This is a genomic window from Bradyrhizobium sp. SZCCHNRI1009 (assembly GCF_032487575.1).
Taxonomy (GTDB): domain Bacteria; phylum Pseudomonadota; class Alphaproteobacteria; order Rhizobiales; family Xanthobacteraceae; genus Bradyrhizobium.
The window spans coordinates 1-98,880 of the sequence record NZ_JAUEUL010000024.1 but is presented as its reverse complement, the minus strand read 5'-3'; the positions used below and the strand labels follow the sequence as shown (position 1 = coordinate 98,880).

General features: G+C 66.3%; 90 protein-coding genes, 1 tRNA gene and 1 pseudogene. 45 read left to right on the top strand and 47 right to left on the bottom strand.

What is annotated here, in order from left to right; genetic code table 11:
* Window positions 1–201 (top strand): annotated as a pseudogene (locus QX010_RS28295) (hypothetical protein); the annotation flags it as partial.
* Between the two features lie 645 nt (window positions 202–846).
* Here QX010_RS28295 and bamA read toward each other — a convergent pair.
* Window positions 847–3,351, bottom strand: a complete 2,505-nt coding sequence (bamA, locus tag QX010_RS28290; RefSeq protein WP_316183048.1) for an outer membrane protein assembly factor BamA — start codon at window positions 3,349–3,351, stop codon at window positions 847–849.
* 889 nt (window positions 3,352–4,240) lie between these two features.
* On the opposite strand from bamA, the gene QX010_RS28285 reads away from it, so the two are divergent.
* The 3 genes from QX010_RS28285 (at window position 4,241) to QX010_RS28275 (ending at window position 8,901) form a co-directional block, all read left to right on the top strand.
* Complete coding sequence (locus tag QX010_RS28285; RefSeq protein WP_316183047.1) at window positions 4,241–5,455, top strand: aminotransferase class I/II-fold pyridoxal phosphate-dependent enzyme; 1,215 nt, start codon at window positions 4,241–4,243, stop codon at window positions 5,453–5,455.
* Window positions 5,456–5,466: 11 nt separating this feature from the next.
* Entirely contained in the window at window positions 5,467–7,944 is a 2,478-nt protein-coding gene (locus QX010_RS28280; protein ID WP_315800859.1) for a DNA translocase FtsK, read from the top strand.
* A 168-nt stretch (window positions 7,945–8,112) separates the two neighbouring features.
* Window positions 8,113–8,901: an outer membrane lipoprotein carrier protein LolA gene (locus QX010_RS28275; RefSeq protein ID WP_409997877.1), complete on the top strand. Its 789-nt coding sequence runs from the start codon at window positions 8,113–8,115 to the stop codon at window positions 8,899–8,901.
* A gap of 19 nt (window positions 8,902–8,920) precedes the next feature.
* Here the strand turns inward: QX010_RS28275 and QX010_RS28270 are convergent, their stop codons facing one another.
* Window positions 8,921–9,991 carry a DUF2336 domain-containing protein gene (locus QX010_RS28270; protein WP_316183046.1) on the bottom strand — a complete coding sequence of 357 codons (1,071 nt, stop codon included), beginning with the start codon at window positions 9,989–9,991 and terminating at the stop codon, window positions 8,921–8,923.
* A gap of 229 nt (window positions 9,992–10,220) precedes the next feature.
* Between QX010_RS28270 and QX010_RS28265 the strand changes: the two genes are divergently transcribed.
* The 3 genes from QX010_RS28265 to QX010_RS28255 all read left to right on the top strand — a co-directional run bounded on the left by QX010_RS28265 (window position 10,221) and on the right by QX010_RS28255 (window position 14,706).
* Entirely contained in the window at window positions 10,221–11,759 is a 1,539-nt protein-coding gene (locus tag QX010_RS28265; protein WP_316183045.1) for a YifB family Mg chelatase-like AAA ATPase, read from the top strand.
* A gap of 99 nt (window positions 11,760–11,858) precedes the next feature.
* The gene (locus tag QX010_RS28260) at window positions 11,859–12,335 is read left to right on the top strand and encodes a hypothetical protein (protein WP_316183044.1); all 477 of its coding nucleotides are present in this window, start codon (window positions 11,859–11,861) and stop codon (window positions 12,333–12,335) included.
* Between the two features lie 136 nt (window positions 12,336–12,471).
* Window positions 12,472–14,706 carry a PAS domain-containing hybrid sensor histidine kinase/response regulator gene (locus QX010_RS28255; RefSeq protein WP_316183043.1) on the top strand — a complete coding sequence of 745 codons (2,235 nt, stop codon included), beginning with the start codon at window positions 12,472–12,474 and terminating at the stop codon, window positions 14,704–14,706.
* A 258-nt stretch (window positions 14,707–14,964) separates the two neighbouring features.
* On the opposite strand, the gene coaA is transcribed toward QX010_RS28255, so the two are convergent.
* The 7 genes from coaA to hisB all read right to left on the bottom strand — a co-directional run bounded on the left by coaA (window position 14,965) and on the right by hisB (window position 19,729).
* Window positions 14,965–15,921, bottom strand: a complete 957-nt coding sequence (gene coaA / locus QX010_RS28250; RefSeq protein ID WP_315800864.1) for a type I pantothenate kinase — start codon at window positions 15,919–15,921, stop codon at window positions 14,965–14,967.
* A gap of 32 nt (window positions 15,922–15,953) precedes the next feature.
* Window positions 15,954–16,277, bottom strand: coding sequence for a phosphoribosyl-ATP diphosphatase (locus QX010_RS28245; protein WP_316183042.1), 324 nt, complete (start codon window positions 16,275–16,277; stop codon window positions 15,954–15,956).
* Between the two features lie 77 nt (window positions 16,278–16,354).
* Window positions 16,355–17,131, bottom strand: coding sequence for an imidazole glycerol phosphate synthase subunit HisF (hisF, locus tag QX010_RS28240; RefSeq protein ID WP_316183041.1), 777 nt, complete (start codon window positions 17,129–17,131; stop codon window positions 16,355–16,357).
* 11 nt (window positions 17,132–17,142) lie between these two features.
* Window positions 17,143–17,877 carry a 1-(5-phosphoribosyl)-5-[(5-phosphoribosylamino)methylideneamino]imidazole-4-carboxamide isomerase gene (hisA, locus tag QX010_RS28235; protein WP_315800867.1) on the bottom strand — a complete coding sequence of 245 codons (735 nt, stop codon included), beginning with the start codon at window positions 17,875–17,877 and terminating at the stop codon, window positions 17,143–17,145.
* A 59-nt stretch (window positions 17,878–17,936) separates the two neighbouring features.
* The gene (gene hisH, locus QX010_RS28230) at window positions 17,937–18,587 is read right to left on the bottom strand and encodes an imidazole glycerol phosphate synthase subunit HisH (RefSeq protein ID WP_316183040.1); all 651 of its coding nucleotides are present in this window, start codon (window positions 18,585–18,587) and stop codon (window positions 17,937–17,939) included.
* Window positions 18,584–19,108, bottom strand: coding sequence for a DUF2628 domain-containing protein (locus tag QX010_RS28225; RefSeq protein ID WP_316183039.1), 525 nt, complete (start codon window positions 19,106–19,108; stop codon window positions 18,584–18,586). Before QX010_RS28225 ends, hisH begins: the two co-directional genes overlap by 4 nt.
* Window positions 19,109–19,135: 27 nt before the next feature.
* Entirely contained in the window at window positions 19,136–19,729 is a 594-nt protein-coding gene (hisB, locus tag QX010_RS28220) for an imidazoleglycerol-phosphate dehydratase HisB (RefSeq protein WP_316183038.1), read from the bottom strand.
* Between the two features lie 195 nt (window positions 19,730–19,924).
* Between hisB and hslV the strand changes: the two genes are divergently transcribed.
* The 4 genes from hslV (at window position 19,925) to QX010_RS28200 (ending at window position 23,799) form a co-directional block, all read left to right on the top strand.
* A complete protein-coding gene (hslV, locus tag QX010_RS28215; protein WP_315750519.1) occupies window positions 19,925–20,485 on the top strand; it encodes an ATP-dependent protease subunit HslV in 561 nt (186 codons plus the stop codon).
* Between the two features lie 3 nt (window positions 20,486–20,488).
* Entirely contained in the window at window positions 20,489–21,088 is a 600-nt protein-coding gene (locus QX010_RS28210; RefSeq protein WP_316183037.1) for a DUF2585 domain-containing protein, read from the top strand.
* Between the two features lie 50 nt (window positions 21,089–21,138).
* The gene (gene hslU, locus QX010_RS28205) at window positions 21,139–22,443 is read left to right on the top strand and encodes an ATP-dependent protease ATPase subunit HslU (RefSeq protein ID WP_316183036.1); all 1,305 of its coding nucleotides are present in this window, start codon (window positions 21,139–21,141) and stop codon (window positions 22,441–22,443) included.
* A gap of 234 nt (window positions 22,444–22,677) precedes the next feature.
* Window positions 22,678–23,799, top strand: coding sequence for a hypothetical protein (locus QX010_RS28200; RefSeq protein WP_316183035.1), 1,122 nt, complete (start codon window positions 22,678–22,680; stop codon window positions 23,797–23,799).
* 3 nt (window positions 23,800–23,802) lie between these two features.
* Here QX010_RS28200 and QX010_RS28195 read toward each other — a convergent pair whose 3' ends face one another.
* The 3 genes from QX010_RS28195 to QX010_RS28185 all read right to left on the bottom strand — a co-directional run bounded on the left by QX010_RS28195 (window position 23,803) and on the right by QX010_RS28185 (window position 26,885).
* A complete protein-coding gene (locus tag QX010_RS28195) occupies window positions 23,803–24,378 on the bottom strand; it encodes a Smr/MutS family protein (protein WP_316183034.1) in 576 nt (191 codons plus the stop codon).
* Window positions 24,379–24,390: 12 nt separating this feature from the next.
* Window positions 24,391–26,016, bottom strand: a complete 1,626-nt coding sequence (locus QX010_RS28190; RefSeq protein ID WP_316183033.1) for a murein transglycosylase A — start codon at window positions 26,014–26,016, stop codon at window positions 24,391–24,393.
* Window positions 26,017–26,183: 167 nt separating this feature from the next.
* Window positions 26,184–26,885 (bottom strand): Tim44/TimA family putative adaptor protein, encoded by a 702-nt coding sequence (locus tag QX010_RS28185; protein WP_315716796.1) that lies wholly within the window; start codon window positions 26,883–26,885, stop codon window positions 26,184–26,186.
* A gap of 384 nt (window positions 26,886–27,269) precedes the next feature.
* Here QX010_RS28185 and secB point away from each other — a divergent pair, with 384 nt between their 5' ends.
* The gene (gene secB, locus QX010_RS28180; protein WP_315800877.1) at window positions 27,270–27,758 is read left to right on the top strand and encodes a protein-export chaperone SecB; all 489 of its coding nucleotides are present in this window, start codon (window positions 27,270–27,272) and stop codon (window positions 27,756–27,758) included.
* A 60-nt stretch (window positions 27,759–27,818) separates the two neighbouring features.
* On the opposite strand, the gene dnaQ is transcribed toward secB, so the two are convergent.
* The 4 genes from dnaQ to QX010_RS28160 are packed head-to-tail and all read right to left on the bottom strand — an operon-like array spanning window position 27,819 to window position 30,670.
* Window positions 27,819–28,517 carry a DNA polymerase III subunit epsilon gene (gene dnaQ / locus QX010_RS28175; protein ID WP_315800878.1) on the bottom strand — a complete coding sequence of 233 codons (699 nt, stop codon included), beginning with the start codon at window positions 28,515–28,517 and terminating at the stop codon, window positions 27,819–27,821.
* Between the two features lie 56 nt (window positions 28,518–28,573).
* Complete coding sequence (coaE, locus tag QX010_RS28170) at window positions 28,574–29,173, bottom strand: dephospho-CoA kinase (RefSeq protein ID WP_316183032.1); 600 nt, start codon at window positions 29,171–29,173, stop codon at window positions 28,574–28,576.
* Window positions 29,174–29,210: 37 nt separating this feature from the next.
* Window positions 29,211–29,819, bottom strand: a complete 609-nt coding sequence (locus QX010_RS28165) for a Maf family protein (protein ID WP_315800880.1) — start codon at window positions 29,817–29,819, stop codon at window positions 29,211–29,213.
* A gap of 11 nt (window positions 29,820–29,830) precedes the next feature.
* The gene (locus QX010_RS28160; protein WP_315740416.1) at window positions 29,831–30,670 is read right to left on the bottom strand and encodes a pyruvate, water dikinase regulatory protein; all 840 of its coding nucleotides are present in this window, start codon (window positions 30,668–30,670) and stop codon (window positions 29,831–29,833) included.
* 415 nt (window positions 30,671–31,085) lie between these two features.
* On the opposite strand from QX010_RS28160, the gene hemJ reads away from it, so the two are divergent.
* From hemJ to QX010_RS28125, 7 genes are all read left to right on the top strand, one after another.
* Window positions 31,086–31,508 (top strand): protoporphyrinogen oxidase HemJ, encoded by a 423-nt coding sequence (hemJ, locus tag QX010_RS28155; protein ID WP_316183031.1) that lies wholly within the window; start codon window positions 31,086–31,088, stop codon window positions 31,506–31,508.
* 242 nt (window positions 31,509–31,750) lie between these two features.
* Window positions 31,751–33,016 (top strand): transcription termination factor Rho, encoded by a 1,266-nt coding sequence (gene rho / locus QX010_RS28150; protein ID WP_315740414.1) that lies wholly within the window; start codon window positions 31,751–31,753, stop codon window positions 33,014–33,016.
* A 162-nt stretch (window positions 33,017–33,178) separates the two neighbouring features.
* A complete protein-coding gene (gene mnmE, locus QX010_RS28145) occupies window positions 33,179–34,516 on the top strand; it encodes a tRNA uridine-5-carboxymethylaminomethyl(34) synthesis GTPase MnmE (protein WP_316183051.1) in 1,338 nt (445 codons plus the stop codon).
* 227 nt (window positions 34,517–34,743) lie between these two features.
* A complete protein-coding gene (gene mnmG / locus QX010_RS28140) occupies window positions 34,744–36,621 on the top strand; it encodes a tRNA uridine-5-carboxymethylaminomethyl(34) synthesis enzyme MnmG (protein ID WP_316183030.1) in 1,878 nt (625 codons plus the stop codon).
* A gap of 12 nt (window positions 36,622–36,633) precedes the next feature.
* Window positions 36,634–37,293: a 16S rRNA (guanine(527)-N(7))-methyltransferase RsmG gene (gene rsmG / locus QX010_RS28135; protein WP_316183029.1), complete on the top strand. Its 660-nt coding sequence runs from the start codon at window positions 36,634–36,636 to the stop codon at window positions 37,291–37,293.
* A gap of 34 nt (window positions 37,294–37,327) precedes the next feature.
* Entirely contained in the window at window positions 37,328–38,179 is an 852-nt protein-coding gene (locus tag QX010_RS28130; protein WP_315800885.1) for a ParA family protein, read from the top strand.
* A 151-nt stretch (window positions 38,180–38,330) separates the two neighbouring features.
* A complete protein-coding gene (locus QX010_RS28125) occupies window positions 38,331–39,227 on the top strand; it encodes a ParB/RepB/Spo0J family partition protein (RefSeq protein ID WP_315800886.1) in 897 nt (298 codons plus the stop codon).
* Between the two features lie 365 nt (window positions 39,228–39,592).
* Here the strand turns inward: QX010_RS28125 and holA are convergent, their stop codons facing one another.
* From holA to leuS, 3 genes are read right to left on the bottom strand one after another with little or no spacing between them, the layout of a single operon-like run.
* A complete protein-coding gene (gene holA, locus QX010_RS28120; protein ID WP_316183028.1) occupies window positions 39,593–40,621 on the bottom strand; it encodes a DNA polymerase III subunit delta in 1,029 nt (342 codons plus the stop codon).
* Window positions 40,622–40,639: 18 nt separating this feature from the next.
* On the bottom strand, window positions 40,640–41,191 hold the full coding sequence (gene lptE / locus QX010_RS28115) for an LPS assembly lipoprotein LptE (protein WP_315800888.1): 552 nt from the start codon (window positions 41,189–41,191) through the stop codon (window positions 40,640–40,642).
* On the bottom strand, window positions 41,178–43,802 hold the full coding sequence (gene leuS / locus QX010_RS28110) for a leucine--tRNA ligase (RefSeq protein ID WP_316183027.1): 2,625 nt from the start codon (window positions 43,800–43,802) through the stop codon (window positions 41,178–41,180). The genes lptE and leuS overlap by 14 nt, the downstream gene beginning before the upstream one ends.
* A 323-nt stretch (window positions 43,803–44,125) precedes the next feature.
* On the opposite strand from leuS, the gene QX010_RS28105 reads away from it, so the two are divergent.
* On the top strand, window positions 44,126–45,112 hold the full coding sequence (locus QX010_RS28105) for a GGDEF domain-containing protein (RefSeq protein WP_315800933.1): 987 nt from the start codon (window positions 44,126–44,128) through the stop codon (window positions 45,110–45,112).
* Between the two features lie 20 nt (window positions 45,113–45,132).
* On the opposite strand, the gene QX010_RS28100 is transcribed toward QX010_RS28105, so the two are convergent.
* Window positions 45,133–46,830, bottom strand: a complete 1,698-nt coding sequence (locus QX010_RS28100; protein WP_316183026.1) for a diguanylate cyclase domain-containing protein — start codon at window positions 46,828–46,830, stop codon at window positions 45,133–45,135.
* 108 nt (window positions 46,831–46,938) lie between these two features.
* On the opposite strand from QX010_RS28100, the gene QX010_RS28095 reads away from it, so the two are divergent.
* The gene (locus tag QX010_RS28095; RefSeq protein ID WP_315800891.1) at window positions 46,939–47,625 is read left to right on the top strand and encodes a YggS family pyridoxal phosphate-dependent enzyme; all 687 of its coding nucleotides are present in this window, start codon (window positions 46,939–46,941) and stop codon (window positions 47,623–47,625) included.
* Between the two features lie 24 nt (window positions 47,626–47,649).
* Here QX010_RS28095 and QX010_RS28090 read toward each other — a convergent pair whose 3' ends face one another.
* Window positions 47,650–48,435 (bottom strand): 2-keto-4-pentenoate hydratase, encoded by a 786-nt coding sequence (locus QX010_RS28090; RefSeq protein ID WP_316183025.1) that lies wholly within the window; start codon window positions 48,433–48,435, stop codon window positions 47,650–47,652.
* 19 nt (window positions 48,436–48,454) lie between these two features.
* Complete coding sequence (locus QX010_RS28085) at window positions 48,455–48,976, bottom strand: L,D-transpeptidase (protein WP_316183024.1); 522 nt, start codon at window positions 48,974–48,976, stop codon at window positions 48,455–48,457.
* 274 nt (window positions 48,977–49,250) lie between these two features.
* Here QX010_RS28085 and QX010_RS28080 point away from each other — a divergent pair, with 274 nt between their 5' ends.
* Together QX010_RS28080 and QX010_RS28075 are read left to right on the top strand one after the other, a co-directional pair.
* On the top strand, window positions 49,251–49,937 hold the full coding sequence (locus QX010_RS28080; RefSeq protein ID WP_315716813.1) for a response regulator transcription factor: 687 nt from the start codon (window positions 49,251–49,253) through the stop codon (window positions 49,935–49,937).
* Between the two features lie 66 nt (window positions 49,938–50,003).
* Window positions 50,004–50,447, top strand: a complete 444-nt coding sequence (locus QX010_RS28075) for a cyclic nucleotide-binding domain-containing protein (protein WP_315716814.1) — start codon at window positions 50,004–50,006, stop codon at window positions 50,445–50,447.
* Between the two features lie 226 nt (window positions 50,448–50,673).
* On the opposite strand, the gene QX010_RS28070 is transcribed toward QX010_RS28075, so the two are convergent.
* The 4 genes from QX010_RS28070 to rsmI all read right to left on the bottom strand — a co-directional run bounded on the left by QX010_RS28070 (window position 50,674) and on the right by rsmI (window position 53,936).
* Window positions 50,674–51,489 carry an exodeoxyribonuclease III gene (locus QX010_RS28070; RefSeq protein WP_315805600.1) on the bottom strand — a complete coding sequence of 272 codons (816 nt, stop codon included), beginning with the start codon at window positions 51,487–51,489 and terminating at the stop codon, window positions 50,674–50,676.
* Between the two features lie 115 nt (window positions 51,490–51,604).
* Window positions 51,605–52,546 (bottom strand): glutathione synthase, encoded by a 942-nt coding sequence (gene gshB / locus QX010_RS28065; RefSeq protein ID WP_315805601.1) that lies wholly within the window; start codon window positions 52,544–52,546, stop codon window positions 51,605–51,607.
* A 33-nt stretch (window positions 52,547–52,579) separates the two neighbouring features.
* On the bottom strand, window positions 52,580–52,990 hold the full coding sequence (locus QX010_RS28060; protein WP_315805602.1) for a YraN family protein: 411 nt from the start codon (window positions 52,988–52,990) through the stop codon (window positions 52,580–52,582).
* Entirely contained in the window at window positions 52,977–53,936 is a 960-nt protein-coding gene (gene rsmI, locus QX010_RS28055) for a 16S rRNA (cytidine(1402)-2'-O)-methyltransferase (protein WP_316183023.1), read from the bottom strand. Before rsmI ends, QX010_RS28060 begins: the two co-directional genes overlap by 14 nt.
* Window positions 53,937–54,239: 303 nt before the next feature.
* Between rsmI and QX010_RS28050 the strand changes: the two genes are divergently transcribed.
* A complete protein-coding gene (locus QX010_RS28050; protein ID WP_316183022.1) occupies window positions 54,240–55,448 on the top strand; it encodes a penicillin-binding protein activator in 1,209 nt (402 codons plus the stop codon).
* Window positions 55,449–55,669: 221 nt separating this feature from the next.
* Here the strand turns inward: QX010_RS28050 and hemW are convergent, their stop codons facing one another.
* From hemW to rph, 3 genes are read right to left on the bottom strand one after another with little or no spacing between them, the layout of a single operon-like run.
* Window positions 55,670–56,827, bottom strand: coding sequence for a radical SAM family heme chaperone HemW (gene hemW / locus QX010_RS28045; protein WP_315805605.1), 1,158 nt, complete (start codon window positions 56,825–56,827; stop codon window positions 55,670–55,672).
* Window positions 56,814–57,458 carry an RdgB/HAM1 family non-canonical purine NTP pyrophosphatase gene (gene rdgB / locus QX010_RS28040; protein WP_316183021.1) on the bottom strand — a complete coding sequence of 215 codons (645 nt, stop codon included), beginning with the start codon at window positions 57,456–57,458 and terminating at the stop codon, window positions 56,814–56,816. Before rdgB ends, hemW begins: the two co-directional genes overlap by 14 nt.
* Window positions 57,455–58,168 (bottom strand): ribonuclease PH, encoded by a 714-nt coding sequence (gene rph, locus QX010_RS28035; protein WP_315716822.1) that lies wholly within the window; start codon window positions 58,166–58,168, stop codon window positions 57,455–57,457. Before rph ends, rdgB begins: the two co-directional genes overlap by 4 nt.
* 174 nt (window positions 58,169–58,342) lie before the next feature.
* Between rph and hrcA the strand changes: the two genes are divergently transcribed.
* Window positions 58,343–59,431 (top strand): heat-inducible transcriptional repressor HrcA, encoded by a 1,089-nt coding sequence (gene hrcA / locus QX010_RS28030; protein ID WP_315805607.1) that lies wholly within the window; start codon window positions 58,343–58,345, stop codon window positions 59,429–59,431.
* 130 nt (window positions 59,432–59,561) lie between these two features.
* Window positions 59,562–60,182: a nucleotide exchange factor GrpE gene (gene grpE, locus QX010_RS28025; RefSeq protein WP_315805608.1), complete on the top strand. Its 621-nt coding sequence runs from the start codon at window positions 59,562–59,564 to the stop codon at window positions 60,180–60,182.
* A gap of 155 nt (window positions 60,183–60,337) precedes the next feature.
* Here the strand turns inward: grpE and QX010_RS28020 are convergent, their stop codons facing one another.
* Both QX010_RS28020 and QX010_RS28015 read right to left on the bottom strand, forming a co-directional pair.
* Window positions 60,338–61,273, bottom strand: coding sequence for a hypothetical protein (locus QX010_RS28020; protein ID WP_315805609.1), 936 nt, complete (start codon window positions 61,271–61,273; stop codon window positions 60,338–60,340).
* A gap of 198 nt (window positions 61,274–61,471) precedes the next feature.
* Window positions 61,472–62,980, bottom strand: coding sequence for a hypothetical protein (locus QX010_RS28015; protein ID WP_316183020.1), 1,509 nt, complete (start codon window positions 62,978–62,980; stop codon window positions 61,472–61,474).
* 354 nt (window positions 62,981–63,334) lie between these two features.
* On the opposite strand from QX010_RS28015, the gene dnaK reads away from it, so the two are divergent.
* From dnaK to QX010_RS27970, 9 genes are all read left to right on the top strand, one after another.
* On the top strand, window positions 63,335–65,230 hold the full coding sequence (gene dnaK, locus QX010_RS28010) for a molecular chaperone DnaK (protein ID WP_315805611.1): 1,896 nt from the start codon (window positions 63,335–63,337) through the stop codon (window positions 65,228–65,230).
* Between the two features lie 145 nt (window positions 65,231–65,375).
* Complete coding sequence (gene dnaJ / locus QX010_RS28005) at window positions 65,376–66,506, top strand: molecular chaperone DnaJ (RefSeq protein WP_316183019.1); 1,131 nt, start codon at window positions 65,376–65,378, stop codon at window positions 66,504–66,506.
* A 242-nt stretch (window positions 66,507–66,748) separates the two neighbouring features.
* Complete coding sequence (locus tag QX010_RS28000; RefSeq protein WP_315805613.1) at window positions 66,749–67,351, top strand: class I SAM-dependent methyltransferase; 603 nt, start codon at window positions 66,749–66,751, stop codon at window positions 67,349–67,351.
* Window positions 67,352–67,396: 45 nt separating this feature from the next.
* The gene (locus QX010_RS27995) at window positions 67,397–67,975 is read left to right on the top strand and encodes an NAD(P)H-dependent oxidoreductase (RefSeq protein ID WP_316183018.1); all 579 of its coding nucleotides are present in this window, start codon (window positions 67,397–67,399) and stop codon (window positions 67,973–67,975) included.
* A 6-nt stretch (window positions 67,976–67,981) separates the two neighbouring features.
* On the top strand, window positions 67,982–68,713 hold the full coding sequence (gene pyrF / locus QX010_RS27990) for an orotidine-5'-phosphate decarboxylase (protein WP_316183017.1): 732 nt from the start codon (window positions 67,982–67,984) through the stop codon (window positions 68,711–68,713).
* A 33-nt stretch (window positions 68,714–68,746) separates the two neighbouring features.
* Window positions 68,747–69,049, top strand: coding sequence for a DUF1330 domain-containing protein (locus QX010_RS27985; RefSeq protein WP_172113622.1), 303 nt, complete (start codon window positions 68,747–68,749; stop codon window positions 69,047–69,049).
* A 95-nt stretch (window positions 69,050–69,144) separates the two neighbouring features.
* Window positions 69,145–69,963 (top strand): 4-hydroxy-tetrahydrodipicolinate reductase, encoded by an 819-nt coding sequence (gene dapB, locus QX010_RS27980; protein WP_316183016.1) that lies wholly within the window; start codon window positions 69,145–69,147, stop codon window positions 69,961–69,963.
* Between the two features lie 24 nt (window positions 69,964–69,987).
* Window positions 69,988–70,611 (top strand): 2,3-bisphosphoglycerate-dependent phosphoglycerate mutase, encoded by a 624-nt coding sequence (locus QX010_RS27975; RefSeq protein ID WP_315805617.1) that lies wholly within the window; start codon window positions 69,988–69,990, stop codon window positions 70,609–70,611.
* 970 nt (window positions 70,612–71,581) lie between these two features.
* Window positions 71,582–72,346, top strand: a complete 765-nt coding sequence (locus tag QX010_RS27970) for a hypothetical protein (RefSeq protein WP_316183015.1) — start codon at window positions 71,582–71,584, stop codon at window positions 72,344–72,346.
* 237 nt (window positions 72,347–72,583) lie between these two features.
* On the opposite strand, the gene QX010_RS27965 is transcribed toward QX010_RS27970, so the two are convergent.
* Window positions 72,584–73,483 (bottom strand): bifunctional helix-turn-helix domain-containing protein/methylated-DNA--[protein]-cysteine S-methyltransferase, encoded by a 900-nt coding sequence (locus QX010_RS27965; protein WP_316183050.1) that lies wholly within the window; start codon window positions 73,481–73,483, stop codon window positions 72,584–72,586.
* A gap of 316 nt (window positions 73,484–73,799) precedes the next feature.
* The gene (locus QX010_RS27960; RefSeq protein WP_316183014.1) at window positions 73,800–74,333 is read right to left on the bottom strand and encodes a DUF2244 domain-containing protein; all 534 of its coding nucleotides are present in this window, start codon (window positions 74,331–74,333) and stop codon (window positions 73,800–73,802) included.
* A 22-nt stretch (window positions 74,334–74,355) separates the two neighbouring features.
* On the opposite strand from QX010_RS27960, the gene nth reads away from it, so the two are divergent.
* The 4 genes from nth (at window position 74,356) to QX010_RS27940 (ending at window position 78,543) form a co-directional block, all read left to right on the top strand.
* Window positions 74,356–75,165 carry an endonuclease III gene (nth, locus tag QX010_RS27955; protein ID WP_316183013.1) on the top strand — a complete coding sequence of 270 codons (810 nt, stop codon included), beginning with the start codon at window positions 74,356–74,358 and terminating at the stop codon, window positions 75,163–75,165.
* Between the two features lie 206 nt (window positions 75,166–75,371).
* Window positions 75,372–76,424 carry a type III polyketide synthase gene (locus QX010_RS27950; RefSeq protein ID WP_316183012.1) on the top strand — a complete coding sequence of 351 codons (1,053 nt, stop codon included), beginning with the start codon at window positions 75,372–75,374 and terminating at the stop codon, window positions 76,422–76,424.
* Window positions 76,421–76,927, top strand: coding sequence for an isoprenylcysteine carboxyl methyltransferase family protein (locus tag QX010_RS27945; protein ID WP_316183011.1), 507 nt, complete (start codon window positions 76,421–76,423; stop codon window positions 76,925–76,927). The genes QX010_RS27950 and QX010_RS27945 overlap by 4 nt, the downstream gene beginning before the upstream one ends.
* Window positions 76,924–78,543 (top strand): DHA2 family efflux MFS transporter permease subunit, encoded by a 1,620-nt coding sequence (locus tag QX010_RS27940; protein WP_316183010.1) that lies wholly within the window; start codon window positions 76,924–76,926, stop codon window positions 78,541–78,543. Before QX010_RS27945 ends, QX010_RS27940 begins: the two co-directional genes overlap by 4 nt.
* On the opposite strand, the gene QX010_RS27935 is transcribed toward QX010_RS27940, so the two are convergent.
* Both QX010_RS27935 and QX010_RS27930 read right to left on the bottom strand, forming a co-directional pair.
* On the bottom strand, window positions 78,481–79,233 hold the full coding sequence (locus QX010_RS27935) for a sulfate transporter family protein (protein WP_316183009.1): 753 nt from the start codon (window positions 79,231–79,233) through the stop codon (window positions 78,481–78,483). The genes QX010_RS27940 and QX010_RS27935 overlap by 63 nt on opposite strands.
* A 75-nt stretch (window positions 79,234–79,308) precedes the next feature.
* On the bottom strand, window positions 79,309–81,780 hold the full coding sequence (locus tag QX010_RS27930; RefSeq protein ID WP_410051986.1) for a heavy metal translocating P-type ATPase: 2,472 nt from the start codon (window positions 81,778–81,780) through the stop codon (window positions 79,309–79,311).
* 276 nt (window positions 81,781–82,056) lie between these two features.
* Between QX010_RS27930 and QX010_RS27925 the strand changes: the two genes are divergently transcribed.
* Entirely contained in the window at window positions 82,057–82,332 is a 276-nt protein-coding gene (locus QX010_RS27925) for a metal-sensitive transcriptional regulator (protein ID WP_315805626.1), read from the top strand.
* Window positions 82,333–82,344: 12 nt separating this feature from the next.
* On the opposite strand, the gene QX010_RS27920 is transcribed toward QX010_RS27925, so the two are convergent.
* Window positions 82,345–83,322, bottom strand: a complete 978-nt coding sequence (locus tag QX010_RS27920) for a YiiX/YebB-like N1pC/P60 family cysteine hydrolase (RefSeq protein WP_316183007.1) — start codon at window positions 83,320–83,322, stop codon at window positions 82,345–82,347.
* Window positions 83,323–83,517: 195 nt separating this feature from the next.
* On the opposite strand from QX010_RS27920, the gene QX010_RS27915 reads away from it, so the two are divergent.
* Window positions 83,518–84,930, top strand: a complete 1,413-nt coding sequence (locus QX010_RS27915) for a flavin monoamine oxidase family protein (RefSeq protein WP_316183006.1) — start codon at window positions 83,518–83,520, stop codon at window positions 84,928–84,930.
* Window positions 84,931–85,069: 139 nt separating this feature from the next.
* Here QX010_RS27915 and QX010_RS27910 read toward each other — a convergent pair whose 3' ends face one another.
* From QX010_RS27910 to rpmI, 7 genes are all read right to left on the bottom strand, one after another.
* Window positions 85,070–86,014, bottom strand: a complete 945-nt coding sequence (locus QX010_RS27910; protein ID WP_316183005.1) for an MBL fold metallo-hydrolase — start codon at window positions 86,012–86,014, stop codon at window positions 85,070–85,072.
* 32 nt (window positions 86,015–86,046) lie between these two features.
* Window positions 86,047–86,823, bottom strand: coding sequence for a sulfite exporter TauE/SafE family protein (locus tag QX010_RS27905; RefSeq protein WP_316183004.1), 777 nt, complete (start codon window positions 86,821–86,823; stop codon window positions 86,047–86,049).
* Window positions 86,820–89,228: a phenylalanine--tRNA ligase subunit beta gene (pheT, locus tag QX010_RS27900; RefSeq protein WP_316183003.1), complete on the bottom strand. Its 2,409-nt coding sequence runs from the start codon at window positions 89,226–89,228 to the stop codon at window positions 86,820–86,822. Before pheT ends, QX010_RS27905 begins: the two co-directional genes overlap by 4 nt.
* Window positions 89,225–89,722 carry an endonuclease domain-containing protein gene (locus QX010_RS27895; protein WP_316183002.1) on the bottom strand — a complete coding sequence of 166 codons (498 nt, stop codon included), beginning with the start codon at window positions 89,720–89,722 and terminating at the stop codon, window positions 89,225–89,227. The genes pheT and QX010_RS27895 overlap by 4 nt, the downstream gene beginning before the upstream one ends.
* 155 nt (window positions 89,723–89,877) lie before the next feature.
* Window positions 89,878–90,960, bottom strand: coding sequence for a phenylalanine--tRNA ligase subunit alpha (gene pheS / locus QX010_RS27890; RefSeq protein WP_315805633.1), 1,083 nt, complete (start codon window positions 90,958–90,960; stop codon window positions 89,878–89,880).
* 156 nt (window positions 90,961–91,116) lie between these two features.
* Entirely contained in the window at window positions 91,117–91,476 is a 360-nt protein-coding gene (rplT, locus tag QX010_RS27885; protein ID WP_172113603.1) for a 50S ribosomal protein L20, read from the bottom strand.
* Window positions 91,477–91,553: 77 nt separating this feature from the next.
* Window positions 91,554–91,754: a 50S ribosomal protein L35 gene (gene rpmI / locus QX010_RS27880; protein WP_008539890.1), complete on the bottom strand. Its 201-nt coding sequence runs from the start codon at window positions 91,752–91,754 to the stop codon at window positions 91,554–91,556.
* A gap of 261 nt (window positions 91,755–92,015) precedes the next feature.
* Here rpmI and QX010_RS27875 point away from each other — a divergent pair, with 261 nt between their 5' ends.
* Window positions 92,016–92,396: a hypothetical protein gene (locus QX010_RS27875; RefSeq protein WP_316183001.1), complete on the top strand. Its 381-nt coding sequence runs from the start codon at window positions 92,016–92,018 to the stop codon at window positions 92,394–92,396.
* 94 nt (window positions 92,397–92,490) lie between these two features.
* On the opposite strand, the gene infC is transcribed toward QX010_RS27875, so the two are convergent.
* A complete protein-coding gene (gene infC, locus QX010_RS27870; RefSeq protein WP_315805664.1) occupies window positions 92,491–93,030 on the bottom strand; it encodes a translation initiation factor IF-3 in 540 nt (179 codons plus the stop codon).
* 327 nt (window positions 93,031–93,357) lie between these two features.
* Between infC and QX010_RS27865 the strand changes: the two genes are divergently transcribed.
* Entirely contained in the window at window positions 93,358–94,143 is a 786-nt protein-coding gene (locus QX010_RS27865) for an alpha/beta hydrolase (RefSeq protein WP_316183000.1), read from the top strand.
* A gap of 11 nt (window positions 94,144–94,154) precedes the next feature.
* On the opposite strand, the gene queG is transcribed toward QX010_RS27865, so the two are convergent.
* Window positions 94,155–95,339: a tRNA epoxyqueuosine(34) reductase QueG gene (gene queG, locus QX010_RS27860; protein ID WP_316183049.1), complete on the bottom strand. Its 1,185-nt coding sequence runs from the start codon at window positions 95,337–95,339 to the stop codon at window positions 94,155–94,157.
* Complete coding sequence (locus QX010_RS27855; RefSeq protein ID WP_316182999.1) at window positions 95,288–95,980, bottom strand: glutathione S-transferase family protein; 693 nt, start codon at window positions 95,978–95,980, stop codon at window positions 95,288–95,290. The genes queG and QX010_RS27855 overlap by 52 nt, the downstream gene beginning before the upstream one ends.
* 357 nt (window positions 95,981–96,337) lie before the next feature.
* Between QX010_RS27855 and QX010_RS27850 the strand changes: the two genes are divergently transcribed.
* Window positions 96,338–97,144 carry an undecaprenyl-diphosphate phosphatase gene (locus QX010_RS27850; protein ID WP_316182998.1) on the top strand — a complete coding sequence of 269 codons (807 nt, stop codon included), beginning with the start codon at window positions 96,338–96,340 and terminating at the stop codon, window positions 97,142–97,144.
* Window positions 97,145–97,269: 125 nt separating this feature from the next.
* Here the strand turns inward: QX010_RS27850 and QX010_RS27845 are convergent, their stop codons facing one another.
* Window positions 97,270–98,238 carry a complex I NDUFA9 subunit family protein gene (locus QX010_RS27845; protein ID WP_316182997.1) on the bottom strand — a complete coding sequence of 323 codons (969 nt, stop codon included), beginning with the start codon at window positions 98,236–98,238 and terminating at the stop codon, window positions 97,270–97,272.
* Between the two features lie 224 nt (window positions 98,239–98,462).
* Here QX010_RS27845 and QX010_RS27840 point away from each other — a divergent pair.
* Window positions 98,463–98,549 (top strand) — tRNA-Leu (locus QX010_RS27840).
* The last annotated feature ends 331 nt before the right edge of the window (window positions 98,550–98,880 follow it).

Genomic DNA, 98,880 nt, shown 5'->3' with positions numbered 1-98,880 from the left:
GTGGCCCGCCTGCGAAAGAAAATGCAGGCGGCAGGTACCACAGGTCTGGCCGAACACACCCGGCCCTCCCTGCGCAACGGTTTTAACGGCTGCTTCGCGTTCTCCCTGGTGCGCCGGGCTGTCTGGCCACCATCCCCACGCGAAGCGAAGCTTCGTCGTGAGTTGATATCAGCGTCGGGATATCAGGACCGCGCGACTTGACCGTGCGTGCATCGATCGTTCGTCCGCGCAGACCGATCCACGCTGCGTCGACACACGCCCATCGCATCCCACTGCCAACGTCTCGTGACGGTCGCGACACGCCCCTCATGCGGCAGCAGGGACGCGCGGAAATGTGCAGGTGATTTGCCCGACGGCACAAGGCCGAATATCGCGACAAACTAACACGACGGGCAGTTTGCGCATGGGAGGAATGCGGGCGACGTCACGCGATCTCGCATGAGACCGACAGCCACATCGTCCGCTTCTACGGCCGAGACCTCGGCCTCATCGACCGCGACCGCCGTTTCCTGCGCTTTGCTCCGCCGCGTGCGCGGCTCCGCGTCGCGCAGGAAACGGCGGAGACAAAACAGCAGTGATCGAATACTGTCAGGAGTCAGCCCGGTCCAAAATGTCAGGGATCAACCCGGTCGGTCAGGGCGATGAATCCAGTGGCGCGCGTCGTACGATCAGCAAAACGGCTGGCCCGTCGCTATCAAGACATGGGCATCGACTCTCATCGGCAGCGGATTCGTGGACCCCCCACCCCCGACCCCTCCCCGCAAGGGGGAGGGGTGCGCACCGCGGTTGGAATTGGCGGGCGAGGTTCAAACGCTCAAGGATCGATCAGGCAATCTGCACCCGCCCTCAGAACGACGTGCCGCCGCCGAACCGGAATTCCTGGGTGACGTCGTATTTGCCCTTGGACAGCGGCACCGCGTAGTCGAAGCGGAGCGGGCCGAACGGGGAGGCCCAGATCAGGCCGACGCCGACGGAGGAGCGCACGACCTTGCTGTCGTCATACAGCATGCCGCATTTGCAGGCGGCCGAGTTGACCTCGCCGGTGGCGGCCCAGGAGGTCGGGCCCTGATAGCCCCACAGCGAGCCGGCGTCGGCATAGACGGCGCCCTTGAGGCCGACTTCCTTGGGCAGGAACCAGAACGGCATCTGCAGCTCGGCGGAGGCGCCCCAATATTTGGTGCCGCCGAGCGAATCGCCGGTGGCGCCGAGGCTGCGATAGGTGATGTCGCGCGGCCCGATGCCGTTGGACGCGAAGCCGCGCACCAGCGTCGGGCCCATCTGGTAGTGGTCGAGCATGCGCAGGTCCTTGTCGCCGATCTTGTTCAGCATGCCGCCCTGCAGATGGATGACGCTGACGATATCGGCGACCAGCGGGGTGTAATATTTCGCGTCCACCGCCGACTTCAGATAGCTGACATTGCCGCCGACGCCGGCGAAATCCTGCCGCCAGTCGATCAGCAGGCCGTCGGTCGGGTTCTTGGTGTTGTCGAGCGTGTTGTAGGTAAGAGTGTAGCCGAGCGCCGAGGTCAGCGCGGCGCCGTCATTCAGCTCCTTGCGCACCGCCAGGCTGGATTCGCCGTCGCCGTAGCAGCCATAGCCATAGACGCCGGAGCTGGTCGCGTTGGTCGGATCGACGCCGCCGAGCACGCTCTGGATATAGGCCGGGGTCGGATTGAAGGCGAGCAGGCCGTTGGCGTTGTTGTTGTTGCAGTTCGCCAGATAGGACGGCAGCGTGATCTCCTGCCGGTACAGCGAGTAGCGCAGCTGCAGCGACAGGTCCTCGCGCAGCTGGAAGCCGAGCCGCGGGCTGAAGCCGATCGTGCGCGTGCCGTAGCTCGTATAGCTGTTGGCGAGCTGCTGACGATAGGAGACGTCCAGCCCGAGCGCCACGCGGTAGTCCAGCAGATAGGGCTCGACAAAGGACAGCGACACGCCGCGGGTATATTGTCCGTAGGTGACCGCCGCCTTGGCGTACAGGCCGCGGCCGAGGAAATTGCGCTCGGAGATCGAGACCTCGGCCAGGGCGCCGTCGGTGGTGGAATAGCCGCCCGAGATCGAGAAATCGCCGGTCGACTTTTCCTCCAGATTGACCACGAGGATGACGCGGTCGCTCGACGAGCCCGGCTCTGCGGTGATCTTCACGTCCTTGAAGAAATCCAGGTTCTTCAGCCGGCGCTCGGCGCGATCGACCAGCGCGCGGTTGTAGGCGTCGCCCTCGGACAGATCGAACTCGCGCCGGATCACGTAGTCGCGGGTGCGGGTGTTGCCGCGGATGGTGATGCGCTCGATATAGGTGCGCGGGCCCTCGTCGACCTGGAACACGATCGCCACCGTATGGGCTTCCAGATTGCGGTCGCCGCGCGGACGCACGACGGCAAAGGCGAAGCCGCGGCGCGACGCCTCGATCTGCATCTCCTCGACCGACTTCTCGAGCTGCTCGACGTTGTAGAGCGCGCCGACATTGACGCGCGAATAGCCGCGCAGCGTGTTGGCGTCGAGCGCCGCGACGCTCGACTGGAACTGCACCGAGCTGACGCGGTATTGCTGGCCTTCCTCGATCTGGAACGTGACCAGGAAGCCCTTCTGCCCAGGGTCGTATTCGCTGAGCGCCGCGACGACCTGAACGTCGGCATAGCCGTTCTTCAGATAGAACCGGCGAATCAGGTCTCGATCGGCCTCGACGCGATCGGGGTCGTAGACGTCGTTGTTGCCGAGAAAGCTGAGCCAGTTCGATTCGTGGGTCTTGATCACGTCGCGCAGGCGCGCGGCGGAATAGGCGTTGTTGCCGACGAAGCTGATCGACTTCACGCCGGTCTTGACGCCCTCTTCGATGGTGAAGACGAGATCGACGCGGTTGTTGGGCTGCTCGATGATCTCGGGCGTGACGCGGACGTCGTAGCGGCCGGAGCGGCGATAGATCTCGGCGATGCGCTGCGCGTCGGACTGCACCATCGGACGGGACAGCGTGCCGCGCGGCTTCGACTGCACTTCCGCCGTGAGCTGCTCGTCCTTGACCTTCTTGTTGCCCTCGAAGGCGACGCGGCCGATCACGGGATTCTCGACAACGCGCACGATCAGCCGGCCGCCCTGCCGGTCGATCTTCACGTCGGCGAACAGGCCGGTCTCGACCAGCGCCTTGAGACCGTCGTCGACCTGGCCGGCATCCAGCGTGCCGGACGGGCCGGGCTTGAAGTAGGAGCGGATGGTGTCGGATTCAACGCGCCGGTTGCCCTCGACGGTAATCAAAGTAGCAACCGCGGCCGGCGCTGCCATGGCGATGCGGGGCGGCGCGGTCATTGGCAGGGCCAGCATGATCAGGGCAAACACGCCCGGCAGTCTCAGACGCATCATCGACGCTCTTTCGAAAGTCAGAGTCCTCGGCGCGCACGCATTCGCCGGCACGCCACGGGAATCGCTGATGCCCGCCAATCATGGTCGCGATGCGCCGATCTCGTTTCGCGAAATGTCTGATGATTCTGGATGTGGCTGATTATGTCCGGCCAGACAAGATTCTCGGCCCGGCGGGTCGACAAAGCGTGCGACACGCTAATAAGTGCGTCCGCCGCGCTGCGACCGGAAAGCCACGGCGGAGGCGGACATGTCCGTTAAGCAATTGGTCCATCCACGCCGCACTCGGTGGCTTCCGAAATCAAATTCTACAAATCTTCGGAAGTTGGCAATACAAGGGAAAAACCAGGGTGCTAATTGACCATCACCCGAACTAAGCCCCCAAGTAGTTCGGCCAAGGCCCGGTGCGCGCAGATTCCCATTGATATTCCGGCGCACCGGGCCGCCCGTTTTTGTCATCTGCGGCGGTGCTTATGAATGCGCCCTCTCCCCTTGTGGGAGAGGGCATGTATGAGCGTGCGGCAGGCGCGGTTGAGTGAGGGGTATCTCTCCACAAGCTCAGCCCGTGGAGAGACCCCTCCTCACCCAACCGCGCTCGCGGATGGGCCAGCGATGCCCTCTCCCCACAAGGGGCGAGGGCGCTGTATCGGGCAGCGCGCTGGCGGCGGCTTGGGCCTAGCCAAATGAGACGGTTCCCCTCCGCCCCCCGAATCACCACAATGTCCGCCGCTGTTGCGAAATTGCCTCTGGATCGGGGCGGGAAAACCGATCAAAACGGGCGGCAGCGCCGATGGTTAATCGCGTCTTAACCTCGCCCCACCTATGGTGACCGCTAAAGGCACCGGTTCATGGGCGATCGGCGGCTTCCACTGGTTTGGCGCGCGTTTTACGTATGGCAATGACCGCTTCATCCCCCGCGCCCGCTGGCGCCAGCCATTCGGAGAGCGAACGCTCGCCGTTTGCGCGGCTGAACGAGCTGCTCGCCCCCTACAAGCCGGGCAAGCCGATGATCACGCTCGCCGTCGGTGAGCCGCAGCATCCGGTGCCGGGCTTCGTCGGGCCGGTGCTGGCCCAGCACATCGCCGAGTTCGGCCGCTACCCCGCGGCCAAGGGCATCGAGCCGTTCCGCAAGGCGGCCGCCGGCTGGCTGTCGCGCCGATTCGCGCTGCCGCGCGCTGTTGATCCCGAGCACGAGATCCTGGTCCTCAACGGCAGCCGCGAGGGCCTGTTCTTCGCCGCCCATGCCGCGCTCCGCCACGTCGGCCCGCGCCGCGGCAAGCCCGCGATCCTGATGCCGAACCCGTTCTATCCGGTCTACGGCGTCGGCGCGCGCACCGCCGGCTGCGACTCCATCTATCTGCCGACGACGCGCGAGAACGGCTTTCTGCCGGACCTCGAGGCGATCGACGAGGCGACGCTGTCGCGCACGATCGCGTTCTACCTTGCGACGCCGGCCAACCCGCAGGGCTCGGTGGCATCAGCGGACTATATGCGCAAGCTGGTCCGGCTCGCCAACGCCTACGGCTTCCTGATCTTCAGCGACGAATGCTATTCGGAGATCTACACGAAGGCGGCGCCCGGCAGCATGCTGGAGCATGCCGGGCCCGACTACACCAATGTGGTCGCGTTCCAGTCACTGTCGAAGCGCTCCAACGTGCCGGGCATGCGGATCGGCTTCGCCGCCGGCGACCGCCGATTCCTCGCGGGCTTTCACGAGCTGCGCAACGTCGCGGCGCCGCAGGTGCCGGTGCCGCTGCAGCACGTGGCGGTCGCCGCCTATGCCGACGAGGCCCATGTCGAGGAGAACCGGCGGCTGTACCGCGCCAAGTTCGACCTCGCCGACCAGATCATCGGCAACCGCTATGGCTACAGGCGGCCCGATGGCGGCTTCTGCGTCTGGCTCGACGTCACTGAGCGCGGCGGCGACGAGGAGGTGACGTTGCGGCTGTATCGCGACGCCGGCGTGCGCGTGGTGCCCGGCAGCTACCTGGCGCGGCCGCAGGCCGACGGCTTCAATCCGGGCCTCGGCTACATCAGGCTGGCGCTGGTGGCCGATGCCGAATCCACCGGTGAGGCGTTGCACCGGCTGGTCGAGGTCCTGGGATAATCGCGGGGCTGATGCAGATGCCGGCGATCGAACGAGTCATTCCCCTGGTCAACCACCTGCCGACGTCGCTGCGCGACGCGCTGGTGCGGCGGCTGCGCGAGCTTGCGGGCCTCTGCCTGATCGCGCTGTGCGGCGTGGCCGCGGCGGCGCTGATGACGTGGTCGGTGCAGGACCCCAGCCTGAGCCACGCCACCTCGCGCGCGATCCGCAACATCGTCGGCTATCCCGGCGCGATCAGCGCCGATCTGCTGATGCAGATCCTCGGTCTCGGCTCGATCATGGCGATCCTGCCGCTTTCGATCCGCGGCTGGCGGATGATGACGCACCGGCCGTTCGACCGCGAGGCGCTGCGCTTCGGCGCCTGGATTCTCGGCGCCGTCATCGCCGCCGGCTTTGCCAGCTGCTGGCCGCGCTCGCATGCCTGGCCGCTGCCGACCGGTCTCGGCGGTGTCGTCGGCGATGCCCTGGTGCGCGCACCGGCCGTGGTGTTCGGACCGCCCGGCGTGATCTATCGGCTGGTGCTCGGCGCCCTTCTTCTGGTGGCGATGATCGGCTGCCTGCTGGTGGCCGGCGGCATGGGCGCGAAGGAAGCCGACCCGAGCCTGCTCGCCGACGAGGACGACGACACGCCGCTGGCCGACCCGGAGGATGACGACGACCGCAAGGCGATCCGGCTCGGCTGGGTGTTCCATGCCATCATGAGCGCCAAGGCGCAGGTCGTCTGGTTCCTCAGCACGGCCTACCGCGCGCTGGTGTCGTCAGGTCCGCAGCCGCGCGCCGCCGCCGCAGGCCGGCAGGAGCCGAGCCTCGGCCGCGGCCAGGGCAAGCCGACGCTCGCGCCCGAGATGGACGAGGACGGCGGCGACGAGGAAGAAGCCGAGGAGGGCGAGGACGAAGAAGAGGAGGAGGAGCCCGCTCCGAAGTCGCGCAAGAAGCCGGCGCCGAAGACTCCTGCGAAAAAGTCCAACGACAAATACGATCTGCCCTCGGTCTCGATGCTGGCGGCGCCGAAATCCTCCGACCGCCAGCCGCTGTCGAAGAGCGAGCTGGAGGCCAATTCGCGCGCTCTCGAGGGCGTGCTGCAGGATTTCGGCGTGCGCGGCGAGATCGTCAAGGCGCATCCCGGCCCGGTCGTCACGCTGTACGAGCTGGAGCCGGCGCCGGGCATCAAGTCCTCGCGCGTGATCGGCCTGGCCGACGACATCGCCCGCTCGATGAGCGCGCTGTCGGCGCGCGTCGCCGTCGTGCCCGGCCGCAACGCCATCGGCATCGAGCTGCCCAACGTGCATCGCGAGAAGGTGTACCTGCGCGAGCTGCTGGTGGCCAAGGAGGCGACCGAGAGCGTCGCAAAGCTGCCGCTGTGCCTCGGCAAGAACATCGGCGGCGAATCCATCATCATCGATCTCGCCCGCACCCCGCACATGCTGATCGCCGGCACCACCGGCTCGGGCAAGTCGGTCGCGATCAACACCATGATCCTGAGCCTGGTGTATCGGCTGCGCCCCGATCAGTGCCGCCTCATCATGGTCGACCCGAAGATGCTCGAGCTTTCCGTCTATGACGGCATCCCGCATCTCCTCACGCCCGTCGTGACCGACCCGAAGAAGGCCGTGGTCGCGCTGAAATGGGCCGTGCGCGAGATGGAGGAGCGCTACAAGAAGATGGCCAAGCTCGGCGTGCGCAACATCGACGGCTACAACGCCCGTCTCGGCGAAGCGCGCGCCAAGGGCGAGGAGCTGACCCGCACCGTCCATACCGGCTTCGACAAGGAGAGCGGCAAGGCGATCTACGAGGAGGAGAAGCTCGACCTCGATCCCCTGCCCTACATCGTCATCATCGTCGACGAGATGGCCGACCTGATGATGGTCGCCGGCAAGGACATCGAGGGCACGGTGCAGCGCCTCGCCCAGATGGCGCGCGCCGCCGGCCTGCACGTCATCCTGGCGACGCAGCGTCCGTCGGTCGACGTCATCACCGGCACCATCAAGGCCAACTTCCCGACCCGCATCTCCTTCCAGGTGACGTCGAAGATCGACAGCCGCACCATCCTGGGCGAGATGGGCGCCGAGCAGCTGCTCGGCCAGGGCGACATGCTCTACATGGCCGGCGGCGGCCGCATCAGCCGCGTGCACGGCCCGTTCTGCTCCGACGAGGAGGTCGAGAAGGTGGTCAAGCATCTCAAGGCCCAGGGCTCGCCGGAATATCTCGAGGCGGTCACCGCCGAGGAGCCGAGCGAGGAGGATGGCGCCGTGTTCGACGCCACCGGCATGGGCGGCGGTGGCGGCGGCGACGACCTGTTCTCGCAGGCGGTCGCCGTGGTCAAGCGCGACCGCAAGGCCTCCACCAGCTACATTCAACGGCGGCTGCAGATCGGCTATAACAAGGCCGCTTCGCTGATGGAGCGGATGGAACAGGAAGGCATCGTCGGCCAGGCCAACCACGCCGGCAAGCGCGAGATCCTGGTGCCCGAGGAGGAAGGCGGGTTCTGACGGCCCGATGGCCGCAGAAACGCCGCTTCGGTGCCCGATCTTCACGCGATTACGATCACGCTGCCCGGCCGAACCGGGATAGAACGCGTAAAACCTCAGGACGTCGTTTTGAAAAGCTCCTTGTTGAACAGCACGTTTTCGTATCACGCAGCTTGGCGCGGGCGCCGGATCGGCGCCTGGCTGGTCGCCTGCGCCGTGACGACATGCTCCATCGCCGGAGCGTCCGGTCACGCCGCCGCGCAAGGCACGCCGGCTCCGAAATCAGGCCCGAAGAGCGGCTCCCAGCTCAGCGCCTCCGACCAGCAGCGGGCCGGCCAGAGCCCCTCGACCACGCAGACGGCCCCGCCCAATCCGGTCATTCCCGATCCCCGGCGCAACGTGCCGGCCAGCATCTTCACCTCGTTCGACGCCAACCAGAAGGCGCAGGCGGCCAAGGTCAGCGCCTATCTGTCGTCGCTGCAGACGCTGGTTGGGAATTTCGTTCAGGTCGGCCCGGACGGCAGCAAGACCAAGGGTGATTTCTACATCCAGAAGCCCGGCAAGGTCCGCTTCGAATATGACCCGCCGACCCCGATCGACATCATCGCCGACGGCTCCTCGCTGGTGGTGCGCGACCGCAAGCTCGCCACCCAGGACGTCTATCCGCTGTCGCAGACGCCGCTGCGCTATCTCTTGTCCGACCGCATCGACCTGTTGAAGGACACCAACGTGATCGCGGTCGCCGCCGACGACCTCTACGTCACGATCACGATCGAGGAGAAGCAGGCCCTGATCGGCACCAGCCGGCTGATGCTGATGCTCGGCGCCAAGGACGGTCAGCTCAAGCAGTGGACCGTGACCGATCCGCAGGGCTACGACACCACGATTGCCGTCTACAATCTCGATACGACCAAGAAGCTCGACCCGGCGATGTTCAAGATCGACTTCACGGCCTACCCGTCGACCCCGCCGGGCTGACGCCGCTTCCCGCGCTCGCTCAGCGCGATTCGAGCCCGCGCACCTTCCACTGCGCTTCGGACAGCGCAAGCTTCTCGAAGCGCTTGCGCGCCTCTTCGAGGTCATCGGCTGGAAGCGCGTCGCAGCCGGGCCGGTCGCGCAGGATCATCGACGTCGTCGCCCAGCTCAGCCGTGCCGCCTTGCAGGCCAGCAGCAGATCCGTGAGGCGATCCTCCTCCAGCAGCGTCTCGATCGTCTCGATGGTGACGACGCAGAGCAGCGCCAGCGCCGCGATCACGGCAGGGAAATCGCCGGTGGCACAGAAGCGGTTGACGGCGGAGTCGCCGAGCTTGCCGGTGCGGCTGAGGGCGGCGACCTCAGCCTTGACCTGCTGATAGTCCCAGATCGCGCGCATCGCCGCGCCGGGCGAGCGGGTCGGCGTCGCCTGAAGGGTCGCGCGGGTCGCCGGCGGTGCGGCCTTGATGAAGCGGGCGCGGGCGCCCTCGCTGGCCGCGGCGACGAAGGCGCGCGACAGCTTGGCCGGCAGGTCGGTGCGCAGCGCGAGCTTCTCGGCGAGATCCTCATCGCGCTCGGCGATCTTGAACAGGCTGCGATAGCCATCCTCGGACAGCTTTGACGTGAGGTTCTGCGCCAGCGCCATGCGCACCGCCGGAAAGCCGCGCGCGATCAGCTGCGTCGTGAGATTGTCGCCGATGCCCCTGCGGCTGGCGATCGCGACGAGATGCGCCGGGCTGCCGGTGCGGATGAACTCGGCGAGGTCGCGCTCGGTCAGCACCGCCGCCTTGGCCAGCATCGGCCCGGCGACGCGCAATTCGGGGTGAACGGCGAGCATCCGCGCCGTCGCGTAAGGCGCGCGTTCGACGCCGGCGAGCGCCATGCTCAGCTCGGCCAGCAGCTCGGTCGCGACCTGCGGCATCAGCCGGGCGAACATCTGATCGTAGAGATCGAGCTGCTCGTTCGACGCCGGCCGCGGACCGGCCAGGAACAGGCTGGTGGTCCGGCGCAGCATGTCGGTGGCGAGCTCGGACACCGTCCGCGCATCACCGGCGGGCGTCTTGGCAGTTGGAGCTGCCGCGGGCGCTGGAGGCATCACACGTCCCTCGTTGGGCGCCTCTCGGCCGTGACGGAGGCGCGGGTCGATCATCAATTGCGGAAGAATGCGAAGGCCGGACTAAAGGCGCGTTAAGCCAAGCAGACCGACCTGGGTCGCGATGCGACCGTCGTTAACGGATTGCGCGCGTCCGGCGCACCGGCTTGTTCCTGTATTGTTCTTGCGAACTGGACCCGCTTCCGCTAGCCTTCTCGCGGGAGGGGGCATCATGGTCCAGCGCGTTTCCACCGTTGCCTTCGAGGGAATCGAGGCCCGCGCGGTCGACGTGCAGGTCCAGGTCGCGCCCGGACTGCCGGCGTTCGCGATCGTCGGACTGCCGGACAAGGCGGTGTCGGAGGCGCGCGAGCGGGTGCGCTCGGCGCTGATCGCCTCCGGCCTGGCGCTGCCGGCGCGGCGGATCACCGTCAACCTGGCGCCGGCCGACGTGCCCAAGGAAGGCAGCCATTACGACCTGCCGATCGCGCTCGGCCTGATGGCCGCGATCGGCGCCATCCCGCCCGATGCGCTCAGCGGCTTCACCGTGCTTGGCGAGCTCGGCCTCGACGGCTCGATCGCGCCCGTGGCGGGCGTGCTGCCGGCCGCGATCGGCGCCAATGGCCGCGAGGAAGGCCTGATCTGCCCGGCCGCCTGCGGCGCCGAGGCGGCGTGGGCGAGCCCCGATTTGCAGATCATCGCGGCGAGCTCGCTGATCCAGATCGCCAACCATTTCAAGGGCACGCAGGTGCTGTCGCGGCCGCAGCCGAAGATCCAGGAGGCGCCCGCGAGCCTGCTCGACCTGCGCGACATCAAGGGCCAGGAGAGCGGCAAGCGCGCGCTCGAGATCGCCGCCGCCGGCGGGCATCATCTCTTGATGATCGGCTCGCCCGGCGCCGGCAAGTCGATGCTGGCGGCGCGGCTGCCGTCGATCCTGCCGCCGCTGTCGCCGGCCGAGCTCCTGGAAGTGTCGATGATCGCCTCAGTCGCCGGCGAGATCGAGGGCGGCGCGCTGACCAACCGGCGGCCGTTCCGCAGCCCGCATCATTCCGCCAGCATGGCGGCGCTGACCGGCGGCGGCCTGCGCGCCCGCCCCGGCGAGATCTCGCTGGCGCATCAGGGCGTGCTGTTTCTCGACGAGCTGCCGGAGTTCGATCCGCGCGTGCTGGATTCGCTGCGCCAACCCTTGGAGAATGGCGAGGTCTCGATCTCGCGCGCCAACCACCGCGTCACCTACCCTGCCCGCTTCATGCTGGTCGCGGCGATGAATCCCTGCCGCTGCGGCAATGCCTTCGAGCCGGGGTACGCGTGCAAGCGCGGCCGCATCGACCGCTGCACGGCGGACTACCAGACCCGAATCTCCGGCCCGCTGATGGACCGCATCGACCTGCGTATCGAGGTGCCGGCGGTCACCGCCGCCGACCTGATCCTGCCGCCATCCAAGGAAGGCTCGGCCGAGGTCGCCGCCCGCGTCGCCGCCGCGCGCGAGCTGCAGCGCGCCCGCTATGCCAAGGCCGGCCTGCCGCATATCCGCACCAACGCCGAGGCGCCCGCCGCCGTGCTCGACGATGTCGCCAAGCTCGACGCCCCCGGCCAGAAGCTGCTGCGCGAGGCCGCCGAGACGATGCGGCTGTCGGCGCGCGGCTATCACCGCGTGCTGCGCGTGGCGCGGACGCTCGCCGATCTCGATCACGCCGAGGCGATCGGCCGGCTGCATCTGGCCGAAGCGCTGTCGTATCGCGCGCTGGCGGAGGACAATCGTCACGCGGCGTGACTGCCCGCCCCTTCAACACTCTGGTAACGACTTCTCTTTACGCTCCGACAACCATAAGGCCCGCGTTTCGTCCTCAGGCCTGCCGCGTCGGTGCGTATCATGTTGCGTTTCAAGGTCATCGTTTCGGCCGTGCCGCTGATCGCGGCCGTGGTCATTGCCAAGGTCGAATTGGCACCCTCCCCGCAGCCCTGCATTGCCGTCGGCGCCGACAGCGCCTCGCTTGGATCGGCGCCGTTCCACGCCGATCTGCATGTCGACTTCACCGACGATCCCGCGCTCGCCACGGTGCGCGTGGCCCTGGCGGACAGTCCGGAGGCGGCCGATGTCGTCGTGGTCGACGATGCGCCCGTGGAAGAGGATCGGGGTTGCGGCATCACGGCCGCCACCCAGGTCGTCGCGATCGCGGCTGATCGCCTTGCGGGTTCGCAGCGGATCTATCTCGCCAGCGATGATGCCGATGGCCGCGCCGACTATCGCATCTACGTCCGCTCCAGCCACACGACGGCCAGGGACGCCGCCGCATTGATCGTCGCGGCCCGTAATCATTCCTCATCGCCGGCCAACCCGGTTCTGTGACTCGGGCTAACGCCCGGTTCACCATCTCTGCACCGCCGGCTAGCGCGGGCATGACCTTTCAAAGTCTCAGCAATACCGACGTCGCATGGTGCGGGGTCGGCGAGGACATTGGGATCGGAAGCTGGGGGTGAACGAGATGGGACCGATTTTTCACGTCAGGCTGCGCCTGCGCCGGTTCATACGCCGTCACCGCACCATCTTCGCGATTCTGCGCTCGCTGATGATCTTCTCCGCCGGCTTCGGCGGGGCCTACGGCTTCATCAAGGCCAGCATCTCCCCGAACTCCGGCTACAATCCGCACGCCTTCGCGATCGGCGCCAGCTTCCTGTTCGCGCTCGCCTGCGTCGGCCTGGCCACGCTCAGCATGCGGCTGCGCTTCGTCGCCAAGAAGATGCACAAGATCGCGCTCCACAACGAGGTGCTGGCCGACCGGAACTGGGAGCTGCAGGAAGCCGAGCAGCGCGCCCGCAATCTGTTCGAGCAGCAGGGCGATCTCATCGTCATGCGCGCCCGCGACGGCACCATCGTCTTCGTCAACGACGCCTATTGCCGGATGGCGGGCCTCGATCGCGACAATCTGCTCGGCAGCGCGTTCACCTTCCAGCTGATCGAGCAGGGCGACAGCGCGCTGGAGCCGAACGGCACGCGCGTCCACGACCAGCGCATCGAGAGCGCGATCGGACCGCGCTGGATCGCGTGGCGCGAGGCGCTCGTGCGTTCCGACGCCGGCCAGCCCGCCCTGCTGCAATGTGTCGGCCGCGACGTCACCGACCGCACCGAAACCGAGCGCGCGCTGGCGGAGGCGCGCGACCAGGCCAACGCCGCGAACCGCGCCAAGTCACGCTTCCTGGCGATGGCGAGCCACGAGATCCGCACGCCGCTGAACGGCATCCTCGGCATGAGCGGCCTGTTGCTCGACACGCAGCTCACGCCGGAGCAGACGACCTACGCCAAGGCGGTCCGCACCTCGGGTGAGGCCTTGATGTCGCTGATCAACGAGCTGCTCGACTATTCCAAGATCGAGGCCGGCAAGCTGGCGCTCGAGGCGCAGCCGTTCTCGCTGGCGGCGCTGATCGAGGAGATCACCGAATTGCTGGCGCCGCGCGCGCAGGCCAAGCAGTTGGAGATCGCGGCCTATCTCGACGAGCGGCTGCCGACCTGGGTGACGGGCGACGCGGCGCGGCTGCGCCAGGTGCTGCTCAACCTCGCCGGCAACGCCATCAAGTTCACCGCGACGGGCGGCGTTGCCCTGATCGCCGAGCCCGGCATCTGGCCGAACGAGATCAGCTTCCAGGTGCGCGACACCGGCATTGGCATCGCCGCCGACGCGCAGGACCGCATCTTCCGCGAATTCGAGCAGGCCGACGACAGCGTGGCGCGCAGCTTCGGCGGCACCGGGCTTGGCCTCGCGATCTCCGACCGGATCGTCAAGCGCATGGGCGGGCGCATTTCGCTGCAAAGCCAGCTCGGCGCCGGCTCGACCTTCGAGGTGGCGGTGCCGCTGCCGCCGGCGCTGGAGCGCGGCGAGCAGAACAGCTTCCGCGGCCCCGACCTCGCCGGACAGTCGATCATGCTGGTCGCGCCGGCCGGGCTGCAGGCCGAGCTGATCGAGCGGCGCCTGCAGAACTGGGGGGCGCAGACCTGCCTGATCGCCGAGGCCGAGGTCGCGCGAGCCCTGCTGCCCGAACGCGCCTGGCATGCCGTGCTGGTCGACGACGCCATCGGCAGCGATGAATCGCTGCGTCTGGGCCAGGTCGCGCACCACCATACGACACGGCTGATCGTGCTGGTGACGCCGGCGAGCCGCCACGAGCTGGCACCGGCGGCGCCATTCCACGGCTATCTCGTCAAGCCGCTGCGCGCCGCTTCGCTCGCCGCGCGCGTGAGCTTCGACACCGACGGCACGGTCCTCGCCGACGATCCAGTCCCGACGATCGCGCCGCCGATCGCGGCTCAGGCCGGCGCGGGCCTGTCGATCCTCGTCGCCGAGGACAACGACATCAACGCGCTGCTGATGCGCTCGCTGCTGACCAAGCTCGGCCATCACGCCGACATCGCCGTGCATGGCGAAGCGGCGCTCGACTCCTGGCTCGCGGCGCGCTCGGCCGGCGCGCCGTACGATCTGATCCTGATGGATGTGCAGATGCCGAAGCTCGACGGCATCGCTGCCGCCAGGCGCATCCGCGCCATCGAGGCCAGCGAGCCCGGCGGGCGCACCCCGATCCTGGCGCTGACGGCCAACGCGCTGGTCGAGGACCGCTACGCCTGCTTCGAGGCGGGCATGGACGGGTTCCTGGTCAAGCCGATCGATCGCGACAAGCTCGACGAGGCGCTGGCGAATCTGGCGGCGGCCCGGCAGGTGGCCGCGTAAGTCGTTAGTTGCGGCACCGACCGTGCGCTCCCTCTCCCCGTTCTTACGGGGAGAGGGCTGGGGTGAGGGGCAGCCGCACGAGTTGTGCGAATGGTGAGACCTGTACCCCCTCACCCGGATTGCATCTGGCGATGCAATCCGACCTCTCCCCGCAAGCGGGGCGAGGTAAGCATCGCGCAAGCCGCGAGAGCTTCCATCATCGTAGGCGGGCGATCTTACTCACTCATCAGCGCGCCGGGCCTGCCTCGGCGGCTCAGCTCACAACCGCCGCAGAGCCACCGTCTCGATCTCGTGATCCGCGCCCTTCTTCAGGATCAGGGTCGCGCGCGGCCGTGTCGGGAGGATATTATCCTCGAGATTGGCCAGGTTGGTGCGCTCCCAGATCGCGATCGCGGTGGCGATGGCCTCCTCGTCCGACAGCAGCGCGTAGCGGTTGAAGTAGGACCTGGGATCATGGAACGCCGTGTCGCGCAGCGAGAGGAAGCGCTTGACGTACCATTTGCGCAGGATCGCCTCGTCGGCATCGATATAGACCGAGAAGTCGAAGAAGTCGGAGACGACCGGCACGGCCTTGCCGTCGCGCGGCAGCGGACCGGTCTGCAGCACGTTGACGCCTTCGACGATGAGGATGTCCGGCTGGTCGATCTCGGTCCACTGATTGGGGACGATGTCGTAGCTCAGATGGGAATACACCGGCGCGCGCACCGGATGGCGGCCGGCCTTGATGTCGGACAGAAATCCGAGCAGCCGCGGCAGGTCATAGCTTTCCGGAAAGCCCTTCTTCTGCATCAGGCCCTGCCGCTCCAGCACCGCGTTCGGATACAGGAAGCCGTCGGTGGTGATGAGATCGACCTTGGGCCGCGGCGACCAGCGGGTCAGCAACGCCTGCAGCACGCGCGCGGTGGTCGACTTGCCGACCGCCACCGAGCCGGCGACGCCGATGATGTAGGGCATCTTGCGGTCGCGGATGCCGAGGAACTGACGCTGCGCGTAGTACAGCCGCTGCGCCGCGTCGACATACATCGACAGCAGTCGCGACAGCGGGAGGTAGATGTCCTCGACCTCCTGAAGGTCGAGACGATCGTGCATCGACCGCAGCTTGGAGAACTCGCCGGGCTCCAAGGTCATCGGCGTGTCGTTGCGCAGCTCGGCCCATTGTTCGCGGGTGAAGACGCGGTACGGATTATATTGTTGTTCGGTGGTGCGCATATCCATCACGCTGCCCTTCGTTTCCCCGCCGCCGCGCCCTACTCCGTCTTGCGCGACGCCTTTTCTTCCAGCCCCGATTGACCGGTGCGCTTGCCGAGCGCCGCCTCGACCTCCTCGAGCCGGACGTCGCGCGACTTCAACAACACCAACAGATGAAACAGCAGATCGGCGCTTTCGGAGATCAGATGCTCGCGGTCGGTGCCAACAGCGGCGATGACCGTCTCGACCGCCTCCTCGCCCATCTTCTTGGCGCATTGCGGCGGCCCCTTGTCGAGCAGCTTGCGCGTATAGGACGCCTCGCCGCCCGCCGCGGCGCGCGCGTCGATGATGGCAGCGAGATCGTGAAGCGTGAAGCGGGACATCAGCCGGTACTCGGAACGCCTGCCCGACCACGGCGGCCGGACCAGCGTTCATCTAACATTTTTGCGACGCAATGTCGTCAGGGATCGAGCCGCATCGGCAGGCCCTGGCGCACCATGTGCTCCTTGGCCTGCCGGATGGTAAATTCCCCGAAATGGAAGATCGACGCGGCCAGCACCGCGGTCGCGCGGCCCTCGCGGATGCCGTCCACCAGATGATCGAGGTTGCCGACACCGCCGGAGGCGATCACCGGCACCGGGACGCTGTCGGCGACCGCCCGGGTCAGCGGCAGGTCGAAGCCCTGGCGGGTGCCGTCGCGGTCCATCGAGGTCAGCAGGATCTCCCCTGCCCCCAGCGATACCACCTCCTGGGCATATTCCAGCGCATCGATGCCGGTCGATTTGCGGCCGCCATGGGTGAAGATCTCCCAGCGCGACCCGCCGCCAGGCCGCGACACGGACTTGGCGTCGATCGCGACCACAATGCACTGCTCGCCGAACTTCTCGGCCGCCTCCTTGACGAATTCGCGCCTGCTCACCGCGGCCGAATTGATCGAGACCTTGTCGGCGCCGGAACGCAGCAGGGTCTTGATGTCGTCGATGGTGCGCACGCCGCCGCCGACCGTGACCGGCATGAAGCAGGCCTCCGCCGTGCGCCGGACGACGTCCAGCATGATGCCACGGTTCTCATGGGTGGCGGTGATGTCGAGGAAGCAGAGCTCGTCGGCGCCGGCGGCGTCATAGGCGATCGCCGCCTCCACCGGATCGCCGGCGTCGCGCAGATTGACGAAGTTGACGCCCTTGACGACCCGTCCGTCCTTGACGTCGAGGCAGGGAATGACACGGACCTTGAACATCCTGTTTCCTCCTACGCACGCGCCGCGCGGATCAGCGCCAGTGCTTCCGCGGGATCGAGGCGGCCGTCATAGAGCGCGCGGCCAGCGATGGCGCCTTCGAGCTTTTTCGCCCGTGGTGTCAGCATCGCCTTGACGTCCTCGATCGAGGCCAGGCCGCCGGAGGCAATCACGGGGATCGAGATGGCGTCACCGAGCGCGATCGTGGCCTCGAGATTGAGGCCCTTGAGCAGGCCGTCGCGCGCGATGTCGGTGAAGATGATCGCGGCGACGCCGGCGTCCTCGAAACGCCTGGCGATGTCGAGCGCCGTGACCTCGGAGGTCTCGGCCCAGCCCTCGACGGCGACCTTGCCGTCGCGGGCATCGAGTCCGACGGCGACGCGGCCGGGGAAGGCCTTGGCTGCGGTCTTCACCAGCTCGGGATCGCGCACCGCCGCGGTGCCGATGATGACACGGGTGATGCCCTTGGTCAGCCAGGCCTCGACCGTCGCGAGATCGCGGATGCCGCCGCCGAGCTGCACCGGCATCTTGACAACTTTCAACATCGCCTCGACCGCATGCGCATTCATCGGCTTGCCGGCGAAGGCGCCGTCGAGATCGACGACGTGGAGATAGTCGAAGCCCTGGTCGGCGAAGCTCTTGGCTTGCGCAGCGGGATCGAGATTGAACACGGTGGCGCGGGCCATGTCGCCCTGCTCCAGGCGCACGCACTGGCCGTTCTTCAGATCGATGGCAGGAAAAAGGATCATCGGAGCTGTCTTTCAGGCAAGCGCCCTGCCCGCCTCCTGGACGGACAGGCGCGCTGCGCTCACGGCTTCCACTTCAGGAAGTTGGAAATGAGGGCGAGACCGAAACGCTGGCTCTTCTCGGGATGGAATTGCGTGCCGATCGCGGTGTCCTTGCCGACAACAGCGGTGACCGGACCGCCGTAGTCCGCGCGCGCCAGCACGTCGTTCTCGTTGACGGCATTCAAGTGATAGGAGTGCACAAAGTAGGCATGCAGGCCCTTCGGCCCGAGCGGCAGCCGCTCCAGCACCGGATGCTCTTGCAGTACATCGAGCGTGTTCCAGCCCATATGCGGGATCTTCAGGCTCTCGTCGCGAGGCGTGATCTTCTCGACGTCGCCGGAGACCCAGTCGAAGCCGTCGGTGGTGACATGCTCCTTGCCGCGCGTCGCCATCAGCTGCATGCCGACGCAGATGCCGAAGAACGGCCGCGCCTTGTGGCGCACGGCTTCGGTCATCGCCTCCAGCATGCCATCGACGGAGTCGAGACCGCGGCGGCAGTCGGCGAAGGCGCCGACGCCGGGCAGCACGATGCGGTCGGCGCGATACACCGTGTCCGGATCGCGGGTCACCACGACCTTCTGCGGATCCTCCATGCCGCGCGCGGCGCGCTCGAACGCCTTGGCGGCGGAATGCAGATTGCCGGAGCCGTAATCGATGATCGCGACACTCATCGTCCACCTCCGGGTTCTGGGAACAAGCCAATGATGCTGGCATGCGGCAGCGGCGGCGGGTGCTGCCCATTGCCATTGTCACGCGAGGGCGGCGGTGCGCCGCGATCGACGGTGTAGTTGCTGTAGCCGAGATCGCTGCGCCGGGCGGCCCAGCGCTCGAAGAAGCGGCGCTCGGCGGCATCGAGATCGTCGGCCACGACGAGGTCGAGCTGGCGCCAATTGCCGCGCGAATAGCTCCAGCGCTTCAGGCTCGAGGCTTCGAGCCCGAGCAGGATCGCAAGCAACAGATCGATTCCGGCAATCGCGGCGCCGCTGACGCCGACGCGTACCAGGACGACGTCGAGCGCGATCATCAGCAGGGCCCAGACCAGCATCGCAAGCCAGAGGCGATGCCAGGCCAGCCAGACGGCGCCGAGCACGGCGGCCCAGAAATGGAAGCCGTCACGGATGAAGACGAAGCGATCGGTCGAGCGCAGATCGGCTCCGGCGGCGAGGGGAGCGTGAACCGTATAAACGGGCATGTCGAAATTCCCTTGGGAGGAGGGAGGTCAGCCGCCGAGCTGACCCTTGGTGGATGGCACTTCGCCCTTGTTGCGCGGGTCGATCGCGAGCGCGGTTCGCAGCGCCCTGGCCAGACCCTTGAAGCAGGATTCGGCGATATGATGGGCGTTCTCGCCGTACAGCGTCTCGACATGCAGCGTGATGCCGGCGTTCATGGCAAAGGCGTTGAACCACTCGCGCACCAGCTCGGTGTCGAACTCGCCGATCTTGTCGCGCGCGAAGGTCGTGCGGAACACCAGCATCGGCCGGCCCGACACGTCGATCACGACGCGCGTCAGCGTCTCGTCCATCGGCATGTGGATCGAGGCGTAGCGGGTGATGCCGGCCATGTCGCCGAGCGCCTGACGCACGGCCTGGCCGAGGGCGATGCCGACATCCTCGGTGGTGTGGTGGAAATCGATATGCAGGTCGCCGACCGCCTTGACGGTCATGTCGATGCGGGAATGCCGGGCAAGCAGATCCAGCATGTGATCGAAGAAGCCGATCCCGGTCGCGATATCAACCACGCCGGTGCCGTCGAGGTTCACGGACACCTCGATCTCGGTCTCTTTGGTCTTGCGCTTGATGGTCGCGCTACGCATGGGGTCAGCTTTCCCTTGAAAACGCGGCCCTTTTATCAGGCGGATGACACCTTAGCTACTGCGGGATGACGCCCCGGACGCCTGATCTCGGGCCATGGTGAGCGGATTTCAAGGCCTGACAGGGCAGGGCAGGGACCCGGTAATTGTATCCCGACGCCTCAGCCCCTAAATCAGGGCATCAACCAGGGATCCCCCATGCACGCATCTTCGAACGAGCCCACCGTCTGGCACGGCACCACGATCCTGACCGTCCGCAAGGGGGGCAGGGTGGTGATCGGCGGCGACGGCCAGGTCTCGATCGGCCAGACCGTGATCAAGTCCAACGCCCGCAAGGTGCGCAAGCTCGGCAAGGGCGACGTCATCGGCGGCTTCGCCGGCGCCACCGCCGACGCGTTCACCCTGTTCGAGCGGCTGGAGAGCAAGCTGGAGCAATATCCGGGGCAGCTGACCCGGGCCGCGGTCGAGCTCGCCAAGGACTGGCGCACCGACCGCTACCTGCGGCGGCTGGAGGCGATGATGATCGTGGCCGACAAGGAGGTCTCGCTGGTGCTGACCGGGACGGGCGACGTCCTGGAACCGGAGGCCGGCGTGATGGCGATCGGCTCCGGCGGCAACTATGCGCTGGCGGCCGCGCGGGCGCTGATCGACACCGACAAGGACGCCGAGAGCATCGTGCGCCGCTCGCTCGACATCGCCGCCGACATCTGCGTCTACACCAACCGCAACATCACCATCGAAGCGCTGTCGGCCGAGTAGACGATGACCGCGGACGAGATCGGCGCCCCGTCCCGGCCTTGGTCCGGACCCTGGCTCATCCTGGCGCTCGGTCTGCTGGTGCTGCAGGCCGCACTGTTGTTCGCGATGGGCCGGCTGCCGATCTGCGCCTGCGGCACCGTCAAGCTGTGGCACGGCGTGGTGCAGAGCTCGGAGAACTCCCAGCATCTCACCGACTGGTACACGTTCTCCCATGTCATTCACGGCTTCCTGTTCTATGCGCTGACCGCGCTGGTTCTGCCGTTTCTGCCGTGGCAGGGGCGGCTGATCATCGCGATGCTGATCGAGGGCGCCTGGGAGCTGGTCGAGAACTCCAGCTTCATCATCGAGCGCTATCGCGCCGCCACGATCTCGCTGGACTATTTCGGCGACAGCATCGTGAACTCCATCGGCGACACCTTGGCGATGATGACCGGCTTCCTGCTGGCGCGGGTGCTGCCGGTCTGGCTGACCGTCGTGATCGCAATCGCGTTCGAGATCGGGGTCGGCCTGCACATCCGTGACAACCTGACCCTGAACATCCTGATGCTGATCTATCCAACCGAGGCGATCCGGCAGTGGCAGGCCGGGCCGCCGCTCCTGTGACGGCGGAAATCCGGCTTGCCCTCATCCCCGTCCGACCCTAGCTAGAGCCCATGACCGACTTTTCCCCCCGCGAAATCGTCTCCGAACTCGACCGCTACATCGTCGGCCAGGCCGACGCCAAGCGCGCCGTCTCCATCGCCCTGCGCAACCGCTGGCGCCGGCTGCAGCTCGATGCCGGCCTGCGCGAGGAGGTGCTGCCGAAGAACATCCTGATGATCGGCCCGACCGGCGTCGGCAAGACCGAGATCGCGCGGCGGCTGGCCAAGCTCGCGGGCGCGCCGTTCCTCAAGGTCGAGGCGACCAAGTTCACCGAGGTCGGCTATGTCGGCCGCGACGTCGAGCAGATCATTCGCGACCTCGTCGAGGTCGCGATCGTCCAGGTGCGCGAGCGCAAGCGCAAGGACGTCGCCGCCCGCGCCCAGCTCGCCGCCGAGGAGCGCGTGCTGGATGCGCTGGTTGGCGCCAATGCGAGTGCTGCGACGCGCGACTCGTTCCGCCGCAAGCTGCGCGCCGGCGAGCTGAACGACAAGGAAATCGAAATCGAGACGCAGTCCTCGGGCGGCGGCATGCCGATGTTCGAAATCCCCGGCATGCCGGGCGCGCAGATGGGTGCGATCTCGATCGGCGACATCTTCGGCAAGCTCGGCGGCCGAACCAAGACGCGGCGCGTGACGGTCGAGGCCTCGCACGACATCCTGATCGCGGAGGAATCCGACAAGCTGCTCGACAGCGACCAGCTGGTGCAGGAGGCGATCGGCGTGGTCGAGAACAACGGCATCGTGTTCCTCGACGAGATCGACAAGATCTGCGTGCGCGAGAACCGCGCCGGCGGCGACGTCTCGCGCGAGGGCGTGCAGCGTGACCTGCTGCCGCTGATCGAGGGCACGACCGTCTCGACCAAGCATGGCGCGGTCAAGACCGACCACGTCCTGTTCATCGCCTCGGGCGCGTTCCACATCGCCAAGCCCTCGGACCTCTTGCCGGAGCTGCAGGGACGATTGCCGATCCGGGTCGAGCTGCAGGCGCTGACCCGCGACGACATGCGCCGCATCCTGACCGAGCCGGAGGCATCGCTGATCAAGCAATATGTCGCGCTGATGCGGACCGAGGGCGTGACGCTCGACATCACCGACGATGCGATCGACGCGCTCGCCGACATCGCGGTTGCGGTAAATTCGACGGTCGAGAACATCGGCGCACGCCGGCTGCAGACGGTGATGGAACGCGTGCTGGACGAGATCTCCTTCAACGCCTCCGACCGCGGCGGCGAGACGATGCGTGTCGACGCCGCCTATGTGCAGCAGCATATCGGCGACCTCGCCAAGAACACGGATCTCAGCCGGTTCATTTTGTAAGAGGCGTCGCCCTTCAGCCTCTGCGCTCTTTCGCACAGGCGTAGCGTCACCCTCCGCTGTCGTCCCCGCGAAGGCGGGGACCCATAACCACCGAAGCTGATTGTCACTCAAGATGGCGGCTCCAGCCCTGCCTCATCACGTACAGCGGTGGTTACGGGTCCCGGCTCAAGGCCGGGACGACAGCGGTGGGTGTGGCGGCGAGCTTGCCTCCATCTCTCACCGCTCGGACATCGCATGACGGCCGCCTACAGCCGGCACTGGCGCACGATGCTCGCCGTCAACGCCGCGGTCATGCTCGGCGTGTTCCTGCACAAGCTCACGCTGCCGCCCTACATTCCCTACATCCACCTGCTGGTCGACTTTCATCACGGCTTCATCAAGCGCGCGCTGATCGGTGCCATCGTCGGGCTGTTCACAACCAAGGTGCCGGTGTGGCTGGTGTTCGCGATCGCGGGCAGCGTCTGGCTGATCACCTTCGCTCTCTTCGTCCAGCTATTCCGCCGAACATTCGGATTGAACAGCGCACAGCTCCCGCTGTTCGTCTTCACCGCTGGCTCGCCGTTCGTGTTCAAGAACTTCCTGTTCACGCTCGGGCACTTCGACGTCTATGGCTGTCTTGGTGCCATCATCCTGATGCTGGTGCCGGCGGGCTCGCTCGGCTACGTCCTGCTCGCTGCGCTGACCTCGGCGGTGCTGGTGCTGATCCATCACATCCATCTGCTGATGTACGTGCCCACCATCGCCGCCATCGTCGTGCTGCGCTACTACTTGCCGCGCAGGACGACGCGCCTCGACATGGCCGTCGGCGGAGCCGCACTGATCGGACTCGGCGCGCTGTTCCTGACGGCGCAGTTCCTCGGCACGATGCCGCTGCCGGAAGCGGACTTCACAGCATATCTGCGGACCCGCATGGCCGATCCGACACGCACCGAGCTCTTGCAGTTCGCTTACGTGTGGTACCAGCCACTGACGAAGGAGGTGCAGGACACCTGGGCAAGACTGCCGTCGAACCTGCTCGGCGTTCCCGTGTATGCGCTGCTGCTCTGGCTTCACGCGCCGCTCTGGCGCACTTTCAGGGACCTGATTGGCGCGCTGGAAGAGCAGCGCCATCGCCAGATCGTCATCGCCGCGCTGGTTGTCATCACTCTCGCTTACCTCGTGATGTTCGCGATGGTGTTCGACTATTCGCGCTGGATCTCGAGCTGGGTGGTCTGCATGGTGCTGATGCTGCACGCGGTGAAGACGCTGCCCACCACAAAGCCTGTGGCCCTCATCGACGCCGGCGACCGCACGACCACGATCCTGGGCTGGATCGTCACCGCCATCCCGCGCGTCGGCATCATCCGGCCGTTCTGAGGCTCAGCCCCGGGCGCGCCTGATCCGGACATAGAGCGCGCCGGCACCGCCATGTCCCACGTGAGCCTCCTCGAAGCCGACAATCAGCGAGCGGAATTCCGGCAGGCTCAGCCAATGCGGCACCTGGCGCCGGAGCACGCCGCGTTCGGGATCCGCACCGATCGTACCCTTGCCGGTGATGACGAGCACGAAGGTGAGACCGTCATGCTGGGCGCGATGCAGGAAATGGTGCAGCGCCTGGTGCGCCCGGCTCTGGGTCATGCCGTGTAGATCGAGCCGCGCATCGATCTCGCTGCGGCCGCGCGACAGTTTCGAGCGCTCCTTGCGGCCGAGCGAGACCAGCGGCGGGATGGCCGGCCGGGCCGGCTTCGGCACGACCACCGGCGCGACCGGCCGCGGCGTCATCATCGGCTTGTCCGGCTGCGGCTCGGCCGTCACCATCGGCGGATGCGGCCGCACCGGACGCGGTGTCTTGCGCAGCGGCTTGACCTGGCGCGCCACCGTCTCCCACAGCGTACGCTCGTCCTCGGAGAGGCCACGCTTGCGACGGCCGCGGGGCGGCTCGGGATCTTCAGACATGGAGACGGCTTGTCATCGGCGGTTGCGGTGGCGCCTGCCATAACGCAATCGGCGGATATTGCGATCACTTTCGATACGGGGGCGAGCCTCGGGCAGGGGCACGGGCTGTGGTGCCACGACGTTCTGCGCCACCGTGGTCGCCGGGCTTGCGCTCGCGGCGGGAGCAGGGGCTTTCGCGTCGTTGACCGGAGAGGCGGCGGCTTTGTTGGCCTGCCCCTGATCCTTCCCTTGATCCTTGACCTGATCCTTGGCTGCCTCCTTCGGCAGCACCTGCGGAAACAGTTTTGCGATCTTCTCCGACGGGCGTGCATCCGGCAGCGGCATCTTGCGGCCACGCGCAACCGGATCGAGGCTCTTCGGCACCAGCATCACGAACTGGATACTGTGCTTGAGACGGCCGGAGACCTTGCCGGCGTCCTGGCCGGCGCCGAAATAGAGATCGGCGCGCGCAGGTCCGACGATCGCCGAGCCCGTATCCTGCGCGATCATCAGCCGGTGGAACGCCGTCTTCGACTTCTCGGATTCGATCGGCAGCTCGCCGGTGATGAAGAACGGCGTGCCATAGACGTGCAGCGACTTATCGACCGCGATCGAGCGGCCCGGGGTCAGCGGAATGCCCTGCGCGCCGACCGCCTCGTCCTTCTCCGACAGCTGCACCTCGCGGAAGAAGATGTAGGAGCGGTTCATCCGCCGCAGCTCGTTGGCACCTTCCGGATTCTGCTCCATCCAGTCGCGGATGCGCTGCATCGACATCTGCTCGCGTGGAATGATGCCGCGCTCGATCAGGATGCGGCCGACCGGTGTGTAGGGAAGGCCATTATAGGCATCGTAGTTGATGCGAATGGTCGAGCCGTCGTCGAGACTGATGCGCGCCGATCCCTGGATCTGGGCAAACAGCAGGTCGGTCTGGTTCCTGAGCCACGCGATCTCCAGGCCGCGCCCCTCGATCGCACCGTCCTCGATCTCGGCGCGGTCGTAGTAGGGGACCAGCTTGCGCCGTCCGATCTTGCGATAGACGGGGCCCTTGTTGGGCAGACTCGTCGCATCCTGCTTGAAACCACGGACAAACAAATTGGAGGGCCGGCGATAGACTGGAACGTTGTAGACCTCATTCTGGGTCCGCGAGCCCTCGATGACGGGTTCGTAGTAGCCGGTGACGAAACCGTCGGCATCGCCGAGCTTGGAGATCCTCAGCGGCTCGAAGTGCCGTTCGAAAAAAGCCCTTGCCGCAGCATTGTCGGCGAGATCGGTGGCCCGAGCATCGCGACAGGGGTCGCGCAGGGAATCACCCAGCGCCTTACCATCCACCCTGCCATCCGGCGCTGCATCCGTCTTCGCGGCGATCGGCTTGCAGCTGGCGCGGAACGTCCGATAGGCCGCGAGCTGATCGTCGTCGTTCCAGCCGGGCACGTCGGTCCAATCCATCGGCAGGTACTGGCTGTTGCTGATCTCGAGCGGCCAGTCGAGCTGCGGGTAGGGCAGGTGGCGCATCGGCGGCGTCGCCGCCCGATGGCGCGCGCGAACCGCCTCGGCTGCATAGGGGGCGAGCGCCACGGCAGCGACGCTCAGGGCGAGCGCCGGCGTCCAGTAGGTCAGGCGGCGGGCGGTAAAACCCCGCTTCCAAATTTCGCGAACCATGCTTGCACCATCAAAGTACCACTCAACGCGAAATTCGGAGAAAACGGGATGCTGAAAAGATCCGTGTCAAAAATCGAGGATGCGCCTCTTCACGCGCCTCACGCAGCCGGTCGACAACGGGAGCAGGCGATCTCCCAATGTAACGCCAGCGGCGGCAGCCTATTCCATCAATGGCTGCCGGTTCCGACCAGCTTCCAGTTCGGATCGCGCGAGCCGGTGTCGCGGGCGAAAGTCCAGATGTCGGTGATGTCGGCGACCTTGTCCGGATTGCCGTCGACGATGTTGCCCCCCTTGTCGCGTGTCACCGAGATCATCTGCGAGACGAAGCGCACCGTGACCTGCGCGGTGCGGTCGCGCAGCTCGGCGCCGACCAGTTCGGCGGTATCGATGGAGACGAAGCGGGTTTCGGTCTTCTGCTCCTGCTTCTCACGCTCCTTGATGACGGCGTCGAAACTCTCATAGACCTCGGACGACAACAGGTCGCGCAACGCGCGGCGATCGCCATTGGCAAACGCCAGCACGATCATCTCGTAGGCGCTGCGCGCGCCGGTCAGGAAATGGCGCGGATCGAACGAGGAGTCGTCGGCGACGATCGCATCGAGGCCACGGGCGAGCGGCGTGCCCGGCTCGGCCAGACCACGCCAGCGATCACCCGGCGCCGGCATCTCGCCGCCGGGGACCGCAGCCGAGGGGTCGATGGGCTTGTTGGGAACCGGCATGACGTGGTTGTCCGGCGCGCCCTGGACCGCGTTTCGGGCGGCATGATCGAACGGCGTCCGCTCGCTCCCGGTGCGCTGCCCGAGCACGGCGCGCAGGCGGATGAAGATGAAGACCGCCAGCGCCAGGAAGATGATGGTATAAATGTCCACGTCGTGTTCGCTTTCTGACTTGTCGAGCCGAACGCGGAGCCCGGCCACCGGGCACCCGTTCTACAGGATCCAGGTTAAGACCCGTGAATCCCTGGTCGACCCGGATGTAGTCATCGAATTGGGCCCGGCCAATGGCGCATTGTGGCGCGCCGATCCTAACCCTTTTCCCCCTCAAGGGGAAATCCGATCGGCCCCGGATTGGAACAGGGGAGGCCCGTCTCCGGTTCCCTCCGACGGCCGATGCGACAAATAGAGGCATACTGGCCGGATCGAGCGGTTGCTTCGGCCCTTGACGGCGTCGGTGGCTCGTCCTTGTGGAACAAGCCGGCCCTATGGTAGCCACGCGCCGCAACGACCCGCCCTTTTTGCCTGGAGAACACTGCGATGACCAACGGTAACGGCGCCACTCCCGACGCGGCTCCTCCTCCTCAACTGAACGTGCTGGCGCAATACATCAAGGATCTCTCGTTCGAGAATCCGAACGCTCCGCAGTCCCTGGCGCCGCAGGGCCAGCCGCCGCAGATCAACATCCAGATCAATGTCGGCGCCAATGCGCTGAATGACACCGAGTACGAGGTGACGCTGACAATCGAGGGCAAGGCCGAGAGCGGCAGCCAGGTGATGTTCAGCTTCGAGCTGGTCTATGGCGGCGTGTTCCGGCTGGTCAACATCCCGCGCGAGAACCTGTCGCCGATGCTGCTGATCGAATGCCCGCGCCTGCTGTTCCCGTTCGCCCGCGAGATCGTCGCCAACTCGGTGCGCGACGGCGGCTTCCCGCCCTTGATGCTGGACCCGGTCGATTTCGTCGGCCTGTACCGCCAGAACATGGAGCGTCAGGCCGCGGCCCAGGGCGGCCAGGTGCTGTCGAGCTGATCGTTTCGCTCTTTAAAAATTTGATGTTTGCAGGGCGTGATCCGCCGCCGATCGGGCGGATCACGTGCCGGCGAGAAACTCCATCCAGATCGGCTTGTCGCCGAGGGTAGCGATGAAGGCGCGATGTGCCTCTCGCTCCGCCTCCGTGACCCGCGGCGACAGCGGCTGCTCGCGCTGACGGCGCGGCGTCTCGCCGGCGGACCCGATGCGGATCTCCTGGCTGTCCTGGGTCAGGATCAGCTGCGACTGCCGCGCCCCGACCAGATCGACATAGACCTCCGCCAGCAGCTCGGCGTCGAGCAACGCGCCGTGCTTGGTCCGGCGTGAGTTGTCGATCGCATAGCGCGAGCAGAGGTCGTCGAGGCGGTTCGACACGCCAGGATGCTTGCGACGTGCGAGCAGCAGCGTATCGACCAGACGATCCCTGGGAATGGCCGCGCGCTTGACCCGGTCGAGCTCGGCATTGATGAAGCCGATATCGAACGAGGCGTTGTGGATCACCAGCGGGGCATCGCCGATGAACTCCAGGAACTCCTCGACGACCTCGTGAAACAGCGGCTTGTCGGCCAGGAACTCGCTCGACAGGCCGTGAACCGCGAACGCTTCCGCCGGCATGTCGCGTTCGGGATTGATGTAGCGATGGTAGACTTGACCGGTGGGCATGCGGTTGATGATTTCGACACAGCCGATCTCGACGAGGCGGTCGCCGCGCAGGGCGTCGAGGCCGGTGGTTTCGGTGTCGAGAACGATCTCACGCATCTGATTTGATCCGTCTGACTTGATCCGTCGAAATTCCGCGCGGCCGGATTTGCGAATCAGCCCCGGCGCTGCGGCATTCTAACGACCTCCGCCAGGATGTCGCGGATGCGTGCCCGCACCGGATCGAGCCCGTGCGAGGTATCCACGACGAAATCGGCGCGCTTGCGCTTCTCGGCATCCGGCATCTGCCGTGCGAGCAGCGCATCGAGCGCTTCGTCCGTCATCGTGCCGCGCGCCAGGATGCGCTGACGCTGGATCTCGGGCGAGGTCGACACCACCACCACGGCATCGACGCGCTTGTCGCCGCCGGTCTCGAACAGCAAGGGGACATCAACAACGGCAACGGGCACGCCGGACTGCTCGGCGTCATCGAGAAACTTCTGATGATAGGAGCGCAGCATCGGGTGCACGATCGCTTCGAGCCGGCGGATTGCGGCGGGATCGCCGACGACCTTGGCCGAGAGCCTGGCCCGATCCACCTTGCCGTCCACCGTTGTCCCGGGAAATTCGGCTTCGATCGCCGGCGCGGCTTCGGCTTCATAGACCTTATGAACGGTCGCGTCGGCGTCGTAGACCGGGACGCCGGCTTCGGCGAACAGCTTTGCGGTCGTCGACTTGCCCATGCCCATCGAGCCGGTCAGACCCAGCACTCTCATCCGCGGTCACTCCCCTTACGCGTGGCTGCGGTCGGCATCAGATCCTGAGCAGCTTCGCTTCGCGAAAATAGGCGAGCAGCGGCAACAGCGGCAGGCCGAGGATGGTGAAGTGATCGCCGTCGATCCGGTCGAACAGGTGCACCCCGAGCCCCTCCAACTGATAGGCGCCGACGCTGGATGTGACGGCGTCGCCGGCGGCATCGAGATAGGCGGCGATCTCGGCCTCAGAGAGGGCGCGCATCGTCATCCAGGCGACGGCGACGTGCGAGAACAGCACCTCGCCGTTACGGACCACGGCGATGGCCGAGTGTAGCGCATGGGTGCGCCCGCCCAGCGCCAACAATTGCTGCATGGCATGCTGGCGGCCGGCCGGCTTGTTGAACATGCGCTCACCCAATGCGAGCGTCTGATCCGCGCCGACCACATAGGAATTGGGCCTGCTTGCCGAGACCGCAGCGGCTTTCGCATTGGCAAGGTGTAACGCAATCTCGTAGGGCGCGACCAGGCCGGCTTCGGCCTGGACCGCGCGCTCGTCGATATCGGCCGGAAGCGCCTCGCACGCGAGTCCTGCGTTCGCGAGCAGCATCCGCCGCGCGCGGCTCTGCGACGCCAGAATGAGAGGCTCGTCACTGCACCAGATAGACATTGATCCGCTCACTAGTCCGGAAGCCGCTGCCGCTGCCGGTCGGTATAAAGTTTCAGGATCGCGGCGGCCGTCTCCTCGATCGAGCGCCGCGTCACGTCGAGCATGACCCAGTTGAACTTCGCACTGAGCTTGCGCGCATAGGCGACCTCGTCCGTCACCGACTGCTTGTCGACATAGTTCTCATTGCCGGATTCCGCACCCATGCTGAGCAGGCGATTCTGCCGCACCTGGATCAGCCGCTCCGGGGTCGCATGCAGGCTGACGACCAGCGGTTTCTTCAATGTCTCGAGCTGGTGCGGGATTGGAATGCCCGGGACCAGCGGCACGTTGGCTGTGCGCACGCCGCGGTTGGCGAGATAGATCGAGGTCGGAGTCTTCGAGGTCCGGCTGACGCCCACCAGCACCACCTCGGCGTCTTCGAGGCCGTCGACCATTTGCCCGTCATCGTGGAGCATCGTGTAGTTCAGCGCATCGATGCGGGCGAAATATTCGGCATTGAGCACGTGCTGCGCACCGACGCGGCCGGCGGTCGACGCGCCGAGATAGGCCTCGAACAGCTGCATCACCGGACCGATGATCGACAGGCTCGGAATGTTGATCTGCTGGCACTTGCCTTCGAGCCGGCTGACCAGGTCCTTCTCGAGCAGGGTGAACAGCACGATGCCCGGCGCTTCCTCGATCTCGTCGAGCACGCGGTCGAGCTGCTTCTGGCTCCGCACCAGCGGGTACACGTGCTCGACCGGGGTCACATTGGTGTATTGCGCGGCGACTGCTCGCGCGACCGTGATCAGGGTTTCGCCCGTCGAGTCGGAAACAAGATGCAGGTGAAAGTAGTTGCCGGTGGTGGGCATCAAATCCTTAACGATCTGTGAATCCCTGTGAAGGATGGGACCAAAAAGCAGCCGCCGACGGCGCCCTTTGGATAACCCCGATTCTTCTGCACATGGTCGCCGTCCCGGGACAACGCCAAGCCGCAGGCCGATGATATCGGGACGACGCTCGTTTGTCTCTGGATAAGCTGTCGAAGGATTTCGGCAAGCGTTTGAATCGCATTGAACTCTGGGGCGATCCGGTGGGCGCAGCGCGCATGTTGAGGGATGTGAACAAGCTGCGGGCAGACTGCGGATGACATTGCATGAGTCCAATCCACCGCTACCTAGACTCAAACCTTAAGATTCTAAAATTATTTGGTTTGGAGGGGACTGAGCGAGCGGATATGTCTCGGCACGTAAGCTGATCGCTGGCTGAGAGGATCGCGCGTTTCCGATGTATGAGTGGATCAAGGCCCTGCACGTCATCGCGGTCATCGCCTGGATGGCCGGCATGCTCTATCTGCCGCGGCTGTTCGTCTATCATTGCGACGCCGAGATCGGATCGAAGCAGTCCGAGACGTTCAAGGTCATGGAACGCCGCCTGCTCAAGGCGATCATCAATCCGGCGATCACTGTGACTTGGCTGGCCGGGCTTTATCTGGTCTGGGCCGGACACTGGTATACCAGTGGTTGGTTCCACGCCAAATTCCTGCTAGTGCTGATCATGTCCGGAGTCCACGGCCTGTTTACCCGCTGGGTCAGGGAATTCGGCGCCGACAAGAACACGCGCAGCCAGAAATTCTACCGCTATATCAATGAGGTACCGACGGTTCTCATGATCGGCATCGTGATTCTCGTGATCGTCAAGCCGTTCTGACCGTCTCCCAGGGAATACCGCTCCGCCGCAGACGCCTTGCGGACAACGGTGCGATTTTCTATATTGTCGATATCCCACCCCACGCAGGCGGATGTGGTTGCGTTCCGGCTTGACCGGCCGCCGCATCAGGTCTGGTGCCTCATTGGCGCCAACCTTGCTCAGACCTGCGGACCTCATTTTCGTCCGCCTTCCCACAGCCACCTCGCATCCCCCTCCCAAGTCGCTTCCACAGGACCACCCCAATGCGGGAAATCAAACTACAGGACCTCAAGTCAAAGACGCCGGCCGAGCTCGTCTCCTTCGCGGAGGAAAACGGGGTCGAGAACGCCAGCACGATGCGCAAGCAGGAGCTGATGTTCGCCATCCTCAAGCAGCTCGCTATCCAGGAGATCGACATCATCGGCGAGGGCGTCGTCGAGGTTCTGTCCGACGGCTTCGGCTTCCTCCGCTCGCCCGACGCCAACTACCTGCCGGGTCCCGACGACATCTATGTCTCGCCCTCGCAGATCCGCCGCTTCGGCCTGCGCACCGGTGATACGATCGAGGGCCACATCCGCAGCCCGAAAGAGGGCGAGCGCTATTTCGCGCTCCTCAAGGTCAACACGCTGAACTTCGAGGATCCCGAGAAGTCCAAGCACAAGGTCAATTTCGACAACCTGACGCCGCTGTTTCCGGACGAGCGCTTCCGGCTCGAGCTCGAGGATCCGACCCGCAAGGATCTGTCGCCGCGCGTCATCGACATCGTCGCGCCGATCGGCAAGGGCCAACGCGCGCTGATCGTCGCGCCGCCGCGCACCGGCAAGACCGTGCTGATGCAGAACATCGCGCACTCGATCACGGCCAATCATCCCGAGTGCTACCTGATCGTGCTGCTGATCGACGAGCGCCCCGAGGAAGTCACGGACATGCAGCGCTCGGTCAAGGGCGAGGTCGTGTCCTCGACCTTCGACGAGCCGGCGGCGCGTCACGTCCAGGTCGCGGAGATGGTGATCGAGAAGGCCAAGCGCCTGGTCGAGCACGGCCGCGACGTCGTCATTCTGCTGGACTCGATCACCCGCCTCGGCCGCGCCTACAACACTGTCGTGCCGTCCTCCGGCAAGGTACTGACCGGCGGTGTCGATGCCAACGCGCTGCAGCGGCCGAAGCGCTTCTTCGGTGCCGCCCGCAATATCGAGGAAGGCGGCTCGCTGACGATCATCGCGACCGCGCTGGTCGATACCGGCAGCCGCATGGACGAGGTCATTTTCGAAGAGTTCAAGGGCACCGGCAACTCCGAGCTCATCCTCGACCGCAAGGTCGCGGACAAGCGGACCTTCCCGGCGATCGACATCGCCCGGTCCGGCACCCGCAAGGAAGAGCTCATCACCGAGCCGCAGAACCTCAAGAAGATGTACGTCCTCCGCCGCATCCTCAATCCGATGGGCACCATGGACGCGATCGACTTCCTGCTCGACAAGCTCCGCAGCACCAAGAGCAATGCCGAGTTCTTCGAATCCATGAACACCTGATTGGACCACGGTCTCGATCTGGAAAGGGCGCTCTTCGGAGCGCCCTTTTTGTTTGCGGGACTGTATCAGGCGCGGGCGCCACCGCTCGTCGGCGGCATCCGGCGTAAAGCATGCCGCTGCAAACCGATTGTGTTTCGCTGCCGGCAAGCCCAACTGATGATCATGCATCCTCACGATCAGACCATCTTTGCATTGTCCTCGGGACGGCTGCCGAGCGCGATTGCGATTGTCAGACTCTCTGGCTCATACGCGGGATCTGCCCTTCGGCTGCTGGCGGGAAGATTGCCGGTGCCGAGGACAGCGACACGCGCCCTGCTGCGCGATGGCGGTGGCGAAGCGATCGACGATGCCGTCGTGCTGTGGTTTCCCGGACCCGCAAGCGCCACCGGCGAGGATGTCGCCGAGTTGCACGTCCATGGCAGTCGGGCCGTCATCGCGGCGGTGTTCTCGCTCCTCTCGACGATGCCGCAGATGCGCCCTGCAGAGCCGGGCGAGTTCACGCGGCGCGCGTTCGAGAATGGCAAGATCGATCTGACCGAAGCCGAGGGGCTCGACGATCTCATTCACGCCGACACCGATCGCCAGCGGCGCCAGGCGTTGCGGCAGTTGAAGGGCCTGCTGGGCGACAAGGCGCGGAGCTGGCGTGAGCAGATCATCGAAGCTGCGGCGATGATCGAAGCCGGGATCGACTTTGCCGATGAAGGCGACGTTCCGGCTGAGCTGATGGCGCCGGCGCTGTCCCGGATCGAACAGCTCCTGGCGGAGATCGAGACCGTTCTGACGGCTCAGGGCCGGGCGGAGCGGCTGCGTGACGGTTTGACGGTCGTGATCGCCGGACCTCCGAACGCCGGCAAGTCGACATTGATGAACCAACTGGCCCGGCGTGAAGTGGCGATCGTCTCGCCCCATGCCGGCACCACGCGCGACGTCATCGAGATCCAGCTTGACCTCCAGGGCTATCCGGTCACGGTGATCGATACTGCGGGGATCCGGGAGACGGACGATCCCGTGGAGCAGGAGGGCGTGCGGCGGGCCCGCGATCGGGCGGCGCAGGCCGATCTCGTGCTGTGGCTGTCCGAGGATGATCAGGCGGAGGCAGAGCGTCGAACTGGGGTGCCTGTCTGGCTGGTCCGCAACAAGATCGACCTGCCGGCCCCCCAGGCGAGAGCTGCGGCGTCGGTGCAAAGCGCGGATCGGGTTTTTGCGATCTCGGCGAGAACCGGAGCAGGCTTGTCCGAACTGCTGGAGGCCCTGATCGGCTTCGCTGGTGACTTCTTTGGATCGACCGAGAGTGGCCTGATCACGCGAGAACGGCAACGAACCCTGCTCGAGGAGACGGCGGCCGCACTTCGCCAGAGCATTGCGGCCGTAGATCTCGGGGAGGAGCTCGCCGCGGAGGAGCTGCGGATCGCCGCCCTCGCGCTCGGGCGCCTCTTGGGGCGGGTTGACATCGAGGATGTGCTGGACGTGATCTTTCGCGAGTTCTGTATCGGCAAGTAGCGACGGCAACGGTCTCGGCGCGACAGATATACTTAATGAAGCGTTGCTTGGTTAACGGACCATCAACTGTTTCACGTGAAACAGGGACGGAACTCTCGCGACGTTTCACGTGAAACAAGTTCCGATCTCAGGGTGCTGTTTCACGTGAAACGTCCTCGCCTTGTCGTGGCGAATGTTTCACGTGAAACGTCTTCCGAGCGTTGTCTGCAAGCGTTAGATAAGCCCCCATGTTCCAGCATCTGACATCCTACGACGTCATCGTCATCGGTGGCGGCCACGCCGGCTGCGAAGCTGCGGCGGGTGCGGCACGCATGGGCGCCCGGACCGCACTGATCACCCATCAGTTCGCGACGATCGGGGCCATGTCTTGCAATCCAGCGATCGGAGGACTGGGGAAAGGACATCTGGTTCGCGAGGTCGACGCGCTCGACGGCTTGATGGGCCGGGTCGCCGATGCCGGCGGCATCCAGTTTCGGGTTCTGAATCGCCGGAAGGGACCGGCCGTTCGAGGTCCCCGTGCCCAGGCCGATCGCAAGCTCTATGCCGCAGCGATGCAGTCGGCGATCCGGGAGACCGCGAACCTTTCCGTGATCGAAGGCGAGGCGGACGAATTGATCGTCACGGACGGCCGGGTCACGGGAGTGCGGTTGGCCGATGGCCGGGCTTTTATTTGTGGCGCGGTGGTCATCACGACCGGCACCTTCCTGCGTGGTCTGATTCACCTGGGTGAGCGGACCTGGCCGGCTGGGCGGGTCGACGAAGCGCCGGCGCTGGGGCTCTCCCGGTCCCTGGAGGCCATCGGGCTTCAGCTCGGCCGGCTCAAGACCGGGACCCCGCCGCGTCTGGATGGATCGACGATCGACTGGACGGCAGTCGAGATGCAGCCCGGCGACGATCCGCCGGAGCCGTTCTCCGCGCTGACCGATAAGATCACCACCCCGCAGATCCAATGCGGCATCACCCGGACGACGACCGCGACCCATGAGGTGATCCGCGCCAATGTCCATCGCTCGCCGATGTACTCCGGGCAGATCAAGTCGACCGGGCCGCGGTATTGTCCCTCGGTCGAGGACAAGATCGTCCGCTTCGGTGATCGCGACGGCCACCAGATCTTCCTGGAGCCGGAAGGACTCGACGACACGACGGTCTACCCGAACGGCATCTCGACCTCGCTGCCGGAGGAGGTTCAGCTCGCGCTGCTGCCGACCATCCCGGGTCTCGAGCGGGTCCGGATGATCCGGCCCGGCTATGCGATCGAGTATGACCACGTCGATCCGCGTGAGCTCGAGCCGACCCTGCAGACCAGGCGGATGAAGGGTCTGTTCCTGGCCGGTCAGATCAACGGCACGACCGGGTATGAGGAGGCCGCGGCTCAAGGTCTGGTCGCCGGCCTCAATGCGGCGCTGGCCGCAGGCGGCGGCGCGCCGGTCGTGTTTGATCGCGCCGACGGTTATCTCGGGGTGATGATCGATGACCTGGTCACGCGAGGGATCACCGAGCCGTATCGGATGTTCACCTCGCGCGCCGAGTATCGGCTGACGCTGCGGGCGGACAATGCGGACCAGCGGCTGACCGACAAGGGCATCGCACTCGGCTGTGTCGGCAATGAGCGTGCGTGTTTCCATCGAACCAAGATGGATGCGTTGGAGGCTGCCCGTTCGCTGGCGAGGTCGCTGACGATCACGCCCAACGAGGCGGCTAAGCATGGCCTCACGCTCAACAAGGATGGCCAGCGCCGCTCGGCCTTCGAGCTGATGGCCTATCCGGAGATCGGCTTCTCCGAGGTGAGGGTGATCTGGCCGGAGCTCGGCGCGATCGATGCCGCCATCGCCGCCCATCTCGAGATCGATGCCAAATATGATGTCTATGTCCGCCGCCAAAGCGACGACGTCGATGCCTTCCGGCGCGACGAGGGATTGGTGCTCGGCGACATCGACTATGCGCTCGTCCCGGGTCTTTCCAATGAGGCGCGGGCGAAGCTGGCGGCTGCCAGGCCCTGGACGATCGGGCAGGCGGGCCGGATCGACGGCATGACGCCGGCGGCGCTCGGAATTCTCGCGGCCTATCTTCGCCGCGAAGCGCGTCGCAGCAAGGCCGCGGGCTGAAGGGCGTTTCACGTGAAACAGGCAGTGGCGTCCAAGGTGATCGAATCCGACAAGGCGGCTGCGCTCGCCTTGACGCCCGTTTCACGTGAAACGGAGCAGCGCCTCGATTGCTATGTCTCCCTGCTGTTGGAGTGGCAGGCCAAGACGAATCTCGTCGCGCCTTCGACCTTGCCGCATCTCTGGACCCGGCACATTTCGGATTCGCTGCAGCTTCTCGATCTCGCGCCCGACGCCCGGATCTGGGTCGATCTCGGCAGCGGCGGCGGGTTTCCGGGCGTCGTCCTCGCCTGCGCGCTGGCCGAGCGGCCCGGCGCCCAGGTCCATCTGGTTGAGCGCATCGCCAAGAAGGCGGCGTTCCTGCGCGAAGCAATTCGCGTCACCGGTGCTCCGGGGATCGTGCATTTGTCAGAGATCGGGGATATCGTGGAGAAGTGGAGTGGGCGAGTCGATTGCGTGACCGCACGCGCGCTGGCTCCGCTACACCAACTCATCGGCTTTGCGGAGCCCCTGGTGAAAAAAGGCGCGAAAGCGCTGTTTCTCAAGGGTCAAGATGTAGAAGCGGAATTGACCGAATCTACTAAGTATTGGAAAATTGAGCCGAAACTTCATTCCAGCCGGACGGGCGGGCAGGGCTGGATCGTCGCAATCGATTGCATCGAGCGACAGAGCTGAATTCCGTCAAGACGACAACCAATGGCGATCGCGCATGGCCGTAATTGATCAGATTTATCAAGAAGATAGGGCTCCTCACCCGGAGGGGCATCCGCGCATCCTGGCGCTCGCCAACCAGAAGGGCGGGGTTGGCAAGACCACGACCGCGATCAATCTCGGCACGGCGCTGGCCGCGATCGGCGAGCGCGTGCTGATCGTCGACCTCGATCCGCAGGGCAATGCCTCGACCGGGCTCGGCATCGACCGTGGCAGCCGCAACTGCTCGACCTATGACGTGCTGATCGGCGAGGCCTCGCTGCGCGACGCCGTCGTTGCGACGGCCGTGCCACGGCTGCACATCGCCTCCTCGACGATGGACCTGTCGGGTCTGGAGCTCGAGCTCGGCTCCAGCGCCAACCGCGCCTTCCGTCTGCGCGACGCGATCGCCGGTCTCAACAACAACGTCTCGCCGGAGAACGACTACACCTACGTGCTGGTCGATTGCCCGCCGTCGCTGAACCTGCTGACCGTCAATGCGATGGCCGCGTCGGATGCGATCCTGGTGCCGCTGCAGTGCGAGTTCTTCGCGCTCGAAGGTCTGTCGCAATTGCTGCAGACCGTGGAGCAGGTGCGCTCGACCCTGAACCCGAACCTGTCGATCCACGGCATCGTGCTGACGATGTTCGACTCGCGCAACAACCTGTCGAACCAGGTGGTGGCCGACGTCCGTCAGTTCATGGGATCGAAGGTCTACAACACGATGATCCCGCGCAACGTGCGCATCTCGGAAGCACCGTCCTACGGCAAGCCGGTGCTGGTCTACGATTTGAAGTGCGTCGGCAGCGAGGCCTATCTGAAGCTCGCCACCGAGGTCATTCAGCGCGAGCGTGACCTGCGCACGAACTGACCTTGCCTCTGCTCCGGGCACCTCGTCGCCCGGATCTCATTTGAGGACGGCAGCGGATCCGGTCAGGATCCGCTCCCTCGTTCATTGTGCCGGCGGGACTGATCGGCAGCAGACGCAAGCGGAGCGTGACGTGAATCCAAAGGAGAAGGCGATGGCCGACGAGTCGCGATCGCGATTGGGCCGGGGTCTTGCAAGTCTGATCGGTGACGTCGGCCGCGAGGCCGGCGCGCCGCCGGAGCGGCCGCGCAATCAGCGCAAGGTGCCGATCGAGTTTCTCAAGCCCAATCCGCGCAACCCGCGCAAGACGTTTTCCGACGGCGAGCTCGCCGAGCTCTCGGCCTCGATCAAGCAGCACGGCGTGATCCAGCCGATCGTGGTGCGTCCGGTGAAGGGCCAGCACGACCGCTACGAGATCATCGCCGGCGAGCGGCGCTGGCGCGCCTCGCAGGCCGCCGGCCTGCACGAGGTGCCGATCGTTCCGGTCGATGTCAGCGACAGCGACGCGCTGGAGCTCGCGATCATCGAGAACGTGCAGCGTGAGGATCTCAACCCGATGGAGGAGGCGCAGGGCTATCACGCGCTCGCCAACGAGTTCAAACGCAACCAGGAAGACATCGCCAAGATCGTCGGCAAGAGCCGCAGCCACGTCGCCAACATGATGCGGCTGACCAAGCTGCCGGCCGAGGTGCAGGGCTTTATCGCGACCGGGCAGATCTCGGCCGGCCATGCGCGCGCGCTGATCAATCTGCCGGATCCGATGTCGGCGGCGAAGAAGATCATCGCGGAAGGATTGAACGTCCGGCAGACCGAGGCGCTCGCGCATGAAGAGGGCGTGCCGGAGCGCAAGCCGCAGAAGCCGCGCAGCGCTGGAGGCAGCGCGACGGCGGAGAAGAAGGACGCGGACACCATCGCGCTGGAGAAGCGCGTCGGCGATGCGCTCGGCCTTTCCGTGTCGATCAGCCACCGCGATCCCGGCGGCACGGTGCAGATCACCTATCGCAGCCTGGAGCAGCTCGACGAGGTGATGCGTCGGTTGGAGCAGGGTTAGATGTGAGTTGGCGGCGCTTACTGCGCCGCGGTCTCTCATGAGTTCGTTGCCCCGAACTCACATTCGTCATGGCCGGGTCAAGCACGAGCATGACGAGCTACTAATGAGTGACGAGAGTGGCCTGCATGTGTCCTCGTCGCGTCTGCCTCTGCTGATCTCGGCTCTCTCCTCCGTCATTCCGGGGCGCGCGTAGCGCGAACCCGGAATCCATTTTACGGCAGATGACGCAGCCCGATGGATTCCGGGTTCGCCGCGCTGCCGCGCGTCGCCCCGGAATGACGCCGGAGATTGGAGCGCGGTCGCTGGCCAATTTGGGGTGTGCGCTTCGTCACCGCCGCTGCCTCAGCCGACGTTACGTAGACGCGTCACCCCTTCCGCCGTGCCGCGACCGCGATCGACAACAATGTCCGCTGCGCGATCGCCGCTGCGAGCCCCGGCTGCTTGCGCATGTCGAGCGCAGCCGTCGCCAGCTGGTCGATGATCGGCAGCAGCCGGGCAGGGGAGAAGTTGCGCAGCGCGACTTCCGCGCTCGGCTTGCGCGAGAAGTGCAGCCGCGGGAAACCGCCTTCGAGGATGGACGAGACTGGCGTGCCGGAAGCGACGGCGAGCGCCGATTTGTGCAGCCATGCCGCATGTCGCTGCGCAGCGGAGATGATGACGCCGGGATAGGTACCGGCGATCATCGCCTTGCCGAACTCGGTCTCGACAATTTCGGGCTTGCCGCCGAAGGCGCCGTCAACGATCGGGTCGAGCTTCATCTCCGAGGCGTCCGCGACCACGGCCATCACGTGGTCGAGCGTCACCTCGCCTTCGCCATGGGCGAACAGGGTCAGCTTGCGCAGCTCGTTGCGCGAGGCCTGGCGGTCGCCCCCGAGCAGCGCCATCAGATAGGCGCGAGCGTCAGGCGCGATGCGCAGGGCCGCGATGCGCAATTCGTCGTCGATCAGCTTGGCGAGATCGCGCTCGGTGTCCGGGTAGCAGCCGATCGCGACCGCCGTTCTGGCCTTCTCGCAGATCTTGCGGAGTGGCGAATCGGGGCGGATGTCGCCGGCCTCGATCACGATGCGGCAGTCCCGCACGTTCATCTCGCTGAGCGTCTCGACGCCGCTGGCGAAATTGCGCGAGCCGGCGCGGACCCGGATGGCCCGCCGGCCGCCGAACAGCGGCACGGTCATGGCCTCGTCGACGAGGCGCGACGGCTCCGCGGAGAGCTCGTCACCGTCGAGCCTGACCACGGAGAACGGATCATCGGGGTTGTCGACGGCCGACGCGATAAGGGCCTCGGCACGCTCGCGAACCAGGCCCGTATCCGGGCCGTACAACAGGATCAGCGGACGGGCGGCGTCCGGTTTGGCCAGGAAGGCATCGATGTCTCGTCCGCGCAGCGCGACCACGGCGATGTCAGCCGTGCGTCAGGTGCCCGCGGTGAAATAGGCCGCGAGCCGGGTCTTGATCTTCTCGGCAACCTCCTCGGAGGCGCGATCCTCGGCGTCACGGAAGGCGCGTTGCCGGGCGAAGCGCTGGTACGAGCCGGGGATGTCGTAGGAGGTGCGCGCGAAGGTCGTTCCGGTCATGACCGACTTGTTGGTCGCCAGCTCGACCAGATTGTACTGCACGTCGAGGCCGACATTTTCGGTGGTCGGCAGGCCGGTGGTCTGCGAGACGATCAGCGAGGACCGGCTGGTCTGCAATCGCAGCACCAGCTTGTGGGTCGGCGCCGTGCCGGTTGCGGTGCCGTACAGCTTGAAGGCGAGCGCGTTGCGGATGCCGACGCCGATGCGCGCCTCGGGCGAGGCGTTCGGCTTGTCGACCGGCGGCAGCTCGATGCCGGCAAGCTTTTCACGCAGGCCGGGCGTGCCGTCGGTATGTTCCGCATACATCGGCTGGAAGCAGCCTGCCGTCAGCGCGGCCAAAGCGGCCACGGCAACAAGCCGAGCAGCGATCCGAAACCTAGCCGACGACATTCACGATCCTCTTGGGAACAATGATCACCTTGCGGACGGGTTTGCCATCCAGCGCCAGTTTTACTGCATCGAGGGCCAAAACGGCAGCCTCAATTTCCGGATTCTGCGCGTTGCTGGCGACTGTGACTTCTCCGCGCTTCTTGCCGTTGACCTGGACGACCAGGCTCATGCTGTCCTCAACCAGCAAATCTCGTTCGATTTGCGGCCAGGACGCCTCCGAGATCAGCCCAGTGTGGCCCAGCAACTGCCAGCATTCCTCGGCCAGATGCGGCATCATCGGCGAGAAAAGCTGCACCAGGATCCCCGCAGCCTCGCGAATCGCCCAGGCCAGGTCGGGGGCCGGCTTGGCCGGCCGCGCCAGGACGTCGGCCAGCGCGTTGGCGAATTCGCGGATATGCGCCAGGCAGACGTTGAAGTGCAGCCGCTCGATGCCGCCGGTCACCTTGTCGAGGGCGCCGTGGGCCGCCTTGCGTAGCGCCAGCGCGTCGGCGCCGAAGGCGGCGGGACGGGGGGAGGGGGTTTCGGCGGACGCCGCGACCGATTCGTTGACCAGCCGCCAGAGACGCTGGACGAAGCGCGCCGCGCCCTGCACCCGCTCGTCGCTCCAGATCACGTCGCGGTCCGGCGGCGAGTCCGACAGCATGAACCAGCGCGCGACGTCGGCGCCGTAGCTCTCGATGATGTCGTCGGGGTCGACCGTGTTCTTCTTCGACTTCGACATCTTCTCGATCGGGCCGATCGTGATGTCCTCGCCGGTCGCGCTCAGCACCGCGCGGCGGCCATTGCCGCCAACCTCGATCTTGACCTCGGCCGGGTTCACATAAGTGCCGTCGGCCTTCTGGTAGGTCTCGTGCACCACCATGCCCTGCGTGAACATGCCGGCGAACGGCTCGTCCATGGCGACGTGCCCGGTGGCCTTCATCGCGCGGGTGAAGAAGCGGCTGTAGAGCAGATGCAGGATCGCGTGCTCGACGCCGCCGATATACTGGTCGACCGGCATCATCCGGTTGGCCACCGCCGGCGTGGTCGGCGAGGTCTCGTTCCACGGATCGGTGAAGCGCGCGAAGTACCAGGACGAGTCCACGAAGGTGTCCATGGTATCGGTTTCGCGCAACGCCTTGCCCCCGCATGTCGGGCAAGTGACGTGCTTCCAGGTCGGATGGTGATCGAGCGCATTGCCTGGCTTGTCGAAGCTGACGTCGTCCGGCAGCACCACCGGCAGGTCCTTCGGCGGTACCGGCACGACGTCGCACTTGGCGCAGTGGATCACCGGGATCGGACAGCCCCAGTAGCGCTGCCGGGAGATGCCCCAGTCGCGCAGGCGGAAATTGACCTGGCGCTCGCCGACGGCAGCGCCGCCACGCTGCTCGGTCTCCAGCCGCCTGGCGACCTCGTCCTTGGCCTGCGCGATCGTCATGCCGTCGAGGAAGCGCGAATTGATCAGCCGGCCGTCGCCGTCGAAGGCGGTGTCGGTGATGACGAAGCTCGCCGGGTCCTGGCCCTCGGGGCAGACCACCGGGACATTGCCGAGGCCGTATTTGTTGACGAAGTCGAGGTCGCGCTGGTCGTGCGCCGGACAGCCGAAGATGGCGCCGGTGCCGTATTCCATCAGCACGAAGTTCGCGACATAGACCGGCAAGGTCCAGCTGGGGTCGAAAGGGTGCACGGCGCGGATGCCGGTGTCGAAGCCCTGCTTCTCCGCGGTGTCGATCGCTTCCTGCGCGGTTCCGATCCGCTTGATCTCGGCGATGAACGCGGCGAGCTCCGGGTTCTTGGCGGCCGCGGCTTGCGCCAGCGGATGGTCCGCCGAGATCGCCATGAACTTGGCGCCGAACAGCGTGTCGGGCCGCGTCGTGAAGATCTTCAATTCGGTCTCGCCCGCCGGCGTCGTCTTGGGATCCAGCGCAAAGCGGATCAGCAGGCCTTCGGAGCGGCCGATCCAGTTCCGCTGCATCAGCCGGACCTTGTCGGGCCAGCGGTCGAGACCATCGAGCGCGTCCAGCAGCTCCTGCGAGTACTTCGTGATCTTGAACACCCACTGGTTCATCTCACGCTGTTCGACCACCGCACCGGACCGCCAGCCGCGACCGTCGATGACCTGCTCGTTGGCGAGCACGGTCATGTCGACCGGATCCCAGTTCACCTTGCGCTGCTCGCGCTCCACCAGCCCGGCTTGCATGAAATCGAGGAACATCTTCTGCTGGTGCTTGTAGTAGGACGGATCGCAGGTCGCGAATTCGCGCGCCCAGTCGAGCGACAGGCCGATCGAGCGCAGCTGCTTCTTCATCGCGGCGATGTTGTCGTAGGTCCATGCCTTCGGCGCGACCTTGCGCTCGATCGCGGCGTTCTCCGCCGGCAGGCCGAACGCGTCCCAGCCCATCGGATGCAGCACGTTGAAGCCCTTGGCGCGCATGAAGCGCGCCAGCACGTCGCCGAGCGTATAATTACGGACATGGCCGATATGGATGCGTCCCGACGGATAGGGAAACATCTCGAGTACGTAGTATTTCGGACGCGGATCGTCGTTCCTGGTGGCGAAGATCGCCTTCTCGTCCCACTGGCGCTGCCAGCGCGGCTCGGCTTCACGGGCGTTGTAGCGTTCGGATGTCATGGAATCGCTTATAATTTTCGAGGATTCGCGTCGTTTGAAGACGGCGGACTAGGCCACAAAAGCGGCAGCCCGGTCAATGGGGCGACAGATGATGATACCATTTTGGGCATCCGCTAAGCGACGGTAATCGCGAGTTTTTTGCAGCCTCCGCCGGCTGTGTCGAAGGTCCGATTGAGGCACGGTTAAGACTTGAATGGGAGACTGAGTGCATACATCCAGGCATCAGCCCGCATCTGGGATCACTCCACATCGTGTCCGGCGCTACGTTCGACGAGCTTGACTTCGAGTACGCGACGACGGTCGCGGAAAAGGCCATGAAATCCATGGCTCAACAGCGCGTGCCACCGACGCCTAACAACTTCCATCTGTGGTTCAAGTACTCACTGGGCTCGGCGTCGGATCTCAAGCGCGCCGTCGACATCCTGGTCAGCAACAAGCGCAAGTTCGACAAGACCACCAACCAGGCGCTGTTCGACACCTATATCGGCCAGCAGGGTACGGAAGCGGCTGTCGTCCACAAAGTCTCGCAGCAGTTGCATGGCGTGATGGACTCCGCCAAGCAGTATCTGACGGCCGCGATCGCCGACAACCGCACGCACATGGCGGCGATCGATGGCGTCGCCGAACGCAGCGAGCAGGGTGTCGATCCGAAGATCCTGATCGAGAACCTGGTCAGTGAGCTCGCCCAGGCAACCGCGCGTGCGGCGAAACTCGAAGCGAGCTTTGCCGAGAAGTCACGCGAGCTCGACACCATCCGGGACTCGCTCAACAAGTCGGAGCAGCGCGCCCGCACCGACACGCTGACCGGATTGCCGAACCGGCGCGCGCTCGAAGAGTTCTTCCGCCATGCACAGGTCGAGGCGATGGAGCGCGACGAACCGCTCAGCATTCTCCTGATCGACGTCGACCACTTCAAGAAGTTCAACGACAATTACGGCCATGGCGTCGGCGATCAGGTGCTGCGCCTCGTCGCCAAGGCATTGCGCGAGCGCGTCCGCGACAAGGATCTTCCGGCGCGTTACGGCGGCGAGGAACTGATCGCGGTGCTGCCGCAGACCGACCTCGAAGGTTGCACCGTCATCGCTGAGCGCATCCGGCGCACCATCGCCGACTGTCAGTTCACGCGGCGCTCGACCGGCGAGGTGCTGCCGCAGATCACGGTGTCGATCGGCGTCGGCCAGTTCCAGTTCGGCGAATCGATGGCTGATCTGATCGACCGTTGCGACCGCTCGCTGTATCTCGCCAAGAAGCTCGGCCGAAACCGCGTGGTCACCGAGCTCGAGCTCGACCGGAAGCTCGCGGTCGGCTGATCGCTGGCCGCGGCGCAGCCCTATCCGGCGCGTGCCACGCCGCTCCTGTCATCCGCGACATCCGCGAAGCCATGCGCGATGACCGTGTTGCGGCCGCGATGCTTGGCCGCATAGAGCGCGGCATCGGCGGCTTCGATCAGGTCGGAGGGCATCAGCGACTCGTTCGGCCGGGTCGAGGCGACACCGACGCTCACGGTGACGCATCGATGCGCCGACGTCGCGTGCGGCAGCTCGAGCTCCAGCACCGTGGCGCGCACCTGCTCGCCGACCGCGAGCGCCTCTCTCGCACCCATGCCCGGCAGCAACAGGCAGAACTCCTCACCACCATAGCGGCCGGCGAAAGCCGTCATTGCACCGGCGATCTGCGACAGCGTCTCGCCGAGACGTGACAGGCAGGCGTCGCCCTCAGGGTGCCCATAGGTGTCGTTGTAGAGCTTGAAGTGGTCGACGTCGATCATCAGCAGCGACAGCTCGGTGCCGGCCTGCTGCGCGCGGCTCCATTCGACGTCGATGCGGTTCTGGAAGCCGCGGCGGTTGGCGAGGCCCGAGAGCATGTCGATCGACGCCATCACCGTCAGCCGGTCATTGGCGGCGACCAGCTCGCGCTCGCGCTGGCCGAGTTTGGCGGCCATCGCATTGAAGGACTTTGCCAGCGGAACGAACTCCGACGGCAGATGCTTGGTGGTGACGCGCGCCGACCAGTGGCCGTGGCCGAAGCGCTTGGCGGTCGCGGCGAGCATGCTGACGGGCTTCACGATCAGCTTCTCGGCGGCGATCAGCGCGCCGAGCAGCACGATCAGGCAGACGAGGCCAGCCTGCAGATAGGCATTGCGGATCTCGCGGTCGATGGCGGCGGTGACGCGCGTCTCATCGATGCTGACGATCAGCCGCGAGCCGGTGTCGGCGATCCGGGTGAAGGTGATCGCGCGCTTGGAGCCATCCGCCGCCGTGAAACTCATCGTCTCGGACGGCTTGCCCGAGCTCAGCGCGGTCTCGGCAACGGCCGACAACAACGGCACGCTGTCGAGCGGCCGGCCGATCAGCTCGGTGCGGTCGGCGGGCGCCGCCAGCACGGTTCCCTCGCTATCGATCAGCACCGCCGTGATGCCGGGGCGACCGCCAAGATTGTTCATGATCTTGGACATCCATTCCAGGTTCACGCTCGCGAGCATCACCGCGTCCGGCTCGCCGGTGATCGCGCCGACCGGATAGGCGGCCATGACGATCGGCACGTGCGACGGCTTCGACAGCAGGTAGTCGCTGAACACGAACTCACGGGATTCCTGGGCGCTGCGGAAATACGGCCGGTCGCTGAAATCGAGCCCGACATATTGGTTGTTGGTCGAGCACTGGATGCGGCCGTCGCGGCCGGCGATCATCAGGGTGCGGATCCACGGCAGGGTCGCCGGCAGGCTGGCGCGCATCATGTCGCAGCTGCGGCTCACGCCGGTGCTCGACGCCCGGACATAGGCCGTCGATTTCAGCACCGTCTCCACCGACATGATGACCTCGCGCTGCATGTCGGCGCTCTGCCGGGCGAGGCTGGAGAATTCCTCCGATGCGAGCGCGATCTGCCTTGTCCTGGCGCCTTCCAGCGAGCGCGCACGTTCCAGCATCAGCGGCGCCACCAGGATCAGGGCGAGCAGCGCCAGCCGGGCGCGGATCCCCATCAGCCGGTTCAGCTTCACTCTATTGCGATTGAACCGGATGCTTGGCATTTCTTCCCCCTACCCCCGGCCGTGGAGGGTAAGGAGAAGGGCTCAAGAACCTTTTCTCGAACTGCGTAAAATTGCAGCCAAACCCGTAATCTACCGACGGACGCCATCGTGCCTGATGAATCGAACGCCTCAACCTCGTCCTCGCCGTCCGCGCTCGCCGCCGTCGAGCAGGAGATTCTGCGGGCCTGCCGCGACGCCAAACGTGATCGCGGCTCGGTCACGCTGATCGCTGTGTCGAAGACCTTCGATGCCGACGCGATCGAGCCGGTGATCGCGGCCGGACAGCGCGTGTTCGGTGAAAATCGCGTTCAGGAAGCCAAAGCCAAGTGGCCGCCGCTGATGGCCGCGCATCCGGGACTCGCGCTGCACCTGATCGGGCCGCTGCAATCCAACAAGGCCAAGGAGGCGGTGGCGCTGTTCGACGCCATCCATTCGGTGGACCGGCCGAGCCTGTGCGTGGCGCTTGCCAAGGAGATTTCCGCCCAGGGCCGGCATCCGCAACTGTTCATCCAGATCAACACCGGCGAGGAGCCGCAGAAGGCGGGCATCGCGCCCGGCGACGCCGACGCCTTCATCGCCGCCTGCCGCACGGATTACGGGCTCACGATTTCAGGGCTGATGTGCATTCCGCCGGTCGACGAAGCACCCGGGCCGCATTTCGCGCTGACCGCCAAGATCGCCGCCCGCAACGGCCTCGCGCATCTGTCGATGGGCATGAGCGCCGATTTCGCCATCGCCATCCAGTTTGGCGCCACGCATGTCCGTGTCGGCTCGGCGATCTTCGGGCATCGCTGAAGAGGGCGCGGTCGCGGCAGGTCCCTACTCGAACCGCACCGATACCTGCCCCAGATCGCCGAAATCGGCCTCCATGTGGTCGTCGCTGTCGATCGGCAGCGGCGGATGACAGGTGCCGGTCGTGATCACCTGCCCTGCTCGCGCGGGCACGCCGAGCGCGCTGAGCTCGTTGACCAGCCAGGCCAGCGCGATCAGGGGATCACCGAGCACGTTGCGGCCGTGGCCGATGAAGGTCTCGCCACGCAGCGTGATCCGCGGCCGCTCCGCGATCAGGTCGCGGCTGCGCCAGTCGGCGGTGCTGGCCTCGCCCAGCACGAACAGATGCGCGCAGGCATTGTCGGCGATCAGTTGCGCCTCGCCGGCACTGACGAAGTCGGCGAACCGCGAATCGGGAATTTCGATCGCGGGGTGCAGCGTGTCGACCGCGGCCAGCACCTCCGCGACATTATAGGGTGTCGGCCGGGGCGGCAGATCGCGTCCGAGGCGGAAGGCGAATTCCGGCTCGGCGACCCGCATCGCGTTGCCGGCCATCGACGCGGTGCCGCCGACCGGCAGCACCGTTTCGGCCAGGATTCGCCCGGCCATCGGACCGGCGACATTGATATGGCGCTGGCCGGCCTCGCTGGTCGCCGCAATCTTCCAGCCAAATAGCGGCTTGGGCGAGTGGCGCTCGAGCTCGGCCTGGACCGCATAGCCCTCTGCGCGGTCGCGTGGACGCAGCTCCGGCGGCAGCGCCGCCAGCTTCCGGCCTTCGCTCCAATGCTGGCGCAGGATGCCCGAGGCGCTGGCTGGCTGATCCGGTGCGCGCATGACGTCGTCCTCCCCCCTATTATTGGATGACGATCCTGGTGCGCGGACCGATCCTTTGCAACAGACGCAGCATCGCCGGGAGGGTCATGGCCACGCAGCCCGCGGTCGGACCGAAATTCGGCCGCGCGAGGTGCAGGAACACAGCGCTGCCGCGGCCCGCGATTCGCGGCCGCGTGTTGTGGTCGATTTCGATGATGAAGTCGTAGAGATGGTCCTGGCGCGCCAGCCGGTCCCCGGGCCGGTCGCCGCGCAGGCGGATCGCCCGATTGTAGTGCCGGTCGGCCGGGTCCTCGCACCAGGCGTCCTCCGGACCGATCCCTCGGATCGGAAGAAAGGTCCGCGGACGCGGATGACGATCGGCCCGCCACCACAGCTGCCGGGGCCGGAAGGTCCCCCGGGGGGTGCCACCATCGCCCTCGCGCTTGTTGGCCAGGACGCCGCCGCGGCCGAGCGCCACCGGGATGACATGGCCCCAGACATGGAGCCAGCCGCGCTGCCGCGACCCGGCTTTGGTGCGAATCGAGATTCGCGATGCTGGCATGCCAGGCTTCACCTTCGATAACGACATGAAACAACGTGCCTTTTCATTGCCACGGATTGCCCGGTAATTGCCTTAATGTCGGCAAATGGTCCGCCGCGAGGGTCGAACAGGACAATCATCTCAATCCCTGCTCAATTCTGGAGTAGAGTCCCGGGCGCTTGTGAATCGGTAACCGCCCCCTACTTCAAGACGGAACAGGGCTGATGAGCCTGTTTGCCCACCGTTGACGGCGCCACCCATCCGATCCCGCCGGCGCCACCTAGAGGATTGTACAATGGCCAATGCCCGCAAGATCCTGATCGTGGATGACGACACCGATCTGCGCGATGCCCTGATGGAGCAGCTCTCGCTGCATGACGAGTTCGAAGCCCAGGCCGTCGATACCGGCGCCAAAGGCGCCACCGCCGCAAAGGCCAATTCACCCGACCTGGTTCTGATGGATGTCGGCCTGCCCGACACCGATGGCCGCGAAGTGGTGCGGTCCCTGCGCAAGGGCGGCTTCAAGGCGCCGATCATCATGCTGACTGGGCACGATACCGATTCCGATACGATTCTCGGGCTCGAATCCGGCGCCAACGACTATGTCGCCAAGCCCTTCCGCTTCGCCGTGCTGCTGGCCCGCATCCGGGCCCAGCTGCGCCAGCACGAGGCCAGCGAGGACGCGGTGTTCTCGGTCGGTCCCTACAGCTTCCGGCCGGGCTCGAAGATGCTGACCGGCGCCAATGCCCGCAAGGTCCGCCTGACGGAGAAGGAAACGGCGATCCTGCGCTTCCTGTACCGCGCCGGCCAGCAGCCGGTGTCGCGCGAGACCCTGCTCCAGGAGGTGTGGGGCTACAATTCCGGCGTCACCACCCACACCTTGGAAACGCACATTTACCGTCTGCGGCAGAAGATCGAGAAAGATGCCGCGAATCCGGAGATTCTGGTGACGGAGGCCGGTGGCTACAAGTTGGTACCGTGATAGGTTCGGGGATGGCGGTTTCGCCATTTATGATATTGGTTCCATTCAGCCTTCCCCGGGCCCTTGATGTCGATCGAAGACGATATTGCGCTATTGGAGCGCGTCCCAACATTGCGCCTGCTGGGAAGCGACTCACTTCGCATGATCGCCATCGGCTCCGAGCAGCGTAACATCCAGAGCGGCGAGACCCTGTTCCGCGAGGGCGACACGGCCGATTGCGGCTATGTCGTCCAGCGCGGGTCATTGCGCATCAGCGACGAGGTCGGTGCCGAGATCGTCGCGACGCCGACCATGCTGATCGGCGAGCTGGCGCTGCTGGTCGAGATGCGGCGTCCGGCGACCGCGACGGCCCTGGAATATTCGACCGTGGTGCGGATCTCGCGCAGCCTGTTTCAGCGTGTGCTGGAGAGCGACGCCAAGGCTGCGCGCCGGCTGCGCGACGAGTTCGCCCACCGCGCCAGCCGAATCGCCAACGACATCATGGCGGCCGGGGCCAAGCTGACGTCGTGACGGGGCTGGCGGCCGCCCGAGGTCTACGCGGACCTCTTGCCGATGCAGCACGATCGTCTCGCTTGAGTTTGGCTCCTTCCCCGCCGTCATGGCCGGGCTCGTCCCGGCCATCCACGTCGTCCGGCGTGCTAAGAACGGCGTGGATACCCGGGACAAGCCCGGGCATGACGATGTGGGGACAGGCGAATGACAAACTCGGCACTGACGGGTCTGTCTGGTCGCGCCGTCAAACGTCCAGCGTCACCGTGACCGGCACGTGATCCGACGGCCGCTCCCAGCTGCGGGCGTCGCGCAGGATCCTGAAGTCGCTGACCCGGTCCTTCAAGGCGCGTGACACCCAGATGTGGTCGAGCCTTCGGCCGCGATCACCCACGGTCCAGTCGGCGGCGCGGTAGCTCCACCACGTGTAGACCTTCTCCGACATCGGGATGCGTTCGCGGGCGACGTCGACCCATTCGCCATGGGTCTGCGCCGCCAGCAGCTTCTCGCATTCGATCGGCGTGTGCGACACCACCTTCAGGAGCTGCTTGTGCGACCAGACGTCGTGCTCATGCGGCGCGACGTTGAGGTCGCCGACCAGGATATGCCGGTCGTCGCCGCGCGGATGCAGCGGCTCGCACGCCTTCAGTTCGTCGAGGAATTGCAGCTTGTGCTCGAATTTGGGATTGAGCGCGGGATCGGGAATGTCGCCGCCGGCCGGCACATAGAAATTATGCAGCACCAGCGGCTGCGCGAGCTGCGCCTTCTCGCCGAATGCCACGGTGATGTGGCGCGAGTCCACCTTGTCGCAGAAGGTGCGGACGTTGGTCTCCTCGAACGGCCATTTCGAGATCACGGCGACGCCGTGATAGCCCTTCTGCCCGTTCAGTGCGACGTGCTCATAGCCGAGCCGCTTGAAGCGCTTCAGCGGGAAAGCGTCGTCGATGCACTTGGTCTCCTGCAGGCACAGGACATCGGGCCTGACCTGCTTGATGAGCTTGGCGACAAGGTCGATGCGCAGGCGCACCGAGTTGATGTTCCAGGTGGTCAGGACGAGACGCATGAGAATGGCGTCATAGCATGAATTGCGCCGATGTCAGCGATTCCGCCTCGCCTCTGACGCATCGGACTGATCGCGTTGGTTGGCCTTATCCCCAGCGAAGTGGGACGGCGCTTGATCAGCGCCGTTTGCTCTCGATGACGTCCCATACGCGGGCCGCGATGTCGGGTCCGCCGAGCCGCGAGATCGCCCGGATGCCGGTCGGCGAGGTCACGTTGATCTCGGTGAGGTTGCCGTCGATCACGTCGATGCCGACCAGCAATAGCCCGCGCGCGCGCAACTCCGGACCCAGCGTATCGCAGATCTCGCGCTCGCGGGCGCTGAGATCGGTGGCCTGCGCGGCGCCGCCGCGCACCATGTTGGAGCGCAGATCGTCGGCCGCCGGCACGCGGTTGACGGCGCCGGCGAACTCGCCGTCGACCAGGATGATGCGCTTGTCGCCATGCTTCACCTCGGGGAGGAAGCGCTGGATCACCCAGGGCTCCTTGAACGTCACCGAGAACATGTCGAACAGCGAGCCGAAATTCATGTCCTGCGGCATGACGCGGAACACCGCCGCGCCGCCATGGCCATGCAGCGGCTTCATCACCACGGCGCCGTGCTGATCGCGGAAGGCGTTGATCTCGTCGAGGTCGCGCGAAATCAAAGTCGGCGGCATCAGTTGCGGGAAGTTCATCACGAACAGCTTTTCCGGCGCGTTGCGCACGCTCGCGGGATCATTGACCACCAGCGTCTTCGGATGGATGCGCTCGAGGAAATGCGTCGAGGTGATGTAGGCGAGATCGAACGGCGGATCCTGGCGCAGGAGCACGACGTCGAACGAGGTCAGCGCGGTCGGCTTCGGTTCGCCGAGCGTGAAGTGGTCGCCGACCTGGTCGCGCACCGTCAGCGCCTGCACCGGCGCATACAGCTCCTCGCCGCGCAGCGACAGCTTGTCCGGCGTGTAATAGCACAGGCCATGGCCGCGCCTCTGCGCTTCGAGGAGCATCGCGAAGGTGGAGTCGCCGCGGATGTTGATGCGCGCGATGGGGTCCATCTGGACGGCGACGTTCAGTTTCATGGGCAGGTCCCTGCTCTCTGCAATCAGTTCATGTCAGGTGCTGGCGTCGAACGCCGCTACCAGATGGCGCGGCAGGCTGCGCGGCGCAACCAGAATCGCGTCGAAGCGCAGCTCCAATTCGGCATGGTCGGGATGCGCCATCAGCCACGCCTGCGTGGCATTGATGATGCGCTGCTGCTGGCGCGGCGTCACCGCATAGGCGGCATCGTCGAGCGAGGCGCGCGCCTTGACCTCGACGAACGCCACGAGGCCGCGCTTGCGCGCGATGATGTCGATCTCGCCATGCGGCGTGCGGAAGCGCTTGGCGAGGATGCGATAGCCCTTGGCGATCAGCAGCGCTGCCGCGCGGGCCTCCGCCGATAGTCCGGTGCGAAAGGCGGCGACGCGCTCCGGCGCAGCCGTCTTGGCCGGCTTGTCGGCGGACGCGCGCTCAGTCTTCGCCATCGGCCGACCCTGACCGCGCGTCCTTCGCCAGCTCGAGCGCGCGCGCATAGACTTCGCGGCGCGGCCGGCCGGAGAGCTCGACCGCATGCATGACGGCATCCTTGACGCTCGATCGCTGCAGCAGATCCTTCAGTACGGCATCGAGCGCATCCGGCGTCAGCACCCCGGCGCCGCGCGGCGGCGGACCGATCACCAGCACGAATTCGCCGCGGGTTTCGAGATCGCCAGCCGCTGCAGCGAGATCGCCGATGGCGCCGCGCAGCACCTCCTCATGCAGCTTGGTCAGCTCGCGGCAGATCGCGGCCTGGCGTCCCGCCATGGCCTCGGCGAGATCGGCCAGCGTCTCCTGAACCCGGCTGCCGGCCTCGAACAGCACCAGCGTCGCGTCGATGCGCGCGAGCTCGGCCAGCCGCGCGCGCCGCGCCTGCTGCCTGGCCGGCAGGAAACCCTCGAAAAAGAAGCGGTCGGTCGGCAGCGCCGCGACGCTGAGCGCCGCGAGCACGGCGGACGGGCCCGGCAGCGCTGTGACGTCATGCCCGGCCTCGCACGCCTCGCGCACCAGTTTGTAGCCGGGATCGGAGATCAGCGGCGTGCCGGCGTCGGACACCAGCGCGATGGCCGTGCCTTCGGCGAGGCGCTGCAGAATCCTGGGCCTGACGGCTTCGGCATTGTGCTCGTGATAGGCTGCGAGTTCCGCGGCCAGGCCATAACGCTCGGTCAGGCGCCGCGTGATTCGCGTGTCCTCGCACAAGATGAGATCGGCGCCGGCCAGGGTTTCCAGCGCGCGCAGTGTGATGTCGCCGAGATTGCCGATCGGCGTCGCCACCAAGTGCAATCCAGGCCGCGCCTTGGGCGCCGCAACGGTCTGCCCCGCCACCAGATAGGTCGGCGTGGTGGAAGATTTGCCGTCGTCCGGCGACGTCTTGGGGATTGCCTTCGCGCCCATCGAGGTAATTTAAAGGGCCTGCCGCGGGATTGCCACAGGGGAACAGCCGCGCGGCGATTTGAAGTTCCGGGATCGGCATCGCCGCGTCGCCATTCATCGCCGATTCAAGTCCGAAACGGCACATCGATGGGGGTGTGGACGAGCAGGGGATAGGCCGTGCAAAACGTCGAATTGATCGGCGGTGTGGCGCTGACAGCCTTTTGTTTTGCTTAACTATTCGTCGACAATATGAGTGAATCGGCACGGCCTGCGGACGTGCGTTTGGGGAACTTCTGGCCGGTCTCGGCCGAACGAAGAGATGCCATGGTGGGCCCGCGTCATCCCAACTCTCTCGGTCCGGGACCCCATGGGGTCGCCCGGCGAACGGCGCTGGGCCTGATCGTCGGCGCGCCGCTGCTGTCGGCGTGCTCCAACGTGCAGCAGGGCTTCAATCCGTTCGAGCAGCCGACGGCGCCGGCCGGACCGCCGCAGCAGCCGGCGGTGGCCGGCAACGGCCAGGTCAAGGTCGGGCTGATTCTGCCGCTGTCGGCGTCGGGCAATGCCGGCGTCGCCGCGCAATCGATGAAGAACGCGGCCGAGATGGCGCTGGCCGAGTTTCAGAACCCCAACATCCAGCTCCTGATCAAGGATGACGCCGGCAGCCCGCAAGGCGCGCAGCAGGGCGCGCAACAGGCCTGCGACGAAGGCGCCGAGATCATCCTCGGCCCGCTGTTCGCCGGCTCGGTGCCGGCGACGGCCCAGGTGGCGCGCACGCGCAACATCTCGGTCATCGCCTTCTCGACGGATTCGAGCGTGGCGGGGCGCGGCGTCTATCTGCTCAGCTTCCTGCCGGAGTCCGATGCGAGCCGCATCGTCGAATATTCCGCCAGCGTCGGCAAACGCTCGTTCGCGGCGCTGCTGCCCGACAATGCCTATGGCACCGTCGTCGAGGGGGCGTTCAAGACTGCGGTCAGCCGCCGCGGCGGACGCATCGTGGCATTCGAGAAATATTCCGGCGACCGCACCGGGCCGGCGCGCACGGTGGCGCAGGCGCTCGGCGGCGCCGATGCGCTGCTGCTGGCCGACGACGGCGAATCGGTCGCGGCGACGGCCGATGCGCTGACCGCTGCCGGCGCCAATCTGCGCAACATCCAGCTGCTCGGCACCGGGCTGTGGGACAATCCGCGCGTCTATGCCAGCGCCAGCCTGCAGGGCGGCCTCTATGCCGCGCCGGATCCGTCCGGCTTCCGCGCTTTCGCCGGACGCTACCGGACGCGATTCGGCGGCGATCCCGTACGCACCGCGACCCTCGCCTATGATGCGGTGGCGCTCGTGGCCGCGCTGGCGCGCACCCAGGGCAACCAGCGTTTCGCGCCCGATGTCCTGACCAATGCCTCCGGCTTCGCCGGCATCGACGGCCTGTTCCGGTTCCGCAGCGACGGCACCAATGAGCGCGGGCTTGCCGTGATGCGTGTCGGTTCGGGGGGCGGACAGGCTGTCGCCGGCGCACCGAAGAGTTTCAGCGCGACTTAGATCGTCCAGCGCGGCTTGTTCGGCGGGTCAGAGCGGTCGCCGCGATGTCGCGCCTTATAGAAGGCTGCTTCCCCTCACCCTGAGGAGCCCGCCGAAGGCGCGCGTCTCGAAGGGCGAGGCCCCGGCACGGGCCTCATGGTTCGAGCGCCTGCGGCGCTCCTCACCACGAGGGTTAGCGCCGAAACCGCCGCTGCATCACGCGCGGTATCCTCATGCAAAGCTCAGGCGGCGAGGTCGGCGACGACCGCGTCGAGCACCGGAAAGCCGTCCTGGGTCACGCGCAGCCGCCCGTCCGGCTCGACCGCAATCGCGCCCTCCTCGCGCAGCAGCGCGATGCGGCGCGGATCCAGCGCCCGTCCGGAGATCGCGGCATAGCGGCGGGGATCGATGCCCTCTCGGAGGCGCAGCCCCATCAGCAGGAATTCGTCGGCGCGCTCCTCGCGATTGAGCTCGTCGTCGGTCATCACACCGTGACCGTTGGACTCGACCCGCATCAGCCAGGCCTCGGGCCGCTTGTCGGTTGCGGTCGCGTGTCTGATGCCGCCGATGTCGAGACGGCCATGGGCGCCGGGACCGATGCCGGCATATTCCTGGCCACGCCAATAGAGCAGGTTGTGCCGGCACTCCGCGCCCGGGCGGGCATGATTGGAGATCTCGTAGGCCGGCAGTCCGTGACGGCCACAGATCTCCTGCGTGACGTCGTACAATGTGCGCGCCAGGCCTTCATCCGGCGTCTTCAGCTTGCCCGCGGCATGCAGGCCGAAGAATGGCGTGCCTTCCTCGATGGTCAGTTGATACAGCGACAAATGCTCGGCTGCCTCGCCGATCGCGCGCGTCAGCTCCTCGGTCCACATCGCCGGCGTCTGGTCGGGCCGGGCATAGATCAGATCGAACGAATAGCGCTCGAAGGCATTGCGCGCGATCGCCACCGCCTTCATCGCCTCCTCGGCCGTGTGCAGTCGGCCCAGCATCTTGAGCGACGCATCGTCCATCGCCTGGACGCCGAGCGAGACGCGGTTGACGCCGGCGGCGCGATAGCCGGCAAAGCGCGTCGCCTCGACGCTGGTCGGATTGGCTTCGAGCGACACCTCGACGTCAGCGGCGACATGCCAGTGCTTTCCGATCGCGTCGAGAATGGCGCCGACGGTCTGCGGCTGCATCAGCGACGGCGTGCCGCCGCCGAGAAAGATCGAGCTGACGGTGCGCGGCCCAATGCGGGCGGCGGTGGTCGCGATCTCCTGGGCGAAGGCGCGGGCGTAGCGCTCCTGGTCGATGGCCGCGTGCCGGACGTGGCTGTTGAAGTCGCAATACGGACATTTCGACAGGCAGAACGGCCAGTGCACATAGACGCCGAACGCTTCGCTGTCAGCGCTGGTCAAGGCAGATCTCCGCGAGCTTCACGAAGGCGCGCGCCCGGTGCGACAGGCGGAGGCCGAGCGGCGGCAGGCCGTGCTTCTCGATGCTGGTCATCTCGCCGAACGTGCGATCGTGCCCTTCTGGCAGGAACATCGGGTCGTAGCCGAAGCCGGCCGTGCCGCGCGGCGGCCAGACCAGCGTGCCGTCGACCCGCGCCTCGACCTCCTCGACATGGCCGTCCGGCCATGCCACGCACAGCGCCGAAACGAAATGAGCGCCGCGCTGGTCGGCACCCGCGGCGCCGCGCTCCTGCAGCAGGCGCTCGATCCGCGTCATCGCGCCGGTGAAATCCTTGTCCGGTCCGGCCCAGCGCGCCGAATAGATCCCCGGCGCACCGTCGAGGGCGTGAACCACGATGCCGGAATCGTCGGCAAAGGCCGGAAGCTGCGCGGCCTTGGCCGCGGCGACCGCCTTGATGCGGGCGTTGGCCTGGAAGGTCTCACCGGTCTCGTCCGGCTCGCCCAGGCCGAGATCGCCGGCCGACACCGCCTCGACGCCATGGGGGGCGAGCAGCTCGCGCATCTCGGCAAGCTTGCCGGGATTGTGGGTCGCGATGACGATGCGACCGGTGAGCCTGCGGTGCGGACCGTTCACGCGACCGCCATCTTCTGCAGGTCGACCAGCCGCGCGACGCCCTTGCGGGCGAGCGCCATCAGCGCCAGGAACTCGGCCTCCGTGAACGGCGTCTTCTCCGCCGTGCCCTGCACCTCGATGATGCGGCCGTCGCCGGTCATGACGAAATTGGCATCGGTCTCCGCCTCGGAATCCTCAGCGTAGTCGAGATCGAGCACCGGCGTGCCGTTGTAGATGCCGCAGGAGATCGCGGCGACGTTGGCGCGCAGCACCTCGGTCTTGATCATGTTGCGCGACTTCATCCACTTGATGCAGTCGGCCAGCGCGACCCAGGCGCCGGTGATCGACGCCGTGCGCGTGCCGCCATCGGCCTGCAGCACGTCGCAGTCCACCGTGATCTGGCGCTCGCCGAGCGCTTCCAGGTCGATCGCGGTGCGCAGCGAGCGGCCGATCAGGCGCTGGATCTCGACCGTGCGGCCGGTCTGCTTGCCGGCGGAGGCCTCGCGCCGGGTTCGCTCCAACGTGGCGCGTGGCAGCATGCCGTATTCGGCGGTGATCCAGCCGCGTCCCTGGCCCTTGAGCCAGGGCGGCAGCCGGTCCTCGAGCGTGGCGGTGACCAGCACATGGGTGTCGCCGAACTTCACCAGGCAGGAGCCCTCGGCGTATTTGACGACGCCGCGTTCCAGGCTCACGGCCCGCAGTTCATCCGGTGCACGGCGGCTCGGCCGCATGATTCTCTCCGTGAAAGAGGCGAAAGAGGGTGTTTGACGGCCTTGTAGGAGCCGCGACCGGCAGCGGCAAGGGTTTATCAAGGGCCCGTCGCTCCCGGAGCCCCCTCCTCATGACCGGCTTGCCACCGAGCCGCCGCATGGACACATTATAGGCAGCTGGGAGGAGTGCATCTGGTGGCCCACCACGATCCGATCAACCTGATGACACCGCCGGCCGGTCTGGCGCAGCTGAACGAGCGCTCGCGCGAGATCTTCCGGCAGATCGTCGAAAGCTATCTGGCGACCGGCGAGCCGGTCGGCTCGCGCAACATTTCGCGGCTGATCGCGGTTCCGCTGTCGCCGGCCTCTGTGCGCAACGTCATGGCCGATCTCGAGCAGCTCGGCCTGATCTACGCGCCGCACACCTCGGCCGGCCGGCTGCCCACCGAAGCCGGCCTGCGCTTCTTCGTCGACGCCCTGATGCAGGTTGGCGACATGACGGAGGCCGAGCGGCAGTCGATCCAGAGCCAGCTCGCGGCCGTTGGCCGGGCGCAATCGGTCGAGGCGGCGCTGGATGAAGCGCTGACCCGGCTGTCGGGTCTGACCCGTGCCGCCGCCGTGGTTCTGACCGCCAAATCCAACACCCGGCTGAAGCACATCGAGTTCGTCAGGCTCGAGCCCGAGCGCGCGCTCGTCGTTCTGGTCGGCGAGGAAGGACAGGTCGAGAACCGGGTCCTGACCCTGCCGCCGGGCGTGCCGTCCTCGGCATTGACCGAGGCGTCCAATTTCCTCAACGCCCGGATCAGAGGGCGGACGCTGGCGGAAGCGCGGCTCGAACTCGAGACCGCGCTGGCGCACGACCGTGCCGAGCTCGACCAGCTGACGCAGAAGGTGATCGCCGCCGGCGTCGCGAGCTGGTCCGGCGGCGACAGCGACGAGCGGCAGCTCATCGTGCGCGGCCACGCCAACCTGCTCGAGGACCTGCATGCGCTCGAAGATCTCGAGCGTGTCCGGCGGCTGTTCGACGATCTCGAAACCAAGCGCGGCGTCGTCGATCTGCTCGGGCGCGCGGAGAGCGCGGAAGGTGTCCGCATCTTCATCGGCTCGGAGAACAAGCTGTTCTCGCTGTCGGGTTCGTCGACGATCGTGTCGCCCTATTCCGACGCCACGGGTCGCATCGTCGGCGTGCTCGGCGTCATCGGTCCGACCCGGCTCAACTATGCCCGGGTGATTCCGACGGTCGATTATGCCGCGCGCCTGGTCAGCCGGCTGCTGGGTGGCTGATGCGTGAGATGGTTAATCCGCGGACGGCGTCTCCGGCGAGCCGGTCAGGCTGCGCTTGATTTTCGACGCTCAAAGCACGATATCCCGCCCCATATCCCCAAACCCGTCAGCCGAACTTGCGAGTCTGTCCATGACCGATCCCGACCTGCATAAGAATGATCCGGAAAACCCGGCGCAGGCCAGCGAACCCGTCGTCTCCAAGCCCTACATCATGCCCGATGATCCCGAGGCCGGCTCGGCAGAGGCCCTTGCCAAGGAGGCGGCCGACGCGCGCGACAAGATGCTGCGCACGCTGGCGGAGATGGAGAATCTGCGCAAGCGGACCGCCCGCGAGGTCGCCGATGCGCGCATGTACGGCATCACCGGCTTCGCCCGTGACGTGCTCGACATCGCCGACAATCTGCAGCGCGCGCTCGATGCCGTGCCGGCGGAGACGCGCGACAATGCCGATGCGGGCCTGAAGTCGCTGATCGAGGGCGTCGAGCTCACCGAGCGCTCGCTGCTCAACACGCTGGAGAAAAACGGCGTCAAGAAGTTCGATCCGACCGGGCAAAAGTTCGACCCCAATTTCCAGCAGGCGATGTACGAGGTGCCGGATCCGTCGGTGCCGTCCGGCACGGTGGTGCAGGTCGTGCAGGCCGGCTTCATGATCGGCGAGCGCGTGCTGCGCCCCGCCCTGGTCGGCGTGTCCAAGGGCGGCGCGAAGGCGGCGCCCGCGGCGAGCAACGATCAGTCGAACAGCGCCGCCTGACGGCGAGCACGGGCACGCGTTCTGCGGCCGTCCTGTTGTCGAACGAAGAAGCCACGGGCAGTGATGCCCGTGGCTTCTTTTTTGTCGGCGCGACCTTGTAGTTCGTCTCGCGGCGAGCAGCCGGCGTGATCACGCCGTCCGATGCCGGGCTGGTCTCAGCCTCTTGGCTGGATGCCGTCGCGGACGGCACGGAACCGCGGGAAGGCCGCCGACCACTGGTCGCGCGGCGCGCTGCCGATGATCCGCAACGTGTTCGGCCCGCCGAAGCGCAGCCACTGCACCACCGTCACCGGCGTATTGTCCTTGCCGCTGGTGGCGTCGATCCGGGTCTCATAGGCCGGCTGGCCGTCGATGCGGATCGGCTCGGACATCGTGATGCGCGCTTCGCGGACGCCCGGAATGGTGGTGGCCGCCTGCTGCGCCACGCGCGCGCGGTCGCCCGCCTCCGGGGCCACGCCGGCCACCAGCCCGATCACCACGAAGGGCGCGGCCTCGAATCCCTTGTCCTCCTCGCCGTCGGCGAGGATCAGGGCGCCCGGCCCGAGCGTGCGGATGGTCTTGAACCCGGAGAGGTCGGTGACCTTGAACGGCATCATCGCGAGCTGCTCGTCGACCGGAACGTCCTTGCGGACGACGGCGGAGGCGAACATCTGGCGCACGGCATCGTCGGTATAGATCCGGCTCGCGGTCTCCGGGATCTGCACGGCCACGTAGCCGGAGAAGCCGTTGCCGGGCAGGATCATCGAGTAGCGCCGCACCGGCGTGTTGCCATCGCGGCCGTTCTCGACGGTATAGTAGGCGGTGCCGGCGGCGGTCTCGATGCTCTCCGGCTTGACGCTGCCGGTCCCGGCGGGATTGGCGGTAAACGCGTTCTTCACCTCGCCATAGGCGGCGGCGGGCAGTTCGGTCAGCAGCACCTTCACGCTCTGGTCCTCGGTTTCGAAGCCGGAGAACGTCTTGGCCTTGGCGAGCCCGACCAGCGGCGCGAGCCCGATGCGGACGCCGGGCGGAAATACGGCGTCAGTGGCCCATGCGGGGTGCAGCAGCGAGATCAGCAGGGTGGCCGCGGTGAAGAGTCGAACGATCATCATCAAACATTGCCTCGTTGACCGGGGCCGCGCGCCGAGGCGGTCGGGGGTCCTCGCCAGCGTGGTCTTCGGCGGGCACGCTTTTAGCGGCTTTGCGCCCCCCGCAACAGGCCGGGCGCGCGGTTTTGATCGCCTGCGGCGGTCGGCGCGCTCCGGCGGGGCACATTTTGCCTCAAAAGGCGGATTCAGGATGGTGCAGCGCTAGCCGCGCTTCAGGATTTCGACGCCGTCGACGGTCTGTACCAGCACATAGGGCGCGAGCAGGGCCCTGAGCTCGGGGTCGGAACGCGCCCAATCGCCCCAGTCGCTGTTCTGATTGTCGATCAGGACGACGTCGGGCGGCTGCTTCCGGAAGTCGGCGATGATCCCGGCGCGTTCGCGTTCCACATAGGGCGCGAGCCGCTGCGCCGTCTGTGAATCGATGGTTCCGTCCTGTTGCGATCGGCGGACGATTTCCCGGACCCAGAACGCCTCCTGGCGCGAGATCCAGGTGCCACCGAGGGTCCGCACCATCGGGTGGCCGATGACCGCGGCCGCGCTGAGCACCAGCATGCTCGGTCGCGGCCCGAGCCGCGCCACCTGGGCTTCAATCTGCCGGACGTCGACGCTGCCATTGAACCAGAGGCAGGTCTGCACGAACAGCACGGCGCCGGCGAGAGCGGTGGCGACCTGCGGCCAGCGCCGCATGTCGCGGCGGGTGTCGATCGCCGACGCGGCGAGGCCGGCGGCGAGCAACGCCAGCGCGACCATGGGATAGGCGTGATAGCCCCAGCCCTTCTGCTGCGCGACGAACGACACCAGGAATCCGAGCGATCCGGCCAGCGTGGTGAAAGACGCCGCGTCGCGCGCGTGCTGCCGGCGTTGGAGGAGGAGAATGGTGATCGCTGCGGCAAGCCACAGGCCCATCGGCAGGGTCACGAGGATGGTCGGCACCGGCGCCTTCAGGAGCAGATAGACGTCGCGGACCAGCGGATAGATGAGCGTGAAATATTCGGGAAAGAACAGGTAGATACAGGCCGCGTTGAGCAGCACCAGCGCCGCGGCGATCCAGTTCTCCAGCGCGAACAGCACGCGCCAGTCGCGCGCCTGAGCGGCGGCGGCGAGAATGCAGAAGCCGGCGCTGAAGGCGAAATAGGGCTTGAAGCTCATCGTGAGGCCGGCGCTGAGCCCGGCGATGAGCACGGCGGCCGGGCCCACCCGCTCGCCCCTGGCGCGCAGGATGTACACCGCGATCGCCGGCAGGATCGTGATCAGGGCCAGGTGTTCCCGCTGGCCGAAATCATACATCGGCGCGATCAGGAGCAGGGCGGCCGTCCACGCCGCCAGCCAACCGTCGGCGAGGCGATGGCGCAGGGCCGATGTCCGCAGCACCAGCCACACCAGCGTCAGGGATGCCGCGGCCAGCGCGAAGATCAGGATGTTCGTCGCCAATTCGGGCCTGAGATGGATCGCACGCGCCAGCGCGACGGCCAGCAGATAGACCGATCCGGCCATCGGCGGATTGGTCTCGAGGATGTCGACGTAGAGCCGCTGGCCATCGAGCATGCGCTCGCTGACGAGGAGCCACCAGCTGACATCGACATTGAGGGGAAGGGTGTATCGCAGCCACGCCGCTGCAACCACGATGGCGCAGATCAGCAGTCCGGGGAACGTGGCCTGGCCGGCTTCGCGCGCACGCTGCGGAAAGCCCCAATCGGTGTCGATGACCATGCCTCATTCCCGTCCCAGGAGTGCGGCAGGCTAGGGCCCGTGGGTTAACAACGCATTTCGGTCATCGGGGCAGATCCGGAGTACCGGATTCGTTGCTCCCTGCCCGCGATCGCACCCTCCCGTTTAGGGCGCTGCCAAGGTCGATTGGCCCTTCTTGATGACTCCGCGAGGTCGTTCGGCGAGGGCCGTGATTTTCGTGGGGTCGAACCCCTGGTCCGGTCCTTGCGGGCCACTCCCCCCCTCCTATATGACGCTCATCGTCGCAATATCGCGAGCATTTGATCTGAGGGGGTTTTGGATGGGGGCGCCGTCAGGGCCCCACCCAACCTGCCGCAAAAAGAAGGATATGAGACCATGGGAAAGGTCATCGGGATCGATCTCGGCACCACGAATTCGTGCGTGGCCGTTATGGACGGCAAAACGTCGAAGGTCATCGAGAACGCCGAGGGCATGCGCACCACGCCGTCGATCGTCGCCTTCAGTGACGACGGCGAACGTCTGGTCGGCCAGCCGGCCAAGCGCCAGGCCGTGACCAACCCCGAGCGCACCTTCTTTGCGGTCAAGCGCCTCATCGGCCGCCGCTATGATGACCCGATGGTCGAGAAGGACAAGAAGCTCGTCCCCTACAAGATCGTCAAGGCCGGCAACGGCGACGCCTGGGTCGAGGCCGACGGCAAGACCTATTCGCCCTCGCAGGTCTCCGCCTTCATCCTGCAGAAGATGAAGGAGACCGCGGAAGCCCATCTCGGCCAGAAGGTCGACCAGGCCGTCATCACCGTCCCCGCTTATTTCAACGACGCCCAGCGTCAGGCCACCAAGGACGCCGGCAAGATCGCGGGCCTCGAGGTTCTGCGCATCATCAACGAGCCGACCGCGGCGGCGCTCGCCTACGGCCTCGACAAGACCAAGGCCGGCACGATCGCCGTGTACGACCTCGGCGGCGGCACCTTCGACGTCTCCATTCTTGAAATCGGCGACGGCGTGTTCGAGGTGAAGTCGACCAACGGCGACACCTTCCTCGGCGGTGAAGACTTCGACATGCGTCTGGTCAGCTACCTCGCCGACGAATTCCAGAAGGAGCAGGGCATCAACCTGCGCAACGACAAGCTCGCTCTGCAGCGCCTCAAGGAAGCGGCCGAGAAGGCCAAGATCGAGCTGTCGTCGACCACGCAGACCGAGATCAACCTGCCCTTCATCACCGCGGACCAGTCCGGTCCGAAGCATCTGACGATGAAGCTGACCCGCGCCAAGTTCGAGGCGCTGGTGGCCGACCTCGTCGAGAAGACCATCGAGCCGTGCCGCAAGGCGCTGAAGGATGCCGGCCTCACCGCCGGCGAGATCGGCGAAGTGGTGCTGGTCGGCGGCATGACCCGCATGCCGAAGATCCAGGAGATGGTGAAGCAGTTCTTCGGCAAGGAGCCGCACAAGGGCGTCAACCCCGACGAGGTGGTGGCGATCGGCGCCGCGATCCAGGCCGGCGTGCTGCAGGGCGACGTCAAGGACGTGCTGCTGCTCGACGTGACCCCGCTCTCGCTGGGCATCGAGACCCTGGGCGGCGTGTTCACCCGCATCATCGACCGCAACACCACGATCCCGACCAAGAAGAGCCAGGTGTTCTCGACCGCCGAGGACAATCAGAACGCGGTCACCATTCGGGTCTTCCAGGGTGAGCGCGAGATGGCGGCCGACAACAAGATGCTCGGCCAGTTCGACCTGATGGGCATTCCGCCGGCCCCGCGCGGCATGCCGCAGATCGAGGTGACGTTCGACATCGACGCCAACGGCATCGTCAACGTGTCGGCCAAGGACAAGGCCACCGGCAAGGAGCAGCAGATCCGCATCCAGGCCTCGGGTGGTCTGTCGGAAGCCGACATCGACAAGATGGTCAAGGACGCCGAGGCGAATGCCGCGGCGGACAAGAAGCGCCGCGAGGCGGTCGACGCCAAGAACCATGCCGACGCGCTGGTGCACTCCACCGAGAAGGCGCTGGCCGAGCATGGCTCGAAGGTCGCCGACACCGAGCGCCGCGCCATCGAGGATGCCGTCAGCGACCTCAAGGAAGCGCTGAAGGGCGACGATGCCGAGGCGATCAAGGCCAAGACCAACACGCTGGCCCAGGCGTCGATGAAGCTCGGCGAGGCGATGTACAAGCAGCAGGCCGAGAGCGATGCGGCCCGCGACGCCGCCAAGGATGACGTGGTCGACGCGGAGTTCACCGAGGTCGACGACGACAAGAAGAAATCTGCTTAACTGAGGCAGAGGTAGTGACCATGACCCCCATGCCAAAGAGCGCTTTCAGCGGCTCGTTGGATGGGGGTCATTTTCATTGACCCGGAACGCGCGCGGCGATCGCGCCAGCCGTTCCTGTTGGGCGAAGTTCGGGCGGGTTTGATTGATGTCCACCAAGCGCTGCTACTACGAGACCCTGGAAGTCGAACGCGACGCCGACGAGGGCAAGCTCAAGGCCGCCTTCCGCAAGCTGGCCATGAAGTGGCATCCGGACAAGAATCCGGGCGATGCCTCCAGCGAAGTGAAATTCAAGGAGATCAACGAGGCCTATGAGGTGCTGCGCGACGCCGACAAGCGCGCCGCCTACGACCGCTATGGCCACGCCGCCTTCGAGCAGGGCGGCATGGGCGGCGCGCACGGCTTCGGCGCCGGCTTTGCCTCCTCGTTCTCCGACATCTTCGAAGACCTGTTCGGCATGGCCGGCCAGCGGCGCGGCGGCACGGGGCGCGAGCGCGGCGCCGACCTGCGCTACAACATGGAAATCACCCTGGAAGAGGCGTTCCAGGGCAAGACCGCTCAGATCGAGATTCCGGTCTCGGTGACCTGCGAATCCTGCTCGGGCACCGGCGCCAAGGCCGGCACCAAGCCGAAGACCTGCGCGATGTGCGGCGGCGCCGGTCGCGTCCGGCAGGCGCAGGGCTTTTTCACCCTGGAGCGCACCTGTCCCGGCTGTCACGGCCGCGGCCAGATGATCGAGGACCCCTGTCCGTCATGCTCCGGCTCGGGCCGCGTCACCCGTGACCGCACGCTGTCGGTCAACATTCCCCAGGGCGTCGAGGACGGCACCCGCATCCGTCTCGCCGGCGAGGGCGAAGCGGGCCTGCGCGGCGGGCCGCCCGGCGATCTCTACATCTTCCTGTCGCTGACGGCCCACGAGTTTTTCCAGCGCGACGGCGCCGACCTGCACTGCCGCGTGCCAATCTCGATGGTGACGGCGGCGCTCGGCGGCGAGTTCGAGGTGCCGACGATCGACAAGGGCAAGACCAAGGTCAAGATTCCCGCCGGAGCGCAGTCCGGCCGCCGCTTCCGGATCGCGTCTAGGGGCATGCCGGTGCTGCGCTCGCGCCAGACCGGCGACATGTATGTCCAGATCGTGGTCGAGACGCCGCAGAACCTGACCAAGAAGCAGCAGGAGCTGCTGGCCGAGTTCGAGAAGTTGTCGTCCGGAGCGACCCAGCCCGAGGCGGCCGGCTTCTTCACCAAGGTGAAGGACTTCTTCGGCAAGGCGGCGAGCTGAGCCGTGAGTTCAAGCAAGCACGGCCTCGTGGTTTCGCCGAATGATTTCGGGATTCAGATTCAGAGGTCGAGCGAATTTGCTGCTCTGCACATGCAAAAAATTATCGAATGCAACTGTAAGAGCGCGGACCCGCCAGCCTTAATCGTACGTTACGGTTCGGCTTGACCGTCCCGCCTGCGCCCTATAGGTCTTTGTGACTCTTTTCTGACATCGCCGTGAAAGCGGTCCCGTCTGGTACCGAGATGCCCCTGCAAACGTCCGTGCGTGCGTCGAAAAAGCCTCTCCGTCTGGACGACGAAGTGCGCTTCCTCCGCTCATGGATCGAAAAGCCGCTGCATATGGGCGCCGTCATGCCGTCGGGCCGGCTGCTGGCGCGGACCATGGCGCAGTACGTCGATCCGCACGGCACAGGCCCTGTCATCGAGCTCGGACCGGGCACCGGCGCGATCACCAACGCGCTGGTCGAGCGCGGGGTCGATCAGAAGCGGCTCGTGCTGGTCGAGTACAATCCGGGCTTCTGCGCGTTGCTGCGCGACCGCTACCCGCAGGCCAAGGTGGTCCAGGGCGACGCCTATCGCCTCCGCGACACGCTCTGGAACGTGCTCAGCGCCCCTGCCGCGGCCGTCGTCTCCGGCCTGCCGCTCGTGACCAAGCCGATGCTGACGCGCATGAAGCTGATCCGCGATGCGTTCGCGGCGATGTCGCCGAATGCGCCGTTCGTGCAGTTCACCTATTCCGTCGTGCCGCCGATTCCCAAGTCGCTGCCCGGCGTCACCACGCAGGCCTCCGAGCGCATCTGGATGAACCTTCCGCCGGCGCGCGTCTGGGTGTATCGCAAGCCCTGACCGGCGGCCGCGATCCTTCGTGGCGGGTCGCTGACCGACCTCACGATGTCCGCGCTGAAGATCCTCATCATTCCCGGCTCGACCCGGGCCGGCTCGCACAACGCGAAGCTCGCCGCGGCCGCCGCCTATCAGTTCGTGCAGGCTGGCGCCGACATCACCCGTATCTCGCTCGCTGACTTCCCGCTGCCGATCTACGACGCCGACCTCGAGGCGCAATCGGGCATTCCGCATCACGCCGTGAATCTGACGCGCATGATCGGCGTTCATCATGCCGTGCTGCTGGTGACGCCGGAATACAACGCCTCGGTGCCGCCGCTGCTGACCAACGCAATCACCTGGATCTCGCGGGTCGACGAGCCGCCCGGCAGCCGCGGCGCGGTTTTTCGCAGCCGGCCGTTCGCGATCGCCGCCGCCTCCGAGAACCGCTTCGGCGGCATCCGCGCGCTCGCCGCCTTGCGGCTGGTGCTGACCGCCTGCAATGCGACGGTGATCCCGAGCCAGCTCGCGCTGGCCTTCGCCGACAAGGCCTACAACGACATGGACCGGCTCAAACTGCCCGCCGACATCACGGCGCTCGATGCGCTGGTGCGGGAGCTGATCGCAACAGCGCAACATACGATGTGAGGTGACATGCCGACCGAGATTGCTCCGCGCGACCGTCTGATCGTGGCGCTCGACCTGCCCGGCGTGGCCGAGGCCGAGGCCATGATCGCAAGGCTGGGCGATGCCGTGACGTTCTACAAGATCGGCATGGAGCTGACCTATGCCGGCGGGCTCGGCCTCGCCGAGCGGCTTGCGGCCGAGGGCAAGCACGTCTTCATGGACCTCAAGCTGCACGACATCCCGACCACCGTCGAGCGCGCCACGAGGCAGATCGCCCGGCTCGGCGCCCGTTTCCTTACCGTGCATGGCTTCTCGCAGAGCATGCGAGCGGCGCTCGCCGGCGCCGCCGGCTCCAGCCTCGAGCTGCTCGCCGTCACCGTGATGACGTCCTACGATGATGCCGACCTCGCCGCCGCCGGCTACGCCATGGGCGTCAAGGAGCTCGTCGCCAGGCGCGCCGTGCAGGCCAAGGAGATCGGCATCCACGGCCTGATCCTGTCGCCCGAGGAAACGGCGCTGGTGCGTCCGCTGGTCGGGCCTGACATGCAGCTCGTGACCCCCGGGATCCGTCCGGCGGGATCCGACGTTGGCGACCAGAAGCGCATCATGACCCCGGCCCTGGCGATCGCCGGCGGCGCCGACCGCCTCGTCGTCGGGCGTCCCGTCACCGGCGCTGCCGATCCGGCTGCGGCCGCCGAGAGCATCGTCGCCGACATCGCCGGCGCCGTGGCGCTGGCCGGCAAGACCAATCGCACGTAAGCAACAGCGACCGAGAACAGGGAGACGACAGGGATGCCCAAGGCCTATTGGATCGCGCGGATCGACGTGCACAACATGGACGGCTACAAGGAATACGTCGCGCAGAACGGCGCGGTGTTCCACCAGTACGGCGCCAAGTTCCTGGTCCGCGGCGGCCAGTACGAGACCAGGGAGGGCACCTCGCGCTCGCGCAACGTCGTGATCGAGTTCAAGGACTACGCGACCGCGCTGGCGTGTTACAATTCTCCTGAATACCAGCGCCTGGTCGCGATGCGCGCGCCGCATTCGCAGGGCGATCTGGTGATCATCGAGGGCTATGACGGCCCGCAGCCCTGATCGCCGCCCGCCCCACACCACGCGCGACCTGGCCTCGCTCGGTTGCCGCCGCCATCGGCCCCGGCTATAGCCCTTGAAGGAGCGGAGGAGCTGAGATGTCCAAGATGCGCTTGATCGTTGCCGGAGCTGGCGGCCGCATGGGCCGCGCCCTGGTGCGTGCAATCGCCGAGACCGACGGCGCCGTGCTGGCGGGTGCGCTCGAAGCCCCCGGCTCGGAGCTGATCGGCAAGGACTCCGGCGCCCTCGCCGGCCTGCCTGCCAACGGCATCAAGCTGTCGGGCGACCTCTGGACCATGTCCGCCGAGGCCGACGGCATCCTCGATTTCACCGTCCCGGCCGCGACCATCGCCAACGTCGCCATCGCCGCCGAGCGCGGCATCGTCCACGTCGTCGGCACCACCGGCCTGTCGTCGTCGGACGACGCCGTCATCAAGAGCGTCACCAAGCGCGCCATCGTCGTGCAGTCCGGCAATATGAGCCTCGGCGTCAACCTGCTGGCGGCGCTGGTCAGGCAGGTGGCGAAGTCGCTCGACGCCGGCTTCGACATCGAGATCCTCGAGATGCATCACAAGCACAAGGTCGACGCGCCCTCCGGCACCGCGCTGATGCTGGGACGTGCGGCTGCCGACGGCCGCGGCATCACGCTCGACCAGCATTCCGCCCGCGGCCGCGACGGCATCACCGGCGAGCGCCGCTCTGGCGACATCGGCTTCGCCTCGCTGCGCGGCGGCACCGCCGCCGGCGATCACAGCGTCATCTTCGCCGGCCCTTCGGAGCGACTGGTGCTGTCGCACCAGGCCGAGGACCGCATGATCTTCGCCCATGGCGCGCTCAAGGCGGCGCTGTGGGCGCACGGCAAGCCGCCGGGCTACTACACGATGGACGACGTGCTCGGCCTCAAGGACCTGTTCTAGTTCAACGTCGATGGAAGCGAACTGATGAGTGAACGTCTCCTGGTGCTGGTGCGCCACGGCCAGAGCGAGTGGAATCTGAAGAACCTGTTCACCGGCTGGAAGGATCCGGACCTGACCGAGCAGGGCGTGGCCGAGGCCAAGGAGGCCGGGCGCAAGCTGAAGGCGCAGGGGCTCGTCTTCGACGTTGCGTTCACCTCGGTGCTGACGCGCGCCCAGCACACGCTCGACCTGATCCTGACCGAGCTCGGCCAGACCGGCCTGCCGACAAGTAAGAATCTCGCGTTGAACGAGCGCGACTATGGCGATCTCTCCGGCCTCAACAAGGACGACGCCCGCGCCAGATGGGGCGAGGAGCAGGTCCACATCTGGCGCCGCTCCTACGACGTGCCGCCGCCCGGCGGCGAGAGCCTCAAGGACACGCTCGCCCGCGCGCTGCCCTACTACGTCCAGGAGATCCTCCCCGGCGTCCTCCGCGGCCAGCGCACCCTCGTCGCCGCCCACGGCAACTCGCTCCGCGCTTTGATCATGGTGCTGGAGAAGCTCTCCCCGGAAGGCATTTTGAAGCGCGAGCTCGCGACCGGCGTACCGATCATCTACCGGCTGAACGCGGATTCGACCGTGGAGTCGAAGCTGGATTTGGCGGGCTGATCGAGCACGCGCTGATCGAGCTAATGAGCTCGTCATGCCCGGGCTTGACCCGGGCATCCATTCCCTTGCAGAAGGGCCGTCCAAAAAGATGGATGGCCGGGTCAAGCCCGGCCATGACGGTCTGAGTGACCTAACGCCGACTTGGCCCTGAGATCGCGCAGTTCGCGGACGCGTGCCTTACGCGGTCCGGGTGACACGGACGCCCGGATCGCCTTTTCCCTGATTCACATCTCAAACAACTGAAGACACGGTCCCACGATCTCGCGGCGCATCTCGCCCGAGTCCTGCTTCAACCATGTCCCTCCGAAAGATGAGAGGGCGCAGGGAATGCCGGGTGAAGGCCTCACCCATGGCCCGCCTGCGTAAAAAAATGCAGGCGGCAGGTACCACAGGTGCTGCCGATCATCCGGCATTCCCTGCGCGATGGTCTTCACGCTTATACGCAGTCTCCCTGGTGCGCCGGGCTTGTTGGCCACCATCCCCACGCGAAGCGAAGCTTCGTCGTGAGTTGATACCAGCGTCGGGGTATCAGGACCCTGCGACTTCACGTCCGCAATCCAGCCGTTCGTCGGCGCGCCCATAAGGACACGCTGCGGCAGACCGCGGCCATCGCCTCCCCACCTCGCGTGTCGTGACGATCGCGCGCAACGCCCCTCTCGTTGAGGCGGGATGGGCGGATAAAATCACAATTTCTGTAAATACGCAAGAGAATTATATTTTTTAGAAGTCGCTCACCAGATAGCAAACGCGATTTCGATACGTTGCGATCGATGATCTCTCCTGCGAGATCGAGGCGCTCGACGAACCGGGGTGTTACGGTCAACGTGAGGAGTTGATCGCCGAAGGCCATTGAAAATATTCAAGCTTTTCGACCACCACGCCACCGCTTTGTACCGGTCTCGTGTCCTGCCATCAATTCTCTGAAGCAAGCCGGCTCCCAAATTCGGCGCCCCACACCTACATCAGTGGAATGTCAGACACCGCCAAACTCCCTTCTGCACCGCCCGCCGTCGCTCGGACCAACACGCCGCCGCCCGGCTGGGCTGACGATGAGCTCACCAAGTTCCTACAGGAGACTCATCAGCAACAGTATGCCACCTTCCACAACAAGAAGGCCGCGACCGCCCGGCTCGTAGCAATCGACGAACTCTTCGTCAGGATTTCGAAGCACTGGGTAAACCCACCAAGCGAAGTTGAGGCGATGCTTCTGCTCCGCTGCCATGCCGCGATGCGTGCCGCCGCAGGAGAAGCGATGGCCGGGCAGGCCGTGGAGTGTTACCGCCAGTGCCGGGGTATGCTTGAGAACGCGGCCTATGCCGTTCACATTCGTCGCGACCCGTCACTGGCGACTGTTTGGCTTAACCGGCATCAGGACGAGGCGGGCATGAAGGCGTCGAAGAAGGCGTTCAAGCATGTTGCCGTCGCAGCGTCTGTGACCGCAGCGAATCGGCACGCCGGGCAGCGCTTCGAGGACCTTTACCAACGCTGCATCGACTGGGGCGGCCATCCGAATGAGCGCTCCGTCACTGGCAACATGAAGATTATTGATGAGCCGGACCGCCGATTGATGCTCGCGATCATGTTGCACGGCGACGGCATTGAACTGGACACGGCATTGCGGACTACCGCCCAGTGCGGAATGGTGTCACTGGAGCTTTTGCAGGTCCTCTACAACGCGAAGTTCGAGTTGCTCGGCATCAACGCCGCAATGCTCGAACTGCGGAAGGGTCTCTAAGATCGAACGGACCGCGTCACCGGGCGAAAAAATACGGCGCCAATCGATCGCGTGTGTCCGCTTGCAGCTTCCCCCATCTTCTAGGACTCGGTCCGCATGGGTACCGAACTCGACCACGAGTCGACATGGCTTCATACAGATCGGCGACTGTGACGCTACGCCGATAAGGGTCCACCCCAAGCTAATCGGAGGGCCAATGCAGCCTTACGCTAATCCAGATGGGCATGATAGTTCCTTCTACCCCATCCCCACCTGTCCGGCCTCCCACCCGATCATCGCCTGCTTGCGCGTCAGCCCCCAGTGATAGCCCGTCAGCGCGCCGGTCTTGCCGAGCGCGCGGTGGCACGGCACGACGAAGGAGATCGGGTTCTTGCCGACGGCAGCGCCGACTGCGCGCGAGGCTTTCGGCGACTCCAGCCTTGTCGCGATATCCGAGTAGCATACGGCGCGGCCCATGGGGATCTTGAGCAGGGACTCCCAGACGCGGACCTCGAAGTCGGTGCCGATCAGCACGACGCGCAGCGGCTGGTCGGGGCGCCACAGGGTCTTGTCGAAGATGCGTTGGGCGAGGCCGGCGGTGCCGGGGACGTCCTCGACATAATCGGCGCGGGGCCAGCGGCTCTTCATGTCGGCGAGCGCGCCAGCCTCCTCGCCGGGGTCGGCGAAGGCGAGGCCGGCGAGGCCGCGCGGGGTGGCCATGACGAGCGCCATGCCGAACGGGCAGGGGTGGAAGCCGTAGCGCAAGGTGGTGCCGGCGCCGCCGGTCTTCCATTCGCCGGGGGACATCGCCTCGTGGGTGACGAACAGGTCGTGCAGCCGGCCGGGGCCCGACAGGCCGGAATCGAGCGCGGCGTCGAGCACGCTGGCCGAGCCTTTCAAGAGGCCCTTGGCATGGTCGAGCGTCAGCGCCTGCATGAACGCCTTCGGCGTCAGCCCGGCCCAGCGCCGGAACAGGTGGTGCAGCTCGTCCGGCGTCAGGCTGGCGGCGTCGGCCATGTCCTCGATGGTCGGCTGCCGGCGCCAATGCTCCGAGATGAACGCGATCGCGCGGCGCACGGCGTCGTAGTCGCGCAGATCAGCGGAATGTTGCGGGCCCGGCTTGGCCAGGGCGGAATCGTGAATGGCGAGGGTCATCATGATCCGGATGTAGGGCGGCCGGGACGGGGACTCCACCCGATTTCTGATCGGGGGGCTAGGGGGGCGGCCGGTTTTGGTCTGATCCGGGACGGTGCTGGCTTGCTCCGTCATTCCGGGGCATCGCGCAGCGATGAGCCCGGAATCCATAACCACGAGAAGACGTGTGAGGCGAGATGCCCACTCCTCGCGTGCCCCACATGATGTCCTGTGGGTATGGGTTCCGGGCTCGCGCTGCGCGCGCCCCGGAACGACGGCGGAGGTGATGGTGGGTACTTCCGTCTGGGTACCAGACCCGCCGCGCAGTCCCGCCGGCCCGCTACAGCGGATTATACACCGGCCCGCGTTTCGCGGCCTGCAGGCCGGCCGTCAGGGCTTTCGCAAAGCTCGCCTTTTCCTCCGGCCCCAGAAAGCTCGCGATGGCGACGCGCTGGCCGCGGGCGACGAGGTAGAGGTGCTCGATGCCGAACTCCTCATGGCTCTCCGTATCGAGCCGAACCCAGAGCGGGTTGAAGCGCCATTCCATGACATGGCCCTTGTGGCTCACCCGGCGCAGGCGCAGCTCGGTCAGGGTGATCGAGACGTCCTCGTAAGCCTTGGCGCGGCGGAAGTTGACCTTGAAGGCCCAGTAGATCGCCAGCGCATCCAGGCCGAAGAAGCCGAGCACCGGCCAGGCGCCCATCAGCAGCGAGGCGAGGCCGCCGATGAAGCTGATGGCGCAGACCACCACCATCAGCACCAGAAAGCCGGTGCGGTTGAGCGAGCGATGCGGCGTCAGCCGGGCCGAGAACAGCTCGGGATCAGCGGCGTCGTTGCCGGTCTCCTGATACGCAAAAGCGTTGCCTGGCGTCATGGGGCCTCAGTATACCCGGATCATGGCCAAAATCACCCGCCCCCAACGCGCCAAGCCGCTGCCGGTTCGCAAGCCTGCCAAGAAGGCCGTCAAAGCCGCTCCCAAGACGGCCCCGAAAGCCGCCGCCAAGGCCGCGAAGAAGACGCCAAAGGTCTCCCCGGCCCGGCCCGTCAAGAAAACCTTGAAGGCGACCAAGCCCTGGACCCCGGAAGAGGTGCGCGAGGCGTTCAGCCGCTTTGCGGCGGCCAATCCGGAGCCCAAGGGCGAGCTCGAGCACCTCAACCCGTACACGCTGCTGGTCGCCGTGGTGCTGTCGGCGCAGGCGACCGACGCCGGCGTCAACAAGGCGACGCGGCCGCTGTTCGCGGTCGCCGACACGCCGCAGAAGATGATCGCGCTCGGCGAGGACACCGTGCGTGACACCATCAAGACCGTCGGCCTCTATCGTACCAAGGCCAAGAACGTGATCGCGCTGTCGCACAAGCTGATCAACGAGTTCGGCGGCGAGGTGCCGCGCACGCGCGCCGAGCTGGAATCGCTGCCGGGCGCCGGGCGCAAGACCGCGAACGTCGTGCTCAACATGGCGTTCGGCGAGCACACGATGGCGGTCGACACACACGTGTTTCGCGTCGGCAACCGCACGGGGCTGGCCCCCGGCAAGACCCCGCTCGAGGTCGAGCTCGGGCTGGAGAAGGTGATCCCGGCCGAGTTCATGCTGCATGCCCATCACTGGCTGATCCTGCACGGCCGCTACACCTGCCTCGCGCGCAAGCCGCGCTGCGAGCTGTGCCTGATCAAGGACCTCTGCCGCTGGCCGGAGAAGACCGCCTGATACGTTGAGGACGACGAACGGTTGCACGCGCGCGTGCGATTGACAGTCACCTTTACGTCACGCGCCGACGCGCTCTCACCATCGCCGGGCCACATCGCCGCCCGCATTGGTCATAAGATGGAACAGTAATCCGGGCGATGTGAGTGGCGCGTGAGAATTCCCGCGTTCTCGGACTTTTTGCGCCGGGACGTGGAAGGATCGATCGCATGGACCATACCGCCGCCCTCGTGTCGCTCGCGACCGCTGTGCCGCCGCATCAATTCCGTCAGAACGAAGTGATGGAAGCGGCGCGCGTGGTGCTGTCGCCGCGCTTTCCGCAGTTCGACACGATGGCGAGCCTGTTCGCCAACACCGGCATCCGCCAGCGCTACGGCGTCAAGCCGATCGAATGGTACATGGAGCGGCGCGGCTGGCCGGAGCGCACGCAGGCCTATCTCGAAGGCGCCGAGGCGCTGTTCGTCGACGCGACGAACAAGGCGCTGGCGCAGGCCGATCTCACGGCTGCCGAGATCGACACCATCGTCAGCGTGAGCTCGACCGGCATCGCGACGCCGACCTTGGAGGCGCGCGTCGCCGGCCGCATGGGCTTCCGCTCCGATGTCTCGCGCGTGCCGGTGTTCGGGCTCGGCTGCGCCGGCGGCGTCTCCGGCCTGTCGATCGCCGCGCGGCTGGCGCAGGCGCGGCCCGGCACCAATGTGCTGTTCGTGACCTTCGAATTGTGCACGCTTGCGGTGCGCCACGACGAGCTGAGCAAGGCCAACATCGTCGCGCTCAGCCTGTTCGGCGACGGCGCGGCGGCCGCGATCCTGCGCGCCGGCGATGGCGGCCAGACGCGCGTCGAGGCGACCGGCGAGAAGCTGTGGCCGGATACGCTTGATATCATGGGCTGGAGCGTCGATCCCGAAGGTTTTGGCGTGATCTTCCAGCGCACGATTCCGGACTTCGTCACCGAGAACATGGGCCCCGCGGTCAACGAGATCCTCGGCAACATGAAGCTGTCGCCCGGCGACGTCGACCGCTTCGTCTGCCATCCCGGCGGCGCCAAGGTGATCACGGCGCTGGAGCGCGCGCTGTCGATCGGCCAGGGCACGCTGGATCATGAGCGCGAGATCATCGCCGACTACGGCAACATGTCCGCGCCGACGGTGTTGTTCGTGCTGGAGCGCGCGCGCGCCCGCGGACTGCCGCCGCGCTCGGTGCTGACCGCGCTCGGACCGGGTTTCACCGCAAGCTGCGTTTCACTGAGGCACGCCGCATGACCTTCGCCGCCTTCGTCCTCGCGCTCGTCACCATGCAAAGGCTCGGGGAGCTCGTGCTCGCCCGCCACAACACCCGTCGCCTGCGCGCCATGGGCGCGGTCGAGGTCGGCGCGGATCATTATCCGCTGATGATCTCGATGCACGCGGCCTGGCTGGTCTCGCTGTGGCTGCTCGGCGCCGACCAGGAGGTCGACCCGTGGCTGCTGTCTGGCTTCGTGCTGCTGCAGGGGCTGCGCTGGTGGGTGCTCGCGACGCTCGGTCCGCGCTGGACGACGCGCATCATCATCCTGCCCGGTGCGCCGCTGGTGACCGATGGTCCCTATCGCTACATCTCGCATCCGAACTACCTGGTGGTCGCCGCCGAGATCGCGCTGCTGCCGCTGGCGCTGCATCTGCCGCTGATCGCGCTGATCTTCTCCGGCCTGAATGCGGCGGTGCTGTTCATCCGCATCCGCGCCGAATCCGAGGCGCTCTCGGGCATCGGCGGCGGCCAGACGGCATGAGCGGGTCGGCCGCGCCGCAGGATCGTCCGAGCATCGCCACCTGGCTCGGGTTCATCCTGATGTGCGTCGGCATGTTCATGGCGATCCTGGACATCCAGGTGGTGGCGACGTCGCTGCCGACCATCCAGGAGGCGCTCGGCATCACGCCCGAGGCGATGAGCTGGATCCAGACGGCGTATCTGATCGCCGAGATCATCGCCATTCCGCTCACCGGCCTGCTCACGCGCGTGTTCACCTTGCGCTGGCTTTTCACGGGCGCCGTCGGCATCTTCACCGCCGCCTCGCTCGGCTGCGCGTTCAGCGGCGATTTTCACACGCTGCTGGCGTTCCGCGTGCTGCAGGGCTTCTTCGGCGGCCTGTTGATTCCCGTGGTGTTCTCCGCCGTCTTCCTGCTGTTTCCGCCGCGCCTGCACGCGGTCGCGACCACCATCGGCGGCGTCGTCGCGGTGCTCGCGCCGACCATCGGGCCCGTGGTCGGCGGCTTCATCACCAACACCTGGTCGTGGCCTTGGCTGTTCCTCATCAACATCGTGCCGGGTGTCATTGCCGCGCTGGTGACGCCTGGCCTGCTGCCGAAGCAGCGCGTGGATCTCGCGGAGCTCGACAAGCTCGATTTGTTCGCGCTGCTGCTGCTCGCGGTGTCCCTGGCCAGCCTCGAGCTCGGGCTGAAGGAGGCGCCGAAGGGCGGCTGGCTGTCGTCGAACTGCATTGCGTTCCTGGTGCTGAGCGCGTCATGCCTCACCTTGCTGATCCAGCGCCTGCTCGCCGCGCCATATCCGATCCTGCGGCTCGGCAGCTTCCAGCGGCGGTCGTTCACGCTCGGCTGCCTGTCGAGCTTCTGCCTCGGCATCGGGCTGTTCGGCTCGGTCTATCTGATGCCGGTGTTCCTCGCCTTCGTGCGCGGCCACGATGCGTTCGAGATCGGCAAGATCATGCTGGTGACCGGCGTGGCGCAACTGATTGCGGCCCCGCTCGTGACGGCGCTGGACGGCAAGGTCGATGCGCGTCTGCTGACGGCGTTCGGCTTCGTGCTGTTCGGCGCGGGGCTTGCCGCGAGCGCGTTCCAGCCGCCGACCGCAGACTATCAGGAGATGTTCTGGCCGCAGGTGGTGCGCGGCGTCGGCATCATGTTCTGCCTGCTGCCGCCGACACGGATCGCGCTCGGCGACCTGCCGCAGGCCGAGGTCGCCGATGCCAGCGGGCTGTTCAATTTGATGCGCAATCTCGGCGGCGCCATCGGCATCGCGCTGATCGACACCATCATCTACGGCCGCGTCGCCATGCATGCGCAGGCGTTCCGCGACCGCCTGATGGCCGGCGACACCGCGGCGGCCAAGGCGATCGGGCTGGCGCCGGAGCTGCTGCGCAACCGGCCGCGCGGCGTCTCGGAGGAGCAGGCGATCGCCTATGTCCGGCCGCTGGTGGAGAAGGCCTCGCTGGCGCTGTGCGTCAACGAGGCCTGGTCGCTGCTCGCAGGCATAGCGCTGCTCGGCTTCCTGCTGATCCCGTTTGCGCGCAACAAGGCCGTGAGCCTGTCGCCGCGGATGATGGCGCTAGAGGCTGCGCAGCCGGCGCTCCGGCGACGGCTCGATCAGCTCGGGCCGCGGTCCGGATAGGCGCTTGTGCAGGTGGACCATGAAGGCCATGCCGAACAGCGGCGTCGCCAGGTTCACGATCGGGATGGTGACGAAGGCCGCGATGATCAGGCCCGCGGTGAACACGGTCACCGCATTGTCGCGCCGCATCGCCTTCGCTTCCGCCGGCGGCCGGAAGCGCATCGCGGCGAGCTCGAAATATTCGCGGCCGAGCAGCCAGGCGGTGGCGAGGAAGAAGATCACGAAGCCGGCGCCGGCCAGGAACACGAAGGGCAGGGCGATCAGATAGACCAGGATGGTGAGGCCGGCGGCCTTGAGGCCTTCCGCGATCGCGACGCCGAACGGCAGCGCGACGCCGGGGCGCTCGGCCGGATAGTGCTCGCGCTCGACGAGGTCGGCGACGTCGTCGACGAACAGGCTCGCGATCAGCGACGTGATCGCCGGCATCAGCATGATGCCGCCGAACACCACGCCGAACCCGGCGGCGATCGAGATGATCCAGGTCAGCACCTCGAGCGTGCCGTGCGAGTTCGGCCCGAGCATGGCTTCCGCCCAGCCCTCGCCGGCGGTCGCGAGCCAGGTCAAGAGCCGCTGCAGCCCGATCGCGAGCACCGTGACCAGCACCAGCGCCAGCCCGATCGAGCGCCACAGGATCGAGCGCATCGGTGGCGACAGAATTTGCGAAATCGCCTTGATGGCGGCGTCGATCATGGCGGGTCCCTCGCTGCAAAGCCCGCGGCAGAGGTAGACATGCCGGCGGGCTTCGGCAAGTCCGCCGGCATCGTCTCAAAGATCGGTCGCCCGCAGCCGCAGCGCGTTGCCGACCACGCTGACCGACGACAGCGACATCGCGGCAGCGGCGATGATCGGCGACAGCAGGATGCCGAACACGGGGTAGAGGATGCCGGCCGCGATCGGGATGCCCGCGGCGTTGTAGATGAACGCGAAGAACAGGTTCTGGCGGATGTTGCGCATCGTCGCCGCCGACAGTTTTCGCGCCCGCGCGATGCCGCCGAGATCGCCCTGCAGCAGCGTGACGCCGGCGCTCTCCATCGCCACGTCGGTGCCGGTGCCCATCGCGATGCCGACATCGGCCGCGGCGAGCGCCGGCGCATCGTTGACGCCGTCGCCGGCCATCGCGACGATCTTGCCGCTGGCGCGCAGACGCGCGACCACCGCGCTCTTCTGCTCGGGCAGCACCTCGGCCTCGACCTCGGTGATGCCGATCTTGCGCGCGACCGCGGTGGCCGTGGTGCGGTTGTCGCCGGTCAGCATGATCACCTTGATGCCGTCGGCCGCGAGTGCCTTCAGCGCCTCCGGCGTCGAGGCCTTGACCGGATCGGCGATCGCGAACAACGCGGCCGGCTTGCCGTCGACGGCCATCGTGATCACGGTCGCGCCCTCTTCGCGCAGCCGCTTGCTCTCGACCCCCAGCGTATCGGTGATGATGCCGAGCGAGGCGAGATAGGTGGCATTGCCGAGCACGACCGACTTGCCGTCGATCTCGCCGCGCGCGCCCTTGCCGGTCGGCGCGTCGAAGTTCTTGACGTCGGCGAGCTTGATGTTGCGCTCCGCGGCATGCCGGACGATGGCCTCGGCCAGCGGATGCTCGCTGGCGCGCTCGACGCTGGCGGCCAGCCGCAGCGCCTCAGACTCGTCGAAGCCCTGAGCCGTGACGATGCTGGTCACCTTCGGCTTGCCCTCGGTCAAGGTGCCGGTCTTGTCGACGACCAGCGTATCGACCTTCTCCATCCGCTCCAGCGCCTCGGCGCTCTTGATCAGCACGCCGGCCTGGGCGCCGCGACCGACCCCGACCATGATCGACATCGGCGTCGCAAGACCGAGCGCGCAGGGACACGCGATGATCAGCACGCTCACGGCGGCGACGAGGCCGAAGGCGAAGCGCGGCTCGGGACCGAACGCGTACCACGCGACGAAGGCGGCAATGGCAGCAGCGATCACGGTCGGCACGAACCAGCCCGCGACCTGGTCGGCGAGGCGCTGGATCGGCGCGCGCGAGCGCTGCGCATCGGCGACCATCTGCACGATCTGCGACAGCAGGGTCTCGCGACCGACCTTGTCGGCGCGCATCACGAAGCCGCCGGTCTGGTTCAACGTGCCGGCGATGACGCGCTCGCCCTCGTCCTTGGTGACAGGCATCGATTCGCCGGTGACCAGCGATTCGTCGAGCGACGAGCGGCCTTCGAGGATGACGCCGTCGACCGGCACCTTCTCACCGGGACGCACCCGCAGCCGGTCGCCGACCGCGAGCTCGACGATCTCCACCTCATGATCGTTGCCGTCGGCATCGAGCCGCCGCGCCGTCTTCGGCGCGAGTTGCAAGAGCGCCTTGATCGCGCCTGACGTCGCCTCGCGTGCCCGCAGCTCCAGCACCTGGCCGAGCAGGACGAGGACGGTGATGACCGAGGCCGCCTCGAAATACACCGCCACCGCGCCGCCATGGCCGCGGAACGCCGATGGAAACGCCTGCGGTGCCAGGGTCGCGATCACGCTGTAGACGTAGGCGACGCCCGTGCCCATCGCGATCAGGGTGAACATGTTGAGATTGCGGGTCTGCACTGATTGCCAGCCGCGCACGAAGAACGGCCAGCCGGCCCACAGCACCACCGGCGTCGCCAGCGCGAACTGGATCCAGTTCGACAGCACGGGATCGATCAGGCCGTGGCCGCCGACGAGGTGCCCGCCCATCTCCAGCACGACCACGGGAGCTGCCAGCACCGCGCCGATCCAGAATCGTCTGGTCATGTCGGCGAGCTCGGGATTGGGCGCATCGTCGAGGCTGATGACGTCGGGCTCCAGCGCCATGCCGCAGATCGGGCAAGTGCCTGGGCCTTCCTGCCGGATCTCGGGATGCATCGGGCAGGTGTAGATCGTGCCTGCCGGCATCTCCGGCGGCGGCTCGCGCTCGCCGAGATATTTGTCGGGCTCAGCCGCGAATTTGGTTCGGCAGCCGGCCGAGCAGAAATGGAAAGTGTGACCCGCGTGCTCGAAGCGATGTTTCGAGGTCGCGGGATCGACGCTCATGCCGCAGACGGGATCGATCACCTTCGCATCGTCATGCTGATGCGCGTGATGGTCATGACCGCCACAGCACGACGCCGCGGCTGCAGGCGCGGCCGTCACGAGATACTTGGCGGGATCGGCGGCGAACTTGGTGCGGCAGCTCGCGGAGCAGAAATGGTACGTCTGCCCCTGATGTTCGAAGCGGTGCTTGGAGGTCGCGGGATCGACGGACATGCCGCAGACGGGATCCTTCACCTTCGCGCTCGGCGGCGGCGCCTCGTCACGGCCGCCGCAGCAGCCACCATGGTTGTGGGCTGGTGTCGCATCGGCACGATCACTGCAACATCCCTCTGCAGCCGCGGTCTCTTGTCCGGTTTCCACCGCGCTCGCCTGTGGTCCACAGCCGCATCCGCTGGCCTTGACCGCTGCGGCGCCATGTCCGTGTTCGGTTCCCGACATTGCCCAGCCTCGCCTCTTGAAACCTATACCCTGTAGGGGTATATAGGCCGCATGCGCGAGGACATCAAGACATCCTGTCAGAAACGTTTGAGCCGGATCGAAGGGCAGGTCAGGGGCCTGTCGAAAATGGTCGAGGACAACCGCTACTGCATCGACATCGTGACCCAGATCTCCGCTGTCAGGGCGGCGCTGCGACGGGTCGAGGAGGAGATCCTGCGCGACCACGTCGCCCATTGCGTCGAGCACGCCATCGCATCGGGCGACAAGGCCGATCAACGGCAGAAGATCGCGGAGTTGATGGATGTGATCAGCCGGTCGGATCGCTGAGGCCAGCCCGGGTCAGACTGCCACTTTTTTGCGGCGTCGTGCGGTCGGACGTGGCGCGACGTTTCGTACCGGCTCGGCGACGAGAAAATGCTCGCTGACCACGAGCCGCTCGCCGAGCTTCGCAACTACTTCCTCAGCCGCAGCCTGCTGCGTCGCTTCTTCGTCAGCCGTCTCAGGAACGAGCGGCGGCGCTGTGATGGCTCCTGGAAACACGGCGAACTCGCCCGCTACCTCCGCGAGCGGCTTCTGCTTGTCGGCCCAATGCAGCGTCGTGTAGTCGAATCCATTGACGATGGTCGGCTTGACGATCTCGAAATAGGGCGAGATGTCGAAATCGCGCGGCATGTAGAGCGACGAATCCCGGATGTGCAGGATCTCGCGCTTGGCGCGCCGCGATGGCGCCCGCGTGATCTTCGGCAGGATCGGATAGCGCACCGCATCGAACGCCTGCGCGATCAGCGCCGAGCAGATCATCTTGGTCGGATCGCCCGAGCCCAGCGCGATCATGCGCCGCCGCCAGCGTTGCGGAATCGGCATCGGGATCAGATAGCGCATCAGGTCGATGATGTTCTTGGTGTCGTAGCCGAAGCCGATGCGATTGATGGCGTAGCGGCACACCGTGTGCCGGTCCTCATACGTTAGTCCGACCGGCCGGCACACACGGGTGTGATAGGCGAAATATTTCGACAGCGGCGCCGAGATCACGCCATCGCCGACATAGGCCTCGACCAGCACGTGCGGCTCCCCATCGGGCTCGACGGCGCCGTCGATCGGTCCGACATAGAGCGCGGCATGCGACCAGGTCGACTGCGTGAGGTATTTGATGATGCCGGAAATACGGCTGTTGCCCTCGACGAGCAGCACGTCGCCGGGCTGGACATCCTTGCGCAGATAGTCTGGATCGCTCGGCGTGAACGGCTCATAGCCCGGGATCTCCTTCTGGAGATAGGCGGCAATCAGCTTGCCGATGTGATCGAGCACGATACCCATAACGCTCCCCGGGCGACCTTGGCCGGTCGCCGGCTTTTTCCCTTCTTCCATGATGGTCGATTGCGGTTGCAATTTGGTTCATAGTCGATGCGTTCTGCACGGTATCACGTTTACCATCCCGGGTTGCCGCAGCGCGGCAGATGCGGCAAATTCGGCGGGTATTCGTTTGATTCAAAAGCTTTCGGAAACCATGTCATGAATGTCACGCGCCGCGGCTTCCTCTCCGCTTCCGCGGCGCTGGCCGCGCTGCCTATTGCCGGCCGCGCCGCGCAGGCGGCTGTTCCACGCGAGGCTGACATTGTCGTGATCGGGGCGGGAGCGGCGGGAATCGCCGCGGCCCGTCGGATCGTCGCGGCCAACCGCAAGGTCGTGGTGCTGGAGGCCGCGCCGCAGCCCGGCGGCCGTTGCAGCACGGATACTGCCACCTTCGGCGTGCCGTTCGATCGCGGCGCCCGCTGGCTGCTCAATGCCGACGGCAATCCCATCAGCAGGCTCGCGCGGGGTCTCGGGCTCGATCTCGTCGCGGCCCCCGTCGGGCAGAAGATCCGGGTCGGTCGGCGCAATGCGCGGCCCGGTGAGACCGAGCAGTTCCTGGCGGGGCTGGTGCGCGCCAATCGTGCCATCGACGAGGCGGCGCGCGGCAAGCTCGACACCTCCTGCGCCGCGGCGCTGCCGAAGGATCTGGGCGACTGGACCAGCACCACCGCGTTCGTGCTCGGCGCCAGCGCGACCGGGAAGGATCTCGCCGATCTCTCCGCGATGGACAAGGCGCGTGCGCAGGATCGCAGCGCGCCGCTGGCCTGCCGCCAGGGCCTGGGCACCTTCATCGCCAGGCTCGGTGAATCCGTGCCGTTGTCGCTGTCGACTCCAGCAACGCGCGTCGTGTGGGCCAACCGCGACGTCGCGGTGGAAACGCCGGCGGGGCGGATCGCGGCGCGCGCCGTCATCCTCACGGTGTCGACCAACGTGCTGACATCAGGCGCCATCAAGTTCGCCCCCGAGCTGCCCAAGCGGCAGCTCGACGCCGCCGCCAAGCTCAGCCTCGGCAGCTATGATCACATTGCGCTGATGCTGGCGGGCAATCCGCTCGGCCTGTCGCGGGACGAGGTCATCATCGAGCAGAGTAATTCCAACCGCACCGGTCTGTTGCTTGCCAATATTGGTGGATCGTCGCTCTGCACCGTCGATGTTGCCGGCGCCTTCGGCCGTGAACTCTCAGCGCAGGGCGAGGCGGCGATGGTCGACTTCGCGAGGGAGTGGATCGGCAAGCTGTTTGGAAGCGAGGCCGCCGCGGCGGTGAAAGCGTCCGCAGCCACGCGCTGGAACCAGGCGCCGGGCGTGCTCGGCGCGATGTCGGCGGCCACGCCCGGCAGCCAGGGGGCGCGCAAGATCCTCGGCGAATCCCTCGGTCCGCTGTTCCTGGCGGGCGAGGCGACGCACGAAACGCTGTGGGGCACAGTCGACGGCGCCTGGGACTCGGGCGAACGCGCCGCCGAAGCCGCGCTGCGCCGGATCGGCGCGTTGAAGGATTCCGAGCCGGAGCCGAGCAGTGAGCGGCAACGACCACGCCGTCGCGGCAAGGTGCGGTCGGCCTCGCCTGAGGATTGACATTCGATCGTCGCGCTAAGATCGCAACATGGATGCGGTGCCCGTGACTGCGCCCTCTCCCCTTGTGGGACCCACAAGGGGAGAGGGCCTTGAAATGTACAGTCGTTGTGCTCGCTATTTGCAGCTTTGCTGATCTAGCTTACACCGGCAGCTTCAGCTCCATCAAATCCTTCGCCACGATGATCCGGCCCGAGTAGTTCTTCTTCACGTCCCGGGTCCAATCCTCGTCGGTCACTTCGGGATCATCACCGGGCACGAAGTGGCTGAGCACCAGCACCTTCACGCCTGCCGCCGCAGCGATACGCCCGACGTCCTCGGTCGTCGTGTGGCTGTCGAGCAGGTGCTTCTTCAGCGTCGAGCCGTTCTTCGTTTTCGCGACCAGGCGATCGACCGCCGGCACATACAGGCATTCGTGCACCAGCACGTCGGCGCCCCTGGCGAACTCGGCGAGCTTCGGATTGTAGGCGGTGTCGCTCGAGAACACGATCGTGCCGTTCGGGGTCTCGAACTTGTAGGCGAAGTTGTCGGTGATCGGCGGATGCGGCGTGCGGAACGCGGTCACCGTCACATCCGCCGTCTTCAGCACGACGCCGTCCGCGTCGATGTCCTTCGCGACCAGGAGCGGCCGAGGATCGGGCCTGCCTTCATCTGCGATGCGGGTGTCGACGTCGAACTTGTTGGTTTCCCAGAAACTCCTGGTCATCGCCTCCAGGCCCTTCGGTCCGAACGACTGGATCGGCGTCGACAATCCTGCGGCCCAGGCGTTGTAGAACAGGTTGCCGTATTCGAGATTGTGATCGGAATGGTGATGGCTGATCAGGATGTACTTGACCGACGGGATCGGAACGCCCGCATTGACGAGCTGACGGCTGACGCCCATGCCGCAATCGACCACGAACGGCGTGCCGTTGACGACGACGAGATTGGCCGGATTCGAAGCGCCCACGCCGACGCGTGGGCCGCCCTTGGTGCCGAGGAAGACGATCCGCGTGCCGGTCTTGGCGCCTTGCGCGAACACCGAGCGCGCTGCGACAGCTCCCGCTGTGCCCAGCGCGAGCGACAACATCGTGCGGCGATTGATCATGGTGTCCTCCCGGTCGGTCTCGTTGCGGGAGGCTAGCCTCGCCCGAGCACGCCGTCGAGGGCCGGCAGGCCGGCGATGACGGCAATTGCGATCAGCACATAGCAGATGGCGCGGAACACCTGCTCGCTGGCGCGGCCGAACAGCGAAGCGCCGAACGCAACGCCAAGCGCGTAGACCGGCCCGATCAGCAGCGAGAGCTTCAGCGAATCCCAGGAGATCAGCCCGCTCATTGCGTAGCTCACCATCGCGAAGAAGTCCGATGCGCCGAAGAACAGCACGATGTTCGCTCGCGCGATCTTCGGCGGGATCGGGCGTCCCAGCCAGTAGCCGACGATCGGCGGGCCCCCGGTCTGCGCCAGTCCGCTGCAGAATCCGGAGATACAGCCGACAGCGACCGACAGTGCGGTGTACTCCCTGCCGCGATAGCGCCAGCCGGACAGCAGCAGCGCAAGCAGCGCGAGCACGAAACCGGTGATGATCCAGCGGACGGTGACCGGGTCCAGCCGGCTGAGGAAATAGGTGCCCACGGGCACGCCGACCAACGCGCCCGTAACGATCACCGCGGTGGCCTTACGGTCGGCCTCGCGCCAGGCCGGCGCCACCATCGGGGCCATCGAGACGAAATCGATCACCAGCAGCAGCGGCGCGACCAGACGGGGCGTCGCAAAGCTGCTCGCGAGCGGCATGAAGATCAGCGCCGAGCCGAAGCCGGAGAAGCCGCGCGCGGTCGCAGCGATAAAGGCCGTGATCGCCAGCGCGACCGTCGCGAACGAGCTGAGGTCGGCAGGGATGAGCCCGGCCAGGCTCATCCGCGCAACGTGCCGCCGGTCTTCTTGGCGACGTCGGCGGTGATCTTCGCCGCGACGGCGTCGATTTCCTCGTCGGTCATGGTCTTGTCGCGTGGCTGCAGCGTCACGGCGATCGCGACCGATTTCCTGCCGTCCTCGATGCCCTTGCCCTCGTAGACGTCGAACACGGTGACATCGGTGATCAGCTTCTTGTCGACGCCCTGTGCGGCGCGCACGATGTCGCCGGCCTTGACCTTGCGGTCGACGATGAAGGCGAAGTCGCGCGACACCGGCTGGAACGCCGAGAGCTCCAGGACCGGCTTGGCGCGCGTCGGTTTCGCCTTGGCGGCCGGAATGCGATCGAGGATGACCTCGAAGGCGACGAGCGGGCCGTCGGCCTTGAGCGTCTCCAACGTGCGCGGATGCAGCTCGCCGAAATGCCCGAGCACGTTCTGCGGTCCCATCTGGATGGTGCCGGAGCGACCCGGATGCATCCAGGCCGGACCGCCGGCAACGATCTGCAGCGACGCCATCGGCGCGCCGGCCGCCGCCAGCACGGCGAGCGCATCGGCCTTGGCGTCGTAGGCACTGGCCGGCTGCGATCCCGTCCAATGCCGGCCGAGTCCCTTCGCCGAGGCGATGCCACGGCGGATGCCGCTCGCGGCCACGAACTGATCCGTGGGGCCGTCGTCCTTGAAGACCTGCCCGACCTCGAAGATCGCGGCATCGCCGAAGCCGCGATCGGCGTTGGCCTGCACAGTCGCGATCAGGCCCGGCAAAAGGCTCGGGCGCATGTCCGAGAGATCGGCCGCGATCGGATTGGCGAGTGCGAGTTGGGCCTTGCCGCCGCCGAACAATTCGGCGGCCGGCTTCGAGATAAATGACCACGTCACGGCTTCGACCATGCCGCGTGCCGCCAACGCGCGCTTGGCGCGCCGCGTGCGCAATTGCAGCGGCGTCAGCACCGGCTTGCGCGGCGCATCGCCGCGCTCGAACGGCGTCATCGGCACCTTGTCGACGCCGACGATGCGCACGATTTCCTCGACGATGTCAGCCTTGCCGTGGACGTCGCTGCGCCAGGAGGGCACCGCGACCTTCACGACCGGGCCGTTGCCTGCGACCACGAAGCCGAGATGCGTCAGGATCCGCCGCATCTCGGTCAGTGGCACCTCGATGCCCGCCAGCCGCTTCACCTCGGTGAGCGGGAAGTCGACGATGCGGTCATCGCCGAAGGGATTGCCGACGACGAGGGTTTCCGATGGCGTGCCGCCGCACAGGTCGAGCACGAGCCTGGTCGCCATCTCCAGGCCCGGCACCATGAAGGCCGGATCGACGCCGCGCTCGAAGCGATAGCGCGCGTCCGAGTTGATGCCGAGCTTGCGGCCGGTCTGGGCGATGTTGATCTCGTTCCACAGCGCCGATTCGATCAGCACGTCGGTGGTGCCTTCATCGCAGCCGGAGGCCTCGCCGCCCATGATGCCGGCGAGCGATTCGACAGCGGCGTCATCGGCAATGACGCACATCGATTCGTCGAGGGTGTAGGTGCGGCCGTCCAGCGCCAGCAAGCTCTCGCCATCGCGGGCGCGGCGGACGACCAGGTTGCCCTTGACCTTCTTGGCATCGAACACGTGCAGCGGGCGCGCGCGGTCGAAGGTCATGTAGTTGGTGATGTCGACCAGCGCATTGATCGGGCGCAGCCCGATCGAGGTCAGGCGCTGCTGCAGCCATGTCGGCGACGGGCCGTTCTTGACGCCGCGCACCAGCCGCAGCGCGAAGCCGGGACACAGCTTCTCGTCTTCGACCACGACCTTCACGGGACAGGGGAATTCGCCCTTGATCGGCTTGATGCCGGGATCCTTGAGCTGGCCCATGTCGGCGGCAGCGAGGTCGCGTGCGATGCCGTGCACGCCGGTACAGTCCTGGCGGTTCGGCGTCAGATTGATCTCGAACTGGGGATCGCCGAGGCCTGCCCATTCGGCGTAGGAGGTGCCGATCGGCGCATCCGCCGGCAGCTCCATGATGCCGTCGTGATCGTCGGAGATCTCGAGCTCGGCCGCCGAGCACAGCATGCCGCGGCTCTCGACACCTCTGATCGTGCCGACCGAGAGCGTGATGTTCTTGCCGGGGATGTAGGTGCCGGGCGGCGAGAACACCGACACCAGCCCCGCGCGCGCATTCGGCGCGCCGCAGACCACCTGCACCGGCGCGCCACCGTCACCGGTGTCGACCATGCAGACGCGCAGCCGGTCGGCGTTCGGGTGCTGCTCGGCGGAGACGACGCGCGCAATCCTATACGGCGCGAGCAGCTTCGCCTTGTCCTCGAGATGCTCGACCTCGAGGCCGATCATCGTGAGCTTGTCGGCGATTGTCTCGACCGACTCATCGGTGTCGAGATGGTCCTTCAGCCAGGACAGCGTGAATTTCATGGCTGCATGCCTCGGATCTTGCTGGTGTTTGTATCGTGAGTGTGGTCGTGTTCGCTGTCTTGGTCGCTTGCGACGCTCTCTCCGCTCCCTCCCCCCTTGTGGGGGAGGGGTGGGGAGGGGGGTAAGCCGCGGGCGCGGTCGGCAATGGCTTCGCGGATTGCCGCAACAACACCTTCCAGATTCGAGGTCACCTGCTCATTAGTGAAGCGGAGGACCTCGAAGCCTTCGGCTGCGAAGAAGGCGTCACGCTCGGCGTCTCTTGCCTGCCGTTCGGTGAAATCGTGCGACTCGCCATCGAGCTCGATCACGAGCTTGGCCGAGAAGCAGGCGAAGTCTGCGATGTAGTTGCGAAATGGCACCTGGCGGCGAAAGCTGGCGCCGTCAATTCGGTCGGCCTTGATGTAGCGCCACAGCAGCGTCTCGGCGCGCGTCATCGCCTGGCGAAGTTGCTTCGCTCGGTTGCGCTGGCGGTTGCTGACAACGGCGTGCGGCATCCTGGGCTACCCCCCTCCCTGACCCTCCCCCACAAGGGGGGAGGGAACGGAGAGACCGATGGTTGTCGAAGTAAGAGCGCGCAGATCCCAGCCCTCCCCCGCAAGCGGGAGAGGGAGTCCTAGCGTTTGCTGGGAAACATTGGGGCCGACAATCGTCACGTGCTCAATCCCCCGGCCAGCGTCGGCACCTCCAGCGGCTTGAAGCCGTAGTGCGACAGCCAGCGGACGTCGCCTTCGAACAGTTGGCGGAGGTCGCTCATGCCGTATTTCAGCATCGCGATGCGGTCGATGCCCATGCCCCAAGCGAAGCCTTGATACTCGTCCGGATCGATGCCGCAGGCGCGCAGTACGTTCGGATGCACCATGCCGCAGCCGAGAATCTCCAGCCAGTCCTCGCCTTCGCCGAAGCGGATCTCGCCCTTGTCGCGGCGGCACTGGATGTCGACCTCGAGCGACGGCTCGGTGAACGGGAAGAACGACGGCCGGAACTTCATGTTGATGTGGTCGACCTCGAAGAACGCCTTGCAGAATTCGTGCAGGATCCATTTGAGGTGGCCGAGATGCGAGCCCTTGTCGATGACGAGGCCCTCGACCTGGTGGAATTGCGGCGTGTGCGTCGCGTCCGAATCGATGCGGTAGGTGCGGCCCGGACAGATCACGCGGATCGGCGGTTTCTGGCTCAGCATCGTGCGCACCTGCACCGGCGAGGTGTGGGTCCGCAGCAGCATGCGCGAGCCGTCAGGCTTAGGGTTGAAGAAGAAGGTGTCGTGCATCTCCCGCGCCGGATGGCCTTCCGGGAAATTCAGCTTGGTGAAGTTGTAGTCGTCGGTCTCGACGTCGGGACCTTCGGCGATCGAGAAGCCCATGTCGGCGAAGATCGTGGTCAGCTCGTCCATCACCTGGCTGAGCGGATGGATGCGCCCGGTCTCGGCCGGCGAATCCTGCAAGGGCAGGGTGACGTCGATGGTCTCGGCGGCGAGGCGAGCATCGAGCGCCGCGGCCCTGAGCACCTCGCGGCGCGCGGTCAGCGCCTGCGTGACCTTGTCCTTGGCGAGGTTGATGGCCGCACCCTGCGTCTTGCGCTCGTCCGGCGACATCTTGCCGAGCGTCGCCAGCAGCGCCGAGATCGAGCCCTTCTTGCCGAGCGCTGCGACGCGGACGGTTTCCAGCGCGGCTTCATCGCCGGCGGCGGCGATCTGGTCGAGGATCGAGGTTTCGAGCGAGGCGAGGTCGGACACGGGCAAAATCTCCGCGGGACAAAAGGCGGCTGGGTTGTCGCCGCGCCGGCGACAGCGGTCAAGCGAAAGCAGGCAAGCAAACCGGCATGTCGCCGGATAGCAAAAAGCGGCCGAGAGCATCGGCCGCTTTTGAAATCCTCACGATGCGCTGGGCGATCAGGCGGCGAGCGCCGCCTTGGCCTTCACAACGATCGCCTCGAACGCGGCGGGCTCGTTGATCGCGAGATCCGACAGCACCTTGCGGTCGACGGTGATGCCGGACTTGGACAGGCCGTCGATAAATCGGCTGTAGGTGAGCTCGAACGGACGCACGGCGGCGTTCAGGCGCTGGATCCAGAGCGCGCGGAAGGTGCGCTTCTTGCGCTTGCGATCGCGGAACGCATACTGGCCGGCCTTTTCGACGGCCTGCTTGGCGGTGCGGATCGTGTTCTTGCGGCGGCCGTAATAGCCCTTGGCGGCCTTGAAGACTTTCTTGTGCTTGGCGTGGGCGGTCACACCGCGTTTGACGCGAGACATGCCGGAAATCCTTGGATTCAGAGATGACGATCAGCCGCGGCTTTGAGGCGGCCAGGGGTTCGGAAGCGAGAGGCCGGTCAGGCGTTCGGCAAGAAGTACTTCTTGACGTTGTCGCCGTCGGTCTTGAACAGCACGCGGGTGCCGCGCAGCTGCCGGATCTGCTTCTTCGTCCGCTTGATCATGCCGTGGCGCTTGCCGCGCTGGGCGTGCATCACTTTGCCGGTGGCAGTCACCTTGAAGCGCTTTTTGGCGCCGGATTTGGTCTTCAGCTTGGGCATTTGGCTCTCCTTGATGCCAACGGCAAGCCGCCCGCAAAAGCGGCGCCATCCGGCGAAAATGCTCGTTAGAGCGTTGGTTGTGCTCAGGTTTCGGGTCCAAACGAGGATCCACCCGCACAGAAACATCGCCACGGCAGCCCTTGATCAGCCGGGCGACGAAGGCCGCGCTTATGCCAGAGACAAAGCCAGTTGGCAACGTCGAACCACGGAATCGGCTATTCCGACCCATGATCAGCCGACCATGACAGTCGAGGATCGACCATGACCCGCCTCATTCGCCGCGCCATCTCCGCCACCCTTACGACCGCGCTGCTGACGGGCCTCGCAGGCCTGCCGGCGAGGCCTGCGCACGCTGCCGGCTTCGATGGCGCCTGGACCGTGCTGATCATTACCGAGGCCGGCAGTTGCGACCAGGGCTACAGCTTCCCGATCCGGATCAGCAGGGGCCGGGTCCTCTCGAACAGCACCGCCAACATCACCGGCTCGGTTGGCCGCAGCGGCGCCGTCACCGTGCGGGTATCCCAGGGTGGCGCCTCGGCCAGTGGCACCGGCCGGCTCGGCGCCACCTCAGGTTTCGGTCGCTGGAGCGGCAAAGGCTCGTCCGGAACCTGCCGCGGGCGGTGGCAGGCGACGCGGTCCTGACCCCGGCCCGCAAGAGCGGTCCTGGCGGGCGCCCTCAAGAGAAAAGCCCGCCAAACGCGTGGCGGGCCCGGCTTCAGGTGTCGGTGTGCTGGACCTAGCGCGGCGCCAGAACCATGACCACCTGACGGCCCTCGAACCTGGCGTCCTGCTCGACCTTGGCGAACGCTGCGACGTCGGATTTCACCTTGTCGAGCAGCTTGGTGCCGATCTCCTGGTGCGCCATTTCGCGGCCGCGATAGCGCAGCGTGATCTTGACCTTGTCGCCCTCTTCGAAGAACCGCTGCATCGCGCGCATCTTCACGTCGTAGTCGTGGTCGTCGATCATCGGGCGGAGCTTGATCTCCTTGATCTCAACGACCTTCTGCTTCTTGCGGGCCTCGGCGGCCTTCTTCTGCGCCGAATATTTGTACTTCCCGTAGTCCATGATCTTACAGACGGGAGGCGTGTTGTTCGGCGAAATCTCGACCAGATCCATGCCGGCGTCAGCGGCCATCTTGATCGCGACAACGGTCTCGACGACACCACGGTTGGTGCCTTCGGCATCGATCAGCTGGATCTGCGCATTGCGAATCTCATCATTGGTGCGCGGCCCGTCTTTGACGGCAGCGGGCGGGGCTCGATTGGGGCGGCGAATGGGTAGTTCTCCAAGGTTGTGGAAGAAGGCGGCTAGTTTGAAGGAAGATGCTTTCGCGGGCAAGGTCGCAACTGTCCGGTGCGTCGAAATTCCGCCCGGCCGTCGCGGCTCCTGCGACGCATGCGCGAGACTCGTGCGTCGATGCATTCCCCCAAGGAAGCCACACGGCCGAGAATTGCGATCAAACTCGCGCTTTTTCGGGCCCTCGTGGTTCCGCCGGGGGACATAGAGTGCGCCGCGCGCTTTCGCAAGCGGCAGCGTCAAGCTTGGCCGATTGACGGAAACGGCCGGTTCGCCCACACAACACCCGACAGCGAGTAACGATCCATGAACCCTGCTGCAGAGAATGCCGATCCGCCTGTCTTCATCACCGTCGGCGCGGGCGAATCGTCGCGCCGGATCGCGGTGCGGGCGCGGCCAGGCCATCCGCCCGGGCTGTTCTGGCTCGGTGGCTTCAATTCCGACATGAAAGGCACCAAGGCACTGGCCCTCGATGCCTGGGCCGCCGGGCGCGACCGCGCCTGCGTCCGCTTCGACTATTCCGGGCACGGCGAATCCGGCGGACGCTTCGTCGACGGCACGATCAGCCGCTGGCTCGAGGAGAGCGTTGCCGTGTTCCGGCAATTCTGCCGCGGACCGCAGGTCGTGGTCGGCTCCTCGATGGGCGGCTGGATGGCGCTGCTGCTGGCGCGCGCGCTGCTCGAGGAACCGGCCGAAGCGACGCTGGCGGGCCTGGTCCTGATCGCCCCGGCGCCCGATTTCACCGAGGAGCTGATGTGGAAGGGCTTCTCGCCGGCGGTCCGGACCGAGATCGAGACCAACGGCCTCTGGATGCGTCCGTCGGAGTACGGCGAGCCCTATCCCATCACCAGGGCGCTGATCGAGGACGGGCGCAGTCATCTCCTGCTCGGCGGTGCCATCAAGATCGGCTGCCCGGTGCGTATCCTGCAGGGCGCGCAGGACCCGGACGTCCCCTGGCAGCATGCGTTCGCGCTGACCCACCGCCTGCCGGCCGAGGACGTGGTGCTGACCATGATCCAAGACGGCGACCACCGGCTGTCGCGGCCGCAGGACATCGCGCGCATGCTGGCCGCCGTCGGCGAGATGGGCTGAGGCGGCCTGCTTCAGCATCGGACTTGCCATTCCGCGCGGACGCTCTCGGCGGCCTCGGTCGCCAGCGCAATCGTCGCACGTTGGGCAAAAGCCCCCGGGTCGAGCAGTTGCGCCAAGGCCCAGGCGGCGGCACCGCGCACCAGCGGACTCGGATCGGTGGCCAGCCGCTCGGCGGACGGCGTCAGCGCCACATCGCCGGAGTTGCCGATCGCGATCAGCACGTTGCGCAGGAAGCGGTCGCGGCCGATGCGCTTGATCGGCGATTTCGCGAACAGCGCGCGGAACGCGGCATCGTCGAGCGCGGCCAGCTCCGCCAGTGAAGGCGCGCGCAACGCGTCGCGCGCCGCCAGCTTCGCCTCGCGTCCAGCCTGCGCGAACTTGTTCCACGGACAGGCGGCGAGGCAGTCATCGCAGCCGTAGATGCGATTGCCCATGGCCTTGCGGAACTCGCGCGGGATCGGCCCCTTGTTCTCGATCGTCAGATAGGAGATGCAGCGCCGTGCATCGAGGCTGTAGGGGGCCGGGAAGGCCGCGGTCGGGCAACTGTCGAGGCAGGCCCGGCAGGAGCCGCAATGATCGAGCTCCGGCGCATCCGGCGGCAGGTCCAGCGTGGTGTAGATGGCGCCGAGGAACAGCCAGGAGCCGAAGCCTGATGACACCAGGTTGGTGTGCTTGCCCTGCCAGCCGAGCCCGGCCGCTTCGGCCAGCGGCTTCTCCATGACGGCCGCGGTGTCGACGAACACCTTCACGTCACAGCCGGCCTGCGCGACCAGCCAGCGCGCGAGCGTCTTGAGGTTCTTCTTGATGATGTCGTGATAGTCGTCGCCGCGGGCATAGACCGAGATCGCAGCATTGCTGCGCTGGGACAGCACCGCGCGCGGGTCCTCGTCGGGGCCGTAATTGACGCCCAGCATGATGATGCTGCGGACCTCGCTCCACAGCGTTGTGGGATCGGTGCGGCGGGACGGCTCGCGCGCCAGCCAGTCCATGTCGCCGTGCTGGCCGGCGGCGAGGAAGCGTTCGAACGCGGCGGCCCGCTCGGCGCTCACGACCGGGGCGGTGAGACCGATGACATCGAAGCCCAGCCGCTGCGCCTCGGCGGCCAGCGCCGCCTTCAACGTCTCCGGCGTGGGCCTATCGGCGCTCAGAAGTCCAGATCCACATAGGTGCGCGACGCCGGCACGCCGGCCAGCCAGTCGCTCAGCAGCGGCCGGAACGACGGCCGCGACTTGACCCGCGCGTACCACGCCTTCGCGGCGTCGTCCTCGATCCATGGCACGTCGCCCAGATAGTCGATCGCCGACAGATGCGCGGCGGCGGCCAAATCAGCATAGGTCAGGCGGTCGCCGGCCAGGAAATTGCGCCGCTGCGCGAGCCAGCCGATATAGGCGAGATGATAGCGCACATTGGTCTTGGCGGCGCGAATCACGTCGGTCGACGGCGGCCCGCCGCCATCCTCCTCGCTCATGAAGCGCTTGTAGATGCGCTCGGTGACCAAGAGGTTCGAGGCCTCCTCGAAGAACTTGGTGTTGAACCAGTCCATCAGCCGGCGCACCTCGATGCGCTCGGCCGCCGTGCCCGGCATCAGCCGGCGATCGCCCATCTCAAGCCCGCAGGTCTCATCGATGAATTCGGCGATCACGCCGACACCGGGCACCGGCGGCAGGCCTTCGACCGACAGCACCGGCGTGGTGGCCGCGGGATTGAGCACGAGAAACGCCTCGCGGCGCTCCCAGGCGCGTTCCTCCACCAGGCGCAGATCGAGCCCGTATTCGCCGAGCACCAGCCGGACGAAGCGTGAATGCGGGCAGAAGGGATGGTGGAAGAGCGTGTACATGGAGCCTTTCGACGATTCCGCGGCTGCGGCGCTTAACGAACAATCAACCATCGGTTCGCACCGATGCCTCGTCCCGATACCGGCGCCCGGTTGCGCTCGCGAATCGGACCATTAGCGCATGGTCGGCGAAAGTGTAAGCAGTAGGGCGACGGGTCAGCATGCGGGAAACGACGTTCGGGGAACACGCGTCGGTGAGCTGGATCGGCCCTCCGGACCCGTCGCGTTCTGATTCGTAAGCTGCGCTCACGCGCCGGTTCATTCATCCGATGGGACCGCCCATGCCGCTTTTTGCAATTGCGGGCGGGGGCCGAATAGGCGAGAAGGGCGGCGTTTTGCCGGCAATCCAGGATCCGATCAATGATGTCAGATACGCTGCGGGCGGTGCTTCTCGGCATCATCGAGGGCGTCACCGAGTTTCTTCCGGTATCCTCGACCGGCCATCTGCTGCTGGCGGAGCGCTTCTTCGGGCTCGGTGACGAGGGGTTCTGGAAGAGTTTCGCGATCCTGATCCAGCTCGGCGCCATCCTCGCCATCGTCGCGCTGTACTTCTTCAAGCTGTACCGCGTCGCCATCGGCGCGCTGTCGAACCCTGACGATCGCCGCTTCATCATCGGCGTGCTGGTCGCCTTCCTGCCCGCGGTCGTTGTCGGCCTCATCGCCGGCAAGTACATCAAGGCGCTCCTGTTCGATCCGTGGGTCGTGTGCTTCTCGCTGATCGTCGGCGGTGCCATCCTGCTGTGGGTCGATCAGATCGATCTCAAGCCGCGCGAGCACGACGCCACGCGCTATCCGCTCATGATGTATCTGTGGATCGGCGTCGCGCAGTGCCTCGCCATGATCCCCGGCGTGTCGCGCTCCGGCGCCACCATCGTGGCGGCGATGCTGCTCGGCGGCGACAAGCGCTCGGCCGCGGAGTTCTCCTTCTTCCTGGCGATCCCGACCATGGTCGGCGCCTTCGTCTACGACTTCTACAAGAGCCGCGCCGAGATGACGTCCGATCACCTCGGCCTGATCGCGATCGGCTTCGTCGTCTCCTTCATCACCGCGATGATCGTGGTGAAGGCCTTCCTCGGCTACGTCACCCGCCATGGCTTCGTGCTGTTCGCCTGGTGGCGCGTCATCGTCGGCACCCTCGGCCTGATCGCGCTGGCCCTCGGCAAGTAAGTCGGCCCGTCTCTCTCCGCTCGTCATTGCGAGCGCAAGCGCAGCAATCCAGTGTGGTGGGCGGGACTCTGGATTGCTTCGTCGCTTCGCTCCTCGCAATGACGGCGTTTAGCAGGGGGCCCTTCTTACGCGTTCTTGCGCTGGAACTGCCCGGCGGGACGGAAGCGCCAGAGATATTGCGGGGCGACCGCCTCGAGTGAATCCGGCGTGATGCCCAGCCCCTGAAAGGTCAGGCCGGCCGCCTTCGCCGCCTCCGACACGACGTTGTCGTGGCGCAGCAGCTCGACCTGATCCGGCGTCAGCTTCAGCGGTCCCGGCGCGAACTGCAGGAACGCCGCCTTCAGCTTCGCCAGTCCGAACGGCACCGGCAGCAGCGCGCGGTCGCGGTCGGTGATGTCGAGGATGATTTTGAGGATCTCCCGGAAGCTCAGCACCTCGGGCCCGCCGAGCTCGTAGGTGGCGCCGGGCTGCGCCTTGCCGTCGACCGCATCGGCGACCGCTGACGCGACGTCGCCGACATAGACCGGCTGCATCTTCGTCTCGCCGCCGCCGATCAGCGGCAGGAACGGCGAGATCCGGGCGAGCCCCGCAAAGCGGTTGGTGAACTGGTCCTCGGGGCCGAACACGACCGACGGGCGCATGATCACGGCCTCGGGCACCGCGGCCAGCACGGCCGCCTCGCCGGCCGCCTTGGCGCGGGCGTAGCTCGATGCCGACTCCGGATCGGCGCCGATGGCCGAGACATGCACCATGCGGGCGCCGGCAGCGGCGGCCGCCTTGGCGACGGTGGCGGCGCCCTCGGCCTGCACGGCGTCGAAGGTCTGCGCGCCGCTCTCGGTCAGGATGCCGACGAGGTTGATCGCGACATGGCTGTCGCGCATCGCTGATGCGACCGAGTCGGGATAGCGCAGATTGGCCTGTACGGCGTGGATCTGGCCGACCCGGCCGAGCGGCTGCAGGTGGCCGGCGAGCTCCGGCCGGCGCACCGCGACGCGGATGCGGTAGTCGCGCTTGGCCAGCGCCCGGACCACGTTGCGCCCGACGAAGCCGGAGCCGCCGAAGACGGTAACCAATGTGTCCAGATTCGATGCCATGGAATGCTTCCTGGGATTGCATCGGGCGGTCGGACCGCCCCGACGAGAGGGCTCTGAGCGGCGATTCGCATCCCGCGGGCCGCCATCCTGGCCCGCTGTATAGCCCATCGTCCGCACCGCGGAAAAGTGGCCGTGTTTTTGCGCATGGCGTGAGAAAAATTGTCATCTTGGGCGTTCAGCGGTTTGACAAGCCGGCGTTCGATCCGTACACACCGCCTCCACATGCCCAGGTGGCGGAATTGGTAGACGCGCTGGCTTCAGGTGCCAGTGGCTTAACGGCCGTGAAGGTTCGAGTCCTTTCCTGGGCACCACGCTTCGCTCTTCGAGCTTCGCGTGGCGCCGCCGAGCCAAGGCTCGGTTTTGATTTTTCCCCGACATCGCTGTAGCTCCGAAGTCGCCGGACCACGCATCCCGTCGGTCGCAGACACGCTTCGCCGCGCATCGGCGGCTTTCGCCGTGAGCTCCGTTTCGGCCATGCCAACACCTCGTGTCATTCTCGATCTCGCCGCAGCGACGGTCAGCTCCCCTCCCCCTTGCGGGGAGGGGTTGGGGGTGGGGGTCCGCCCCATTGGCGCTAACTTACCAAATTAACGCTTGGTATTCTCGTTTTCTTGGCGGCTCTTGGAGATGGCGTTGAATGTT

Excerpts from the sequence above, each read along its gene's own strand:
- QX010_RS27905 (WP_316183004.1), bottom strand. The coding sequence starts at position 86,823 with ATGAGCCTGGCCGGGCTCATCCCTGCCGACCTCAGCTCGTTCGCGACG.
- QX010_RS27950 (WP_316183012.1), top strand. The coding sequence starts at position 75,372 with ATGGACCATACCGCCGCCCTCGTGTCGCTCGCGACCGCTGTGCCGCCG.
- QX010_RS27845 (WP_316182997.1), bottom strand. The coding sequence starts at position 98,238 with ATGGCATCGAATCTGGACACATTGGTTACCGTCTTCGGCGGCTCCGGC.
- QX010_RS28160 (WP_315740416.1), bottom strand. The coding sequence starts at position 30,670 with ATGCCCACCACCGGCAACTACTTTCACCTGCATCTTGTTTCCGACTCG.
- QX010_RS28285 (WP_316183047.1), top strand. The coding sequence starts at position 4,241 with ATGGCAATGACCGCTTCATCCCCCGCGCCCGCTGGCGCCAGCCATTCG.
- QX010_RS27920 (WP_316183007.1), bottom strand. The coding sequence starts at position 83,322 with ATGGGTATCGTGCTCGATCACATCGGCAAGCTGATTGCCGCCTATCTC.
- QX010_RS28165 (WP_315800880.1), bottom strand. The coding sequence starts at position 29,819 with ATGTCTATCTGGTGCAGTGACGAGCCTCTCATTCTGGCGTCGCAGAGC.
- QX010_RS28125 (WP_315800886.1), top strand. The coding sequence starts at position 38,331 with ATGGCCGACGAGTCGCGATCGCGATTGGGCCGGGGTCTTGCAAGTCTG.
- mnmE (WP_316183051.1), top strand. The coding sequence starts at position 33,179 with ATGCATCCTCACGATCAGACCATCTTTGCATTGTCCTCGGGACGGCTG.
- QX010_RS27850 (WP_316182998.1), top strand. The coding sequence starts at position 96,338 with ATGATGTCAGATACGCTGCGGGCGGTGCTTCTCGGCATCATCGAGGGC.
- mnmG (WP_316183030.1), top strand. The coding sequence starts at position 34,744 with ATGTTCCAGCATCTGACATCCTACGACGTCATCGTCATCGGTGGCGGC.
- coaE (WP_316183032.1), bottom strand. The coding sequence starts at position 29,173 with ATGAGAGTGCTGGGTCTGACCGGCTCGATGGGCATGGGCAAGTCGACG.
- QX010_RS28280 (WP_315800859.1), top strand. The coding sequence starts at position 5,467 with ATGCAGATGCCGGCGATCGAACGAGTCATTCCCCTGGTCAACCACCTG.
- rph (WP_315716822.1), bottom strand. The coding sequence starts at position 58,168 with ATGCGGCCGAGCCGCCGTGCACCGGATGAACTGCGGGCCGTGAGCCTG.
- QX010_RS28210 (WP_316183037.1), top strand. The coding sequence starts at position 20,489 with ATGACCGCGGACGAGATCGGCGCCCCGTCCCGGCCTTGGTCCGGACCC.
- leuS (WP_316183027.1), bottom strand. The coding sequence starts at position 43,802 with ATGACATCCGAACGCTACAACGCCCGTGAAGCCGAGCCGCGCTGGCAG.
- QX010_RS27855 (WP_316182999.1), bottom strand. The coding sequence starts at position 95,980 with ATGTACACGCTCTTCCACCATCCCTTCTGCCCGCATTCACGCTTCGTC.
- coaA (WP_315800864.1), bottom strand. The coding sequence starts at position 15,921 with ATGGATATGCGCACCACCGAACAACAATATAATCCGTACCGCGTCTTC.
- grpE (WP_315805608.1), top strand. The coding sequence starts at position 59,562 with ATGACCGATCCCGACCTGCATAAGAATGATCCGGAAAACCCGGCGCAG.
- QX010_RS27960 (WP_316183014.1), bottom strand. The coding sequence starts at position 74,333 with ATGACGCCAGGCAACGCTTTTGCGTATCAGGAGACCGGCAACGACGCC.
- bamA (WP_316183048.1), bottom strand. The coding sequence starts at position 3,351 with ATGATGCGTCTGAGACTGCCGGGCGTGTTTGCCCTGATCATGCTGGCC.
- QX010_RS28090 (WP_316183025.1), bottom strand. The coding sequence starts at position 48,435 with ATGCGCGCACCGGATCAGCCAGCCAGCGCCTCGGGCATCCTGCGCCAG.
- QX010_RS27875 (WP_316183001.1), top strand. The coding sequence starts at position 92,016 with ATGACCCGCCTCATTCGCCGCGCCATCTCCGCCACCCTTACGACCGCG.
- pyrF (WP_316183017.1), top strand. The coding sequence starts at position 67,982 with ATGCCGACCGAGATTGCTCCGCGCGACCGTCTGATCGTGGCGCTCGAC.
- QX010_RS27910 (WP_316183005.1), bottom strand. The coding sequence starts at position 86,014 with ATGATCAATCGCCGCACGATGTTGTCGCTCGCGCTGGGCACAGCGGGA.
- QX010_RS28080 (WP_315716813.1), top strand. The coding sequence starts at position 49,251 with ATGGCCAATGCCCGCAAGATCCTGATCGTGGATGACGACACCGATCTG.
- QX010_RS28225 (WP_316183039.1), bottom strand. The coding sequence starts at position 19,108 with ATGCCCGTTTATACGGTTCACGCTCCCCTCGCCGCCGGAGCCGATCTG.
- QX010_RS27935 (WP_316183009.1), bottom strand. The coding sequence starts at position 79,233 with ATGATCGACGCCGCCATCAAGGCGATTTCGCAAATTCTGTCGCCACCG.
- gshB (WP_315805601.1), bottom strand. The coding sequence starts at position 52,546 with ATGAAACTGAACGTCGCCGTCCAGATGGACCCCATCGCGCGCATCAAC.
- QX010_RS28200 (WP_316183035.1), top strand. The coding sequence starts at position 22,678 with ATGACGGCCGCCTACAGCCGGCACTGGCGCACGATGCTCGCCGTCAAC.
- rpmI (WP_008539890.1), bottom strand. The coding sequence starts at position 91,754 with ATGCCCAAGCTGAAGACCAAATCCGGCGCCAAAAAGCGCTTCAAGGTG.
- hisH (WP_316183040.1), bottom strand. The coding sequence starts at position 18,587 with ATGAGTGTCGCGATCATCGATTACGGCTCCGGCAATCTGCATTCCGCC.
- QX010_RS28190 (WP_316183033.1), bottom strand. The coding sequence starts at position 26,016 with ATGGTTCGCGAAATTTGGAAGCGGGGTTTTACCGCCCGCCGCCTGACC.
- hisA (WP_315800867.1), bottom strand. The coding sequence starts at position 17,877 with ATGATCCTTTTTCCTGCCATCGATCTGAAGAACGGCCAGTGCGTGCGC.
- QX010_RS27995 (WP_316183018.1), top strand. The coding sequence starts at position 67,397 with ATGTCCGCGCTGAAGATCCTCATCATTCCCGGCTCGACCCGGGCCGGC.
- QX010_RS28020 (WP_315805609.1), bottom strand. The coding sequence starts at position 61,273 with ATGATGATCGTTCGACTCTTCACCGCGGCCACCCTGCTGATCTCGCTG.
- QX010_RS28075 (WP_315716814.1), top strand. The coding sequence starts at position 50,004 with ATGTCGATCGAAGACGATATTGCGCTATTGGAGCGCGTCCCAACATTG.
- dnaQ (WP_315800878.1), bottom strand. The coding sequence starts at position 28,517 with ATGCGTGAGATCGTTCTCGACACCGAAACCACCGGCCTCGACGCCCTG.
- QX010_RS27985 (WP_172113622.1), top strand. The coding sequence starts at position 68,747 with ATGCCCAAGGCCTATTGGATCGCGCGGATCGACGTGCACAACATGGAC.
- QX010_RS27975 (WP_315805617.1), top strand. The coding sequence starts at position 69,988 with ATGAGTGAACGTCTCCTGGTGCTGGTGCGCCACGGCCAGAGCGAGTGG.
- QX010_RS27970 (WP_316183015.1), top strand. The coding sequence starts at position 71,582 with ATGTCAGACACCGCCAAACTCCCTTCTGCACCGCCCGCCGTCGCTCGG.
- hemJ (WP_316183031.1), top strand. The coding sequence starts at position 31,086 with ATGTATGAGTGGATCAAGGCCCTGCACGTCATCGCGGTCATCGCCTGG.
- QX010_RS28105 (WP_315800933.1), top strand. The coding sequence starts at position 44,126 with ATGGCTCAACAGCGCGTGCCACCGACGCCTAACAACTTCCATCTGTGG.
- QX010_RS28015 (WP_316183020.1), bottom strand. The coding sequence starts at position 62,980 with ATGGTCATCGACACCGATTGGGGCTTTCCGCAGCGTGCGCGCGAAGCC.
- QX010_RS28085 (WP_316183024.1), bottom strand. The coding sequence starts at position 48,976 with ATGCCAGCATCGCGAATCTCGATTCGCACCAAAGCCGGGTCGCGGCAG.
- hslU (WP_316183036.1), top strand. The coding sequence starts at position 21,139 with ATGACCGACTTTTCCCCCCGCGAAATCGTCTCCGAACTCGACCGCTAC.
- QX010_RS27965 (WP_316183050.1), bottom strand. The coding sequence starts at position 73,483 with ATGATGACCCTCGCCATTCACGATTCCGCCCTGGCCAAGCCGGGCCCG.
- dapB (WP_316183016.1), top strand. The coding sequence starts at position 69,145 with ATGTCCAAGATGCGCTTGATCGTTGCCGGAGCTGGCGGCCGCATGGGC.
- QX010_RS27940 (WP_316183010.1), top strand. The coding sequence starts at position 76,924 with ATGAGCGGGTCGGCCGCGCCGCAGGATCGTCCGAGCATCGCCACCTGG.
- secB (WP_315800877.1), top strand. The coding sequence starts at position 27,270 with ATGACCAACGGTAACGGCGCCACTCCCGACGCGGCTCCTCCTCCTCAA.
- QX010_RS28265 (WP_316183045.1), top strand. The coding sequence starts at position 10,221 with ATGGTCCAGCGCGTTTCCACCGTTGCCTTCGAGGGAATCGAGGCCCGC.
- rho (WP_315740414.1), top strand. The coding sequence starts at position 31,751 with ATGCGGGAAATCAAACTACAGGACCTCAAGTCAAAGACGCCGGCCGAG.
- QX010_RS28195 (WP_316183034.1), bottom strand. The coding sequence starts at position 24,378 with ATGTCTGAAGATCCCGAGCCGCCCCGCGGCCGTCGCAAGCGTGGCCTC.
- hslV (WP_315750519.1), top strand. The coding sequence starts at position 19,925 with ATGCACGCATCTTCGAACGAGCCCACCGTCTGGCACGGCACCACGATC.
- QX010_RS28130 (WP_315800885.1), top strand. The coding sequence starts at position 37,328 with ATGGCCGTAATTGATCAGATTTATCAAGAAGATAGGGCTCCTCACCCG.
- rsmI (WP_316183023.1), bottom strand. The coding sequence starts at position 53,936 with ATGGGCGCGAAGGCAATCCCCAAGACGTCGCCGGACGACGGCAAATCT.
- QX010_RS28060 (WP_315805602.1), bottom strand. The coding sequence starts at position 52,990 with ATGGCGAAGACTGAGCGCGCGTCCGCCGACAAGCCGGCCAAGACGGCT.
- QX010_RS28245 (WP_316183042.1), bottom strand. The coding sequence starts at position 16,277 with ATGTCCCGCTTCACGCTTCACGATCTCGCTGCCATCATCGACGCGCGC.
- QX010_RS28260 (WP_316183044.1), top strand. The coding sequence starts at position 11,859 with ATGTTGCGTTTCAAGGTCATCGTTTCGGCCGTGCCGCTGATCGCGGCC.
- QX010_RS27945 (WP_316183011.1), top strand. The coding sequence starts at position 76,421 with ATGACCTTCGCCGCCTTCGTCCTCGCGCTCGTCACCATGCAAAGGCTC.
- QX010_RS28070 (WP_315805600.1), bottom strand. The coding sequence starts at position 51,489 with ATGCGTCTCGTCCTGACCACCTGGAACATCAACTCGGTGCGCCTGCGC.
- QX010_RS28000 (WP_315805613.1), top strand. The coding sequence starts at position 66,749 with ATGCCCCTGCAAACGTCCGTGCGTGCGTCGAAAAAGCCTCTCCGTCTG.
- rplT (WP_172113603.1), bottom strand. The coding sequence starts at position 91,476 with ATGTCTCGCGTCAAACGCGGTGTGACCGCCCACGCCAAGCACAAGAAA.
- QX010_RS27930 (WP_410051986.1), bottom strand. The coding sequence starts at position 81,780 with ATGTCCGTCGATCCCGCGACCTCCAAGCACCGCTTCGAACATCAGGGG.
- QX010_RS27865 (WP_316183000.1), top strand. The coding sequence starts at position 93,358 with ATGAACCCTGCTGCAGAGAATGCCGATCCGCCTGTCTTCATCACCGTC.
- dnaJ (WP_316183019.1), top strand. The coding sequence starts at position 65,376 with ATGTCCACCAAGCGCTGCTACTACGAGACCCTGGAAGTCGAACGCGAC.
- dnaK (WP_315805611.1), top strand. The coding sequence starts at position 63,335 with ATGGGAAAGGTCATCGGGATCGATCTCGGCACCACGAATTCGTGCGTG.
- hisB (WP_316183038.1), bottom strand. The coding sequence starts at position 19,729 with ATGCGTAGCGCGACCATCAAGCGCAAGACCAAAGAGACCGAGATCGAG.
- QX010_RS27925 (WP_315805626.1), top strand. The coding sequence starts at position 82,057 with ATGCGCGAGGACATCAAGACATCCTGTCAGAAACGTTTGAGCCGGATC.
- QX010_RS27915 (WP_316183006.1), top strand. The coding sequence starts at position 83,518 with ATGAATGTCACGCGCCGCGGCTTCCTCTCCGCTTCCGCGGCGCTGGCC.
- QX010_RS28255 (WP_316183043.1), top strand. The coding sequence starts at position 12,472 with ATGGGACCGATTTTTCACGTCAGGCTGCGCCTGCGCCGGTTCATACGC.
- QX010_RS27895 (WP_316183002.1), bottom strand. The coding sequence starts at position 89,722 with ATGCCGCACGCCGTTGTCAGCAACCGCCAGCGCAACCGAGCGAAGCAA.
- hisF (WP_316183041.1), bottom strand. The coding sequence starts at position 17,131 with ATGTTCAAGGTCCGTGTCATTCCCTGCCTCGACGTCAAGGACGGACGG.
- nth (WP_316183013.1), top strand. The coding sequence starts at position 74,356 with ATGGCCAAAATCACCCGCCCCCAACGCGCCAAGCCGCTGCCGGTTCGC.
- QX010_RS28050 (WP_316183022.1), top strand. The coding sequence starts at position 54,240 with ATGGTGGGCCCGCGTCATCCCAACTCTCTCGGTCCGGGACCCCATGGG.
- pheT (WP_316183003.1), bottom strand. The coding sequence starts at position 89,228 with ATGAAATTCACGCTGTCCTGGCTGAAGGACCATCTCGACACCGATGAG.
- QX010_RS28100 (WP_316183026.1), bottom strand. The coding sequence starts at position 46,830 with ATGCCAAGCATCCGGTTCAATCGCAATAGAGTGAAGCTGAACCGGCTG.
- QX010_RS28270 (WP_316183046.1), bottom strand. The coding sequence starts at position 9,991 with ATGCCTCCAGCGCCCGCGGCAGCTCCAACTGCCAAGACGCCCGCCGGT.
- lptE (WP_315800888.1), bottom strand. The coding sequence starts at position 41,191 with ATGTCGTCGGCTAGGTTTCGGATCGCTGCTCGGCTTGTTGCCGTGGCC.